Genomic DNA, 115,343 nt, shown 5'->3' on the forward strand with positions numbered 1-115,343 from the left:
ACCGCCAACCCCTACCTCGGAGGGGATTCGCTGCGGCCGTTCCTCGACCGCGCGGACAAGGGCGTGGTGATCCTCTGCCGAACCTCCAATCCCGGTGCCGCCGACCTGCAGGACCTCGCGGTCTCGACGCCCGGCGGCAGCCCACGCCCGCTCTACCAGCACGTCGCCGAGACCGTGGTCCGCGACTGGAACGGCCATGGGAACTGCGCGCTGGTGGTGGGCGCGACCTGGCCTGAACAACTGCGCGAGGTGCGGGCGATCGTCGGCGCGATGCCGCTGCTCGTCCCGGGCGTGGGCGCGCAGGGCGGCGACGTGGCGGCCGTGGTGCGCAACGCGAAGTCGGCCGATGGCACCGGCCTGCTGGTCAGCAGCTCACGCGCGATCATGCACGCCTCGCAGGACGACGATTTCGCCGAGGCGGCGGCCAACGCCGCGCGGACACTGCGCGACGCGATCAACGCGCAGCGATAGTCCCCGGCTACGTCCGAAGACGCCATCCGGCCAGCAAGGTCCGCAGCAGGGACAACTTGCAGCGGACGGCGATCGCGACCCAGACCGCCGCACGGACCACCATGCCGCGGTGAGGCGCTTCGAACTTGCGGAAATAGCGCCAAAGCCCCCGATGCTTGTGCCACTCCACGAACAGCGGGCGCGAGCGGCTCGATACCCCGCGCAGGTGCACCACGCGCACGTCGTTGGCGACTGCCACCACGGCGCCGGCTTCGCGCGCTCGGCGGCAGAGATCCAGGTCCTCGCCATGCAGGCGGTAGCCGGCATCGAAGCCGTCGATGCGGTGGAACAGGCGGCGCGGAAGCAGCATCAGCGCACCGGACACGGCCTCGACCCGTTGCACGGGCAGCGCCGGGTCCATCGCCACCGCCAGGTCGCGGTCGCGCGACGAAAACAGCATCCGCGAGAACACCGGGTCGTGCCTGCGGGCCGCGCCATCCCGGCGACCTTGCTCGTCCACGAGATCCGCGCCGAGCAGCGCCTCCCCGTCCAGCGCCAGCGCGTGCTCCCGCAGTCGCGACAAGGCATCCGCTTCGAGCAGGCAGTCGGGATTGACGAACGCAAGCCATGCCTCCTCGACGTCCGCAGCGCCCTGGTTGCAGGCCTGCGAGAACCCGGGATTGTCCGGGTTGGCGACGAAGCGCAACCGCGGGTCTGCCAGGGCGTGGCGTTGCACGATGGCCAAGGTTTCGTCGCTCGACGCGTTGTCGACGACCCGGATCGAGCCCACGCCCACGCAGGCGCGCAGGCGCGCGAGGCAACCGTCGATCGTCGCCGCGCTCTGGTGGCTGACGACGATGGCGGCGATGTCCGCGCCGACCGTTGTGACACTCATCCGGCGCCTGCCTTCCGTCCCGGCGCGTCCTCGTCCCGGGGCGGGAACAATTCCTGCTGCGGGCGCGGACCCTCTTGCCCGGCCAGCTGCAGGGAAAGCAGGTTGCGCGTCTCGCGCAGGGGGTCTTCCATCAGGAACGTCGCCAGGCGCGCATGCCACGTGGGCCAGCGGGTGGCCAGCGCCTCGAGGTCGCCTTCCTTCGGTCCACCCTCGCCACCACGCGCCACGAAGGCGGTGGCGCACAAGGCGTTGCGCCAACCAAGCCCCGACAATCGCAGCGACAGGTCGATCAGCGCGGCATACCAGGAAGCGTAGCTGCTCGCATCGAGTCCACCCGCCTTGCCCCGCGCGCTGCCCCGCAGGAACACCGCGTGGTCGACAGCAGCCGGGATCTCGGGATGCACCGGGGGCATCGCCGCCGCGGCATGGGCGAGGCGTCGCGGGTCGGCCCCATCGTGCGCGCCGGGCACGGGCGCGATGTCCCCGCAGCGCGGCCACGCCGCGGCCTCTCCCGCATTGCACCATGGCGTCGCGGTGCCGATCGACGCATCGCCCGCGGCGCAGGCGCTCAACGCGGTGAGCCAACCCGGCAGGGGGATCGCATCGGCGGCGAGCACGACGACGTCGGCATCGCCGCAGGCGCGCAGGGCCTCGTCCAGATGCGCGACTTCGCCCACGCGACGGTCGCGGCGGGTGTAGTCGGCCTGCAGAGGTGTGTCAGCGAGCCAACGCTCGATGATCGCCAGGCCACGCGGCCCTGCTTGTGCGTCATCTGTCAGCCACGCGCGGGTGCCCGCGGGGGTGGCCCGGTCCAGCGCGGCGAGGCAGGCATCCAGCGCGTCGTCGTCCACCCCCACCGGCAGCAGCACCACCGGCAGTTCAGCCATCGCTGGAACCGCCTTGGGCCATGCTCAGCGCGGCGTCCGGTACAACGGCTCCAGTGCACGGAAACGCCGGCCGTACTCGTCGGTCAGGTCACGCGCCGCCGAGGGATCGCGCACCAGGGTGGGTGTCAGCAGGATGATGACCTCGCTACGCGTGGTCACCGAGCGCTGCTGGCCGAACAGGCCGCCGATCACCGGGATCCGGCTGAGGCCAGGGAGCCCGTTGGACCCGCGGGTGATGCCGTCCTGGATCAGCCCGGCCATGATCACCGTCTCGCCGCTCTGGACGATGGCGTTGGTCTTGAGGCGGCGGGTGTCGATGCGGACGTTGCCGTTCTGGTCCGGGTTGCCGGCGGGCGAGCTGACTTCCTGCACCAGGTCGAGGAACACGGTGCCGTCCTTGGTCACCCGCGGACGCACCTTGAGGATGGTTCCGGTGTCGAGGTACTGGACCTGGCTGATGGTGTCCGTGCCCAGGCCGGGGTTCACCGTCACCGACGAAATCGGGATGCGGCTGCCGACGTTGAGCGTGGCTTCGTAGTTGTTGCGCACCATCACCGATGGCGTCTGCAGCATCTGCACGTCGCTGACCTGGTCCAGCGCGCTGAGGATCCCGACCGAACTCCCGGTCAGGAACGAATAGGTCAACCCGCCCGTGCCGGTGAGGTTGCGCACGCCGGCGTTGTCGGGCAGCGGCGTGATGCCGAGGACGTTCTCGAAGTACCAGCTGACGCCGTATTGCAGGTCGCCCGACAACGTCACTTCGGCGACCTGGGCCTCGATGTGGACCTGCAGAGGCATCACGTCGAGGCGTTCGATCACATCCTTGATCGCGCGCCAGGCACTGGCGGATGTCCGCACCAGGAGTGTGTTCGTCTCGTCCACCGCGGACACGCCCACGCGTTCGCCGTCCACCTCCAGGGTGACCGCCGCGTTACCGCCGGCGCGCTCGCCGAGCGACAGCGACCCGCCGCCCAGACCGCTGGAACCGCCGCCCGGATCCCCCCCGGAGCCGCCGATCTGGGCGGAGCTCACGCCCCGGTCGCCGATGCCGCCATCCTGGATGGTCGTCGATTCCAGGCCCGGCATCAGCGTGGCGCTGCCGCCACCATCGTTCGATCGGCCGCCGCCGCCGCCATACACCTCGGCCAGGCGCTCGGCCAGGTCCTTGGCGGTGATGTACTTCAGTTCATAGGAATACAGCCGGACGCCCGCCCCCGCACCGTCGATGCGGTCGATCCACTGCTGGATCTCGTCGAGGTAGTTCGGCTGCGACGTGATCACCATCACCGCATTGGCCCCTTCCAGCGGCAGGAACCGGAACATGCCCGCGACCGGCGAATTGCTTTGCGCGCCAAACACCTTCTCGAGGTCGCCGACGACCTTGGCGGCCCTGCCCGACTGCAGCGGGTACACGCCGACCGACATTCCCGCGAGCCAGTCGACGTCGAAGATGGCGATGGTGCGCAGGTAGTTCTCGAGCTCGGCGCGGGTTCCGCCGACGGTGATGACGTTGCGCCCCCCGTCGACGCCGACGATGGCATTGGGACGTGCGTAAGGCTTGAGGACCTTCTCCATCTCGGTGGCTGAGATGTAGCGAAGCGGCACGACCCGGGTCTCGAAGCCGCGCGCCGTGGCCGCGGAGCCCGTGCGCGGCGCGACCGTCCCCGCAAGCGCCTGGTCGGCCGGCACGATGTTGTAGACGCCGTTGGTGTAGACCATGCGGGCGTTGTTCCAGCCCAGCACCTGCTCGAGCAGGGTGAAGGCTTGCGCCGGGCTGACCCGCTGGACGTTCAGGGTGACGGTTCCCGAGACGTTCGGCGCGATGGTGAAGTTCTGGCCCAGCATGTCACCGAGGATCGCCTTGACCACCGCGTGCAGCGATTCGCCCTCGAAATTGAACGACGCCGCCCCCGAACTGCCGGCGAAGTTCGGAGGCGGGGCTGACGCGATCCCCTGGTTGATCGCGACCCCCGTGCCCCGGCGAACCTGCGCCCGGGGCCCGCCTTCCCCCGCGCTGTCCAGGGGTTCGGCGACTACCCCTCCGACGGTGCGCGCCTCCTCCGCGGCAGGCCGCTGGATGCGCGGCATCGTGCCTTCGCGACGCACGGTCGGTGCAGGCATCGTGGTACAGGCCGCCAACAGCACCGCTAGGCAGGCAGCCACGGCCGGGGTCAGGGTGGGACGCATGTTCATGAGGGGCATTCTAGGTTGAGTTCATTGTTCGGGGTCGGGGACCGGGGGTTGCGGCGTCATCGCCTGGCGTCGCAACTGGGCGCGACGCGCCTCGATGCGTTGGCGGATCGCTTCAACCTGGTCCTCGGGCGTCTGCGGCACGCCTGTTTCCGTTTTTTCCGTCGAAGCCCGCGCCTGGGTCGCCGGCGCACCCGGCGGCGGCGGTTGCGCGGCATCGGGGGTCGGGGTGTCGTTCGCTGGCCTCCCGCTGCTGGCGGCCGTCGCGTCGCCGGTTGGGCTCGCGCGTGGCGCGGCCACGACGGTCGGGGCTTCGCCGCCGGTGCCGTCGAATACCCGGAGTTCGAGCGTGGTGTTTCCTTCCGGCCCGGCGAACACCGCGCTGCGACGGGACAGGGAGACCAGGTTCCAGGCCGCCGCGCCGTCCGGCGCTTCGCCGACCTTCACGCGTACCGGATCGCCCCCGCCGGCAGGGTGCAGGATCGCCATCTCCACCTGGGGCGTCAGCAGGACGCTGGTCAGGATGAACTCGAACGTGTTCTGCGGCTCCTCGCCATCGGGATTGATGAAGAATGGCTTCGGCCGGCGGTCGTTGGTGAACAATGGCCGGTCGCCGATCGAAGCATATTGCGGCATGGGCCCGAGGCGTTCGGCGACCGGCGGCGGCAATTGCGGCAACGGCTGCAGCAGGGCCGGATCCTCCGGCAATCTCTCGATCCGGCTGCCCAGGCCCGCCAGGCCGAGCACCCAGAACGACAACGCCCACAGCGAAGCCGCGCCAAGGAGCCATGTCCTGGCGCCGGCGGCGTCAGCGCGCACGACCGGCCTCCACTGGCGTCGCCTGCGGTTGCGGCTGCAAGTAGCCGTAGAGGTCGAAACTCACGTCCAAGCCCCCTCCCTGGTTGCCCAGCGGACCCTGGCCCGGCAGGAAGAACGACCGCTGCGCCAGGATGTTGAGGTTGTCGACGAACAGTCTCGGCGCCCCGCTTTCCAGCGAGTGCAATACGGCTGCCAGTTCCGGGTTTCCGCAACGCAACCTGACCTGGACCACCGCCCTGGGAAAGCTCTGCTGGCCCGGGGCGTCGTTCAATGGCGAACGATTGGTGATCGCGCAACTGCGATTGCCCGGACTGGCCTCGCCCACCGCTGTCTCCAGCCGCTGCACCAGGGCGGCGGTCGCCAGTTGCACCGAGCCTTCGGACATGAAGCCAGGCGTCCGCGCGGCCTGTGCCTGCACCGCCTGCAGGCGCTCGCGCACGGCGGGGGCCTGGCGAAGCTCCATGCGAACGCGGAGGTCGCGTTCCTGCAATCCCTCGATGCGCTCGTTGAGCTGGAGCATGGGGATCGTCCACCAGGTGTGCACCAGCAGCAGGTAGCCGAACAGCAAGATGCCGGCCAGCAGCCCGAGCGCCAGCCAGCGGTCGCGATCAGGGACGATTTTCGGCATCGGCGTCCCCCCGGTTGGCGGCAGTCGCGGGCGGGGGCGTGACCACCAGTTCGGCCGTGAGTGTGAACCGGTCGCTTCCGGTCCGCGGGTCGGGCTGCAGTGCCCCGGTCAGGGCCGGCGAGCGCCACAGGTCGGAGCCCTCAAGGACTCGCACCAGCGAAGAGGCATCGCGGCTCAGTCCGATCAACAGGATGCGATCGTCCTCGATCGAAAGCTTTTCCAGGTGGGTCGAGTCGGGCAGCCGGCGACTGAATTCGTCGAGGACTTCGACCGTCGTCGGCCTGCCGGCGCGCGTCGCCTGCAGGAAGCGCATCCCTTCCACCAGGCCTAGCAATCGCTGCTTCTCGACCGACACGGTCCGCGCGCGGGTCGCGAGGGCGGAGACTTCGGCCTCGAATGCATCCGCCGCCTGCGAACGATTGGAGAGCATCTGCCACAGCGATGCGGCGAGCGCGATCACGGCGACCGAAGCCAGCGCCAGGTTCCACCCCAGCCATGGATCCGTGCGTTGGTGGCGGCGCGCGCCGGGGAGAAGGTTAACGCCGAGCGTCCGGCCGTCGCTGGACTGCAGGTCCGCGCCGGTCAGCGTCCGCGACACCGGACCCAGCCCACCGAGGGCTGTGTCGAGTGCAGCGGACGGGACCACGACCAGTTCCACGTCGAGTTGGCCGTCGTCGCGCCGGCCGGTCACGCGGGCGTCGTATTGCACGTCCGCCGCCGTGAACGGCGTCTGGCGCTCGATCTCGAATCCGAGCATGTCGCGCAGGCGTGGCTCGGCGGCCGCGGGCAACACCATCGAGCGCCGCAGGCCGCTGCCCGCGGGCAGGACCAGCCAACGCGGCAGGTCCGCCACGCGCGGCGCCAGCAGGCGCTGCAACGGATCCGGGTCGAGCATGTCGTCGCCCGACCACGGGACCTGCCCGAGCTCGCGCGCCTCGGCCTCGCGCTCGAGCACCAGGCGCAGGCTGTCGCCGGCGGGCTGCAACAGCAGCCGCTCGTGGGCCAGGCCGAAGAGCTTGCGCACGCGCAGCGGCAGCCAGCTGGCCAGCGCCTGCGTCCACCATGCCCAGAAGCTGGCGGCGCGCGGACGCAAGCGTCGCCCGGCGCGGCCCAGGCGACGGGGCAGCGAACTGTCGGCAGTAACTGTTTCGACGGCTGACATCAGCGCGGCGTGGCTCCCTCTTCCCATCGCAATGGCGTATAGGCCCCCCCGGGCAAGCCGCTGGCGCCGGTGCGAACCAAGGCTCGCAACACCGCTCGGCGGCCATCGGGAAGCCGTGCACGGCTGTCGATACTATACGTGCCGCTGCCACCGCCGACGATGGCGCCACCGCTCCCCGGGACGCTCCCGCGCTCGCGTTCGGCGAGGATCGGCTGCGGATCGATCCCCAGCGCCTGCAGCACGGCCGCGCTGGCGAATCGCTGGTCGGGCTGGGGCCGGCCACTATGGACCGTCAAATGCTCGGCGACCAGCGCATACAGCGCGGGCGTCATCCCCAGCACTTGCTCGACTTCGGCGACCGTTTCGAAGGGCGCGTCCTTGGCGCCGTAGGGGCGTTCGGCGGCAGCGTACTGGGGATCCTCCGCACCACCGGATGGCTGGGTGAGCGAATCGGGGTCGCGCCAGTCCACGATGGCCGCGGCCACCCCGGTCGCGGCGTCGGGCTCGGCACCGACGGCGCGCAGGAGTCCCGAGATCAGGTTGACGTCGGCGTTGTTGAGATCGACCTTCGCCGACTCGTCGACCAGCCTCACCTCGACCCGCGCCGCCCCGAACGTCCACGGATACGCGCGTCCGTCCGGCAACCATGCGCCCTCGGTTTCCGGCAACACCACCCGTGTCATCGCATATTCGAGTCCCGCGCGCGCGGCCTGCCCGGCCACCACGCTGCCGCTGAGCACGCGGCCCTGCATGTATTCGATGCGCGCCGTCATCGCGAACGCACCGACCAATGCGATCAGCAGCGCGACCAGCCACATCACCAGGATGAGCGCGACGCCTCGCTGGCGAACCGACGCCACCATCTCACCTCCCCTTCCCGATCATCGGTGGACCGCCGTAAGGTACGCCACCCACACCCCGTCCCTGCGGCAGGGCCACGACCATGGTGGGCCAGGCGTCGCCACGAGCGTCGACCAGATCGACCGACACGTGCACCGGCAACTGGTCCGTGGCCTCCCAGCGGTCCTGCCAAGGCCCCAGCGCGCCCCCGTCGTCCATGCCCCGGTAGCGGAAACGGGCCTCGCGCAATCCAGCGGCCAGCACCTCGGGCGGCCGGGTCTGCGGCTCAGTCACCGTTTCGCCCGCCTGAACCATCGAGAACGACACGCCAAGCCCCATCTCTGCCCCGTCTCGATGGACGGCGATGTCGTGCAGGTGGGGTCCGCCACGACCCAGGTAATTCGGCAGGTCTGCCACGAATCGCACGCGCTCGGGTTCGCCGACGAAGCGCAACGGCTGGCCGCTGGCGTCATCCAGGGAAAACGACATCGGCAACGCGCCCGCCAGGCGGCGCCGCAGGAATCCCTCCACCGCGCGCATGCGATCGCTGCGCTGGGCCATGTCTTCTCCGCGCTCAACCACGGCCGTCGTCGCGCGAAGGGTGGCAAAGGCCAACGCCAGTCCGGACGCCAGCAGCACGGTGGCCAGCAGGACCTCGATCAGGGTGAATCCCCGCTGCCGGGAGCGTCCCGCGGGGGCATGGGCGCGGCCGTCGGCTCGGCGCGTGGCCGGCAATCGCCGGGACGCATCGCCTTTCGATGCCGGATTTCGTCCCAACCTTGCCACGTGCGCGCCGTCGTGGAGTCCGGCGGAGCCCGATCGCCGCGGTGCGCTCCCGGACCCGAGCCTGCCTTCGGGACGACCGGCGGCGTGGCGTCCAGCACCCGCTCCACGCGGCTTCATGGCACCACCCCTTGCGTCAGGTCCTGGGGCACCAGCCGCAGCGAATCCACGACAAGGTTTTCGCGGGGGCCGCCATCCCCCCAGGTCACCAGCAGCCGCAACTGCAGTAGCCGCGGTGCGAAGGGATCGACCGTGGCTGGCGACGGGCGGGCCGGGTCCTGGTAGGGCGCGACCTCCAGCGTCCAGCGATAGCGGCCCGCCTCGAACTCCCCGTCGCGGCGCCCGGGTTGCAGAACCTCGCCGACGCCGGTCTGGGCGAGCAGGGATTCAGCATGCAGCGCGGCGCGCCCCGCGTCGGCGGACCACCGCACTTGCCGGCTCGCGCCGGACAATGTCCCCAGCAGCAGGGTCAGGGCCAACGCCAGCACCGCGAAGGCCACCAGCACCTCGATCAGCGTATAGCCCCGCTGCCACGATCCCCCCGCACGGCCTGCAATGATGCCGTCGGCTCGGCTTGCGCCATTGAATCGCCGACCCGAACCGCTCTTCGGCCCCGGCAAGCTTTCGATCCCGCCTGCACCGAGGCCGCCGCAGCGGCTTGCGAACTTGAATGGCCGGGGGTTGCCCGCACAACCATGGATGCCGTCGGCACGGTTTGCGCCACAGCATCGCCGGCCCGCACCCCTCGGCCCTCGCAAGCGTTCGATCCCGCCTTCCGCGTCGCGCGCGACCACGACATCGGCATCCCGCCCGCGCCCGGTGTCGCTTCCGAGTCCCCGTCTCATGGCGCCGGCTCCGCCCGGTGCAGGCGCACCTCGCCGGTCAACCATGCGACGTCGACGTTCCAGGCCGCATTGCGGAAGCTCAACCGCACGCGACCACCGGTGGAGGCGCCGTCGCCGAAGAACACGATCACTCCCTCCGCTTCGCGCGCCTGCACCTCGCGGGCGCCGGTAAAGGTGATGCCCAGCCGTTCCGGCACCTCGCCGCTGCGCTCCTCCGCCGCCCGCCAGGTGTGCGCCGCGGGGTCGATGCTGAAGCTTTGCGGGCTGCCGGTGGCGATCGCATGGGCGCGGGTGAAGCGTAATTGCGACGCGATTTCCTGCGCGCTGGACTTGAGCTGCAGGCGATCCAGGCCGCCGGTGAGCACCCCGGCGGCCAGCAGCCCCGTTGCCGCGATCAGCACCACGACCAGCAGCATCTCCAGCAGGGAAAAGCCGCGTACCAGGCAACGCCCGATCCGCGAGCCGGCGGCTCGACCCCTCATCCCGCCAAAACCGCCTGCGCCACGCGCCCGCCGCGATGCCGCTGCCGCACCTGCGAGGAATTCACGACCGCCTGCGCCGACCGCTTGCCGACGCACGCCGGTTCGCGGGTCGTACCCCACGACCGCCGCCGCAGCCACGACGCGGCCGCTGGAACGCTCAAGCCCATGCAGCCGCACCCTCATCATCGAGGTGCACGGGCGGACATCATCGCCCCGCCTCGCCACGCCCATGGACGGGCTGCCACGCCAGTGTCTCCTGCGCGGATCCCTGGCAACGGCACGCCGCACGGGGAGATCTTCGAGCGCATCGCTTCACGATCCGGATCGCGGCGCGCCTGCGCTATTCGTACCGGATGTCGGCGTCGACGCTGGTGCCGCCGGCACGCTTGTCGGCGCCGAAGCTGATGATGTCGAAGGGACGGCCGTCACCGGGCACGCGGTACTCGAAGGGCGTGTTCCACGGATCGTTGAGCTCGCCTGCCTTCGCGTACGGCCCGAGCCATCCACCGGCGTTGCCGGGTTGGCTGACCAGTTCGTCCAGCGAGTTGGGCAATGCGCCCGTATCCATCTCGAACTGCTGCACCTTTTCGGCCAGGGTCTGCACCTGCGCCTTGGCCAGGTTCACCCTTGCGCGGTCCCCGCCACCCAGGATGCGCGTGGCCGCGAAGGCGACGATGCCGCCGATCAGCACCACGACCAGGATGATTTCGATCAGGCTGAAGCCCCGCTGCCGAGACCCCGTCGAGCCCACGCGAACGAGGCCGTCGGCACGGCTTGCAACGATGAACGGCCCGCGACACCCGCCCTCATGCCGTCGCAAACGCATGCGGATCGCACCGCGCCCCTGGGATACGGGCAGGGATAGGGTCGGCCTGTTGGAACGGATGATGGATCGGTTGCGACGCATGAAAAATCCTCTGGTATCGGGCGGGCCTGGGTCTATTGTGATCGAAGTGGCGGATGCGGGTTTTTCCCAGCTTGCGCCGATCGGCCGGGAATCGCGCCCGGTGGGCCGACTGCCCCACCGGGCTGGCGGCGACGTCACCCGATCACGTTCGTCAGGTCGTAGATCGGGATCAGCACGGCGAGGATGACCACCATCACCACGCCTGCCAGCAGCATGGTGATCACCGGCACCAGGGCCGCGAGCATCCGGTCGAGCGCCTGGCCGGTTTCCTGGTCGAAGGTGTCGGCGGTCTTGAGCAGCATGCTGTCGAGTTCGCCGGACTCCTCGCCCACCTGCACCATCTGCAATGCCAGCCTCGGGAAGCGCTTGCCCTTGGCCAGCGCCGTCGACAGGCCGACGCCGTTCTTGACGTCGTCCGCGGCGGCCTCGACATCCGCCGACAGCGCGCGATTGCCCAGCACGTTGCGGCCGATGCCCAACGCGACCAGCAGCGGTACCCCGTTCTTGAGCAGGGTGCCCAGCGTGCGCATCAACCGCGCCGTCTCGAGCTTTGCCACCAGCGGCCCGGCGATCCGCTGCCGCAGCAGCCAGTCGTCGAAGGCGGCGCGGAAGGCGGGATCGCGCAGCTTGCGGTCCAGCCACCAAAGCGCCAGCGCCGGGATGGCCACCAGCACGATCCAGAAATCGCGCACGAACATGCCGATGCCGAGCACGATCCGGGTGAAGAACGGCAGGGTCGCGTCCAGGCTTTCGTACATCGCGGCGAACTGCGGCACCACGTAGCCGAGCAGGAACAGCAGCGACAACCCCACCATCGTCAGCAGGATCGCGGGGTAGATCAGCGCGTTGACCACGCGCGCGCGCAGTGCGCGAGAACGCTCGAGGTAATCCGCCAGGCGCTGCAGGGTCTCGTGCAGGCTGCCGCCGGCCTCGCCGGCGCGCACCATATTGATGTACAGCCGCGAGAACGTGCCGTGCTGGCGTTCAAGCGCCGTCGAGAGCGCGGTACCGCTGCGCACCGCGTCGCGGACATCGGTGATCGTGCGCTTGGCGGTCTCGTCCTCGGGCAGTTCGAGCAGGATCGTGAGCGCACGATCCAGCGGCTGCCCCGCCCCCAGCAGCGTCGCAAGCTGCTGGGTGAACTGCACCAGCCGCTGGCCGGCGAAGGGCTTGGGCTTGAACAGGGTCTTCCAGGCCCCGTCACCCCCGGCCTCGCTGGCCAGCCGCGCCTCGATCGGCAGGTGTCCCTGCTCCTGCAGGCGCAGTACCACCTCGCCGTCGCTGGCGGCTTCCATCTGGCCGTCGAGCGTTTCGCCGCGGTTGTTGAGCGCCTTGTACCGGTAAAGGGGCATGCGTCCTGGGCCGCTCAGTCGCAGGCCAGCTTTCCGGCGTCGACGACGCGCGGGTTTCCGAGCGCGAAGGCGCGCACCGGATGCTGCCAGAGTTCGAAGCTCGAGATGCCCGGCGTGACCGCGCAGGAACTGGCGTAACGGAAGCGCTCGCCGTCTTCGGAGACGTACAGGTCGAACTTCAACGACACCTCGAGGTCGTGTCGGATCGACAGGGTCGCCTCGCCGTCGCCAGCCACCCCCGAGGCAAGGACATTGGCGGCGGATGGCGCCGCGGCCGCGCTCGCGCCGACGCCCTCGCCTTCGAGCTCCACCAGCAGCCCCAGCGGTGGATCTCCGCTGCCGACCACGAACCCTTCGGGCATCTCCGCCCTGGCCAGCACCTTGGCCGAGGGATCGGCGGCATGCATTGGCCCCGCCGCCAGCGAGGCGGCAAGCAGGGGGACCGAAAGGAGTGTCTTGTTCATGGCAGTCGGGTTCCGGTCGTCACGCGTGGAAGGACGGCGCCGAGGTCAGGCGTCCTCGGTGACGCGCAGCACTTCCTCGATGGTGGTCACGCCAGCCAGCGCCTTGAGGATCCCGTCCTCGTACATCGTGCGCATGCCTGCCTCGCGGGCGAGTTGCTCGAGTTCGCCCATCCCCGCATGCCGCATCACCGCGCGGCGCAGGGCGTCGCTCATCACCAGGAACTCCATGATCGTGGTGCGACCCAGGTAGCCGGTCGGCGACAGCGCGGAGGCGCGCGGGTGGTAAAGGAAGATCTCGCCCTCGGGCTGGTGGCGGCGCAGGTCGAATTTCTCGATCTCCTCGGGGGACGCGGGATAGCGCTCCGCGTGCTCCGGCTCGAGCCTGCGCACCAGCCGCTGGGCGAGGATGCCGTTGATGGTGGAGGTCAGCAGGTAGTCCTCCACTCCCATGTCGAGCATGCGGGTGATGCCGCCGGCGGCGTTGTTGGTGTGCAGGGTGCTGAGCACCAGGTGGCCTGTGAGCGCGGACTGGATCGCGATGCGCGCGGTCTCCAGGTCGCGCATCTCGCCGATCATGATGATGTCGGGGTCCTGGCGCACGATACTGCGCAGTGCGTGGGCAAAGTCGAGGCCGATCTGCGGCTTGGCCTGGATCTGATTGATGCCCTCGATCTGGTATTCGACCGGATCCTCGACGGTGATGATCTTGACGTCGGGCGTGTTGAGCTTGCTCAGCGCCGTGTAGAGCGTGGTGGTCTTTCCCGAACCCGTGGGTCCGGTCACCAGCAGGATCCCGTGCGGCTGCTCGAGCACGCGCTGGAACTGCGGCAGGAAGTTGTCGGTGAAGCCCAGCCGGTGGAAATCGAACACCACCGTCTCGCGGTCGAGCAGTCGCATCACCACGCTCTCGCCGTGCGCGGTGGGCACCGTCGAGACGCGCAGGTCCAGCTCCTTGCCCTGCACGCGCAGCATGATGCGGCCGTCCTGCGGCAGCCGCCGCTCGGCGATGTTGAGCTTGCTCATGATCTTGATGCGGCTGATGACGGCGGCGGTCAGGTTGGTGGGCGGGCTCTCGCCTTCCTCCAGCACGCCGTCGATGCGGTAGCGGACCTTGAGCCGGTTCTCGAACGGCTCGATGTGGATGTCGGAGGCACGCAGCTCGACCGCGCGCTGGATGATCAGGTTCACCAGGCGGATCACCGGCGCCTCGGACGCCAGGTCGCGCAGGTGCTCGACATCGTCGACGTCGCCGCCGCCGTCGCCGTCGGCGGTCTCGACGATCGCGCCCATGGCGCTCCGGCCCTGCCCGTGCCAGCGCTCGATCAGGTCGTCGATTTCCGAGCGCAACGCCACGCTGGCGCGCACTTGCTTGCCCGTGGCCAGCGCGACGGCGTCGCCGGCATAGGTATCCTGGGGGTCGGCCAGCAGGATCTCGACGTGGTCTTCGGTCTCGGCCACCGGCACGACGTGGAACTGCTTCATGAACTTGGGCGTCAGCGCGATCTCGTCCGGCGGCAGGTCGGGCGCGTCCTTGGTGCTGACCAGGGGCAGGTCCAGGACCTGGGCGCAGGCCTCGGCATGGTCGCGCTCGGACACCAGGCCGAGGCGCGCGAGCAGGGTCAGGAGGCTGCCTCCGGTCTCCTCCTGGAGGCGGCGGGCCCGGACCAGGTCCGCATCCTTCAGCCGGCCTCTCTGCACCAGGGCGGCGACCACGCGCTCGTCGGCGCTGGTTTCCAGCGCGGCGTCGCCCGCAGCTTCGTTCACGATTGCGTTCACGCGACCTCCATTTCCGTTGGCGACTTTAGCAGGACGCAGACGCGCTCACCTTCCCCGGGGTGCGGCCGGAGCGGTCTTTCCGGGTCGGCCTGCGCGCCCCTCTGCTTGCGCTCCCGGTGGGGGCCAAGATTGCGCGTCCGCAGGAGCACGCGCAACACGGCTCGCTTCGGCCCGCGCATCCGGCCCCCCGCTTGGGGCGGCACGACATAAACGCATCCCGACGGTCGGCACCCCATCGCTTTCCGTTCGGAGGGCAAGGCGCTAGGGTGGCCGGATTGCGCCCTGCCGCCGCCCGCGGATACAAAATGGTGGCATCGATGACCGATCCTGCAAGCCAGCCGCCGAGACCGGGTGAGAGGCGCCAGCACCGCGAGCAGCGTGCGGACCAGTTGCGCTGGATCGCCCAGGCGCGCTCCTTCGGCGCCACGCTCGATCGCCTGCCGCAAGCCCTGATGCTCGTCGTCCCGGGTCGGCCGATCCGTGTCTGGTACGCCAATGCCGCCGCGCGGCAGCGCTTCTCGGAACCGGGACCCTTGCGCCTGCGGCAGGACCTCCTGCTGGTCGGGGACGACGCGACCGCGCTGCATGGCGCCCTGCGGCGTGCGGGCACGGCCATCGCGGCGCATCGGGAGCGAATCGACCTGCCGGGCGCCGACGGGGTTGCCGGCTTGCAACTACACGTGGAGGCCCTGGACTTCGGTGCCAGCGCCGACCTCCCCGTATCCCAAGTGGTACTCATCGAAGCGCATGCCCCACTGCCCGACACCGTGCCGCTGGAGCGGTTGTGCCGGGAATTCGGCCTGACCCCGGGCGAGGCCGGCGCCGCGGTGCGCCTGCTGGCGACTGGCTCGCTGGAACAGATCGCCCGGGACACCGGCAGGTCCATCCACACGGTCCGCACCCAGATCAAGGGTGCGATGGTGAAGACCGGCACCCACTCCCAGGCGGCGCTCGTCGGCCTGGTCAGCCGCCGCCTGTCGGCCTGAGCGCACCGGGCGCCGGCATACACCAAATGGGCGATGACCCGTTTGGCCCCGGTCCCTAACGTGCGTTGCCTGACTGCCAAGGTGGCGGCCGGGTAACAGGGGGAATACCGAATGAAACTTCCATCCGCGGCCAAGGGCCGCTGGATCGCGGCTGCGACGCTGCTGGTCCTTTCGACGATTGCGGCGCCGGCGATGGCGCAAAACTGCCCCGGATTCGTCAACGGCATCAAGGTGCAGCCGGGCAATGTGTCGTTCAACGAATACGACGCCGCGGCCGGCTACGCTGCCGTGGTCGTCACCTTGGGAACCAACCGGACCACCATCCCCAGCGGTGCAAGCGTCGCCTGGACGCAGACGGCCGGGCCGGCCGTCGTGCTGAGCAACGCGAATACGTTGGCACCCTCCTTCACCGCCCCGACCGTGGGGCCGGGGGGCGACGTCCTGGCCTTCCGGGTGACCGCCACCTGCACGAGCCGCACGGGCACGGAAACGGGCATGGACACCGGCACCGTCACCATCGTCAACGTCGATCGTCCACCCGCCGTCGCGCCCCTGGCCTCTCCGCCTGAGGCGGCGGTTGGTGACACCGTCGTTCTCAGCGCAAACGGCAGCGACCCGGACGGGGATGCCATTACCTATACCTGGACCCAGGTGCCCAATGGCGCACCGACTGCGGCCCTGGCCACGCCCAACGCCGCCAGCACGCAGTTCGTCGCCCCCGCCGCGGCCAACGACTACACGCTCGAGTTCCGGGTGACCGCCCGCTCCAATGCCTTGTCGGCATCGGCGACCGTGCTGGTGAACGTCACGGCCGCCAACCTGGCCCCGTTCGCCGCGCTGGCTTGCCCGAGCGTGGTCGGCGAAGGACAACCGCTGCGCCTGGACGGCTCCGGCTCCTACGACCCCGAGGGCGGCGCCCTCACTTACGCCTGGTTCGTCAACGAGGCGGACGCAGGCCTGGGATTCAGCCTGACGGGTGAAGCCGGACCCGTGGTCGAACGCTCCGCCCCGTCCTTGGGATTGGACATGGTCGGCGGCGTCGAAGTCGCATTGCGCGTCACCGACGACCAGGGCCAATACGTAGATGCCCTGTGCACCTTCATGATTGCGGACGTCACCGCCCCGTCGCTGACCCTGCCCGATGACTTGTTGCTGGACGCCGACTCGGCCGCCGGCACCCTGGTCCCGGCGTACGCGGTTTCGGCACTCGACAACGTCGATGGCGACCTCGGCGCGCTGGTCGCCTGCTCCCCCGCTGCGCCGCACCAGTTCCCGATGGGCGCGACCGCGGTGTCTTGCGGCGTCGAGGACAGCGCCGGCAACGCTGCGGCCGGCAGCTTCAACGTCGATGTCCAGGACCTGTCGCCGCCGGACTTCGGCCCCGTGTCCGACATCGCGATCGAAGGCAACGCCCTCGGCGGCGGCATCCTCGCCTACGCCTTGCCCACGGCCACGGACAAGGTCGACGCCGACGTGACCGTTGTGTGCGTGCCGCCCTCGGGCGACCTGTTCCCCGTCGGATCCACGACGGTCGAATGCACCGCGACCGATGACGCGGGCAACGAGTCCACCGCCGCCTTCACCGCCACCGTGCACGACACCACGCCGCCCACCCTCGACCTGCCCGCCGACATCGCCGGCGTCGAAGCGACCGGCCCCGATGGCGCGCCGGTTGACTTCACCGCGACCGCGTTCGACATCGTCGACGGCGACCTGGTCGTGTACTGCACGCCGGCTTCCGGCAGCACCTTCGAGCTCGGGCCGACGATGGTGAACTGCAGCGCGACCGATACGGCGAACAACACCGGCTCGGGCAACTTCAGCGTCCAGGTGGTCGATACCACGCCCCCGGCGGTCACCCCGCCCGCGAACACGACCGTCGAGGCCACCGGCTTCCTGACCGCCGTGGACATCAGCACCGCCACGGCGACCGATGCCGTCGGCGTCGTCTCGCTCGGCCACGACGCCCCGGCCAGTTTCCCGGTCGGCACGACCACGATCACCTGGACCGCCTGCGACGCGGCGAGAAACTGCGGCACGGCAACCAGCCTCGTCACGGTGACCGACACGACGCCGCCGACGCTGACCCTGCCGGGCAACATCGCCGGCGTCGAAGCCACCGGGGCCTCGGGCGCGATCGTCACCTTCTCCGCAACCGCGTCGGACCTCGTCGACGGCGTGGTGGTGGTGACCTGCACCCGGGCGTCCGGCAGCACGTTTGCCCTGGGAACCACTCCGGTGGCGTGCAGGGCGACGGACTTGGCGGGCAACACCGGCACCGGGGGCTTCAACGTCACCGTCGTCGACACCACGCCGCCGTCGTTCGACCCCTACACGCCGCCGGCCCCGGCCGTGGCGTCGGGTAACTCGCAGGCCCTGGTCAGCTTCCCACTGCCCGTCGCGCGCGACCTGGTGGATGGAGCCGTCACGGTGTCATGCGATCGCGCCTCCGGCAGCAGCTTCCCCGTCGGACGGACCCGGGTGTCCTGTTCGGCGAGCGACAGCCGCGGCAATACCGCGACGATGGGCTTCGACGTGGTCGTCTCGTACGCCTGGACCGGCTTCCACCGCCCGGTGGACAACTTCCCGGTCATCAACGCGGTCAAGGCCGGCAGTGCGATCCCCGTGAAGTTCAGCCTGGGCGGCAACCAGGGCCTGGACATCTTCGTGGCGGGTTCCCCCGCTTCGGGTGCGGTCGCCTGCATGGGCGGCTACACCGAGGAGATCACGCTGAGCGAGACTGTCAACGCGGGTGGCAGCAGCCTGAGCTACGACGCCACCGCCGGCCAGTACGTCTATGTCTGGAAGACGGACAAGGGTTGGGCCAACAGCTGCCGCATCCTGCAGATCAACCTGCGCGACGGCACCATGCAGAAGGCGGTCTTCCAGTTCAAGAAATAACGAATCCAGCCGGTTACAACACCGCAGAGGCCGGCCCGCAAGGGTCGGCCTCTTGCTTTGGCGAGACGCGCGCGCCCGTTAGGGAACCGTCAGCCCACCCAGGCCCGCGCGTTGCGGAACATCCGCAGCCAGGGTGAATCCTCCGGCCAGTCGGCCGGTGCCCAGCTCAGGTTGATGCGGCGCGGGGTCCGCTCGGGGTGCGGCATCATCAGCGTGGCGCGGCCGTCGTCGCTGCACAGGCCGGCGACGGCGTTCTCCGAACCGTTGGGGTTGGCCGGATAGTCCCGTGCCTCGGCACCGTCGCCGGAGACATAACGCAGCGCGACGCGCGCGGCGTCGCGGTCGGCGTCGCCGTGGAACGTGGCCCTGCCCTCGCCATGCGAGACGGCCACCGGGATCCGCGACCCCGCCATCCCCGCCAGGAACAGCGACGGCGACTCCACCACCTCCAGCAACCCCAGCCGGGCCTCGAACTGCTCGCTGCGGTTGCGCAGGAACCTCGGCCAGTGCGCGGCCCCGGGAATGATGTCCTTGAGCTGCGACAGCATCTGGCAGCCGTTGCACACCCCCAGCGTGAAGCTGTCCCCGCGCGAGAAGAATTCCGCGAATGCCTCTCGCAGGGCCGGCCGCTCCAGGATCGACGTGGCCCAACCGCGGCCGGCGCCGAGCACGTCGCCATAGCTGAAGCCGCCGCAGGCCGCGAGGCCGGTGAAGCCGTCCAGCGACGCCCGGCCCGAGACCAGGTCGCTCATGTGCACGTCGACGGCATCGAATCCCGCGCGTACGAAGGCCGATGCCATCTCGACCTGGCCGTTCACGCCCTGCTCGCGCAGGATCGCCACGCGCGGCTTGTCCTTCAGGTTGAGGTATGGGGCGGCGATGTCTTCGCCGGCATCGAAGCTGAGTGAGGGCTGCAGCCCCGGCGCGTCGAAGCGGCGCGCGGATTCGCGTTCCTCGTCGGCGCAATCGGGGTTGTCGCGCTGGCGCTGCATGGCGTGGCTCACCGACCACCAGGCGTCGAACAGCGCCTCCCATCGCCAGCTGGCCAGGGTCTCGCCCTCGTCGATGACGCGCACCGCCGGGGACGCCGTCGGCCGCGCGATGCGCTGCGCGCACTCGACCAGGCCGTGACGGGCGACCAGGTCGGCGAATTCCGCGCGGTCCTCGACCGCGATCTGCACCACGGCGCCCAGCTCCTCGTTGAACAGCGTGCGGAACACGTCTTCGGCGCGGTCGCCGCCCCAACCGTCGAGCAGGATGTCCAGGCCCAGGCGCGAGCAGAACGCCATCTCGCACAGGGTCGCGAACGCGCCGCCATCGGAGCGGTCGTGGTAGGCCAGCAGCATCCCGGCCTCGCGCGCCTCGCGGATGAGTTCGAAGAACCCCCGCAACCGCCGCGGGTCGTCGAGGTCGGGACATGCGCCGCCGAACGTGCCGTGGCACTGCGCGAGGATCGATCCGCCCAGCCGTTGCTTGCCGGCGCCCAGGCCGATCAGCCACAGCTCCGTCTCCGGATCGCGCGACAGCAGCGGCGTGAGTTGCTTGCGCACGTCGACCACGCCGGCGAAGGCGCTGACCACCAGCGACACCGGCGACACCGAGCCGTCCTGTTCGCCGTCCGGGCCGGGCCACTGCGCCTGCATCGACAGCGAATCCTTGCCGACCGGGATGGCCAGGTCCATCTCGGGGCACAGCGCCATGCCGACGGCGTGCACCGCATCGAACAGCTTGGCGTCCTCGCCCTCGTGTCCGGCCGCCGCCATCCAGTTGGCGGACAGCTTGATGCGTTGCAGCGTCTCCACGGGCGCCGCGCACAGGTTGGTGATGGCTTCGCCCACCGCCATGCGCGCGGCGGCGGCGGCGTCGAGCAGCGCCAGCGGCGTCCGCTCGCCGATCGCCATCGCTTCGCCGGTGAAGCCCTCGAAGCCGGACACGGTGATCGCACAGTCGGCCACCGGCAACTGCCAGGGCCCGACCATCTGGTCGCGCGCGGTCAGCCCGCCGACCGTTCGGTCGCCGATGGTGACCAGGAAGCTCTTCGACGCGACGGTGGGATGGGCCAGCACCCGCAAGCCGGCCTGCTGCAGGTCGATCCCGGCGCTGTCCAGGGCCGGCCAGCGCACGGCTGCCGGATGCCCGGTGTCGCGGTGCATCTTCGGCGCCTTGCCGAACAGCACGTCCATGGGCAGGTGGATCGCCCACTGGCTTCCATTGGCCTGCGTGCCGCCCGGGGGCGACTCGCCGACCGCGTCGACGGTGGCGCCGTAACCCACGACCAGGACCTCCTCGGCCGTCGCCGTGCCGACGACGGCATACGGGCAACGCTCCCGCTCGCAGATGGCGGCGAAATCCTCCAGCCGCTCCCGCGGCACTCCGAGCACGTATCGCTCCTGGGACTCGTTGCACCACAACTGCATGGGCGACAGCGAGGGGTCGTCGCTGGGAACGCGGTCCAGGTCGATGACGCCGCCGACGCCGGAGTCGTGGAGCAGCTCGGGGATGGCGTTCGACAAGCCACCCGCGCCGACGTCGTGGAACCAGAGGATGGGATTGCCGTCCTCGCCCAGCGCCACGCAGCGGTCGATGACTTCCTGGCAGCGGCGCTCCATCTCCGGGTTGTCGCGCTGCACGCTGGCGAAGTCGAGGTCGGCGCAGCTGTCGCCGGAGGCAACCGAACTCGCGGCGCCGCCACCCAGGCCGATGAGCATCGCCGGGCCGCCGAGCACGATCACTGCGTCGCCAGGGGACAGTCGGCGCTTCTCCACCTGCACGCGGTCGATCGCGCCCAGGCCCCCGGCGAGCATGATCGGCTTGTCGTAGGCGCGGGTCGGGCCGCCGGGCTCGTCGATCTCGAAGCTGCGGAAATATCCGGCCAGGTTGGGGCGGCCGAATTCGTTGTTGAACGCCGCGGCGCCCAGGGGTCCCTCGGTCATGATCTCCAGCGCCGGGGCCATGCGCGGATTCAACGCGCGTGGGGTTTCCCAGGGTTGCGGCAGGGCCGGGATGCGCAAGTGCGACACCGAGAACCCGCACAGACCCGCCTTGGGCTTGCCGCCGCGGCCGGTCGCGCCCTCGTCCCGGATCTCGCCGCCGGCGCCGGTGGAGGCGCCCGCGAAGGGGGAGATCGCGGTGGGGTGGTTGTGGGTCTCGACCTTGATGCAGAACGCGCTCTCGGTGGCCGCTTCGGCCCGGTAGGCGCGGCTGCCCGGATCCGGGCGGAAGCGCCTCGCGGTGTAGCCCTCGACCACCGCGGCATTGTCGCTGTACGCCGACAGGGTGTGCTCGGGCGTGTGCGCATGCGTGCGCTTGATCATCTTGAACAGCGTCGCCGGGGCGCCGCCGGCTTCCATGGCCTCGCCATCGATGGTCCAGGTGGCGTTGAAGATCTTGTGGCGGCAATGCTCGGAATTGGCCTGCGCGAACATCATCAGTTCGACGTCGGTGGGATCCCGCCCCAGCTCGCCGTAGCGCTCGCGAAGGTAGGCGATCTCGTCCGCGGCCAGGGCCAGTCCCAGCCGGGCGTTGGCCTCGTCCAGTGCGGACAGCGGGATACGTTCGAGGGTGCCGCGCGCCGGCGTGGCGAACAGCGCGCCGGCCTGGCCGTGGCTGGCGAGCAGGGACTGCGTCATCGGATCGTGCAGGACCAATGCCACCGCCCCCTGCGCATCCGCGTCGGCCGGCCAGCCGACGAGGTCCAGCCGCATCCCGCGCTCGACGCGCCGGATCGGCAGGCCGGCGGCATGCAGCAGCTCGGTGGCCTTGCTGGCCCAAGGGGAAATCGTGCCCAGGCGGGGCGAGACGAATCGCGACACCGCGCCGGTCTCCAGCGGCGCTTGATCCGCGCCCGCCTGGAGGATGCGGTGCAGGACGTCGCGGTCGGGCTCGGCACCCGGCGCCAACTCGACCCAGTAGACGTGCCACGCACCGAGGACGCGCATTCCGGGGGAGTGCGCCTGGAGGCGGGATTCGAGCCGTTCGCGGCGGAACGGCGACAGGGCCGGTTGGCCCTCGAGAACGATCATTCCGGATCGACCGTGGAGCGGGCTGGGTATTCTAGCGAAGCCGGCAGGCCGCCGGCGGGGACGCGGTGCCGGTCAGTGCCCGCCCGCCACCGCGGCCCCGGGTCCGGCCTCGCCTTCCGCGGCGAGCTTGTCGAGTGCGGCGCGCAGCGCCTCGGGGGGCATGTAGCCAGGCATCTGCACGCCCGATTCGGTGATGATCATCGGCGTTCCCGTCAGGCCGGCGCGCTGGCCGATCTCGTATTGCATGCGGACCGGGTTCTTGCACTGCTTGGCGACGACCTTGCGGTCGTTCTTGGCGTCGGTCAGCGCCTTGCGCCGATCCTGCGAGCACCAAACCGCCTCCATCTTCTTGAAGTCCTCGCTGGCCACGCCCATGCGCGGGAATGCCAGGTACTCCACGGCGATGCCCTGCTTGTTGTACTCGGCGATCTCCTGGTGCAGCTTGCGGCAGTAGCTGCACCCGACGTCGGTGAACACCGCCACCGTGTATTTCGGGCTTGGCGGGGCGAAGATGATCCGGTCCTTCGTGGGCACGGTGTCGAGCAGCTCCCGGCGCACGACCGACAACCCGACCTGGCTCAGGTCCTTCTTGTCCTTGACGTCGTACAGCGTGCCCTGGACGAGATAGCGGCCATCGTCGCTGACGTACAGCACCTGACCACCCACCACGACCTCGCGGAACCCGGGCAAGGGGGCCGCGGCGATGCGGTCGACCTTGATCTCCTCGTTGATCGTGCGGATCGCGGCCAGCGCGCGGGCATCCGGCGTACCCGCCTCGACCGCCGGCGCATCGGCGGACGTGGCGGGCGTCGTGCCCTTGCCACCGTTCGCACGCTCCGGCGCGGGCGACTGGGCGCACGCGGACAGGCTGGCGACGCCAAGCAACAGGGACAAGCAATAAGGGAGGCTGGATTTCATCTGGGATTCCGGTTCGATGGGCGGCGTTGGACTCGCCGGGCCGCGCAGGGTTCCGGCAAATTGTCGCACGGGTCCCCGAAACCGCGGCCCGTCCGTCCGGCGATCGCGGCCGCGCCTCGGATCAACCCGGCTAGCCGCGCGGGTGGTGCCGGGCATGCAGCCGCTTGAGCTGCTCGCGGGCGACCAGGGTGTAGATCTGCGTGGTCGACAGGGAACTGTGGCCGAGCAGCATCTGCAGCACCCGCAGGTCGGCGCCGTGGTTGAGCAGGTGGGTGGCGAAGCTGTGCCGCAGCCCGTGCGGGCTGATCCGCGCCGGGTCGATGCCTGCCGCGGCCGCATGTCGCTTGACCAGCCCCCAGAACGCCTGCCGGGTCAGCGCTTCGCCCTTCGCGCCCAGGAACAGCGTGGCATGGGCACGCTTGCCGGCCAGCGCGGGGCGCGACTGCTGCAGGTAACGCTCAAGCCAGTGTTGCGCCTCCTCGCCCAGGGGCACGAGCCGCTCCTTGCCGCCCTTGCCGCTGACCCGCAGCACGCCCTGTCGCAGGTTCACGGCCGTGGCCGCCAGGCCGACCAGCTCGCTGACACGCAGGCCACAGGCGTACATCAGTTCCAGCATGGCGCGATCGCGCAACCCCAAGGGCGCGGCCACGTCCGGGGCCGCCAGCAGGGCATCGACCTGGCTTTCCGCCAGCGCCTTGGGCAGGGACCGGGGCAACTTGGGCGGGTCGAGCAGTGCCGTCGGGTCGTCCTGGCGCGCCCCACGGCGCAGGCGATGCGCATAGAAGGCACGCAGCGCCGACAGCAGCCGCGCGTTGCTGCGCGGCGAATAGCCTTGGCGTGCGCGCCAGGACAGGTAGTCGAACAGCGCTGCCCTGCCCGCGTCGGCGATCGCGCCATCGCGGCCGTCGTGCCAACGCGCGAATCCCTCCAGGTCGCGCCGGTATCCGTCGAGCGTCTGGCGCGCCAGGCCGGACTCCGACCACAGCGCATCGACGAAGGCGTGGATCGCCCCGGCATCGACATCGCGCAACGGCGGCAACCGCATCGCCTGCTGGCGGCGTTCGGCGGGCGTGGTCGGGGCCATGCATCCAGCTTAACCAGCGAGGGAAGGCGCCGCTATGCTGTGGCCATGGCCCAGCGCGCCCCGGATTCCGCCCCAGACCGTCCCGATGGCGAAGCCGAGGCCGCGCCCGCCCTGGTCGGCTGGCGGCTGCTGGCGCTGTTCTACGACCTGTGGCCGGCCGCGGCACTGTGGTTCCTGCTCTCCTTCCTCTTCAGCCTGGCCTACGCTGCGTCAGGCCACGACATGCACGAGAACATCGCGCCGTTCAGCGCCCTGCAATGGCTGCTCTGGGCGAGCTGCTGGCTGGCCAGCGGCGCCTATGCCGTGGTGAGCTGGCGACGCGGCGGCCAGACGCTGGGGATGCGGCCGTGGCGGCTGCGCGTCACCACCCCGGACGGTGGCGTGCCGACGCCCGGGGCGCTGTGGCTCCGGTACGTGATCGGCACGGTGTCCCTGCTCGCCGCCGGCCTCGGGTTCTGGTGGGCGTGGCTCGACCGCGACCGCCTGGCGTGGCACGACCGTGGCAGCGGGACCCGGCTGGTGCGGGAGGCGAAGGCTGGTTGAGGCTGCCGCATGGCGCCAACCGGCAGCTCCCCGCCTCCCGAACGCCGCAGGTGCCCTTGGACACCTGATTCCCGCGTTCGCTTACCCGCTTCGCTTGCGGAACAGCATCCAGGAGATCGACAGCATCAACAGCGGCGGCACCGCGTAGGCCATGCGGTAGTCGAACTTGTACACCGCCGCCAGCCGCACCACCTGGTTCTGCAACAGCCAGAAGCCGAGCGCGAACACGATGCCGATGAACAGGCGGCGCCCCAGTCCTCCGCTGCGCAGGGAGCCGAACGCGAATGGCATCGCCGCCAGGCACAGTGCCAGCACGTTGAGCGGGTAGAACCAGCGGCCCCAGTAATGCTCCTCGAATTCGCTGGCGTCCAGGTTGTTGCGCCGGCGGTAGTCGATGCCGCTGCTCAGATCCTCCGCCGTCATGTATCGCGGGTTCCAGACGCTGCGGGCGTTGGCGGCCAGCGCGGCGGCGTCCAGTTGCGAGTCCCACTGCTCCTCCATGACCTCGGTCCGGGTGACGGCACGCGGGTCGAAGTAGGTGCGCTTCACGTCGCGAAGCCGCCAGCCGCCTTCGCTGCGGTGTTCCGCGATGCCGGCGTTGGCGATCGATTCGAGGCGGCCCTCCTCGTCGAACTCGAACAGGCGGACGTCATTGAGCTCCAGCCACGTGTCGTCGCCTTCGGCGCGTTCGCGACCGGACTGCGCGTTGAGGAAGATGTCGCCCTCGCGCGCCCAGAGGCCGGAGTACTGCGCCACGATCATGTCCTTGGAGCGGGCCGCGGCGCGCAGGCTGTCGGCGCTGCGCTGGGCCATGGGTCCGAGCGTCTCGCCGTTGACCATCATCAAGCCGGTCAACAGCAGCAGCGGCGCCGCCACGGAGACGCTGAGCCGGCGCCGCGACAGCCCCAGCGCGCGCATGGCCGTCAACTCGGAACTGGCGGCGAGCTGGCCCAGACCGAGCAGGGTGCCGATCACCGCCGCGGTGGGAAACATGGTGTAGGCCCGCCGCGGCACGGTGTAGCTGACGTAGGTGACGGCACTGAGGAACCCGTAGTTCCCCTGCCCCACCTTGCCGAGCTGGTCGGCCAGCGCGAGCACGGCGTCGAGGCCGACCAGCACGAACCAGGTCAGCACCACGGTCCCGAACACGACGCGCGCCGCGTACGTGTCGTGGATCTTGGGAAACGGCTTCATCGGCCGACCCTCGTCACGAACCGCGGCGCCTTGATGCGCCCGTCGCCGAAGTAGATCCAGGCCGCGACCGCGAGCAGCGGAAGCACCAGCCACCACAATCCGAGCGCCTGCGGCACCACGCCCTTGGACACCCATTCGGTGCCCAGCAAGGTGAAGTTCATCGCCACGATGTAGGCGAGGAAGCCGACCAGCACACGCCCGTAGCGCGCCTGCCGGGGCGGGCTACGCGCCAACGGCACCGCCAGCAGCGCGAAGGCCAGGGCCAGCAGCGGTGGCGCCAGCCGGAAGTGCAGCTGCGCAACTGCCTCGCGGCGCGGATCGCCGAGCAAGTCCAGGGTCGAGGCGAGCTCCGGGTCGTCCTCGAGCGCCTTCTCCTCGCCATCCGGCAAACGCAGTTCGTTGCTCTTGTAACGCATCAACCGGAAATCCAGGCCAGCGCCCAGCGGCCCCTCGACCCTGAAGCCCTGGTCGAGCGTGAGGTAGCGCTCGGTGCCGTCGACATCCAGCCGGCCGGTACGTGCCGTGGTGACGTCCATGCGGTCGTCCTGCTGGCGGTAGACAAAGACCCGCGCGAGGCCCGAACCGTCGTTGGACATGCCGCCGACGTAGACCACCCCGCCGCCGGGCAGCTCCGTGAAGCGTCCCGGTTCCAGCCCCGCCAGCAGCAGGTTGCGGTTGCCCTCGTCGATCATCTGCTGCGAGAACTGCCGGGCCCACGGTCCCAGCCACAGCGAGACCACCGCGATCGCCACCACCATGGGGGCGGCGAGCAACAGCAAGGGGCGCAGCAGGCGGCGCGGACCGACGCCGATCGACATCAGCACCGGCATCTCGGCATCGCGGTATAGGCGGCCCACCGACAGCATCAGCCCCAGCATCAAGGCCAGCGGGAGGATCAGCGGCAGGTAGTTGAGGACCTGCAGGCCCAGCTGGGAGAGCATCATGCCCGCCGGGACGCGGCCGCGCGCGATGTTCCCCAGCACGTCGGCAAACACGCCGCCCAGGCTGACGATCATGAGGATCACCAGCGTCGCGAACGTGGATTCGGCGAACTCGCGGAACAAATAACGGTCGAGCTTCGGCATCCGGGAGCCTTGCTTTAGAATGGGGGGTTCACTCATCCCGCGCATCGGTCGCGCCGGCACGCTGGCGCCAGCGGCGTCCTGCCGCAGTCTGAACGACCGATTGTAAGGAACACTTCACGGAATCTCGTTGATGACCCTCGAATTCGCCCTGAACCAGGACGCCCCCGCCGCCGCCACCGTCGACTGCGTCGTGGTAGGGGCTTACGCCGACAAGACGCTGACCCCCGCGGCGCAGGCGCTGGACAAGGCCAGCGAAGGACGGCTGAAGAAGCTGCTGGAACGGGGCGACCTCGAAGGCAAGACCGGCAGGACCGCCTTCGTCCATGACCTGGCGGGGGTCGCCGCGCCCCGCGTGCTGGTGGTCGGCCTGGGCGAGCAGGCCAAGTTCGGCGTTGCCCAGTACCTCAAGGCCGTCGGCGACGCCGCCCGGGCGCTGAAGACCGGGTCCAGCAAGTCCGCGCTGCTGACCCTGGCCGAGGTCGAGGTCAAGGACCGGGACGCCGCCTGGAACGTCCGCCAGGCCGCGATCGCCGCGAGCCATGCCTGCTACCGCTACGTCGCCACGCTGGGCGAGAAGAACAAGAAGCGCCAGCACACGGGCCTAGAGCGCCTGGAGCTGCCGGGTACCGATGCCGACGCGCTGGCCCAGGGCAAGGCGATCGCCGCCGGCGTCGAATTCGCCCGCGAGCTGGGCCACCTGCCGCCCAACATCTGCAACCCCGCGTACCTGGCCGAGCAGGCCACCACCTTCGCCGGCCGGTTCGACAAGGCCGAGTGCGAGGTGCTGGAGCGCGAGGACATGGAGCAACTGGGCATGGGCGCCCTGCTGGCGGTCGCCCGTGGCTCGGCCAACGCGCCGAAGCTGATCGTCCTCAAGTGGAACAACGGCGGGGACGCCAAGCCCTACGTGCTGGTCGGCAAGGGCATCACCTTCGATACCGGCGGCGTCAACCTCAAGACCCAGGGCGGCATCGAGGAGATGAAGTACGACATGTGCGGCGCCGCCGGCGTGATGGGCACGTTCGTCTCCGTGGTCGGCCTGCAGCTGCCGATCAACCTGGTGGTGCTGGTGCCGGCGGTGGAAAACGCCATCGACGGCAACGCCTACCGGCCGTCCGACGTGATCACCTCGATGGCCGGCAAGACCATCGAGGTCGGCAACACCGACGCCGAGGGCCGGCTGATCCTGTGCGATGCGCTGACCTACGCCGAACGCTTCAAGCCCGCCGCGCTGGTCGACGTCGCCACCCTGACCGGCGCCTGCATGGTCGCGCTGGGGCGCTTCGCCAGCGGCCTGATGAGCAAGCACGACGACCTGAGCGAGGAACTGCTGGCGGCGGGCGAGCACGTGTTCGACCGCGCCTGGCGCCTGCCCCTGTGGGACGAATACCAGACCATGATCGACTCCACGTTCGCGGACGTCTACAACATCGGCGGGCGCTGGGCCGGCGCGGTCACGGCGGGCTGCTTCCTGTCGCGCTTCACCGAAGGCCAGCGCTGGGCGCACCTGGACATCGCGGGCAGCGCCAGTGGGGAGGGCAAGAACGGCCTCGCCACGGGGCGCCCCGTCGGGTTGCTGTCGCAGTGGCTGATGGACCAGGGCACGAAGGCCAAGGCATGAGGGATCCGCGGAGGAACATCGGCCCCGGTCGACTCCGCGCCCGGTTCCTCCGTGCTGGCCTACATGCCCCCGCGAGAACCGCTGCGCCGATACCTTTCCGTCCCGACTGCTGAATCGCCTGGATGCCGCGCGCCGACTTCTACCTGATCGCCAAGCCGAGGTTCCGCGACGAGCCACTGCGCCTGGTGTGCGAACTGGTGCGCAAGGCCTACGAGGCCGGGCTGTGGACCCTGGTGCTGGCGCGGGACCGGGCGCAGGCGGAGGCGCTGGACGACCTGTTGTGGGACATGGGCGAGGACGCCTACATCCCGCACCAGGTCGCCGGCGACGAAGAGGACGACCTGACCCCGGTGGTCATCGCGCCGCCCGAGTTCGACGCCCCGCTGCGGCCGCTGGTGGTCAACCTGCGCGATGCGCCGGTCGACGGCGCCTTCGAGCGCGTGCTGGAAGTGGTGCCGGCCGAGGAAGGCGCCCGTGGGCCGGTGCGCGAACGCTGGAAGCATTACCAGGCGCGCGGGCTCGACCTGAAAAAGCATGACATGTGAGCACACCGGGCAGCCGGAACGGATCGACACGATGAACGAAACCATCGCCACCGGATACGACCCGAAGGCCTTCGAGTCGCGCCTGTACGCCGACTGGGAATCCAGCGGCGCCTTCGCGCCCGGCGGCGACGGTCCTGCGTATTCGATCCTGCTGCCGCCGCCCAACGTCACCGGCACCCTGCACATGGGCCACGCGTTCCAGCACACGCTGCAGGACGCGCTCATCCGCTACCACCGCATGCTCGGCCACCGCACGCTGTGGCAGATGGGCAGCGACCACGCCGGGATCGCCACCGAGATGGTGGTCGCGCGCAACCTCGCGCTTGAAGGCAATCGGGTAACGCGCGATTCGCTGGGGCGCGAGGGTTTCATCGAAAAGGTCTGGGAGTGGAAGCGCCAGTCGGGCGACACCATCAAACGGCAGATGCGGCGGCTCGGCACCTCGGGCGACTGGACGCGCAGCGTGTTCACCATGGATCCGATCGCGTCGCAGGCGGTGGTCGAGGCCTTCGTGCGGATGCACGAGGCCGGCTTGGTCTATCGCGGGCAGCGCCTGGTCAACTGGGATCCCGTGCTCAAGACCGCGATCTCCGACCTGGAGGTGGTCAACGAGGAGGAGGACGGCTTCCTTTGGTCGATCCGCTACCCGCTCGCCGGCGGCGCGACCTACGAGCACGTCGAGCGAGACGCGGACGGCCATGAAACCCTGCGCGAGACGCGCGACTACGTGGTGGTGGCGACCACGCGCCCGGAAACCATGCTCGGCGACACGGCCGTGATGGTGCACCCCGATGACCCGCGCTACGCCGGGCTGGTCGGCAACTCGGTCGCCTTGCCGCTATCGGGGCGCGAGATCCCGGTCATCGCCGACGCCTACGTCGACCGCGCGTTCGGCACCGGCATCGTCAAGGTGACGCCGGCGCACGACTTCAACGATTACGCGGTCGGCCAGCGGCACGACTTGCCGCTGATCAACATCTTCACCCCCGATGCCGCCATCAACGACGACGCGCCGGAACAGTACCGCGGACTGGACCGGTTCGACGCGCGCAAGGCCGTGCTCGCCGACCTGGAAGCCGCCGGCCTGCTGGTCGAGATCCTGCCCCACAAGCTGCAGGTTCCACGCGGCGACCGCAGCGGCCAGGCGATCGAGCCCTACCTGACCGACCAGTGGTTCGTGAAGATGGACGGGCTCGCCGAGCGCGGCCTCGAGATCGTCGAGTCGGGTGACGTGCGCTTCGTGCCGCCGAACTGGATCAACACCTACCGCCACTGGATGGAGAACATCCAGGACTGGTGCATCAGCCGCCAGCTGTGGTGGGGGCACCGGATCCCGGCGTGGTACGACGCGGGCGGGACCGCCTACGTCGGCCGCGACGAAGCGGAGGTGCGCGAGAAGCACGGGCTGGGCGCGGAGGTCGTACTGACGCAGGACAGCGACGTCCTCGAGACCTGGTTCTCCTCCGGCCTCTGGCCGATCAGCACGATGGGCTGGCCGGATGCGGACGCGATGCGCGAACGCGGCTTCGGCGACTTCGTGCCGTCCAGCGTGCTGGTCACCGGATTCGACATCATCTTCTTCTGGGTGGCGCGGATGATCGTGATGACCGACCACCTGGTCGGCGAGGTGCCGTTCAAGGACGTCTACATCACCGGTCTGGTCCGCGACAAGGACGGGCAGAAGATGTCCAAGTCCAAGGGCAACATCCTGGACCCGCTGGACATCATCGACGGCATCGCCCTCGACGACCTGGTCGCCAAGCGCACCACCGGGCTGATGCAACCGAAGATGGCCGACAAGATCGCCAGGGCCACGCGCAAGGAGTTTCCCGACGGCATCCCCGCTTTCGGCGCCGATGCATTGCGCTTCACGATGGCCGCGCTGGCCGGGCCCGGCCGAGACATCAAGTTCGACCTCGCCCGGGCCGAAGGCTACAAGAACTTCTGCAACAAGCTCTGGAACGCAACGCGTTTCGTGCTGATGAACACGGAAGGCTTCTCCGCGCCAACTGCCGGCGATCCCGCCGCCAACGACGCGAACGGCCTCGACCTGCCTGCAGCGGCCACCGACGCCGAGAAGTGGATCCTCGCCCGGCTGGCCAATGCCAGTGCGGAGGCCGAGGCGCATTTCGCCAGCTATCGCTTCGACCTGTTGTCGCAGGCGCTGTACGAGTTCGCCTGGAACGAGTTTTGCGACTGGTTCGTCGAGCTCGCCAAGCCCGCGCTCAACGGCGGCGACCAGGCGGCCGCCGACGGCACGCGCCACACCCTGCTGTTCGTGCTCGAGCGCCTGCTTCGCCTGCTGCACCCGCTGGTGCCGTTCGTCACCGAGGAACTGTGGCGCCAAGTGGCGCCGCGCCTGGGCATCGATGCGCCCACGATCATGTTGCAAGCCTATCCGCGCGCGGACGATTTTGACGCGGCCCGTTTTGCGCGCGCCGAGGCCGACGTCGAATGGCTCAAGCAGATGGTGTCGGCCCTGCGGCGCATCCGCGGCGAACTGGGCGTGCCGCCGTCGAAGCAGGTCGGCCTGCTGCTGCAGGGCGGCACCGACGACGACGCCGCGCGCATCCAGCGCTTCGGCGCGCAGCTCCGCTTCCTCAACCGCGTGGCCGCCATCGACACGCTAACCGGCGAGCCGCCGCCCGCGGCCTCGGCGCTGGTCGGCACGCTCCAGTTGTACGTTCCGCTGGAAGGGCTGGTCGACCTCGATGCCGAGCGCGCACGCCTGGACAAGGAACTCCGGCGCGTCGAAGGCGAACTCGCCAAGTCCCGCGGCAAGCTCGCCAGCGAGACCTTCGTGCAGAACGCCCCGGCCGCCGTGGTCGAGCAGGAGCGCACGCGCCTGGCCGACTGGACCACGCAGCGCGACGCCATCGCCGCACAGCGCGCACGGTTGTAAGCCCCCTGCGAAAGCGCCTGCCGCGGACTGCGCGGGCCGCATCGGGCTGGATCGCCCGCGCGCGCCGAAGCGCCTCCTCGTCCGGGTGCGGGCGCAGAGCGGAGACCGGCACGGGGTGGGCGCTCCCGAGCCTTCCACCGGGCCGGCGATCCGTCGCCACGGATCGATGGCTAGGGATCGAGCAGTTCCTGGGCCATCACGATCGCGTCCTCGCGCCCGCCTTGGGCAGGGTAGTAGCGCGGCCGGCGGCCGATCTCGTTGAACCCCTCGTCGTGGTACAGCGCGATGGCCGCCGGGTTGGACGGCCTGACCTCCAGGTACAGCCGCTGCGCGCCCTGGGCGCGGGCGATCCGCATGAGGTCGCGCACCAGGCGGCGGCCATGGCCTTCGCCCTGCCGCCGGGGTTCGATGCAGACGTTGAGCAGGTGGGCCTCCCCCGCCGCCACGCTCAGGACGCCGTAGCCGATGAGCCGATCGCCCTCGCCCAGCACCCAGGCCGGATAGCCGGCCTGCAGGCAGTCGCGGAAGATTCCATGGGTCCACGGGAACGGGTACGCGCGCCGCTCGATCTCCATCACCACGTCCAGGTCCGCTTCGCGCATCCGCCGCAGGGTCGCGGGCAGGCCCGCGGCGGCTTCGGACGTGACCGCGCTCATCGCGCCGCCTCCCGGGCCTAGCGTCCGGCCCGCAGCGCGCGCAACCGCGGCCACAGCGCTCGCTTGGCCGCGGGATCGCCGCGCAGGCGGGAGGTCGGCGGCCAGTCGCGCACGATCGCCTGGACCACGGCGTCGTCGCCGGTCCGCGACGCCGCCCGCAACAGGGCGCGCAGCAAGGGGTCGTCCGGGATCCGGGGCTGCTCGGGGTCGGTCCGGCAATAGAGCGTGTGCCCCAGCGCCTCGAGCACCTCGCGCTGCACGGCGTCCCAGGTCATGGAACGGCTGCCTTCGCCGTCGCGCGGCGTCGCCAGAGCCACTGCACGGGTCCGGACAGGGCATAGAGCACCGACACGACGAGCAGGGTGATCGGCGGGTCGATCCAGAGCGCGATCAGCGCCGCCAGCGCGACCAGCAGTGCCACGAACGGAACACGGTCGGCCTTGGGCCCGCGCCCGCCCTTGAAGCTGCTGTAGCGGATGCGGCTGACCATCAGCGAGCCGGCGACGACGGTGAGCGCCAGCGCGCCATAGCGCAGCTCCTCGCCCGAAAACCCCAGGCTGTCGGCGGTCCACACGGCGCTTGCCATCAATCCCGCCGCCGCCGGGCTGGCCAGCCCGATGAACCAGCGCTTGTCGACCTGCGCCACCTGGCTGTTGAAGCGCGCGAGCCGCAGCGCTGCGCACGCCGCGTACAGGAATGCCGCCAGCCAGCCGACCTTGCCCAGGGTGGTGCCGTCGAACTTCATCGACATCAGCGCCCAGTGGTACATGACCAGCGCCGGCGCCATGCCGAAGCTGACCAGGTCGGCCAGCGAGTCGTATTGCACGCCGAACTCGGTCTGGGTGTTGGTCAGCCGCGCCACGCGGCCGTCGAGTCCGTCGAGGATGCCGGCCACGAAGATCGCGATGCAGGCGGCACCGAAACGCCCCTGCGAGGCCGCGATGATGGCGAAGAACCCGGCGAACAGCCCGCCGGTGGTGAACAGGTTGGGTAGCAGGTAGATGCCGCGGCCACGGGGCGGCGGGAGCGGGTCGTCGTCCATGGCGGCAGTGTATCCGCTCGCCGTTCGGCGAGGCGGAGGGGCCCGCCGCCCCGGATCGCGCGCCCGTTCATGCAGTGGCGCTTGCGCCTGCATTAGGGTGGTGCTGCAATCCCCTTCGTTTCCAAGCCGCCGCAGGCAGGAGTCCCGCATGCACCGTTTCGTCCTTCTCCCCGCCCTGGGATGCCTGTGCCTGGCCATGTCCGTCGCCCACGCGCAGGAAACCGCGCGCGAGGTCTACCAGTGGAAGGACGCCAAGGGCGTGACCCACTATTCGCAGACGCCGCCGGCCAAGGGCAGCTACCAGCAGCGGTCGATCAGGCAGACCGGGGTGGCCGCGCCGACCACCACGGCGGCCGCAGAGGCCGCGACGGCCGTCGAGAATCCGCAGTGCGTGGTGGCCAAGCGGAACATCGCCGCACTGGACAGCGACCGGCCCGTGGGCCAGGACGCCGACGGCGACGGCCAGCCGGACACGACGATGACCGATGCCCAGCGTGCCTCGCAACGAACGCTCGCCGAAGCTGCGGTCAAGGCCTACTGCACCACGCCCTGACCCGCTCGCGATGCGCAGGACCAGGACCATGGCATGCGCCTGAGCTGGGCGATCGCGGCCGGTTTGGCCTTGGGCATCGCCATCGCCTGGTGGCTGTCCCGCGACCCGCCGGAGGTGGTGGAGGCCCGGCAGGCGCGCGCCGAGCAGGCAGCGGCCGAGCGCGCCGAGGCGGCGCGTCCGGTGCTTTACCGCTGGACCGATGCCAATGGCGTGGTGCAGGTGACCCAGGAGCCTCCGCCCGGGGGCCGTCGCTACGAAACGGTGGACATCGAACCGCGCGATGGCATCGAGGTGCACGGCACGCGCCGCTGAGCGTCCGGCCACGGCCGGCCCGCCGCGTGCTGCATGGCACAATGCCCGGCCCCGTCGTGATGAAGCCGCCCCGATGCGCCTGTCGCAGTTCCACCTGCATACCGAGAAGGAAACGCCCGCCGAGGCCGAGCTGGCCAGCCACCGGCTGATGCTCAAGTCCGGCATGGTGCGCAAGCTCGCCGCCGGCATCTACACCTGGTCGCCATTGGGGCTGCGCGTGCTGCGCAAGGTCGAGGCCATCGTCCGCGAGGAAATGGACGCCGCCGGCGCGATCGAGTTGCTGATGCCCTCGATCCAGCCGCGGGAGCTGTGGGACGAAACCGGGCGCTGGCAGAAGTTCGGCGGGCAGCTGCTCAAGCTGCGCGACCGCAAGGAGGCCGAGTACGCCTACGGCCCGACCCACGAAGAGGTCATCACCGACTTCGCGCGCAACGAACTGGCCAGCTACAAGCAACTGCCGGTGACCTTCTACCAGATCCAGACCAAGTTCCGCGACGAGATCCGGCCGCGGTTCGGCATCATGCGCGCGCGCGAATTCCTGATGAAGGACGCCTACTCGTTCGACGTCGACGACGCCGGCCTGGAGCGCGCCTACCACGCGATGCGGGATGCCTACAGCCGCATCTTCACCCGGCTGGGGCTGGAGTTCCGCGCGGTCCAGGCCGACTCGGGCGCCATCGGCGGCGATACTTCGCAAGAATTCCATGTCCTGGCCGACTCCGGCGAGGATGCGATCGCGTTCTCCAATGGCTCCGAATACGCCGCCAACGTCGAAACCGCCCGGGCGGCGGACCCCGGCCCGCGTCCGGCGCCGTCGGAGGACATGCGCAAGGTGGAGACGCCGACGCAGAAGACCTGCGAAGCTGTCGCCGCGCTGATGGGCATCCCCCTGGCGCGCACGGTGAAGTCGATCGCGCTGGTCGGCGGCGACGAGCGCTTCACGCTGGCGCTGGTGCGCGGCGACCACGCGGTCAACGAGATCAAGCTCGCCAAGCTCGACGGCATGGCCGGATACCGGCCGGCCACCGAAGCCGAGATCCGCGCGCACCTGGGCAGCGAACCGGGTTTCCTCGGCCCGCTCCACGCGAAGCAACCGATCCGCGTGCTCGCCGACCGCGAGGTCGCGGCGATGGCGGACATGGTGGTCGGCGCCAACGAGGCCGGCTTCCACCTCGCCGGCGTCAACTGGGGCCGCGACCTTCCCGAGCCCGATCTCGTCGCCGACATCCGCAACGTGGTCGACGGCGACCGCGCCGCCGATGGTGGCACCCTGCGCATCGTGCGCGGCATCGAGGTCGGCCACGTGTTCCAGCTCGGCCGCCAGTACGCCGAGGCGATGGGCTGCAAGGTGCTCGACGACAGCGGCAAGGCCGTCGTGCCGACCATGGGCTGCTACGGCATCGGCGTGTCGCGCATCGTCGCCGCGGCCATCGAACAGAACTTCGACGAGGCCGGCATCCTCTGGCCGGAAGCGATGGCGCCCTGGCGCGTGGCGGTGTGCGTGATCAACCCGAAGAAGGACGCGGCCGTCGTCGAGGCCGCCGAGGCGCTGTACCAGGAACTGCGCGAGGCCGGCATCGAGGTCGTGCTCGACGATCGCGGCCTGCGCCCCGGCGCGATGTTCGCGGACATGGAGCTGATCGGCATTCCCCATCGCGTCGTGGTCTCCCCGCGCGGGCTGGAAGGCGGCACGTTCGAATATCGCGCGCGCACCGCGAGCGAAGCCGAGCACCTCGACCACCAGGCGCTCATGTCGCGACTGCGCGGTTGACGCCTGCGCTTGCATCCGACGGGTTATCTTCCTCCCAGATAGATCCCCGATTAACCCGTTGGATTATCCCCGGGTTTGTTATCCCCCATTTACAACGACTATCATCCGTCGACGCGCCACGGATCGGCACCATTCCCAGTGAATACGGAGCCACCGATGACGATCGACTTGAACGAGCTGTCCACCCGCGAGCTCGACGCCCTGATCACCAAGGCGAAGAAGCGCAAGACCACGTTGAAGAAACGCAAACCCGCGGCATCCGTGCGCGCCAGGCTCAGGGCGGCCGCCAAGGCCGAGGGCTACACCATCGATGAACTGTTCGGTGCTACTTCCGTCGCGTCGAAGGCGGGCAAGGCCGGCAAGTCCACCAAGGGCCGGAAGCTGGGCAAGGTGGCGCCGAAGTACCGCAATCCCGCCAACAAGTCCGAAACCTGGACCGGGCGCGGCAAGCCGCCGCGATGGATGGCGCCGTTGCTCGAAAAAGGCAAGAAGCCCGAGGATTTCCTGATCGAGAAGCCGACGGCGACCAAGCCGGCGCGCAAGAAGGCAGCCCGCAGGAAAAAGGTCGCGAAGAAGAAAGCCGCGAAGTAGCCAGGCATGTTTGTGCCACGGAATGCCGGCTTCGCGCCGGCATTTTCGTTGGCAGCATGCAGCTTGTCGCGTTGCCCGGCGGACATCCGACCGACCCCGTGCGAGATGGCGCCGCTGGGCCTCGTGCCCGTCGCCGGCGCTAGAGGTTCCGCCGCGACGGCAGGAACAGGTTCCCGAACATCAGCCCCGCCACCAGCGACAGCAGGATGTTGACTACCGCCAACGCCGCTTCGCCGCCTGCAGCCAGGTCCTGCTGCTGCAGGGACACGATCAGGCTGCGCACGCTGGCACTGCCGGGCACCATGAGGATGATCCCGGGCACGCGCACCACCGCGCCGGGCCGCTTCCGCCAGCGCGCGTAGCCGTTGCCGGCGACGCTGAGCAACAGGGCCGCCAGGAAGATGCCGATGTTGCTGCCCCACGCCGCGCCCGCCAGCCGCGAGATCAGGTAGCCCGCCATCGCGGCCACCATCACCAGCACGTAGTCCCGCCGGTTGGCCCGGAACAGCACCGCGAACGCCAGCGCAGCCACCACCAGCGCGCCCCACTCCACCCAGGCCGGCTGCGGTCGCAGCGCGCGCACCATGGGCTCGATGCCGAGCAGCTGCGCGGCCGTCAGCGCGATCATCGTGCCCACGGTGAGCTTGATCATCGTCGCCACGGCTCCGGCGAAGCGCGCCGTGCCCGACACCAGGTGCTGGCTCGTCAGCTCGTTGACGGCATTGGTCAGCGCCATGCCCGGCATCAACGCGATCAACGACGCGATGACCACCGTATTGAGGTTGAGCGGGCCGACGAAACTGGCCACCGCGATGGCGATCGAGCCGGCCAGCATCGCCGCGATCGCATCGCCGGCCTCCTTCAGTCGCGGCCGGTGGCGGGTGAAATGCTCGAGCAGGCCCAGCGCCAGGCCGACCACGCCCGCGGTGGCGATGTCGAGCCAGGGCAGGCGCAGCAAGCCCGCCACGCTGGCGCCGGCCAGGCCGAAACCGATCACGTGCATCAGGTCGCCGCGCCAGCCGGCCGGCCGCTCGAGGACGCGCAAGGCGGCGCGGCCGTCGGCCAGCCCCAGTCGTCCCGCGACCACCTCCTCGGCGATGCGGTCGACCTCGCAGAGCTTGTACAGGTTCAACTCGCCCGGTGTCAGCCGGAGCACGCGCGTGGTATCGCCCTCGCCCGGCGGCAACGTGGGGTCGCTGAAGGAGAGCACCATGCCGGTCGGGTTGACCCAGGGCTCGCAGTCCAGGCCCAGCTGCTGCGCGGCATTGGTCAGGGCCCCCTCCAATCGCTGGCTCGTGGCGCCGTGGGCATGCAGGTGCTCGGCCAGCTCGACCATGAAGCCGATGCGCGTGGCGTACGGGTCGTGTCGGGGGATGCGCGGCGTCATGCCGGCAAGCATCGCATGGGCCGTGCGTCGCCGGCACGCCTGCCCGGGGACGGCGCATCGTCCCAATGGCCGGCGGGACAAGTTTCCGGCGCGCCCGCTGCACCCTGTCGCATTGCGGCCGTGGTCCCCCCTGGCGCAAACGGGCGTGCGCCGGGAGGCCGCGAGCCGGAACCTCCGCTCGCTGCGTTCGCTTGGGTGCATGTATCCTCGCCCCAGGCCTCCCATGCATGCGTTGCGGGCGGTCCGCCGCCCCTTCCCCGACGACAGCATCGCGCCGCACGCATGACCGCTCCCGCCGCCACGCCTCCCAGTCTGGAGCCCGACCCCCGGGACGCCAGTCGCCTGCGCCTGCGCGGGCGGTGGACATTGCGCCACGCCAACGAGCTGGGCGCGGCATTGCGGCAGGCGCCGGAAGGCGTGTCGGGCATCGATGCCACCGGGGTCGAGCGCCTCGACTCCCTGGGCGTGCTGCAGCTGCTCCGTTTCGCCGATCGCCGCGACATCGACTTCGGCAACTTCCGCTTCGACGACCGGCACCGCTCCCTGATCGCCGCCATCGAGGATGTCGCCGACGACCGGCCCCGAAGGAAACGCGAATACGGTTTCGCCGCCGCCCTGGGCCGCCTGGGCTTCGCCGTGCACGACAACGCGAAGGAAGTCGTCGCCCTGGTGAGCTTCCTGGGCGAGAACCTGGTCAAGCTGCTGCGCGCGCTGAAGGAGCCGGGGCGCTTCCGCGCCACCGCCACCGTGCACCACATGGAACAGGTCGGCCTGGATGCGGTTCCGCTTGTGATCCTGCTGTCCTACCTGGTGGGCGCGGTGATCGCCTTCCTGGGCGCGAACATCCTCGCGGACTTCGGCGCCACGATCTTCGTGGTGGAACTGGTCAGCATTGCCTTCCTGCGCGAGTTCGGCGTGCTGCTGACCGCGATCATCCTCGCCGGCCGGACCGCCAGCGCGTTCACCGCCCAGATCGGCGCCATGGTCAGCCGCGAGGAGGTCGATGCCATCCGCACGCTCGGCCTGGACCCGATCGACCTGCTGGTGCTGCCGCGACTGATCGCGCTGGTGGTCATGCTGCCGCTGCTGACCTTCATCGCGATGATCGCCGGCCTGCTGGGCGGCCTGTCGGTGGGCGCCTTCGATCTCGGCATCCCCCCGCAGGCCTACTTCGCCCGGATGCAGGAACAGATGGAGCTGCGCCACTTCCTGGTCGGCATGGCCAAGGCACCGATCTTCGCGGTGATCATCGGGCTGATCGGTTGCCTGGAGGGACTGCAGGTGGAGGGCACGGCACAGTCGGTCGGCGAACGCACCACGTCCAGCGTGGTGCAGGCGATCTCGCTGGTCATCGTGCTCGACGCGGTGGCGGCGATCTGGTTCATGCAGATGGGCTGGTAAGGCATGTCCGCTCGCACCCCCGACACCGACCACGAGGACATGGCAGGTTCCGACACGATCGTCCGCGTGCGCGGCCTGCGCAACCAGTTCGGCGACCAGGTCGTCCACGACGAACTCGACCTCGACGTCCGCCCCGGCGAGATCCTCGGCGTGGTCGGCGGCTCGGGCAGCGGCAAGTCCGTGCTCATGCGCTCGATCATCGGACTGCGCCCGCCCAACGCGGGGCAGATCGAGGTCATGGGCGTCGATGCGTGTTCCGGGGACCCCGAGGATCGGCTCTACATCGAGCGCCGGAGCGGCGTGCTGTTCCAGGACGGCGCGCTGTTTTCCTCGCTGACGGTCGGCGAGAACGTGCAGGTCCCGCTGAAGGAGCACTACCCGGGCCTGCCTGATTCGCTGCGCTACGAACTGGCCCTGCTCAAGGTCAAGCTCGCCGGGTTGCCGGCCTCGGCGCTGGAGAAGCTCCCGGCGCAGCTGTCCGGCGGCATGCGGAAACGCGCGGCGCTGGCGCGCGCGCTGGCGCTGGATCCACCGCTGCTGTTCCTCGACGAGCCCACGGCCGGGCTGGACCCGATCGGCGCAGCGGCGTTCGACAACCTCATCCGCACCCTGCAGCAGGCACTGGGACTGACCGTGTTCCTGATCACCCACGATCTCGACACCCTGTACGCGATCTGCGACCGGGTGGCGGTGCTCGCCGACAAGCGGGTGGTCGCGATCGGGGCCCTGGACGAAATCGAGCGCTTCGACCACCCGTGGGTCCAGGACTACTTCCACGGCCCGCGCGGGCGCGCGGCGCAACAGTCCCAACGACGCGGCCGTCACGTGCAAGGGACCCAGCATGGGTGACGCGGGGCCCGTTCCCGCGCCCGTCGGGCGGGCATGCGGCCAGCGTCCCGTAAGATGGCCTCTGATCGGCCACGCCTGCAGACCCACTTCCCGATCCCGGTGACCCGCCTGAGATGGAAACAAAAGCCAACTACGTCCTGATCGGCGCCTTCACCATCGTGGTGTCGGTGTTCCTGCTGCTGTTCGCGCTGTGGGCCGCCAAGTACTCCTCCGACAAGAGCTGGCAGGAGTACCAGGTCATCTTCAACGAGCCGGTCACCGGCCTGACCGAGGGCAGCAGCGTGCAGTACAACGGCATCGCCGTCGGTACGGTGGAAGACCTGTCGCTGGCGCCGCAGGATCCCCGCCGGGTGATCGCGCGGGTCAAGCTCCAGGCCGACACGCCGGTGAAGGTCGACACCCGCGCCAAGATGTCCGTGACCGGCTTGACCGGCAGCCCCTTCATCCAGCTGACCGGGGGCAGCCCGGGGGCGCCGCGCCTGACGGCCCGCGACGACAGCGACATCCCGGTCATCCAGACCGAGGCATCGGCCTTGCAGAACATCGCCGACACGGCCAACCGCCTGGTCGCGCGGCTGGACGAGGTCCTCAGCGACGAGAACGTCCAGCGCATCGCCCAGACCCTGGAGAACATCGAGTCGATGACGGGCGCGGTCGCCGACCAGAGCGAGGACCTGCGCACGCTCATCGTGAACGCCCGCGAGGTCAGCGAGAAACTGGGCACCACCCTGGACACCACCAACCGCGCCCTGTCGGACGTCGACCGCGAGCTGGTGCAGAAGCTGCCGGGCATGGTTTCGAAACTCGAAGGCACCTTGTCGAAGATGGACTCGGCTGCCGGCAACGCCGACAAGATCCTCAGCGAGAACCGCGCCGCCATCAACGAATTCGCCAACGACGGCCTCGGGCAATTGGGACCGACGCTGGCCGACCTGCGTGCGCTGATCCGCGACCTGCGCGAGATCAGCGACCGCCTGGACAACCCGGCCGGCTACCTGCTCGGCCGCGATGCGCCCAAGGAGTTCGAGCCCGAATGACCACGAAGACGAGACGACGGCACCTGCCTGCATCCATCTGCGTCCGTAAACCGCTTGGCGCCCCCCGTGCGCTGTCGGTGCTCCTGCTGGCGATGGCCGTGTCCGGCTGCTCCATCCTGGGCGGCAAGGGCGAGCCGCCCACCCTGTACGCGCCCGATCCGCGGGTCGCGACGGACCCGAGCCTGCCGACCGTGCAGTGGCAGCTCTCGCTGAGCCCCGTGACCGCGGCCTCGATGATCGACAGTCCCCGGATCGCGGTCCGACCCACGCCCGGGGAGCTGCAGGTCTACAAGGGCGCCCGATGGGCGAAGACGCCGACGGAGATGCTGCAGGACGCCCTGATCCGCGCGCTCGAGGATTCGGGCCGGATCGCGGCCGTCTCGCGCCAGGGCTCCGGAGTCGCCGCGGATTACCGGCTGGTGATGGACCTCCGCCGCTTCGAGGCCGACTACGCAGGCAAGCCCGTGCCCGCGGCGACCATCGAACTCAACGCCAAGCTGCTCCACGCCACCGACCAGGTGGTGGTGGGCTCGCGCACCTTCCTGCACGCCGCCCCGGCCGCCGGCACGGATCCCGCACGGGTCGCCGATGCGTTCACCGAAGCCCTGGGCGCGACGGCCAAGGAGTTGGCGGCGTGGGTGTTGATCACGGGCGAGGTCCACGACACCCTCGGCCATCCCGAAGGCGGCTCGGCCGGGAATTGACCGCGTCAGTTCAGGACTTGCCGAAAGGTCAGGTTGATGCGGGGCCCGACGGGCTTGCGGGTCCGGGGCAAGGCATGGCGGTAGTTGCACTGGGTCGCCCCCCGCATGACGAGCAGACTCCCGTGCCCGAGTTCGAGCGCCGCGTCCGGGGGCCTGCCGGACTTCTTCTCCGACCCGGCTCGCGGTCGATGCGGCGTGCGTACCCCTGAGGTTTTCTTCAGCAGGAAGCGTCGCGCGGCACCCAGGCTCAGCGACGCGATCACGGGCTGCGGGCCCAGGTCACGCTCGTCGTCCCGATGCCAGCCCATCGCGTCGCGGCCGTCCCGGTACAGATTGGCCAGCACCCCGTTGAAGCCTGCGCCGCAGGCCACGCTCAGCCGCTCGCGGACGGGCTCCAGCGCCGGCGGCCAGGGATGCGGCTCGTAGCGTCTGCCGGAATACCGATAGCTGGCATCGGGGTCACCGATCCAGCAACTCAATCTGGGAGAGTCCACTTCCCGCCCGAAGAGCCGGATCCGGTGGACTTGCCAAGGCACGGTGTCGAGCAAGGCCTGGAACAGGGCATCGGCCTCCGGTTCCGGCAGCCAGGCCCGGTCCAGCGCGATCTCGGCGTCCGGAAGTTCGATGGATTCCCAGCCCATGCGGTGACGCTAGCACGCGCAGCCTGGCGCCAGGCAAGCGCCAGCGGGGCGTCACTCCGGAAACGCAGCCACGCCTGCACTCTCCCGCGGGCGGCACCGGGAAACGGTTTGCGCGCCATGCGCCCTGCCGCGACAATCCCTCCATGCCGAATGGATCGCAACCATGAACGAGTCCGAGCCCAACGCGTCGACGAACAGCCAGGAAGTCGAACGCGACGTGATGGAGTACGACGTCGTGACCGTCGGCGCGGGGCCGGCGGGACTGGCTTTCGCGATCCGAATGAAGCAGCTCGATCCGGGCATTTCGGTCTGCGTGATCGAGAAGTCCAGCACCATCGGCGCACACATCCTGTCCGGCGCGGTCATCGAGACCGGTCCGCTCGACGCACTGCTGCCGGGCTGGCGCGACAACCCGCCGCCGATCTGCGTGCCCGCGACCGAGGACGAGTTCTGGTACTTCAGCAAGACCGGCGGATGGAAATTCCCGTTCGTGCCGCCCGGGATGGACAACCGTGGCAACGTCATCGTGTCGCTCGGCGCGATGTGCGCGTGGCTGGCGCCACAGGCCGAGGCGCTCGGGGTGGAGATCTACCCGGGCTTCGCCGCCGCCGAAACCCTGCATGCCGACGACGGCCGCGTGCTCGGCGTGCGCATCGGCGACATGGGCGTGGCGAAGGATGGTTCGCCCAAACCCGGGTACACGGCGGGTATCGACATCAAGGCCAAGGTCACCGTGCTCGCCGAGGGCGCCCGCGGCCACCTGACCAAGCAGCTGGTCAAGCGCTTCGACCTCGATGCCGACAGCGATCCGCAGGCTTATTCCATCGGCATCAAGGAACTCTGGCAGGTCCCCGAGGAGCGGGTCTCGCCCGGGAGGATCTTGCACAGCGTGGGCTGGCCCGCCGACAGCGACACGTATGCGGGCAGCTTCCTCTACCACCTGGACAAGGGCCGGATCGCACTCGGATACGTCAGCGGGCTGGACTATGCCGACCCGGAATACCGGCCCTGGGAAGCCTTCCAGCAGTGGAAGAACCACCCCCGGATCGCACCGCTGCTCGAAGGCGGCACCATCCTGTCGGCCGGGGCGCGCGCCATCGCCACCGGCGGCTGGCAGTCCCTGCCCCGGGTCGAGATGCCAGGCGCCCTGCTGGTGGGCGACACGGCGGGGCTGCTCAACGTCCCGAAGATCAAGGGCACCCACCAGGCCATTCGCTCGGGCATGCTCGCCGCCGAGCACCTGGCCGGCGGCTCGCTGGAGGCTGCCGGCTTCGACGCCAAACTGCGCGCTTCCGATGCGATGGCCGAACTGCGCAAGGTGCGCAACATCAAGCCCGGCTTCAAGAAAGGCCTGTGGTTCGGGCTCGCCAATGCCGCTTGGGAAACCCTCTCCGCCGGCCGCTCGCCGTGGACACTCCAGGTCAAGCCCGACTGGTGCTCGCTCGACAAGCTAGGCGAACACGAGGCGCCCAGGCGCGACTACGTTTCCCGCGACCTCCCGCCCCGCGACCGCCTGGCCGGCGTCTATTACGCGGCGACCGAGCACGACGAGGACCAGCCCGTGCACCTGATCGTGCACGACACCGGCGTCTGCATCAGCAGGTGCGCCGAGGAATACGGCAACCCGTGCACGCGGTTCTGTCCCGCCGGCGTCTACGAGATCGTGGAGGACGGCGCGGCCGGCGCCGGCAAGCGTCTGCAGATCAACGCGGCCAACTGCGTGCATTGCAAGACCTGCGACATCAAGGATCCCTACGAGATCATCACCTGGGTCACGCCGGAAGGGGGCGCCGGGCCCAATTACCAGAACCTGTGATCGGTCCCTGATGCCGCGTCCCGCCCCCCACCTCGCGCTCCGACACCTGGGCTTCCACGTTTTCAGATTCCTCTTCCGGATGACGCCCCTGGATGAGGAGCGACGTGATCGTCTGCGCAACTGGTTCTCCGACCGGTTCCCCCACTGGATCCCGCGCCCCCCGCCGACATCCGACAACGCTCGCACGCCCCCTCGTCGGTTGCGTAGCGCCACCGACGAGCGTGCGGTCGGCGCCCTGCCGCGTCGCCACCAGTCGCTACCGGCCCCCCTGCCCGCCACGCTGGTGGCGTTCTATCTGCCCCAGTTCCATCGCATCGCCGAGAACGATGCCTGGTGGGGTGAAGGATTCACCGAATGGCGCAACGTGACCCGTGCGCTGCCCCAGTTCGAAGGCCATTTCCAGCCACGACTGCCGGGCGCCCTGGGCTTCTACGACTTGTCCGACGCCTCGACGCTGCACCGGCAAGCGGACCTGGCGCGCGAATACGGCATCGGTGCGTTCTGCTTCTACTACTACTGGTTCAATGGCCGCCGCCTGCTGGAGTCGCCCCTGGAGCAATGGCTCGCGGACAAGTCGCTCCAGCTGTCGGTCTGCCTCTGCTGGGCCAATGAGCCCTGGACCCGGCAGTGGGACGGAAGGCCGCAGGACACCTTGATCGCGCAACGGCACGATGACGCCGATGACATGGCCTTCATTTCGCATGTCTCGCGCTACCTGGAGGATGAGCGGTATCTCCGGATCGACGGTCGACCACTCATCCTCATTTATCGTCCGGGCCTGCTTCCCAATGCCCGTGCCACCACGGAAAGGTGGCGGGCATGGTGCCGCGAAAACGGGATCGGGGAGATCTTCATCGCATACGTGCAGTCATTCGAGCGCCCAGATCCCGCCGACGTCGGGTGCGATGCTGCAATCGAATTCCCGCCCAATCTGGTTCCCCTACCGTCGCTCGCGCGCGAGCAGCATGCGCTGAATCCCGCGTTCGAAGGCGAGGTGCTGGATTGGCGCGAACTGGCGGGCCACAGCCAGTCGAGGCCGCTCCCCGATTACCTGTTGTTCCCGGGCGTCAATCCGGGCTGGGACAACCAGCCCAGGCGTCCAGGTGCAGGGCGTGCCCTGCTGCATGCCTCCCCCAGGCGCTACCAGGACTGGCTCGAGGCCACGATCCGCGAACGATCGGCCCGATTGCCGCAATCTCACCGCCTCGTCTTCGTCAACGCGTGGAACGAGTGGGCCGAAGGCGCCATCCTGGAGCCCGACGCGCGCTGGGACCATGCCTGGCTCGATGCCACGCGCGCGGCATTGCGAAACGCCACCGGCATGGGCGCAGCTGCGCCCTCTGAAAAAGTCTGCGCGATCATCCACGCCTGGTACCCGGATGTCCTCGCGGAATTGCTCGACTCCCTGGATGGTGTCTGCAAGTGGAGGCTGCTGGTCACCACGGGGGCGGCGCAACAAGCGGAGATCCACCGGATCCTGCAGGCCTCCGGCCATGAGTACGACATCATCACCTGCGCCAATCGCGGACGGGACATCCTCCCCTTCCTCGTGGCAGCGGCGCGCCTGAGGGACGAAGGTGTTCCGCTCGTCCTCAAGTTGCATACCAAGCGCTCCACCCATCGTCCCGACGGAGCCGCCTGGCGCAAGCACCTAGTGGACGGCGTACTGCCCAGGGGCGAGGCCAAGGCGATCGTCGAGCGATTCATGGAAGACACCCGGCTGGGGCTCTTGGCGCCCATGGGACATCTCCACTCGCTCCAGGACCACTTGGGCGCGAACGAGAACGTGCTCGACTACGCCCGGCGCCGTGTCGGCATCCCCATGGAGGCAATGCGGGATGCGCCCTTCGTGGCCGGCAGCATGTTCTGGGTCCGCACGGACGCCTTGGCGCCGATCCTCGATGCCGGCTTCATGCCTGGCGAGTTCGAGGACGAATCCGGCCAGCTGGACGGGACGCTGGCGCATGCCTTGGAGCGTCTGTTCGGAGTTTCCGCGAAGGCGACGGGCTACGAAGTCGAAGCCATCCCCGGCGACTCATCGGGGCATGCCGGGAATTTCTATGGCCATTAGCGCCGGGGCCTGAACGCCCTGCTTCCCTGAAGCATGCACGTCTTGCCGTGGCCGGTGCGGAGGCCGGCCTGCCTATGGGCGGGGGAAAGCGACGCGCCTGGACGGCTGCAATCGATGGTTGGGGAAGCAGCCGCCTTGCAACACGCCGCCAGCGGGACCCCGGAGAATCCGGCCCGGAGTGCGGGCTCACCGGAAGGCAAAGCCCCCTCCAAGGCGCGGCGCGTGCAGCCGATCACCCACCATGGATCATGACGACCGCGGGCGGCAGGTCACTGGCCCGGAGACAGCTCGAACTCCCACTCTTCGTTTGCACCCGTCTGGTGGAGCGCGGTTCCCAGGTGTGCCGAGAAGGCGGTGTAGGAAGCGGCTCCATCAAGGATGTGCACTTCGGTCCGGCCCGATGTCCCCTGCTTGCTGATGGCGTAGATGTCGACGATGAGATCGCCATTGTAATCGCCAAGCTTGAATTCCCATGAATTGTCCGCGGGCGTCCCGTGCAGCGCCGTGGCCCGGTTGAGCAGATAGCTTTGGAAGTTGCTCGCACCGTCGAGGATGTGGACCTCGGTTTTGCCGGAAGCGCCAAGTTTGGCGATTGCGAACAGGTCGACACGCCCATCACGGTTGAAATCCGCGACCTCGAAGGTCCAGTCGTAGGCACTGCCCGTCGCGTGCAGGGCAGTGGCGCTATGCGCGAGGAACGACTGGAAATTAGTCGCCCCGTTGAGGATGTGGACGTCCGTGCGACCCGAACCTCCATTGCGGTTGATGGCATAGAGATCGCGCGCGCCGTCGCGGTTGAAGTCGGCGACCCTGAACATCCAGTCATTGCCGCTTCCGGTCTGCCCCAACACGGTAGCCGTATGGCGCAGGAAACTGGTGAATCCGGTGGCGCCATCCAGGACATGGACTTCCGTCCTCCCCGACATTCCTTGTCGAGCGATTGTGTAGAGGTCGAGTTTCCCATCCAGGTTCAGATCACCCATCTGGAAGCCCCACGCAGCGCTGTTCCCGGTCTGCTGCAGCGCCGTGGCCGCATGCTGCGTGAAGGACTGATACTGCGTCGAGCCATTCAGCACATGCACTTCGGTGAATCCGGAGCCGCCGAGCTTCGCAATCGCATGCAGGTGCGGTGCAACCGGAACGGAGCCGGCGCGGAACGTCGCGATGATCGGCATGGTGATGTTCAAGCTGCGCGTGTTGTCCGCCGAATTGGCGACCCCGGTGGGCCGTCCCGCGTAGTTCACCGCCGGGTTCGCGAAATGGCGGATCGAGAACTGGCTGCTGTCCTTGATCCTGTATGCCATGACGGTGTAGAAGCCGGAGGTGGACGCCTCGCGATAGCCGTAGGAATAGGCGTGCGCGCCGGTCGAGGTGGCCACTTCGCTGTTGTGCTGTTGCCCCATGTTGTGGCCCAGCTCGTGGGCCAGCGTCTCTTCGCGGCAGAAATAGGTCTTGCTGTCGCCCTCGTCGAAATCGGAGCCGTCACCGACGATCGAATAGCCGAATTGGGCATCACTGGACCTGATCGCGGACTGGTTTCCACCGATCAACCACGCGATCCCGCAACCGTCGTTCTCCGGAGTCCGGAACGCCCGTACCAGCGACACCAGGTCCGCGCCATAGGTCTCGCGCGCTGCACGCAAGTCACTGAATGCCGGATCGACAGGCACCGCACCGGACCCCGACTTGTACCCGGTCAGCTTTTCCAGCGTGCTGGCGTTGTCCGTATTGTCCGGGTAATTCACCTGCAAGGCATGCACCAGGCGCACGCGCATCGACACACCGCTGTTGGCGTAAGCCTGGTTCGTGGTGTCGACCAGGTTGACCAGGCGCGTATTGGCTTGGGATTGGCCACCGAGCTGGCTGGCGAAGCCCGTCGTATAGCCCAGCAGGACATCGACGATGTCCGACGCGGAAGCGCCAGCGGATGCGGTTCCGGGCTGCTGCGAGGCGGTCGCCGGGGCGGCCTCGCCCGCATCCGCAAGCTTCGGCGGGATGAAGTAATCCGTGCCCTGGCGCCGCACTTCCCCGTCCGCGCCCGTAAGCTTGCGTCGATCGGTCGAAACGAGGAACGAGTGTCCCGCCACCATCGTCAGGCGCAAGGTGTCCGAGGAGCCGTGCGGGATGGAGCCGAAGACGGCTTTCTCACCGAACGTCAGCAAGGCGTCGGCCCCATCGCTGCCACGACCGATCCACGTCCAGTTGCCATCGGGGTGCTCGATGTGGCGTTCGTAGCGCAGCCGGATCAATTCCCCATCGGGTGCAGGCACCGTCAGCTCGCCGCTGCGGATGGCATTGAGCGCATGCGCCTCGCTCAGGGCAACGGGATACGCGGTGTAGGCGCCGCTACGCTTGATCCGGCGCACGGCATCGTATTTCAGCAGGCTGCCAGTGTCTGGAAGCGATGCAAACCCGCTCGCCGCCGGCCGCGCTGCCGGCTTCGACGCCTCGCCTTGCGCGACCGAGCTGGCGGCCTCGCCTGCAATGTCGCTGTCCGACGAATGCTGAGCCGGCGAACAGCCGATCAACCATGTCGACAACAGTGCTGCGGCGATAGCGATGGGGTGGCGCATGGCGAGAGTCCGGTCGTGGTCGGGAACTGCGGCGATAGGTGCCTTCAGAAGCATACGACGGACTTGGCGCCAAGGTTGCACTAACAGCTGCGGCGTTAACACGTCGTGCAGCCATTCAAGCACCGGGCCCGCTTAGGTGCGCAAAGTGACGGGCACCCCGGTTTTGGCCCTGATTTCATCTATCTGAACGCCGGGCGCCGCTTCGGTCATCAACAGTCCGTCGCTGGTCACGTCGAAGATGCCCAGGTCGGTGATGATGCGATCCACCACGCCCACGCCCGTCAGGGGCAGCGTGCATTCCGGAACGATCTTGTGGCTGCCGTCCCTCGCGACATGCTCCATCAGCACCACCACGCGCTTGACCCCGGCGACGAGGTCCATCGCCCCTCCCATGCCCTTGACCATCTTGCCCGGCACCATCCAGTTGGCCAGGTCGCCCTTGTCGGTAACCTGCATCGCGCCGAGGATCGCCAGGTCGATGTGGCCGCCGCGGATCATGGCGAACGATTCGTGGCTCCCGAAATAACTCGCGCCTTCCCGCGCGGTGACCGTCTGCTTTCCGGCATTGATCAGGTCGGCGTCGACCTCGTCCTCGGTGGGAAATGGGCCGATCCCGAGCAGGCCGTTTTCCGATTGGAGCCAGACGTCGATCCCCTCGGGGATATGGTTGGCCACCAGGGTCGGCAGGCCGATGCCGAGGTTGATATAGGCGCCATCGCTCAGCTCCTGCGCGGCGCGGCGCGCCATCTCGTCGCGGGTCCAGGCCATGTCAGTTGCCTCCTTGGCGCACGGTGCGCTGTTCGATGCGCTTCTCGGGTTGCGGATTCACCACGATCCGATCGACGTAGATGCCGGGAAGGTGGACGTGGTCCGGATCGATCTCCCCGACCTCGACCAGTTCTTCGACCTCCGCCACGCAGACCTTTCCGGCCATGGCACAGGCCGGGTTGAAATTGCGGGCGGTCTTGCGGAACAGCAAGTTGCCGGCCTTGTCGGCCTTCCACGCCTTGACCAGGGACAGGTCGGCCTGCAGCGCCGACTCGAGCACATAGTGCGTGCCGTCGAATTCCCGGGTTTCCTTGCCCTCGGCCACCACGGTCCCATAGCCGGTCGCGGTGAAGAACGCCGGAATGCCCGCGCCGCCGGCGCGCAGGCGCTCGGCCAGCGTTCCCTGCGGATTGAACTCCAGGTCCAGCTCGCCGGCCAGGAACTGGCGCTCGAACTCCTTGTTCTCGCCGACGTAGGACGAAATCATCTTCTTGATCTGCCTGGTTTCGAGCAACAGCCCCAATCCGAACCCGTCGACGCCGGCATTGTTGGAGATGACGGTCAAACCCTTGACTCCCGAGTCGCGCAAGGCGGCAATCAAGGCCTCGGGAATGCCACAGAGGCCAAAGCCCCCGACGGCCAGCGTTTGCTCGTCCTGGACAAGGTCTCCCAGCGCACTGACGGCGTCGGGCCAGCATTTGGACGATGCCTGGCGTCCGGCATGAGGTTCAGGCTTGTTCACGGCGGGTTCCTACGGGACGGGGTCCGCGTAGCTTAGCCCTTCCGGACCGCATCCCGCAGGCCATGCCGCACGACGCGCTGAAAGCAATGGGCCATCAAGGCATCGAGCCATGGAGGCATCGCGGGTCGATGTGGCGTCCATCCCAGCCACGCGAGGGTCCTTGCTTTAACATCTGCGCTGCCAGGAACCCAACCGGAGACCCCCATCCAGATGGCCAAGGATCGCCAAAAGATCATTACGGCGCTCATCGATACGAAAGGCCTGGGCCTGGAAGTGGGTCCCTGCCACTCTCCCGTCGCGCCCAAGTCGGAAGGCTACAACGTGCGCATCGTCGACCATCTGGCGACCGAGGACCTGCGCCGCAAGTACGCGGGGCATGGCCTGGACGTGGAGCGCATCGAGGAAGTCGATTACGTCTGGAATGGCGAGCCACTGGAAGACCTGCTGGCGGCCGATGCGGAGTACGACTGGATCGTCGCCTCGCACGTCATCGAGCATGTCCCGGATCCGGTCAGCTTCATCCACAGTTGCCAGAAGGTGCTGAAGCCGGGGGGGATCCTTTCATTGGCGATCCCGGACAAGCGCTACTGCTTTGACTACCTACGGCCGCCATCGACAACCGGAGGCGTCCTGCAGGCATTCCTGGAGAAGAGAACCCGGCATACCCCGGGGCAGATCTTCGACTCCTTCTCGCTCGCCGCGGTGAACGGGGGCACGTTGGCCTGGCAGAAAGGTGCGGATGGCGAGGTGGACTTCCTGCACGCCCATGGCCTCGCCGGCCTGATGCTCCAGGACTACCTTGCCTCGGATGGCTACGTGGACATCCATGGCTGGGTGTTCACGCCGTCGAGCTTCCGCTTGATCATCCACGATCTCAACGCCCTGGGTTACCTCGACATCCGCGAGGAGTCCTTCACGCCCACGGTCGGTTGCGAGTTCTTCGTCTCGTTCCGCAACGCCCCGGCGCCGGACCCCGCTGGCAGGATCGGGCTGGCGCGGGCGGCGCTGCAGGAAACCACCCCGCCACGCCGCTCCTGGTTCGGCCGCTAGCCTGCCGGCAAGGCTGCGGAATCGCCTGAAGAACGGTTTCCGGAGGAAAGCCCGCCATTTGCCGACTTCCTGCAAGGCGCGTGACGCACTCAGTACCAGCGACCATTTAAGGGGCACACCAAGCGTTCTCGCGCACACCAGGGCGGACACATGCCTCCGGGTTTCCGGCCAGCAATCATCGAGCCCACGGTGCCGCCCCCCCGAATCGACAGCCGCCGCGTGCGCAAACATGACGAAGCCGGCGTAAAGCCGGCTCCGCGGATACCTATTCAAGCTGGCAGGCGTACGTTATCGACCGGGCACCCTGCAGCACCTGCTATAAACAAGCGCCTCGGCGCTCGTGCTCCCACCATAATACATATAGGCATAAAAACTGCCCTGTATTCTGGTAAACAAGTTCTGGAAGTCGCCATTGGCACCTACATGCGCGGCAACACGAGTATAACCGGCCGCACACGCTGGCGCGGAAGCGTTGCCGTTGCGATCCGCGCTGGTTAGGTTAATCGAAGTGCCAGTGGTGTTAACGCAATCCAACGCGGTGGCATACGGAGCATCGTAATAGCCGACGAGATCGACCACGTAGTGCACCGTGTGCTCACTGAACAGCCTGACATTGTCATTGTTGGCTACTCGGGTGGTCACGGCATTGCTCAGCACACCGCCAGCCTGGTAGATCATGCTGGCGGCCAAGGGTGTGGCGATCAGGCTGGGATACAGCGTCGCGTAACCGGTCGCGGGCGGTGTCACAGCGGTCATGTTGACCACGATGGCCTTGGGATTCTGCGTTGTCATCCCGCAATCGGTGGCTGATCCGCCATAGACGGAGAAGTCGGTCGTTCCCCCGATTGTGAAAAGCCGGTAAGTGCCACCCGTAATTGGCGTACTGGCGCGTGTGTCCACGATGCGACAGGGTGCGATCGGGGTGTAGACGAGGTCCTTGTCAAGATCGCCCAGTGCGTTGGGCGTCACTGTCCCGTCGGAAGAGGCCAGGATGCTGATTACGCCGTCGTCGCTGGTCTTGCTGCCCAGCCCATCGAGCGTGGCAACCGCGCCCTCATAGGTTGAGCGCAGGAGAGCCTGCTGGAAATTGACGGGATCGGCGGTCGCGAACGTACTGACCATTTGACTCGCCCAGGTGTGGGCATCGATGCCATACACGGTTTGTACGTAGGCGCCCCATTTCAGCACGAACTGACGGGTCAGATCGCCGCGCTGTTGCGGCGTAAGCGAGGTGCTGAACTGCTTCGTACCCGCCGGTTCGGAATCGGGTGGCGCAGCGATGGCGGGGGTTGCCGCGAATGCCAACGCGGTCGCGATCGCGCATGCCAATGGATGTACTGCCTTCATGTGGTGTTCTCCCTTTGATCTTGCTGACGAATGATCATTCGATACGAGCGGTTCAATCCGGGCGGTTCAGCACCGCTCATATTCTGTAACGCCTTCAGTCGGCGATTTCGGCCAAGGACTCACCTTCAGCACATTCGGCATGCGCGGCTTGCACGCTCCAGGGCGCAAGTCGTTGATTACGCTTGAATACCTGGAATTTTCAGTAGCCCATTAAAGGATGGGCCCTGAGCGGCAGCCCTTGCCGCACCTCGACAATGGGCCAGGGGCACGCGTCGTGACCGACCCCCGGCGTTCACGAGTGTCGGTCCCCGAAGGAGGGAACGGGCGAGTCCACCGGGTTCGGACTTGATCAGCTGTCGCAGCCCTGCGACTGCGCGGGCTGGCGTTCACCAGGCAACGCGGGGCCGATGATGGAACGGATCGCAGGCCGGTGCGTGTCTTCTTCGAAATCTTCAACCCTGCGGGGGAAGGCTTTCGTCCTGTTCGGGCTCGGCCTGCCCGGAGTCGGTTTTTTCGTCTTCCATGATCGGCAACAGTGTCCGCTCAGGCTCATGCAACTGTTCCACCGTGATGGTGTTCGAGACCGTGCATAAGGTTCCCCATCCCGAGGTGCCCTGCCATACCCTCGCTTCGTACACCCCTTCGCCGGGAAGTGTTGCCTGACCTTCGAAGCCGATCATCTGCAGCTCAGGATTCGCAATGGACTGATCACGGCCCGGGGCGCGTCCCATTTCCAGGTACATATCCTGATCCTCACCGGCGCCCTCCGGCCGCAGGACCAGATACACGATGGGCGGCAGTGGCTGGGCTCTATCTGCGACCCTCGCCCAGCCCTGGAAAATTGCCGTGGTGTTGGGCGGAAAGGTCGTTCCGAACCGCGGTCTCTTGCCATTGATCGACTCAAGCGTGCAAATCGAACCGATGTCACGGGATGCCACGTGACGGATCTGGTCCGGCACGTTGGCAGCGGCGGTCTCGACGCTCGTCTTGGACTGTCCTTCCTCTTCCGATGCGCACGACAGCATTCCAAGGCCTGCCAGGGCGAGCAGTGAAACGTAAGGAACCTTACTCATCGTCGTCTTCCTTTTTCGTAGAGGAAATCCCGGGCAGCGCTCCCAAGAACCGGTGCAACCCCGGGGAAGGTCCATCCTTTCGGCTCAGGCGGCCCAACCCGGACAACCGCTGCGGGTCGGGCAGCACCGGTGGCGCCGGCGGATAGAGGGAATCCTACCGTGCGCAGTGGGGAGGGGGGCATCGGGGGGCGGATGGGTTGCGAAAAGCTCCGGCCTCGGAACTGCGAGATGCGGGACGCTTGCGGAAGCGATCCCTGCGAGGGCGGGCCAGCGGAGGTATGCAACCCGCCTGAAGCGCGGGTTCCAGCTTGCGCATACGGCGGGAAATCCGGGTAGCCTCCTCCTAGCTCCCTCGACTGAAGCTCCCCATGTTGGGTATGGATCGGCTGCGCCGATTCCGGGGACGACCTTGGGGTTCGCCGGCGACGAACCGGTAGAATATTCCCCTGACACGCGGGCAGACGCCGTAATCGCCTCCCCCCGACACCGATCCAAGGAGTTCCATCCGATGAAGATCCTCGTCGCCTACAAGCGCGTGGTGGACTACAACGTCCGCATCCAGGTCAAGCCGGATGGCTCCGGCGTGGTCACCGACGGCGTCAAGCTGTCGGCCAACCCCTTCGACGAGATCGCGCTGGAAGAGGCCCTGCGCCTGCGCGACAAGGGCGTGGCCGAGGAGGTCGTGGTCGTGACGATCGCCCCCGCCGACGCCCAGGCACACCTGCGCAACGGCCTGGCGATGGGAGCCAACCGCGCCATCCACGTCGTCAGCGACGAGGCCATCCAGCCGCTGACCGCCGCCCGCGCCCTGCTCAAGCTGGTCGAGAAGGAGCAGCCGGACCTGGTGATCCTTGGCAAGCAGGCCATCGACGACGACGCCAACCAGACCGGGCAGATGCTGGCCACCCTCTGGGGCAGGCCGCAGGCCACCTTCGCTTCCAAGCTGGAGGTCGCCGACGGCAAGGCCACGGTCACCCGCGAGGTCGATGCCGGCCTCGAAACGCTGGAGGTCGACCTGCCGGCCGTGGTCACCACCGACCTGCGCCTCAACGAGCCGCGCTTCATCAAGCTGCCCGACATCATGAAGGCCAAGAGCAAGCCGATGGAGAGCATCCCGTTCGCGGAGCTGGGCGTCGAGTCCGGCGACTCGCTCAAGACCACCCATTACGCCGCGCCGCCCAAGCGAGGCAAGGGCGTGATGGTCAAGGATGCGGCCGAGCTGGTCGCGCTCCTGAAACAGGAAGGCTTGCTGTAATGGCGTAGGGTGGGCCCGGCCCACCGCTGCGACCTGCGTCCAATCCGGTGGGCCGGGGCCCACACAACGTTGCAAGGGAACGTCCATGTCGAATGTCCTCATCGTCGCCGAACACCTCGACGGCAAGCTCAACGCCTCGACCGCGAAGTGCGTGTCCGCCGCCGCCGCGCTATCGCCGGTGTCCATCGACATCGTGGTGCTGGCCGATGATCCCGCGGCCGTCGCCGCCGAGGCCGCCCAGCTCGAAGGCGTCGCCAAGGTGCTGACCGTGGCCAACGCGGCCAACGCCCATCCCATCGGCCAGGTGCTGGCGCGGCAGGTGGCCCAGCTGGCCAAGGGCTACAGCCACGTGTTCGGACCCAGCACAACCTTCGGCAAGGACCTGATGCCTTGCGTCGCCGCCCTGCTCGGCACCGCGCAGGTGTCGGACATCATGGCGGTCGAGGGCAGCCACACCTTCAAGCGCCCGATCTACGCCGGCAACGCCATCGTCACCGTGGAGGCCCCCGCCGACCAGACCGTGGTCGGTACCATCCGCACCGCTTCCTGGCAGGAAGCAGGCGGCGGCGGCACCGCCACGGTGGAGGCCGCCGAGGTGCAGGCCGACCTGCCGACCCATACCCGCTACATCGGCCTGGCCGCCGGCGAGTCCGACCGCCCCGACCTGCAGAGCGCCAAGCGCGTGGTCTCCGGCGGCCGCGGCGTGGGATCGGAGGAGAATTTCAAGATCATCTTCGACTTCGCCGACAAGCTCGGCGCCGCCGTGGGCGCTTCGCGTGCCGCGGTCGATGCCGGTTACGTGCCCAACGAACTGCAGGTCGGCCAGACCGGCAAGATCATCGCGCCCGATCTTTACGTCGCCATCGGCATCAGTGGCGCGATCCAGCACCTGACCGGCATCAAGGACGCGGGAACCATCGTCGCGATCAACAAGGATCCGGAGGCGCCGATCTTCGAGATCGCCGACATCGGCCTGGTGGGCGACCTGTTCAAGGTGCTACCGGAACTCGCATCACAGCTTTGAAGCCAGCCGGGCGGTTGCGGATCGCCTTCAACATTGGATGAACATGTCCATTTCACCCTTTCTTGCCTGCACCGAATGCGGACGCGACCTTCCGCCTGCCGCCCCGGTGGTCTGCCGGGGCTGCGGCACGGAGTTCCCGCTCCACGCAGGCAGGATGGTTTCATTCCTGCCTCCGGGTGCCGAAACCGCGCTCGATGCCATCGATTACGACACGGTCTACAAGGTCGATGCGCTTTCGAGCGACCGCCTCTACGCGCAATGCCGGCGGTTCCTGGGCGACCTCCTTCCGGCCCGGGTAGATTCGTACCTGGAGGTCGGGGCGGGGACGGGATTGTTCACGCTGGGATACCTCTCGGCCGCGCGCCCGCAACGCGCGCTGATCACCGATATCTCCCCGAAAATGCTCGATGTGTGCCGGCAACGCCTGGCCTCCAGGGCCATCGCAGAAGAGAGCGAGGTCTCTTACGCACTGTGGGACGGGACCGTCAACTGCTTCGCACCCGGGACCTTCGACCTGATCACCGGCTTCTCGGTGCTGCATCACATCCTGGACTACCAGGACACGCTGGCAATCCTGCAGAAGGCATTGGCTCCCGGCGGGCGGGCGATCTTCCTGGAGCCCAGTGCCGCGTTCCACCGGGCCCTCGTGGATCTGGTCGCGGAGGTCAATAGCGCGCTGCCGATCGGAGTGGGCGGTTGGACCACGGATCACCAGGCGCAGGTGGCTGCCTGGATCGCGGAGAATTACGTCAACATCAAATACCCCGGTGACGGGTTGGCACTGGAGCTGCGGGAGGACAAGCACTTGTTCGACCCCGCGGCCCTGCACAAGGCTGCCGCCAATGCCGGGTTCGGCCAGCTGCGGATCATTCCGTTCGCCGACGAGCAGGAGGCCTGGAGCGCCTTGTCGGTCTACGCCGGCCAGCTAGGTCTCCCACCCGAGTGCCACCGCCTGTTCCTCGCCCGGTGCGCGGCCATGATGCCCGGCCCTTTCGCCTACCTGTCCGCCGCGGATCGGGCTCCTTCGTTCCTGCTCGTGTTCCAACAGGAGGCCGCGCCGGACGAGCTCGCTCCGACGGGACCCAGGGCCAGCGGACCGGTCTTCCGCCATCCCTGCCCTCACTTCCGGTACGACATTGCCGTGGAGGTCCGGGAGGGCGCCGCGGGAGACTCCACCCAGGCGCAGGTGACGGCAAGCGGCTGGGTGCTGGGGGATGCCGAGGTGCAGTACGTGCAGCTCGAACGCATCGGTACCGCCCGGTTCCCCGTTGCCGGCATGCGGCTGGATGTCGCCACGATCATGAACGCCGATCGCCGATATCCTCCGGCGCGTGCCATGTGCAGCGGGTTGAACAAGACGCGCGAGCAGTACATCGAAGGCTTGCCCGGGGATGCCATCCGCGTGATCATTGCAACCGTGGATGGCGGTAGGCACGAGATCGGGCGCATCCCTCCGGGCCAGGCGACCGCGCGCATCACTTCCCTTGTATCGCCACCGGCCGACATGGAAGCCGACCCCGGGGCGATGGAGGGCCATCCGGGTGACGCCGGGGAACGGAGCTGACCGCCATTCACGCCGGGATCCTGCGCGACCTCTAGAATCCGGCCCTTGCCACGCTCCGCGGTTGCCGACACCCGACAGCCGCCCCACCCGCAATGGACCCTTTCAGGACCAGACCTCAATGAACAAGCTCAAATCCCTCGGTACCGCCTTGGCGTTGTGCTGGCTTGCGACCGCTTGCACCGACGATGGCGCCCCGGCCGAGCCCGCTGCCAATCCGCCCGCACCCGCCTCCGCGCCCACGGCAGACCCGGCGGCACCGGTGCAGACCCCGGCAAGACTTTCCAATTGGGAAACCCCCTTGGAGTCGGCCACCGAATCGCCGCTGTGCTATCTCGATGCAGTCAATGGCATGCCGGCGACCGGCGGGGCGTTTCAGGTCAGCGCCAACGCACCGGTCGTGATGGAAGGTTGGCTCTCCACCCTCGACCTTCAGGCGCCGCCCGAGGTCACCATCATCCTCGACGGTGCCATGGACTTCGGTATTTCCGGTGCAACCGGGATCACCCGGGACGACGTCGCCCAGGCGTACAACGCGCCCCAGCTCGCCCGGTCTGGCTTCAAGGCAGAGCTGTCCGAACTTGCCGTCGAACCCGGCACCTACACCCTCCTGCTGTCCCATGAGTCCGCAGGCACAACCGTGGTCTGCAAGCCAGGCTTGGCACTTCAGGTGCAGTGATGCGATCGCTGCATTAGGGCCTTCCCGAATGCAGCGGTTCTCTTGCCCGGCGCGGCGTCAGTGGCCGGCCCAAGGCTCGCATAGGTAATCCGGATTCTCGTCGCTGCGGCGAAACGGATCGGTCAATTGATCGGTGTACTCTCCCCTGAGTAGGCGCTTGCGGGGCAGGAGGTTCGTTCGGAAGAACCGTCCGAATGCCGCCAGCCTGTCCCCGCGAGGCGTCAGGACGACGCAATTGCCGTCGATCACGATCGTGCCGGACTCGACCTGCTCGGTCAGCCGGACGTCCACCAGCTTGTGTTCCCTGATGTACTCGCCCGTGAAGATGTGCTCGAACCTATCCAGGCGAATCGCTCCACCCCGCTGTTGGAGTTTCTCGAGGATGTAGAACGACAAGGAACGGTCGATCACCGTCGGCACGGATATGGCCAATACGTAGCCGAGCAAGGCACAGATCACCAGGAGTTGGCCTCGCTCGAAACCCGATAGCGCCGAGAACAATGCGGTGCCGAACATCAGGATGGCCAGGAGCAGCGATGCTGCGGCAGCCGCCTGCAGGGAAGAATAGAAGACGACGTCTACCTTGAGCAGCTTGATGATCGAAAGATAGAAGACGGCGAGAATCACCACGAATACCACGACCGCCATAAGTGCTGCGCGTACTTTTCCCGCTGTCTTCATGTTCCTGCCTCTGCCTTCGCGCGCCGCGTCAACGCGGCAGCTTCGTATAAACGCACACGATGCTCTTCCCCAGCCTGTAGCCAAGCAGCGGGTCGAGCCTCATCGAGACCGGGACCATGAGCCGGTCCCAGGCCTTGATCTGGTTCATCGTAGGCGAGCCGGACTTCAGTAGAAGCCGATTGGCCAGGCTGGCCAACATTCCCACGCTGTCCAGGTACTTGCATATGCTCACCGTGCTTCCATCGGGCGCGATCGTGCGGAGGCCTTGCGCGTTGTACCTGCGGAAATGCCCGATCTGCCGATCGAACTCCGTGTATAGGTAATCATGAGCGGGGGAGAGAACGACGACGTGGCCGCCCGGCTTGACGTGTTGCATCGCGCGAGCCACTTCGGCGCGATCATCCTCGATGTGCTCGAGGACGTCGATGTACAGCACGGTGTCGAAGCACTCGTCCGGGGCGAGATCGGCGATCGATCCATTCCGAACTTCAACCTGCGCTGGAATTCCACCGCGGTCGCGGAGCTCCACTATTCGTTTTGCAAGAACCGGGTCGGGCTCGAGCTCAACCCACTTGTTGAAACGATGCTCCTTGAGGTTGACGGCTGTTGCACCGATGCCGGCACCGACATCGAGCACATCCGGGCCCAAGTACGGGCTGATCGCTTGCGCCCAATAGCGCTTCCAGTTGATCGCATGCTGGAAGACGTCCAGCTCGGTACCGGAATAATCAAACTGTGTCATCAGCGTTCTCCTGTCCCGCCACCCTGAATACGATCGCCTTGTTCCCCGCATAGCTGACCAGTACCTGGGCGCCGGTGGCAATGATGAATCCAAGGCGGTAATCCAGCCCGTTGAGGTCGGTCCACACGTACAGGATGGATCCGTGCATCAGGGCGATCAAGCCATAGAGGACGGCGAAACTCGCCACTTGTCGCAGAGCCGGACCATCGCCGGCGCGGAAGACGAAATACCTGCTACCCACGAACGACGCGGATGCACCAAAAAGGGCGGCGATCATGTTCGCGAGCCCTGCCGATTCGAAATGGAGCACGAACAGGTTCACTGAAAGCACGGCGAAATGCACAACCGTAGCGAAGAGCCCATTGAGAATATGGCGAATGAAGCGCGGGCACTCTTTCACTCAGTCGTTCCGGCCAGGGGACGTACGGATGACTTCCTTCACGAATGCGGTGTGGCTCCCCGGGAGCACCGCACCACCCTTGCTCACGCCGGTCAGCATCAAGGTCATCAAGGTCAGGGCAGCTGTCTGCAGGAACACCAGGAAAAGCACTCCCAGTGCAACCGAGAACCATCCAGGGGTGGCGAAGCCGATGATCTTCAGAATGATGGCGATGACCGCGCACAGGATCGAGATCGTGGAAATCACGATGCATATCATCCCCACCCGCACCAACACATCTTCCGCGAACACCATCAGGGCCTTGAAGCCGTGGAGGACCAATCCCGTGAAGTTCATCCGGCTCCTGCCCGCGTAACGGGGGCCCCTGTCCAATGGGCAGGAGCCTATCCTGAGCTTCGACCCCAGCACGGCCGCCGCCACATGGGTCCATGTTTCATGCATCGCGACCAATCGCCTGACGGCTCGGCTCTTCAATGCCATGAAATTGCCGAAGCCGATCTTCCGGCCCGTCAAGACCCCGAAGATGATCTTGTACAAGAAGTAGAACGTCCGGAAACGCAGCGTTTCCACGCGGCTGCGGCGCTGCGCCACCGCGACATCGACCTGGTCCTGTTCCAGCGCGGCGAGCAGCGAGGGGATGGTCGCTGGAATGTCCTCGCCATCCGAGTCCATGACCACGACCGTCATGTCATCGGGCAGGTTCTCGGACACATATCCCAGTCCCACCGCGATAGCCCGTTGGTGGCCGACGTTTCTCTTCAGGCGGATCAGTTCGTCGGAAATGCCCGCCTGCTCGAGATGAGCGATGTCCAGGGGTTCGCGCACGGAACCGTCATCCACGACCACGACATGGACTGCGTCGCCGAACTCCTCCGCGATCGCCTCCAATAGTCGGCCAGAAGCTTCCCTGTCCTCGTAGACCGGGGTGACGATTGTCAGGCTTTTCCGTGGCATGGGTCGTTCTTCCTCAAGTCGCTCCGCGCTTCGGTTTCCCCGAACAGCGAAAACCTGCCGCTCAGGTTCGAGCACTTCTCGCCTGACCATGCGCAGTTGTCAGTCCGCGGGCCAGCGGCCGTGTGTTGGAATCGAAGCGGGACAGGGGGTCGCCGGCCAGCAAGATCAATGGGGCCAGGTACAGCATGAAGACATACCGGTACTCGGCCGAAGGCGCCACCGCAAGCACCACCCCAAGCTGCAGCCACAAGAGCGCTGCCGCGATCAGGGTCACCCGATCTCGCCTCCACAGCGCCACGAGTGTAATGACCATCAGCACGGCAACCCCGAGCGCGGCATTCCATGTCCATGACCTGGAGCGTGCCGACACTTCATTGAGCTGTCCGAGCCAACCCTTGCCTCGGTAGGCCAAGCCTTGCCGGTCCTTCCAGACCTTCAAGGGTCCATGCAGGTTGTCGGGCGCGGTATAGGGATCGACATGCTCGGCCCTGGCCAGCAACGCGCCGGCAAGCATTTCCACACGATGACCAGCCACCGAAGGCAGGTTCGGTGCCAGGTCGTGCCTGAGGAAACTGCGGACGATCCGAGTCCGCTGGTCCTGGGGCAGATACCCCAGATTGGGCCCGTCCCTGAAGAATCCAACGGTGTCCCAGTACAAGGGCCAGTAGATCCTGGCCGCGGAGCGCAGGCGTTCGTCCCCCACGACTTCTCTTGTTTCGTTCGAAAGGCGACTCCCGACCTCATGGCGATATCCACCTTGCGCGAGCCTTGCAACCTCGTGGATGACTGCCGGGAACATCAGGTCTGCCGTTCGGGACCTGTCCACGCCCAGGCTGGCAATCCCGTAAACCACGACCGTAGTGACTATCGCCACGCCCGCCAGCACCCTTCCATCACGGCCAAGGAACACCGCAACCAAGAGGCACCAAACGGGCAGGAACAGCAGGCCGTTTTCGCGGAAAGCGAATGCCATGGGGCTCGCAACGGCGATGATCACCCAGCTGATGAGTGAGGCGTGCCCGCGACGGCAGACCCAGACCGTCTCGGCCAGAATCGCAATGATCGCGAAGCAGAACAGCACGTCATTCTGGACGTAGAACACCATGTTGGCGACGTAGGGATTCAGAACCAGAATCGCGCCCAACGCAATGGAGATGGGATGCGCCCGGCCAGAAAACGCCATCGCGAAAATGCGCGACAGGAATGCCACGATGATCGCCGCCTGGGCGAATAGCGTGAGCGGGAAGAACCGGCCGCCCAGCGAGGTGAGTTCTATGAAGCGCGCATAGAGGAAAGGCTTGCGGTTGGTGATGTCGCCCGTCAGCACTTCCTGGAGGAAGTGCCCGCTGTCATAGCTGAACACCCCGGGGCGCAAGTGCATCCACCAGGCCAGGAAGTACAGGCCGAACAAAAGAGCGAAGCCTACCCACCATATGGCGAGCTCGCGCTCCCCCTGGAACATATCGGCACGGGCTGCAGTTAGGATGCTTGGCGCCATGGATTGCCTACCAAAGGTCACGGTAAATAGTTGGATGACGAGGGCCGGGTTTCCGTCGTTGCCCGCCGCGCGGCGCGGGCAGCTGGCCACCGACCTGAGTTGACGAAGTCACGGCACCGAAGCCACATTCTGGATCCTCTCGAGCCGGAACTGGGCACCGGTGGCGAAACATTCCGGTGTAACGAGTTGCCCGGCGGTTCCAGCGACGCGATTCATGGCCGGCCTGTCCGAGGCGAGTTTGAGCAACTCGTCGACCCAGGCGCGGGCCGTATTCTCCGCATGGAAACAGTCGACTCCGGTCCTCAGCGAATGGGTGTAAGGCAGGACCCGGGACGCCAAGGTCGGCAGGCCGATCGCCGCATAATCCAGGACCTTGATCGAGCTCTTGCAATCGTTGAAGCGATTGGAGAGCAGCGGGGCCACGCCGAGATCGAAATCCCCTTGCTGCTGCAACCAGTGCGCAAAACCCGGATAGGACGCGCCCAGGAAAAGGGGCGGCTCAAGCACGTCCAGCCAAGGGGCATCCTCGGGCGGACGCTCACAGACACCGATGACCGAGAGGCTGAAAACGCCGGGATTCCTGGTATCGAGGATTTGCATCACCGAGCATAGGAACCGGAAGTCCTCGTCATGCGTGCGGGTCCCCATGTAAACCAGGCGGAGGCGATCGGGGTCCCCAAGCCGGGTCGATCCGCGCTTCGAAGCAGACCAGATGGACGGATCCAGCGAGTTGGCGGCGACCTGCCGCGTGCCGGAAACAAGCGGCCGCACACGATCGCTCAATGCGGGGGTGCTGCACCATACCTCGTCAGCCACTTCCAGCGAGCGGGCGACAGCGCAGCGCATCGTCCGGTACTTCTCGCCTTCGCCATGGTCGTCCATGTCCAGCAGGTTGTCGTCCAGATCGTAAATCAGGCGTGCACCGACCAGCCGGGCAATCGCCACCATGGCATCCACGTCACGCGCAGCCGGGATCGATATCCGGTGCCAGATGATGACGTCTGGAGCGAATGCGAACAGCTCTTCGACCAGCAGGCTTCTGAACTCCAGGTGCCCGCTGTCCCGCAGATACTGGAGGAAACCGTGCAAGCGGATCGAGGCACAAGGCGAAAGCGTCCGGCCGTAGTGTTCCATCACTACTGCCACGCGCGGCCCAGCGGCTGCAGGTCCCCCTGTTCTACTCCGATCACCGGCTTGCATGAGCACGACTCTTGTTGGGCGCCGCATCTCCCGCGAACTCCAGCAGGAGCCCGGGCAACTCGGAACCTGGTGTATCGACGGGAAACAGCAAGGCGTGGGGATACCCCTCGAGGCGTTCCGGGAATGCGCCGTGGTTGGGCGCCGCGATTGGCCGACCGGTTGCCATGGCAGCCGTCAACGTGAACGAATACGTCTCAGGTGCAGTGGAGGCGAAGAGGAACAGATCGGCATCGGCCTCGTCGACCAAATCGGTCAGCTCGACGTCCTTGTACCATCCAGTCGACGAGAAACGCGCCGCCATGCCCTCGCTCACCTCGCCCTCCACCAGGCCCAGGTAACCAACTAGATGGAAATGCACGGGGAGGTTCTTCCGAGCCACCTGAGCCACCGCATCGAGCACCTTCCTCTTGCCTTTGTGGTTGGCCAGGACTCCCAGGAGCACCACTCGCAGCGGCTTTGCAGCGGAAATGGCCCGCCTCTTCCATCCAGCGAACTCGATGGTCGGTTGCTGCTCATGGTAGATGACGTCGGGTCGCACGGGATGATAGCGGCTGATTCGGCTGGCGGCATCCCGGCTGGGTGCGATGACCCGCGAGGCACCGCGGATGGCCCACTCGTGGTGGGCACGCCAGTTGACGATATCCGTCGCACCGTGCGTCGGTCGCTGGGCAATGCATGCATTGCAGCCGAACGCATCGGGCTCGCCGCAATACTCATGGTCTATGGTCGTCAAGGTGATCTGGGGACACACGGTGAAATAGTCGTGCACGTGGAACTCATAGGGCACGCCCGCGATCGCCAGCCCACTACGTATGAATGGCCCGTGCCCGTGCAAGTGATGGATCTGTACGGCCTGGACGCCCATCATGGCGAGCAACTGCGCGAACTGCTGGCCACTGTCGACTTCGATGCTCAGCTCGAAACCATCGAATGCCGATCGATTCTCCAGGTACATCTTCGTCGCACTGCCCGCGACCGGCTTCACCACGACGACATGGTGGGTATCCGCTAGCTCGTCACAGATTTCCCGGACTCGTCGCTCGGTCCCCCCGCCGATGTCGTGCGTGATCAAGGCCAGGATCGGCTTCTCGTCTCGCTCCCACAGGGCGAACGTAAGACGCAGCCTCGACACCATGCTGGGATCCAGCCCGACGTGACGTGCAATCAGGGCGTTGTATTGCGGGTAACGCTCTTCAATCACGCGCGCGGCATTGCGCTTGCCTTCGCTGCTGGTCGCGGCAAAGCTCACCTCGCCGACGTGCTTGACGAAGACGTCGGTCGCAAGCAAATGCGAGAACCCCTTGGCCGAAGCCTTCAGGCAGAAATCGTTTTCTTCGCCATATCCGCGACCGAATGCTTCCTCGTCGAAGAAACCGACCGCCTCCAGGCAGGGCCTCGTGATCAGCATGCAGAAGCCGACGCTGGTCGGAAGATCGACACTCACCCCTACATTCACCTTGGCGGCGAGCACGTCGACTTCGGCGACCGAGCAGTCGCTCGGCATCGAGTTCTCGCCCAGCTTGGGATAACTGCAGATGGTGGCATTGTTGGACAGGGGCGCGACCGTTCCGGCGCGTTCACAGCGTGAAGCGTGGGCATGGAGCCGGTCCACCCAGTCGTTAGCAACTTCGGTGTCGCTATTCAGGAGCAACACCGCGCTGCATTCGGGAGTCGCCAATGCGGCGCGCATCCCACGGTTGACCGTCCGCACGAAGCCCTGGTTTTCCGCATTCTCCTCGAGGAGAACTTGGCCCGCCGCAGCCAAGGTCCTCAGATACTCGGTCACCTCCGGCTCGGGTGATGAGTCATTGATGACCCTCAGGCGGGTACGGATGCGATTGCTTGAACTGAGAACCGACTCAAGGCACCTCCGTGTCTCCTCGAGGTTTCGGTACACCGGGACGATGATGTCGACGCACCCGTCACGCACGGGACCGAGGGATCCAGGGAGCGCGAAGTCCTCGAGCGTGAGATACAGGCTGCTGATGTCGATGCCGAGCTGGCGGCCATGGACGAGATAGTGTGCCAACGGGTCCAGGCCCGTTTTCGAGTATTCCGGGTACTTCGACGCGTACCGCGCCATGTCGAAGTCCGGCCCCGGATTTCTCAGTTCCGTCGCCCCGTATCGGCAGAAATGCCTGGCGGGCGACATGCCCGAGCGGGCAATGTCCTGGTTCCGCTCCAGATACCACGCCGAATTGAAGTAGGCGTTGGGCTCACGCCCCTCCGCGATCCCCTGCTCGATGAAATGCACCAGCGGGTTCCAGCCTTCGGCCGAAACGTCCCGGTAGTGCGAGAGGTACCATCGCGCGTCGAAATAGGGATGGGCCTCGGGATGACCTTGCCAGTGCGCCGTGTAAACCGCGAGCGCGCACGCCGAACGCGGGACGTCCGGGTTGCGCGCCCGGAAGAAGCCTGGATCGAACCATTCACAAGGCTTGTACCCCAGCTTTTCGCCCGCCATGACGTAATGCAGAAGCGCTTCACCTGGAGTGCCGGAGAACTTGTACTCGTAGCGGTAGTAATCGGCGTCGAACAGGGGGTTGGCGACACGTGGCCTGTCGTCACTCCAAACGCCCGACGCCAGTTCCAGCTCGTTGGCTGGCGCACGCCCTGTGACGGCGCCATACCACGCCTGGTCGATCACGCCCGACCGGATCAGCACCCTAAGTTTGAAAGGGATAGGCAGAAACCGGGCCGGCACCCTGGAAAGCCACCCGTAAATCCAACTCTTCATGCCCGTAAGCCAGACTGGCATTGCTCTACTTTCCTTGTCAGGTATGCCCACGAACACTCGATGGGTCTCGGCCGAGCAGCTTCAGAAGCTTGCGCGACCACTTGCGCTGCTCACGTTTTTCCAACTCTTCACTCAACTCGCCCAGCCCGTGACTCAATTCGCCAAGCTCTTCACCCAACTCCCCAAGCTGCAATTCAACCGTGCCAACCTTTCGGACGGTCTGGTCTTCCAGCTCTTGCAGCACCTTGATGCGATTGTCCATCTCGCCCAATACATCACGGTGCTCCTTCAGACGCTGGTGAACGCCGGAAAGCGCGGAGGCGGACTCGGACATCAACTGCTCTCGCACCGTGACCAGGTCATGTCGCACGACGTCGGTGTATTCGCTCAGCATCGACTTGAATTGCTCTGCTGACTGCGCCACTTCACTCCTCACGTTTTCCACGCCCCCAGCTGCGTTGACAACCGTCGCGGAGGTGGAATCCGCCATCTTGCGAATCTCCTCGACGGCGCTTCGTAGCTTGGCGAGCTCTGCCTCGATCAAGTTCCTGACATGGGCGACGTCGTGCCGCACGTTTTCGAACCCGCCGGTTATCTCCGCTTTATCCTGGCTCTTGGACTCGCGGTTAAGAGAGCGCTCGTGCACCAATGCGCTGTTGAGGCGAGCCCGCTCCGTGTCGTCCTCGACGCAGGATCCCAGTCTCTCGAACAGCCCCTTGATCAAACCTGCGTCGAGCTCCTTGGAGAACAGGGGCGCGATCTCGGGTGGGACGACCGAGCCGACGGACACAACCCCCAGACCATGGCCATGTGTGAACTCGAAGCAGTCGTAGCGCTGCTCGATCTCTTGCCAGAATCGCCAAACACCGAATCCGCGCTCGCGCACGCAAGTGTCGTGGAACAGCACGATGGCCCTGTCCGAGAGCTTCGGCAACCAGGTTTCGAAGTCGTGCTTGACCGCGTCATAGGTGTGCAGGCCGTCGATATGAAGGAGATCGACTGAACCGTCTTCGAAGTAATCGGCCGCCTCATCGAACGTCATCCGCATCAACTCGGAAAACCCTGCGTACTTGCGCGAGTGATACGCATCTAGCTGCTCGTAAACCTCTTCCCCATACTCGCCGGCATGCTCGTCCCCGGCCCACGTGTCCACGGCGAAGCACTTGCAGGCAACATCGTTCGCGACGATGGCTTGGCAAAATGCCAAGTATGAGCTCCCATGGTGGGTTCCCAGTTCCACGAGCATGCGCGGACGAAAGCACTCGATCAGCCAGCCCGCAAATGGTATGTGCGTAAGCCAGGCGCTCGGCGCCGCCCTTTCCGCGCGCATGTACATCGACTTCTTGAGAGGAAAGTCAGGCATGTGGGTTGCTTCCATCAAATACTGGGGTCTAGCGAGTTCGTCGGTGGGCGAGCATGGTTCGACAACAGCATGCAGTCCGCGACACCGTTCGTCAGCCGGGCAAGTCTCCGGACTCAGGAAACCTCGGCCGCCACCGGCCGCAGAGCCAGGCCTAGCGAGATCAGCAGCCGGCTCATCCGGCTACGAGCCCCTTCCGGGCGCTTCCTGAACACACCCACGGTGTCGCCCCATTGTCCGCTATCTGGATCCTGGTGCGGCTCCCAGTCCGTCGAGACCTGCAGCAGGTCGCAATCGCCGAATTTGGCCAGGGCCCGATAGCCGTCCGGATAGAAGCGCCAACAGTCTTGCGGAAACCGATGCTCGGGGCCGCGCGAAGGCGCGATCAGGAAAATCATCCCGCCAGGCTTGAGTACCCGCAGCATCTCCAGGAACGTCAGCCAGAAATATTCCACGTGCTCGAAGGCCTGCCCCGAGATCACGAGATCCTGGGAACCGCTTGCGAACGGAAACTTGTACGGGGAGGTCAACACGACGTCCACGCCGGGGCCTTCCGCCAAATCGACGCCGGTATAACGCCATCCCGGCGGCGTAAATAGGCTCCGGTACGATCCATTCACGTCATAGGAGCCGATATCCAGCACGGAAATCGACGCGCCGGGATCGAGGTGATCCCGAACAAGGGAGCTCATGTGCTCGTAGGAACTAGCATGCATCCGAAATTCCTCGTGTAGGGATCAGCCCGCAACAGACAGCTTCGCGGGATGCTCCTCGGGCCGATGGTCGGCATTGGACTGTCACTGGCTGACCTCGACCCGGACAATGTCCAGGCTCACCCTATCGAACGGGATACCGACCAACCCGTAGCGCAATTTCCCGGATGCGACATTGATGAGCAGCGCATCATGCAACCAGTGATGTTGGACGTGGTTGAACGGGTCCCCATCTGCGATGGCGACTGTCATCGAGTAAGTGCCATTCGGCAACATCGGCAGATGGAAAGTGAAGCTGGCTTCCAGCGTCGACCCCGCTTCGGCAGCAACCGGGGCGCCATGACCGTACGTGTTGTCGCCAAACAGAGATTGCCCCAGTTTGTCCTTGACGAAGAAGCCGATGATCGGGCTGGCTAGCGCAGCCTCGCACCGCGCCCGGATCCTGAGGTGCACTTTCTCCCCGCCACGCAAGACGCCGCAGGGGTTTCCCGAGGCATCGTGCATCTCGACCCGCTCGATGCGAGCGGCCCCCGATTCCCACCCATCCGAGTTCGCGATGTTGTCGAAGAACTCCAAATGGGTTTCATCTTCGCCTGCGCTAGGGGGCACGGGCGCCGGCTCCAGGTCCACCTCGCCCCTGGATTCCCTGATGGCGTGAAGCTTCAAGGAGTCGCCATACACCTCCTGCGCGGTGAACTCCAGGTACGCATTGCTCACTTCCTCGGCAGAACCCTTCATCCGGATCTGGCCCTGGTGCATCCAGATAGCGCGATCGCAGAGATTCAGCACGGAGGCCGCATCGTGGCTCACGAAGAGGATGGTCCCCTTCTTCTTGAACGCACGAAGGAATCGCATGCATTTCTGCGTGAACGCAGCGTCGCCCACAGCAAGCGCCTCGTCGATCACCAGAATTTCCGCGTCGACATGGGCAATGACGGCGAACGCGAGACGCACTACCATGCCACTCGAATACGTCTTCACGGGCTGATCCATGAAGTCGCCGATGTCCGCGAACAACTCGATGTCCTCGAACCGCTGGTCTATCTGCTCCCGGGTCAACCCCAACACACTGCCATTGAGATAGACGTTTTCCCGGCCAGTGAACTCGGGGTTGAAACCCGATCCGAGTTCAAGCAACGCGGCGACTCGACCATCAATGTCGACGTTACCCGCTGTCGGCGCCAAGGTTCCGCAGACGATCTGCAGCAGGGTGGACTTCCCCGAGCCGTTCCGGCCGATGATTCCCACCGTCTGCCCGCGAACCACTTCAAAGGAAACGCCACGCAGCGCCCAGAACTCATCGAAGTACTTGCGCTGCGGTCTACCCAGCGCTCGATGGGCATGCGGGAGCACCGCCTGCTTCAAGCGGTCATGCGGTTTCCCGTAGACCTGGTAGCACTTGAATACGGACTCGATCCGGATCGCGATGTCGGGCACTACGGCGTACCCCGATGACCGGAGATACGTCGGAGCTGAAAGGCACCCATCTCGTCAAATGACATCCGCAAACCCCCGGCGTAGCTTCTGGAAGAACCAGAACCCTGCCCATGCAATCAGCGCCCCCATCAAGAGGTGCTTGCCCAACCCGACCCATTCCGGCTGATGGCCCCACAGGAGCACGGCCCTGGATTGTTCGATTATGAAAGTGAGCGGGTTGAGGTAAATCCAGCTTTGATACTGCTCCGGTAGCGCCGACACCGGGTAGAAAACGGGCGCCAGGAACAACATCACCATCGTCAGGATCGCAGTGACCTGCCCGATATCCCGCACATACACGCCGAACCCGGCAAGCAACCACGTAAAGCCCAGCGTCGTCAGGACCAGAGGGGCCAACACGAGCGGGAACAGCAGAGCGGTCCATGGGATGGCGCCGTTGATCAACAGCTGTGCAACCAGTAGCACCGCCAGCGCGACCGCGGTGTGGAACAGGGCCGAAACCAGGGCCACCAGTGGCAATATCTCCAACGGAAACACCACCCGCTTCACATAGTTTCCGTGCGCCAGGATCAGCGTTGGCGCACGGTTCACGCACTCGGCAAACAACCCGTGCACGATAATTCCCACAAAGAGGATGATGGCGAACGTCTCGCGACCGCCCGTTTCCACTCCCCATCGCGCCTGGAACACGACCGAGAACACGAAGGTATAAACGGCCAGCATCAACAAGGGCGTAAAGAAGGACCAACCGAATCCGGCGATCGAACCTCGATATCTGCCGGACACGTCGCGCTTGGCCAACTGCTGGATCAGCTTCCTGTGCGTTGCGATACTTCGAGCGAGCGCGACCGGGGACCCGGATTTAGCTAGATGTGGATTCATTCGGAATGCGCGGCCTCGAGACCGCGTTCGACCGCGGACAGGATGTCTTCCACCGTCTCCACTCCCACGCTCAATCGCACCAAGCTGTCGGAGATTCCCAACGTCGCCCGCCGCTCTTCCGGCACGCTCGCATGGGTCATGATCGCTGGATGGTTCATCAAGCTCTCCACCCCACCTAGCGACTCGGCCAGCGTGAACAGTTCCGTCCGTTCACAGAAGCGTTTGGCAGCCTCGAAACCGCCCTTGAGCACGATCGACAGCATTCCGCCGAAACCATCCATCTGTCTTGCGGCGAGGGCATGGTGTGGGTGCGACTTGAGGCCCGGGTAGATCACCTTCTCGACCAATGGCTGCCCCTCCAGCCACTCGGCCAATGCCTGCGCGTTCTCGCAGTGGGCCTTCATCCGCAGGTGAAGGGTCTTCAGACCGCGCAGGGCCAAGAAGCTGTCGAACGGACCTTGCACCCCGCCCACGGCGTTCTGCAGGAAGCCCAGCTGCTCGGCCAATTCCGGGTTGTCACCCACCACGGCGATGCCTCCCACCATGTCCGAGTGTCCATTGAGGTACTTGGTGGCGGAGTGCATGACAATGTCGGCGCCGTGCTCGATCGGACGCTGCAAGATGGGCGAGGCAAAGGTGTTGTCGACCACCATGATCAAGCCATGCCTCTTGGCAATTCGGGAGACCGCAGCCAAATCGACGACCTTCAGCATCGGATTCGTTGGCGTTTCTACCCAGACCATGCGCGTCTTCTGGGTGATTGCGCCTTCCAGCGCGGCCAAGTCAGTCAGGTCGATGAAGCTGAAATCGAGCCCGGCGCTACGCCGACGGACTCGCTCGAAAAGGCGAAAGCTGCCCCCGTAGAGGTCATCCATCGCCACGACGTGGTCGCCGCTGTCGAGCAATTCCAACACGGTGGCGGTCGCGGCCATGCCCGAGGCGAAGGCGAACCCGCGACTGGCGCCCTCCAGCGCGGCCACGCACCGTTCATAGGCGAAGCGCGTGGGATTGTGGCTACGGGAGTACTCAAAGCCCTGGTGCTCGCCCGGGCTGGACTGGGCGTAGGTGGAGGTGGCGTAGATGGGCACCATCACGGCGCCGGTGCTCGGGTCGGGCGACTGGCCACCATGGATCGCCTGGGTGCCAAGTCCGTGGTGCCGCGCACCGGCCCGGGCGCCCTCGTCGTGTTTCGTCATACCCGGATTGCTCCCGCTGGGGTGTCGCGAAAATGGCCTGCGATTCTACCACCCGCGGCGCGGCGCCCCGCCCGGATTCAAGCCTTGTCGTTCCCCGCCAGGCCCTCCATTCGGCGAGGCCGCCCGGTGACCGTGCCCCGGTGTGTGCGCCTCCGTGCGGATGCCGTGTCAATTCCCCAGCAGGGACGATATGGCTTGGAGCCTGCCGGCGGGCCCGCTGGACAGGTAGGCTCTTCTGGCAGCCCCAGGGGCGAAGCTCGGGGCCCAGGGAGGCGCCGCTCGTTGCAGAGCGAGTTCCCACCGCACAGGAGAGGGGTTGATCGCCTGTCTGCGACGCCTTGGCGAAACACGAGTGGCCGGCCCCGCCAGCCAGCCGCAGGTGGGTAGAGAGGGGCTTGCCGCCGTCGGCACACCGGGCACCGAATCCCTTCGATATGGGCATCCTTGCCCAGCGATCACCCCACGTGAGGGCGAGCATGGAAAGTCGGGAAGACCGAGAAACTTGAGCTAACTAGCCCCGCCTCTCCCCGCGACCCTCCGCTGCGCCGGCCTGCGGTGGCTGCGCGCGCGTCTGCCCGCCACACGGGGTAACACCAAGGGCTCTCCCACCGGGACGGGTGTGGGGATCCTGCGCCCGCCGCGCAGCCGCGCGAAGATGGCCACGGCCCGTGCACGCCGCGAAGTGAGCCAGTAGTACCCGAGGGTGAGCGCGATGAAACCGCCGACAAGATGGGTTTCTGTGCCCACGTCGGTCTTGAGGACCAGGGCCGCAGCGAGTCCGAGGGCGAGGGACAACGCCGCAAGCCCCAGCGCGATCTGGTTGGGCGTGAAGCCAGCATCGAGCAGCAGGTGATGCATGTGGTCGCGGTCGCCATGGAACGGGGAGCGTCCGAGCTTGATGCGTCGGACGATGAGCACCAGGCAGTCAATGACGGGTGGAGCCAGCAACCAGGGCGCGAGGGCCGGGGAAACAGGATGCGCAGCATTCTGCGTGAGGCGAAACGCCAACCAGGCGATCGTGAAGCCGAGGAAAGTACTGCCCGCGTTGCTCAGGAAAACGCGTGCCCGCCGCTGCCAGGGGAAGCGCAAGTTGAAGGCGAGGAACGCGACGATCGCGGCCAACATTGGCACCAGGAGGCCGAACAGGAGATCGTTGCCGGCATACAGGGCCGCCATGCCGAGCATCACCAGGGCTGCGAGGCACAAGGATCCCGCCAGCCCATCGGCACCGTCGGCCATGTTGACCGCATTGATGATGCCGACGGTCGCAAACACCGTCAAAGGGACCGACCACACGCCGAGGACCACCGGAGTGTCCGAGAAGAGCAGGCCGACGTATTCAACTCGAACCCCGCCCCAATAAACCATGATCAGCGCGGCCACGACGTGCGACAGGATGCGCCACCACCATCGCAGGTCAACGACATCGTCCACCAGGCCCACGACGATCAAGATCAGCGCGCTCACCGCAAATGGCAACAGCGACATCTGGTTGCCGCCCAGGACCAACAGGGTCGCCAGCACCGCCGCGGCAATGCATACCCCACCGATACTGGGGGTAGGGAGGGCATGATCCTTCCGGCCCTGGGGATGGTCCAGGAGGCCGTATCGGTGCGCGACAGGCTGAAGCAGCCACAGGAGGAGGCCTGCGACACTTGCGCTCACGGCGAACCCGATTGAATACTCGCCCATTCAACACCCTTCAATCGTAGTCCGGACCGCTTACAGTCTCGCGACCACGCCGTCAGGGCGTCGTGAACGGGGTCCCGTCCACCCTGGCCCTCCAGGTGGGAGACCGAAGCACCGAGCCCCCCAGCCTATGGCCTCGAGGCCGCTTCACGGACCTGGGCCGCAATCCACCGGTAGGTTTCGGCAAGCCCCTCGACCAGGGGACGATCGGGCGCCCACCCCAGCTTCTCGGCGATCAGGGCATTGTCGGAGTTGCGCCCGCGGACCCCGGTCGGACCGTCGACGTGGCGGATTCGCAACTGCTTCCCGGCGATTTCCATGATCATCGCCGCGAACTGATTGATGCTGACCATCTCGTCGGAACCGATATTGACCGGTCCGGTGAAATCGGAGCGCATCAGGCGCAGGCTGCCCTCTACGCATTCGTCGATATACAGGAACGACCTGGTCTGCTTGCCGTCTCCCCACATTTCGATCTCGCCGCCGTCCGGGGCCATGGCGATCTTGCGGCACAGTGCGGCGGGAGCCTTCTCGCGACCGTCGTTCCAGGATCCTTCAGGACCGAAGATATTATGGTAGCGCGCGATCCGCACCGTAAAACCGTAATTTCGCGCGTACGCAAAGTAGAGCCGCTCGCTGAACAGCTTCTCCCAGCCATACTCACTGTCGGGGGCCGCGGGATACGCCGACTCTTCGCTACAGCGCGGATTATCAGGGTCGAGTTGGTTGTACTCCGGATACATGCAGGCCGAAGAGGAATAGAAGATCCGGCCCACGCGTTCGTTGCGCATGCACTCGAGCACGTTGAGGTTGATCTGCGCCGAGTTGTGCATGATGGCAGCGTCATGCTCGCCGGTGAAGACGAATCCGGCACCACCCATGTCTGCCGCCAGCTGGTAGACCTCGTCGAACCCACCTTCCAGTGCGTGCCGGACACAGGCCGGATCGCGCAGGTCGCCAACCACGAAGTCGTCGGCCGGCGAAGGCGAATAGGGTGGCCGCTTGAGGTCCACGCTACGCACCCACATGCCTTCATGCTTGAGCCGGCGCACGAGGTGGCTGCCGATGAAGCCGCCCCCACCCAGTACTAATGCTCTCTTCGTCATTGTTCAATCTCTGTCGCGGGAATGTTGCCGATGCGCGCGCCCGGCCGGCCACACTGCAACAAATCAGCCAGGGCGCTCGCCAGACCGGCCGAATCTCCGGTCGAGACCCGCCTGTAACACTCTGGCCGTAGTCGATCGCGGCATAGCGCGTGGACGTCTGAATCCGCGCTTCCCACAAACAGCACCGGGCGGCCAGAGGCGATGCATCCATACACTTTCGAAGGCATCACGTAGCCAACGAAGCGGTCGTCCAGGGTGATGAGGTGGATATCGGCCGCGCATAGTACCCCAGCCAATTGGGCCAAGGGAACCGTCGGAGTGTGGGCGAAAGGCAAGCCTAGGCGCTCTAGCGCCGAGACGATGGCCGGCACGCGTTTCCCGGTGGCGTTCAGCCAAAGGCCCACCTCCCCCGGCCGGGCTTGCGTGAACAGGCGGTATCCCTCGATGAAGGTTTCGTGGTCATGCGCCTCGCCCCAGTTCCCCGAATAGAGCAGGGTCTTATGCCCGGCGAGCGCCGGCGGCGTGGGCGCGGGAGTGGCCAATGGATCGATGGCAACCGGCGCATCGTCGCGCAGCAGCTCCATCCGCTCGGGCGCCACGCCACAGTCGAGCAGGCGTCGCCTTTGATCGTCGCCGAGCACCTCGATGACATCCACCCGCCTGCGCCACGCGTTCGTCACACCGCCCAGTAGCCGGAGCCACCAGCTTTTCCGGCGACGGGCCGCGATAAGGCACTCGGGATGGAAGTCCGTGATCCGGTACCGTGTGCGCACGCCGAGCACTGATGCAACCGGCATCACGAAGTGGAGGAGATAGGCGGGCGATCCGGTAAAACGGATCTCATCGCAGTGGAGGAGTTCCCGCCTGGCGCCCCACAGCAGGGCCAGGTTGGCGGAAAGCGTCCACAGCGCCCGCCGGAGCAAGCTGGCGCGATCCATCGTGCGTTGCCTGATGCGGATCGTGTGCAGACGGCCGGCCCCCATGGGTTCGAGGGTGCGGCTGCTGGCGGTCGACGAGAAACCGACGAGTACGACGTGCGCGCCCTCTTGCGCCAGCCGCTGCGCGAAACCTGTCGCGTATTGACCCACCGCACCGAAGTCCGGTGGCAGCCAGTCGCACAACATGAGGATGCGGGTCGAGGTCACATGCCCTGCCTCCACCGGGGGGTTGGGGTTACCGGTCATCGACGGTTCCGAGCTCTTTGGCATTGAGGTCGATGAAATACTGGTAGATCCCCAGCATCACCGCATAGTGAAAGCCTGCACGACCATCCAGGAAGCCGAGCCGAAGCACGTAGGCATGCAGGAAGCGCAACCAAGGCCGCGCAGGCAAGCGGTTCGCAAAATGTTTAATGGCACGCCTGCGCGCCAAGGGATCGCGGTCGACGAGGGCCCGGAGCGACATGGTCGATTCCCGGGAAGTGATGTTCTGCAACGCCTCTTGCCGTGCATAGCGGAGATGCCGGGCAAACCAGTCATTGAACCCCTTGGAGAAATTGTAGTGGTCCAACGGATGCGTCAATGTTCCGACCTTGGCCAACGGTTGCACCTCACGCTGTCCGTGCCCATGGTCGACGAAGCGCAGCCTGTCCGTGCGTCCAAAACGGACTTGGTAGGAGGGATACATCCCGGCATGGCGCAACCAGCTGCCCATCAGCATCAGGCGCGACGGCACCCGATAGACTTCAAACGGCGAGCTATCTTCGCGCGCTATCTCCACCATCTCCTCGCGCAATCCAGGGGTGACGACTTCATCGGCATCCAGGTGCAAGGTCCAGCGGTGGCGCAGCCCCCCCGACTCCATGGCGTGGTTGCGCTGGCCGGCGAAGCTGTCGAAATCCCGGGTGATGACGCGCGCCCCCGCCTTGCGCGCCACTTCGGCGGTGTCGTCCCGACTACCGGAATCCATGACGACAATGTCGTCGCACCAGGCGACGCTCGGCAGGCAACGCCGAAGATTCTCACTTTCGTCCAGGGTGAGGATCACCACGGAAATCATGTATCTGCCTCGCGCAGGACTCGGGTCTTGATTGCCCTTGCGGGATTACCCGCGACCACGGTCCAGGCAGGGACGGGGCGAACCGTGACGGCACGCGCCGCAACGACCGCACCGTTGCCCACGCTCATGCCCGGGCCGACGAAAGCCTCCGTGCAGATCCAGGCATCGTCGCCAATGACTATGCCCATTCGTAGCAACGGAAGCGCCGCGTTCTCGTAATCGTGCGTGCCGGCACACAGATGAGCCAGATGCGAAACCGTCGCACGCTCACCGATGGTCACCGGCCCCAGATTGTAGATCCAGGCGCACTCCCCGATGCTGGCCTGCGCGCCCATCGCCAAGTTCCAGGGAATGGTGATCCTGGCCGAAGGGTCGATGCGCGCATCCCGTCCGATGCGGGCACCGAAGGCGCGCAGCAGCATTCGCCGCCAACCATGGCAGGGTTTTGGACTGAGGCGAAACAGTGGGCGGACGATGGCCCAGGCCAGGCGTCCGGCGTACTCGGCCTTGGTGTATGGGCGGTTCGCGCGCGCGCGGGCGATGTCGAGTTTCATGGGGAGGTGGCGTGTGCCATGAAATAGTGAGCTGTGCAAAGGTTCATCGCGAAACCCCCAGCCCGTCGCATTTCATCCTCGCCCAGACCGTGGATAGTATCTCGTCCAGCCCGGTCCATTCCGGTTCCCAATCCAGCACGCGCCTAGCGAGCGCCCCGTCGCCGATGAGCGCCGCCGGGTCTCCTGCCCGCCGAGGGGCGACACGGTAGCGTATGTCTTGGCCGGTCACGCGCCGCGCCGAGGCGATTGCCTGCAGTATGGAGTAGCCCTGGCCATTGCCGAGGTTGTACGCCTCCGCTCCGTCGACCTGCCCGGCGAGCAGGCGCCGCCCTGCCAGAAGGTGTGCGCGACACAAGTCGCTGACATGCACGTAATCGCGGATGCACGTACCGTCCGGGGTCGGAAAGTCGTCACCGAACACCACCAGCGCAGTCTCTTCTGGATCACCCCCTGCCTGAAGTCGCGCCGCTTCCCGCAGGATCAAGGGCAGCAGGTGGGTCTCGGGCTCGTGGCGCTCCGTGGCCCGTCCGTCGGGGTCGCAACCCGCGGCGTTGAAGTAGCGAAGGCTGATGCTTTCCAGGCCATACGCTACGGCGTAATCGCGCAATGCCTGCTCGGCCGACAACTTGGTCCAGCCATAAGGATTCACCGGCACTTGCGGGTGGGCTTCGTCCATCGGCAAGGCCACGGGCGCACCGTAAGTCGCGCACGTGGACGAGAACACCATTCTCCGTAGTCCCGCCTCCAGCATTCCGCGCAACAGGCACAGCGTGCCCGCGACATTGTTCTCGTAATACGGACGCGGATCGGAGACTGATTCGCCGACGTAGGCAAGCGCAGCAAAATGCATCACCAGATCAAAGCGCTCGATGGAGAGGCAGCGGCGGACGTCGGCCTCGGACCTTATATCAGCCTCCAGAAGGGTAAACCCGGCCACGGCGTCGGCGTGCCCGCGCGACAGGTTGTCGAGCACTGTCACTCGCATGCCGGCGTCCGCGAGCGCATGGCACATGTGGGAGCCGATGTACCCGGCGCCACCAACTACAAGGACTGAAAGAGTCATGCCTGGGCCCTGTGCGAATGGCTGCCGGTTATACCTGCGTACAGCGAGCAGAGGCCATCGATCATCGCATCCGGAGAGTAACGCTCTCGCGCGAGGGCGCGGGCGGCCTGGCTTGCCCGAGCACGGTAGTCGTCATCGGCAACCAGCTCGCAGATGGCGGAGGCCACTGCTTCCGCTTCCGGGGCGACCGCGATACCAGCGGCCGCGGCCTGGATTTCGTCGGCAACCGCGACTCCGCGTCCCAGTACACACGGCAGCCCTGCGCTGAGCGCCTCGACCGCCGCGATACCGAAGTTCTCGGAAAAGCTGGGTAGGACGAACACGTCCGCGGACCCAAACGCGCTGGCCTTCAGGTGCCCTTCCACATGACCGGCCCAGACGACTGCCGGGGCGACTTGGAGTTGTTCCGCCGTGAGCCGAACCTCAGCGAGATACGCACGGTCCCCGTCTCCGCAGATACTCAGCCTGGCTTGCGGGTAACGCGCGAGGACCAGTGCGAACGCCCGCAGCAAGACATCAAGGTTTTTCTTTCGATCAATCCTTGATACGAACAGCAGGTGGGGGAATCCAGCCTTTCCAAAACGCGCCTCGTATGCACCCGACCTTTCTTTCTTCAACGGCGATATGCCCAATGGAATCACTCGGCTACGCAAGGTGAAACCCAATGTTTCGGCCTCTTCCTGCTCCTGCCGGGAAGTGAAGTGGACGGCGGCGGCCCGTGTGAGCAACGGACCCTCGACCATGCGAATGGAAAGCGCCTTGAAGGCGCTCCGGCGATGCTGCATTCCATAGTGGTTGAGCACGCCCAGTGGTCGGATGATGCAGGGCACGCCTCTGTTTGCGGCGATCGCCGCGGCCACCACGGGCGCGAACGAGAATAGCGAATGCACGTGAACGGCATCGAACCCCGCCAGGGATCGCCAAAGCCAGCGTGCGAATGGCAGCGACGCCTTGTACAACGAGGTCTGGCGCGGGAAGTAGATCCGCTCGGCTCCATTGCACGGCACCAGGCGACCGAGCGGGACATCCATGCGGCCGGCGGGCCCGTCATCATCCGTGGTTGCGGTCACGACGTGGACGCCGCGGGCCGACAATCCTTGCTCGATCTGCGCCATGGCTCTGGCGGGACCGCCGCTGGAAAGGGAGACTGACGGAATGACATGCAATACGCGCAAGCCGGCCGAGGGGCAAGATTGCGATCGGCGAGGGAGCGCCGCATCTGAAGGGGGGTCGCCGTCCCCGCGGAAGGGAATGGTCAACGAGGCTTCCTGCACTCGAAACCCAGTGCATTCTCCCAGCGTTCGGCTGATTCGACGGCACGGAACGCTGGGTCGCTGGAATCGTTGAAAGTGGCAGCACGGATGTCGATGAAACCCGCCTCGTTGAGTCGGTACGCGAGTGAGGGAAAGTCCCACATCCATAGATGTCGGCTGTTGCCGTACGCGGTACGCACCATTGCCAACAGGCCTCGGGGGCGCTCTTCCCATCCCATCAACGTGGAGCGCATGAATTCGGTCGCCGGCTCGTGGTCACGACTGGACAGATAGGCCTGCACCTCCTGCGCCAGATCGGGAAGCACCCCCCGGAAAACGCCACCCGGCTTGAGCACCCGCAGGACTTCCCTGAGTGCAAGCAGACAATCCGACAAAGCCAAGTGTTCCAGGACGTGCGAGCAGTAAACGAGATCCACGCTGCCATCGCTGAGGCGCAGCCCGCGCACGACATCCCCGTAGACGACGCGGCGACTGAATTGCGGATGCAACCACGGCCGCAGCAGGGGCCCGGCAATGGGCAAGCGCTGCAGTCGAAGCGTCGGAGACGCATCGACATTGAGCCACCCCTCAGGACCGTCCAATCCCGCCCCGAATTGCAGGTTCATTCCATCTCCCCAGTTTCCGATGCCGTGCTGCAGGACGTCACAGCCGTGCAGCGCGCCAGCGCTCGAAAGTCATCAGGCTCCATTTCTGGTACCACTCCTCGGCAACCACGGGGAGGCCCTTGCCAACTTCGCGGAAACCCGCCCCGAAATCCTGCTCAAGCCACTTGCGCACCGGGAAACTGAACCCGCGCTTCGGGGCATTCAGCACTTCCGCTGGCAGTTCCGGAACCGCCTGCCGGAGCAGGCCCTTGCCCGGCTGCAGCCGCAAGGCGGCCGGCACGGTTGCCATTGTATCGAACAGTGTCCGATCCACTAGGGGCAGACGCAGTTCCAGACCATGCGACATGCTCATGACATCACTGTCACGCAGCAACTGGTTGCGCATGTACCGTGTCAGCTCGAGCTGACTGATGGCTTGGGCTCCAGTGCCCTGCACCGCCGTTTCCTGCGGCCAGCCACCGCGGAGGACATCGTTCGTGTCCATGCCACAGTAGTGCGCCGCCAGCTGCACCGCTTCCGGCAGGGAAAAAATGCCGCGATAGGCACGATAGGAGGCTGCGAGCGTACCGCCGGCGACCACTGCATCCACGGCGCGGCGCCAGCGGGGAGGAAGCCGCCGCAATTTGGCGAGGTGACGCATCGTCGCGCCCGCCATCGGTATCCCCGATATCAGTCGCGTGGCCGCGTGCAGGCGCGGCACCCGCTGGAAACTGGGATAGCCCCCGAAGAGTTCATCGCCGCCCAGGCCAGACAAGACCACCTTGAACCCGTTGTCGTGAGCGAATCGAGACACCGTCCAGGTATTGAAGCCATCGACCGAGGGAACGTCCATGGCATCCAGGAACTCCGGAAAACTCTCCCTGGCAGCCCTCGCGTCGAGCTTGTGGACGTGGTGGTGCGCCCCGAACCGCTTCGCCGTCCTTGCCGCGACCGCGGACTCGTCGGCAGCGGCATCGTCAACGGCGATCGAGAACGCCGCCAGCTGATCGGCAAGGCCGAGCCGGGCAGACAACGCCAGCAGTGCCGTTGAGTCGATGCCCCCGCTCAGGAAGAGACCCACCGGAACATCACTCACGAAGTGAGCCCGCACCGAGTCCTCCAGGGCGTTGCTGGCGAGCTGGACCGCATCCAGATGCCCCATCGGGGCAGGTGGCGGAAACACCGGTTCCCAGAATCGTTGGGTGTGGCAACCCTCCTCGCTCCATGCCAACACCTGTCCCGGCGGCAGCATTTCCACTCCCTGGATCAGCGTGCCAGGTTCCGGCACTGAGCCGGTTGCGAAGAATCCCGCGACACTTGCCGGATCCAGAACGATCGGTACTCCTGCCTCCAAGACCACCCGCAGTTCCGACCCGAACACCAAGCCGCCTCGTGTCGCTGCATAGTAGAGAGGCTTGATGCCGAAGCCGTCGCGCGCCAGCCAGCCGCGGCTTTCCTCGGTATCCCAGATGGCGAGGGCGAACATGCCACGGAGGCGCGACAGGGCCGCGGTCCCCCATTGCCGGAACGCGTGCAGTATCACCTCGGTATCGGTGCCCGTGTGGAAGCTGACTCCAAGCGCCTCCAGTTCTACCCGCAATTCCTGGAAGTTGTAGACCTCCCCGTTGTAGCTGATCACGTACCGGCCGTCGCCGGTGGCCATGGGCTGCGCGCCGGCTGGACGTGGATCCAGGATCGCAAGCCGGACGTGTGCGAGTCCCGCGCACTGACGGGGGTCGATCCATGTCCCCTGCCCATCCGGGCCCCGGTGCAACATGACACGTTGCATTGCATCAAGGAGATGTTGCCCGGCATCCCGATCGCGGCGGCCGAAGTAGCCCCCGATACCGCACATCAGTGCACTCCTGCGCGGGCAAGCGCCTGATCGATACGCTCCTGGAAGGCAGCAGGCCCATGCCTGTCCAGGCATGCCTCGCGCAAGCGCAAGGGTTCGAACCAGAAATCCTCGCCCCTCCCCTCGAGCAGGGACTGCAGTCCCGAGGCGACCGCATCGTCATCACGCGGATCCACCAACGCACCGAGTCTTCCGTCGTCGAGTGCGTCCAGGGTTCCGTCGAGATTTCCACCCAGGACGGGCGTGCCGGATGCCATCGCTTCGAGGAACACGATCCCGAACCCCTCGCCCAGACTCGGCATTGCGTACACATCGGCCGTCGCGTAGTAGCCGGGGAGATCGGAACCGTCGACGAACCCGGCGAAGTGCACGCGATCCTCGATCTTCAGTTGACGTGCCAACTCGCGCAACCTCACTTCATCCTCACCGCGGCCTGCAATCACGTAATGCACGGCGCCCATCGCCGCGTTCAAGCGGGGCAACGCACGCAAGACTGCATCGCAACCCTTGTAACCTTCCGCTGGATCCAGCCGCGCTACGGTCAAGACGACCCGCGCTCCTGCCGGGACCGCCAGGCCCGATCTAAGCGAATCGCTTGTTGTTCCCGGGTGAAACCTCCCGGGGTCGACGGTATTGCCAAGGATCTCGATACGGTCGGGATGGACACCCAGCGCCCGTGCGCGATCACGGGTCCACCGCGACACCACCCACACGGCGCTGGCCCGACGCAAGGCCATGCGCCGCAGAACCGACATTCCCGGATCGACTTCGACGCCGTGCCCCACCACGGCATAGGGGATGCCGAACAGGATCCTCGCCACAAGGGCGACGGGTCCGTAATTCAGGTGGGTGCAGATCACCAGTTCCGGCCGTTGCGCGCCGGCAAGCCGCAGAAGCAGCCAGGCATACGCAAGCTTGCGCAGTGGCAACGACCAACGACCCGCTCCGTGCAGGGGTTGCCCAAGCAGGCTTCCCCCCACGTCATCGCGCCCGCACAACGTGATGGGGCGAGCCTTGAGCAACAGGACCTGGACCAAGGCTTTGCCGAATGCGGCGATCCCGCCGCCGAAACCCGTGAACCCAGGAGACCACACCTGGAGTCCTCCGCGAGCTGGAGGGGGCGCCGACATGATCACGCCTGATGGGGGACGCGCGCTGGCGCGAGCCAGCGCAGCACGCGCCGTCCCAACAACCACTGGAAGGCCAACAGGACCCCCAGCCCGAGCACGAGTGCACTCACCATCTTGAGGTTGGATTGCTCCAGCACCGATGCACCCAGGCCGATCAGCACCGTGGCGCTGGCGTATCCCAATAAGGGGTATCGGGTGCCGCGTACGACGACGCGGTAGGCCAACCCAAGCAGGATGCCCCACAGCAACAATGGTGCCAGCATTCCCGGGGCACCGAAGTCGATGTAGCTCTCGGCCACGTACCCGAGACTGATGGATGCCCCCTCCTCTGCCCCTGCTACAGGCTGTCCCGTGTAATAGGAGGTCCGTTCCGAGTCGTCGATCACTGCCTTGTCCGGGAACAAAAGGCGGGGCATGAAGGGTCTCGCCAGGGCCTCTGCCCAGAGCCGTCCGTTCTCGTGCTCGATGTGATGGGGCACAGTTTCGATCACCTGGCCCAGGTACGAGACATAGGTGATGCGTTCCACCAAGGTCAGTACTGCATCGCCGTAGCGTTCTGGTGACATGTCTCCTATCAGGTCGCCCAGCTTGGCCACCCGCTCCGAGACGGGAGCGAGCACCACCTGCTGTCCCGTCCCCTGGTTCAGGAATGCGCGGTAGTCGCTTTTGATGGCGGTCCACGTCAAGCCAAGAAACAGCACCGCCGCTGCGAGCGCCGCGACCGTCTTCAAGCGCATGTCGCGCAAGGATGAACTCGATGTCAATGCCGCCAGCATCATCACGATAACCACAGTCTTGAAGTCGCTGAAGAACCCCAGGAAGCCCACCACAACCTCGATCGCGAACACCACCGCCAGCATTCCGAACCCTTGTCGACGGTTGAGCACGCAGAACGTGAACAGGTAAACCATCACCCATCGCAACAGACTCAGGGCCAGGATGGGCTGGATCAAACCCGGCACCACATAGGCAACCCTGGTGAGCAAGGTGGACCCCGCGATCGCCAGCAAGCAGGCCACGAACAGGCGGCGCAGGGAAAGTTGCCCTGCAATGGACGAGACCGAAGCCTGGGCGACCGGCGCATACCGCGGACCCATGCCCATACGAGCCCCGATCGCAATCGCGAACACGCCGGCCAATGTCAGCCAGGTCGCTGCTTCCAGCCGGCTGTCGTAGGAAAGGTCCGCGAGGCGCTGTCCGATGACATTGGCGTAAAAGACGAGGATGGACGCCTGCAGCCAGTGGTACCCCATTGCATACAGGAGCACTGGCGGCTCCCCGGGCCGCCAAAGCATCAGTACCAGCGCCGGCGCCAGCACCAGCGAGGCCAGTGTGAGCCCGGGATTGGCCGTGAAAGCGGACACCAGCGCGCACAGCACGGCGATCACGACGATACCCAGACCCGTCCGCCGGTCGATCTGCATCACCTTCGGCTCCCGGACGACGACGCAGCGGATACGGCGCTGGACATGGCCTCCAACAAGGCACGCCCCGCGACTGCATACGAATAGTCCTCCTGCACGCGGCTCCGTGCCGCCGCACCCATGCGGCGCCGCTCGGCCGAGCCGCACTCAACCACCGACCGCAAGGTCCGCGTCAGGGCCTCTCGGTCGCCCGCGGGAAAAACCCAGCCGGTCTGCCCTGGTTCCACGAGGTCGGCCGCACAACCAACATGGGTGCTGACCACGCAGGGAACCCCCATGTTCATCGCTTCGTTCACCACCAGGCCCCAAGTCTCGCCATTGCCATGGGATGGCAGCACGAGCACATCGGCCGCCGCATAGACCATCGGCATCCGGCTCTGGTTCTGGAACGGAGCCAGGATCACGTCCGTCCCCAGGCGGTCGCCCGCGCATGCGCGCAGCTGGCCCTCCAGCGCGCCGGCGCCGACCATGAGCAGCACTGCCCCCGAAGACTCCATGCCCGGCTCGTCCCGGAGGGCGAGAAACGCATGCAAAAGGTCGAGCGGACGCTTCTTCTCCTCGAACTTCCCTGCAAAGAGGATCACGAGGGCGTCCGCGCGGATGCCGAGCTCTGCGCGCCAAGCCGTGGCCTGCTCCGCAGCATCGCCCGTGGCGGCAGCGAAACGGTCGTTGTCCACGCAATGCGGGACCATGTGGATCCGTGAGGGGGGCATCCCGGCATCGAGGAAATACTGGCGGTTGGCGGTCCCGACAGCCAGTGCGGCGGCGGCCCTTCGGAACAGGAACCTGCGGGCGAGCCTTGCCAGACGTTGGCGAAGGTGGCTCGGTCGCGCGATGTCGTGTGAATCCCCGCGCAGGAGGACCGGAATGGACCGCGGCAGCGAGGACATGAGCAGGCGCAGATGGGTGCGGTAAGCGTAACCGAAAAGCAGGATCGCATCGGGAGGGTCATCGGCCAGCAGATCCAGCAGCTGGGGGTTGTCCAACCCCGAAAACGCGTCCGTTCCCGGGTAAGCGCTGCGGTTTGGGACCATTACCCACGAATAGCCTTCCAGTAACGGAACGTCCCAGACCAGGGAGTGGCCGAAATCAGGGTCAAAGCGGTTCTGAACTCCGAAATCCCAAAGGTAGTAGACCTTCAGTTCGACTGCGCCCTCTTGCGCCAGGTACTTGAACCACGGGGCGTAGTACTGGGTCGGATGGGAAATCACTACCGCGAGTCGGGGCTTGCCGGGCGAACGCTTGCTCATCGTCGCGCATCTTCCAGGCAGAGTCGGAGAAAACCCGTGAATTCCGCCGCACACGCCACATCCGTAAAGGGGTGGAATGCGTCCTGGTCGAGGGGTACCCGGCGGGCATCGTCGGCCTTGTCGAACCACTGCCGGCCAATGCGGGTGGCCAGGGTGGCCACGCTATCCCCGTCGTCGAAGGGTACGCAGACTCCGCCGCCGGCCCGGCGGAACAGCTCCACCACCGTGCTGCGCCGATGGAAGATCGCCAACAGCGGCTTGCCGGCCAGCAGGTAGGGGTAGATCTTTGAGGCGGTATAAGCGGGATCATCGGACCCCGGCACCATCAGGGCATCGGCATTGCGAAGGCACCACAGGGTTGTCCCATAGCCGATACGGTCTGTCTGTTCGGAAACGACATCACCGACCCCCCGCTCCTGCGCCAGGGGCTCGAAGGTCTTGCGGCCGCTTCCCGAGCGCGCGTATGACGTGCCGATGAAATGCATCCGCACGTCGGTGTCGCGTCCTGCCGCCCGTGCCTGGGCGAGAGCCTCGAAAAGCGCCGAGGCGGCCAGCGCCATGTCCTCCCCTCCTCGTCCCACATAGACCCAATGGCGGCCGCCGCCGGCCGGGTCGAAAGGCAGGGGGCCAGCGGGCGTCTCGGGTAGCCGGTCGAAGTCGCGCGAGGCACCCGGGAACCCCTGCACGAGGACGCGCGGCAGGGTGGCCTTTGGATATCGGGTTGCGAGTTGCCGGGGATAGTCCGGCGACACCGAGGTCAATCCGCTGCAATCACGCAGCACCCTGGGCTCCATCCACCGATGGATGCGGCGGATGACCGCATACTTCAAGCGGCCACCTGGAGGTGCATTCTCCGGCCTGAGGGCGTAGTAGTCACTCACCCAGGCATCCTGGTAATCCATCACGTATGGCACGCCGAACAGGCGCTTCCAGAGCGGTCCGAGGATGTGGGTTTCAAACACCGTCGTCGAAAAATAGACCAGGTCGAAGTGCCCGGTGCGCAACAGCCGGTTGCCCGCTCGCGCCAGGGGTGGGATCGCGCGAAAGCCGAGCGTGCCGAGCCCCGGCAGCCTGCTCCACGGTTTTCCCGGGACAGGCACGCGATGCACGACGACTTCCGGAGGCAATCCCTCCTGCAACCATGGATCAAGGGGAGACTCGACCGCGCCAGGGTCCACGGAGAGGACTTCGACCTGGCATCCATTTTCCTGCAAGTACGGTAGCAACATCCGTACCCGTTGCATGTCGGCACTACTGACCGGCGGGAAGTGGGGCGAGACGATCAGGATACGGAGCATGGGTTTCATTTTCCCATGGCCCGTTCGAGCGCATCCAGCAGGCGGGGAGCATGCATGCTCCAGTCCCAGACCTCGCGCGATGCGGTGAGCGCGGACTGCCGGCATGCCGCCAGCTTCTCCGGGGAATCGATCAGCGCCTGCATTGCCGCCGCGAGGCCCGTGGCGTCGCCCGGCTCGACCAGAAGCCCTGCACCCGGACTCGCCGCCATGACTTCGACCTGGCCGGCAGTGCGGGTCGCTATGACAGCCGCCCCCGCCCGCATGTACTCGTGGATCTTGTTCGAAGCGGTGAGTTCCTTGTTCCGGCAGTAGGGTGCCTCCAGCGCGAGCCCGACCGCATGCTGCCGGTTGGCGGCCAGAAGTGCATCGTTTGGAACGGGTGGAAGGACATGGACGCGACTTCGCGTCGCGCCGCCGAAGACCGTATCGAACCATGAGCCATATCCACGCATCGCGCCGCGCAGGTACAGGTTCCATTCCCCGCGCAGCTGGGGCAATGCACTTGCCAGGACTTCAAGCCCGCGTCCGGGACCGATGGTCTGCGAGAACCAGTAGAAGGACACGGGGCCGGGCACGCGAGAGCTCGGGCGATCTTCGACCGGTGCCGCGGGGAAACAGTTGCGTACGACAGTGGGGCGCCGATCCGTTCCCGCACTCTCGGCGAGCGCCGACGCCATCGCCTCCGTAGGCGCCAGGCACCCATGCGCGCGGTGCAGAAGGAGCATCTCGAGCTGGCGCAAGCGGCCACGGACGGCTGGCGAGCGGTCGCTGGGCAGCTGGTCCTCGGAGAACCAGTCCTCGAAATCCACCACGATGCGCTTCCCTGCGCCCAGCAGTCTCTTCGCAACCCAGAGTCCAGGCTCCGAATGCACCGTGACCAGATCCGACGGTTGGCCCGCCGCATAACGCCAAAGTTCAGGTGCACCTGGCCCGAGGATCCGGGAGGAGAACAGGCCGATACGCTTGAAGCCCTCATGCGCGAGCCTGTGCCTGAGCCTGTCGCCCAGGTCCCTTCGACCCGGACGCAAGTCCGTCACGGCTGCGAAATCGATGTCAAGCTCGCGCGCCAACGACAGGTCTTCCTGTGCCAAACGCGGATCGAGCCAGTTTCCGCGTACCAGGACGCGTGCCCCGGCCTCTCTCAGCGCGCGCGCCTGCTTCTGCACACGCGGCGAGCTGGCGAGATGGCCCATGATGAGACTTACGACGGTCCGTCCCTGCCAAGGCGCTTCAGGGGGGGTCGGTCTGGAGGGGTCAACCATCGCCATCGGCTTCCTGCTGGACCGCCCGGGCGATGGCGCTGTACTCCCGCGCCCGGTCGGCCAGGCGGAGGTGCTGAAGCACATAGGCGCGTGGCTGGTAGTCCGCCTGGGCCAGGCCCGCCATGAACTGCTCCAGCGCAGTTTCAAACTCGGCAGCGTCGGAGAACCGCAAGCCGCAGCGCTCGTCCCAATATGGCACCGAGGTTACCGGACCATAGACCACGCGATGCGGGTAGTAGGAGGGGTCACGCCATGGCCCTCCCTGGTCCCAGGCGAGCAGCGGCACGCCACATGCCAGGGCTTGCTGGTAGGCGATCCCCTGCGTCTCATGCTCGCACAGGAAAACCATGCCGCGGCAGCGCGCCAAAGCCTCTCGATAGTCCCGCTCCCGATAGCGTCCATAAGTCAATTCCATGAACGAGATGCCGGCCTTTCGCAGCCGGCTCCGGATCGGTTCCAGCAAATCACGTTCTCGCTGCCCGCGGTCCCAAAGGACCTTGTCGTAAAGCAGAAGATCGGTGTCCTTCGGCACGTCGCCTTGCGGCGACCATAGGTCCGTGTCGATGCCTACCGGCCACGCCTGTACCCGGTCGCCCCAATAGGGCTGGCACATGCGTTGCATCCATGGTCCTGGGACGAGGACGCGGCGCACGGGCCGCCGCTTGAACAAGTCCGGATCGTCGATGGGGTGCGAAAAGACCGCGGCCCCGAACAAGATCGGATTGCGCCACGCCATCACGTCCAGCAGGAAGGGCTTGCCAATGATGCATGCGACCTCATCGGGATGCCGGCGCGCATGGCGAAAATCATTGACCCGGAACGGAACACCGATCTCGCGGAGGCCTGCGCACAAGTTGAGGAAAACACGCGTCTGCCCCCCTGGGCGGGGTTTCCCGCGCACGAGGCGGCGGATCAGCCGGCGTGGGTACCGGTCCCCGGGAAGCCAGCGATCGGGGTCGGGTTCGCGATAGAAGAGATTCAGCACCATGTCGCGCGGAGCAGGCGCCAAGCGGGACCCCGGAAGAAGCGCGCTCACCTCAATTTCCCCGCCGGCGAGCGGTCATCCGGATCAGCCGCTCTTCATAGGCGTCCAAGCCGGGCTCCGGGCCGAAACATGCCACCGCGCGATCCCTGAGGGAAATTCCGGTGCGACGGCGATGAGCGCTGTTGTCCAGCAAGTCTCGCAGTCCCTGCGTCCAGTGGGCGACATCGCCGGGCCGGCGGAGCAGATCGGCGTGAGACTCGCCGAGGATATCGGGGGTGACTCCAAGGGCACTGGTCAAGACCGGTAGCCCGCATGACATTGCCTCGATCACGGTCAGGCCGAATGCCTCATCGCCAAGCGATGGGACGCATGCGACATCGGCCGCCTGGTAGTAGCGCTCCGGGAATGCGGTGACCGGCCGTAATAGCACCTTGCTGCGTCGCGTTTCGGGCAAGCGCCCCAGTTCCGCCTCGAAGTCGTCCGCGAAATCAGGGGCCACGCCACCCACCAGTAACAGGACCGCATCCTCGTGCGCCGGGCCGAGATCCGCAAACGCCCGCAGCAGGACGCGAATACCCTTTTGTTCACAAATGCGTCCCAGGAACAGCACATACCGCGCTTCTGGCTCGAGCGACAGGGATCGGCGCAGCGCGGGGACATCCGTGGCGGGCTGGAAGCGCTCGATGTCCACCCAGTTGGGAACTACCCCCAGAAGTTCCCGCGGCCAGCCACCTGCTTCCCAGCTTGCTGCGGTATGGGCGGAGGGGGCGATGCCGAAGCCGAGGTTTCGGTAACTCCACCGTAGCAACGGAGTGCTACCCACGCATGGCAATCCCAGGTGGAACAAGAACGGAACCCGGACCAACCGGTGCACCAGGGCGGCATGGCGAAGGTATCCGAGGTGCGAACTAAGCCCCGCGTGCGCGCCGCACCTGCGTACCGTCGACATCAGGTTCCATACCCCAGCCATGGTGGTGGCTGGCACTCGAAACGCGAATCCGGGGAGCGCCGTGGAGATGATGTCGGTGGCGAACGCGGCGTAGTCGGCCGTCATCGAACCGGGCTGGTCATGAACCAGCACGATTTCATGCCCGCGCCCCGCAAGACCTCGCGCCAGGGACAACACCATCGCCTCGGATCCCCCGCCATGCGCGGGAGTCGGCTCGACGACCACGAGTTTCACGCGGCCAATCCCCCGCACGGTAACGCGCCTGCCTGCCTGGGCGCACGGCGCGAATCAATTTCGTCCGGCGAGGGTCCACCCTTGTCCAAACACGCACTCACAGCATGTGCCCGCGGATCTGATATTGCCTCGAGTCCAGAGTTCTGGCTCTGGCCAGCGCGACGTCGCGAATGAAGATGCAGTTGTCCAGCGCCGGATCCAGGATAGGCAACGCATCAACGCGGCGCTGCAAGGGATCATAGGTGCAAAGAGAGAACCCGTGCGCGCGCATGGTCTGAAGAACTCTGTCTTCGTCGAATCCGTAAGCGTTCCCGCTGCCGTTGAGCTCCATGATCACGGAATGCAGCGAAGGCCGTGAGAGCGTCTCAGCCCCGCCCTCGATCACCTCGGTCTCGAAGCCCTCGACGTCGATCTTGATGAGAGCCGGATGGACGCCTTCAAGGAGCCTGTCCAGGGTCATGGTCTCCACCTCCAGCCCGCCGGCACCGCCCTCGGCCCCCTGGATCATGTGATTGCCAGGGCCGAGCCCGGTACTGAACCAGCTTGTACCCTCTCGGGCGCCCACGGCGGCCTGGATGCAAGTCACGCGCTCTTCGGCCCCGTTGACGCGTACGTTCTCGATCAATGCCGCGTAGGTGTCCGGCACCGGCTCCACGCAGATCGTGTCGGCACCGACCACGGCCGAAGCCAGGATGGTGTAGGAACCCAGGTTCGCACCGATATCAACGAAGAGATCTCCCGGCCTGAGGACATGCAGCAGGTAGCCCATCTCGGCGAATTCCTGCAGTCCACAGTAGATGTTTCCCGTCAGCCCGGTCTGGCCCGGGCGCACGATCAACCGACTGCCCTCGATCCAGTCGAAAAGCACGCCGCCCGGCACCAAGCGACTACTCAGTTGCCAGGACAGGAATTGCTGGAGCGCACGGAAGCGCATCCCCCTGTTGAGCGGATGGCGCATCACGAATGACAGGACATCAAGCAGCGCCATATATCCTCCATCCACTGCCAGCAGCGCGGCATTCGCGCGAATCACCACCAGGCTCGATGCTCATCGCTGCGCGCTCACATGCGCTCCTCGAATCGCACCCGACGGTAGCCCACGACACGGCGGAACAGCGGTCGGAGCGCAGAGCGCGCACGTTCCAGGCACCACATGGGGAATTGGTAGGTCGCCGCCACCCAGGTGCGTGCCAGCGCCTGCGGAACGCGCCACTCCGACACCAGGCGCAGTACGCGAGCCTGCGACCGGTACTGCCATTTCGACGTGAAGTCGCCCAGGAAATGCACGATGACCGGCCGCGTCTCGCGCACGGGGTATCCGCGCCGATGCTGGGGATCGCCCGGTGGTGGATTGCTCAGCAACGCCTTGCCGGCAAGGACATCGATCTCGAGCAGCTTGGGCGAAGCGAAGAGTTCCCCATGAATGGTGCCGTCGTCGGCGAGGCCTGTGCAGCCTTCCAGCCCCATCGATATGGCCATCAGCAATTCCTCGTTAGGGCAATCGCGCAAGCGCACGAGCCCTAGTTCGTCATAGCGCTCCACCAGCCCACGGGCATGGTCGAAGACCCGCTCGGCGACCTCCCCCTGCTCGAAGTAATACACGCCGCCATTGAACTTGGTCAGTGTGGGCAGGTTGAAGTGTGCGCGTGTCGCCGCGACGTCTCCAAACCACTCGCCCTCCGTTATGGCGCCGCCAACCACCGATACCGCACGTCCGGAGAACCGTTCGAAGACCGGTGCCAGCGGTCCCACGCACAGGCAATCGGCGTCGATAAACAAGGTATGGAGGGAAGGTGCGATCCGCTGCATGTTCAACTTGACGGAGAAACCCGTGCCCAGCTCGCCCGGCGCAAACTGCAGCCTGCGTACGAATGCCAGGTCCCTGGGCAACGGATCGACGCTATCCGTCGCAAGGTAGAACTCGATGTCGCCATCGTTGTTCCACCAGCGAAAGGATCGCGCCAAGGCAATCGCCATGTCCAGATAGACACGTCGCCCCGTGGCGATGGTGAGGACGCCACGCTGTGCTTGTTGCATCTAGCTCTCACTCCTCTTGCCGATGGGGGAATAATCCCATCGGGCCAATCGGCCACGCGCGACGAATGCGCCTAGCCTGACTCCCCAGCCATCCTGCGGAAACTGGGACTCCGCGCAACCAGGTTGTCGTAGGTGTCAACCGCAACTATCCGGCCCGCATTGAGCTCGACGATCATGTCGCAACCGCGAACCGTACTGAGCCGGTGCGCGATCAGGAAGACGGTCAGTCCACGGTCCAGGGATGCGATCGTCTCCATCACCGACTGCTCGGTGGCCGTATCGAGTGCACTGGTCGCCTCGTCGAAGACCAGCACGCTCGCATCCTTGTAAAGCGCCCTCGCGATGCCGATCCTCTGGCGTTGCCCCCCGGACAAGCGGATGCCGCGCTCTCCAACGGTAGCGTCGTATCCACCCGCGGAGGATTCGATGAAGTCGCCAATCTGCGCGGCATGTGCAGCCTTGCCGACACGGGCACGATCGATATCCTCCGCCGGCACCCCGAACGCGATGTTCTCCGCGATCGACGCGTCGGCCAGGTAGATTGATTGCGGGACATGGGCGATCGCTCCCTGCCAGGCACGCAGCGTTTGCCCGACGCCGAGAGGGTTCCCGTCCACCAAGAGGCGACCCCGGGTGGGTGGAAGCAAACCCATCAGGATGTCCAGCAACGTGCTCTTGCCGCTGCCGGTCGGGCCAACCAGTCCCACGCGCGCTCCCTTGGGAACCCTCAAATTGATGCCGTCCAGGATCCATGGCCCCGTGTCGTATCGGTAAGACACATCCTCGATCACGATGCCATCGTCGAACTCCAAGGGCTGCGGCGCTGGGAGCAGCAACTCCTCTGGAAGCGGCTGGTCCAGCAGGTCGACAACGTCCTGCAGCGAGGCTCGGTTTCCAGCGATGCTTTGCCATGCACTGTAAGCCTGCTGCAATGCCGGGAGCATGCGTTGCGCGCCCAGCGCAAGAGCGCCCAATACCGGCAATGCAGGCGTGATTCCGCCCGCCTGGCGGCTCATGGCATAGGCGATTCCCGCGATCAGCAGCATTCCGGCCGCTTCCATGACGATGCGCGGGCTTTGTGAAATGAAGGTGTTGTTGCATTGCGCACGGCGCAACGGCTCGTCTGCCTCCCGGTAGACACCGCAATACACATCCTGGGTCCCATCCAGGAGAACATCCCTGATCCCACCCAACCCATCTTGCAACGTCTTCAACAGCCCGGTCTGCCCGTGGGCGATGTTCTCGCTGTTGCGCCGCATCCGGTGCCGCGTGAACAGCGTGATCGTCCCGTAACCCAATCCAAGGGCGAGTGCGGCGGTCATGGCCACCACCGGATCTATCACCATCAACGTCGCCACGACGGAAACGACCAGCAACGCAGAACTGGCGAGCACGAGCAATGGCATCACCACGCCGAAAACAACCGTGTTGATCTTGTTGGTGAGTCCGCTGATCACGCCGCTGCTATTGCGTGCGATATGCACGGAGTAGGGCTGATACAAGGTCCGGCGATACGTCAGGCAGCTCAGGGCCAATCCCGCTCGCAGCGTGTACCGGGTCGTCCACCACAGCAACAGCATGCGGAGGAAGGCGGCGATCACGATCGCCAGTACGAAAAGGAACGTCAGCGGCAAGACGAGCCCGGCGGCCGTATGGATGCCCAGGGCGCCCATCACGGGCTGCATCCACTCCCACGCCATGACCCGCTCCGGCGCCGTCAGAATGCCGAGGAACGGGAGCACAGCGCCGAGGCTGATGACCTCGGCCAATGCGTTCAGCATCATCAGCCCGAGCAACAGGAAGAACTCTGCACGGTGGCCGGGTTCCAGGTGCCGCCAGAGGCGCCGCATCAGGTCGGGCAACGTCGGCTCTCGAGTCGGCTCAGCCACCCGGGGACCCTCCACGGAGGGGCCGGGCACTTGGCCTTCTGCAGCCACGGCAAGCAGCTGTTGCCACGTTAATCCTGCTTCCCTTCGCGCAGCAGGGCGTCGAAATAGGCGATCGTCTTTTTCAGGCCGTCCTCGAGCGCGACCTTCGGCTCCCAGTCCAGTTCCGAGCGCGCCAGGGAGATGTCGGGCTGGCGCTGCATCGGGTCATCCTCGGGCAAGGGCTTGTTCACCAGCGTTGAACTGGAACCGGTGAGTTCGAGCACCATCCGGGCGAGCTGATGGATGGTGAACTCGCCGGGATTGCCCAGGTTCACTGGCCCCGTGAATCCTTGCGGCGTTTCCATCAACCTCAGGAATCCCTCGATCAGGTCGTCGACATAGCAGAAAGAACGTGTTTGGCGACCTTCTCCGTAAATGGTGATCGGATCACCGCGCAGTGCCTGCACGATGAAATTGGAGATCACCCGCCCATCATTGGGATGCATCCTTGGGCCGTACGTGTTGAATATCCTGGCAACCTTGATGTCGAGGCCATGCTGCCTGTGGTAATCGAAGAACAATGTCTCTGCGCAACGCTTGCCCTCGTCGTAGCACGAACGCGGCCCGATGCAATTGACGTTGCCCCAGTAGTCCTCCCGTTGCGGGTGGACAGCGGGATCGCCGTAGACCTCGCTGGTCGAGGCCTGGAAAATCCTGCAGCGCAGGCGCTTGGCCAGCCCCAGCATGTTGATGGCGCCGTGCACGGACGTCTTGGTTGTCTGGACCGGGTCATGGCTGTAATGGATGGGGGAAGCAGGACATGCCAGGTTCCAGATCTCGTCGGCTTCAACGTACAGGGGGAAGGTGACGTCGTGGCGGACGAATTCGAACCGGGGGTTGTCGTGCAAGTGGTCGATGTTGCGCTTCGTGCCGGTGAAAAGGTTATCCACGCATATGACCTCGTGCCCCTGCTCGAGGAGTCGGTCCATGAGGTGCGAGCCGAGGAAGCCTGCTCCCCCGGTCACCACAATGCGCTTCCGAATGTCGTACTGCCTCATCGATTTTCCTTGGTTACTGACCGGTTGTGACGCTTCAGGAAGCGGCCTCCAGCGCGGCCGCCCTTGCCGCATGATGACTCAGGGCACTGCACGCTGTTCCTGGCGCGGCATGGCCAGCAGCGATAGCCCGAGCGCGAGCACCGCGCTGCAGGCCAAAGTCCGCAGCGGCGAGTCGACGAGCGAATGAAGCAGCGGCATTGCTACCGCGATTGCCGCCGCGCACCGCCAGGAATCACCGCGCCCGCCTGCCCGGAAGGCTGCGACTATCCCCCAGGAGACGACGGCAAGGAAAGCCAGCATGAGGCCGAGTCCAGGCAATCCGGCTTCGATCCCCACCTGCAGCGGTTCATTGTGCGCATACAGTGCGAAAATGTATTCGCCAGGGCCCCAGGCCGGGGAAAGCAGCGATTCTACCGCTTCGTTCCGTTCGTAAGTGCCCGCGAATGTACCCACCCCGCTGCCCCAGGGGAAGTAATCGGCCACCGCCTGTGCCGACCTGGCAAAGTATTGCCAACGCAAGTCGCCCACCAGGCCATCCGAGAATCTTGCAGCCAGCCTGTCGGCCGACAGCAGCAAGACTGCAACGGCGCCCCCGGCAACCACCCCGGAGGCGAGCAAGCGCGCACGGCGGCCATGTAATCGCGGCCACACGATCCCCCAAAGGGAAGCAGTCAAGGCAAGTGCCACCAGAACCACGCCGGTTCGCGAATAAGTGAACGCCACGGCCAGCACCAGCGTCCCCGCGACCCCGTACCAGCCGATTCGGCTGGCTGGACCATTCGCCGGCGCCCCGGAACAGGCTGCTGCCACCGAAAAAGGCACCAGCATCGCCAAGAGCGTCGCGAAATGATTCCGGCTGGTGAAGAAAGCATGCCCCCCCGTCGTATCGGGTTTCGCGATCGCCTGCGCGATACCGACCGCCGCCAGGAGCACCGCCACCACCAGCACACCCTTGACCAGGACGATCCTGTCCGCCCTGGACAAGTGTCTAGTCAGGCCCCACAGGGTTGCGAACGTCCCCGCAGCCAGCAATGCGCGAACACTCGCCCAGCGATCCAGGCTGATCGCCATGGCCTCAGGATGCACGCCTGCGACGCGAAGCTCGGCAAGGATCGCGGCACGCTCCCCTCCCGCGGTCGTCAGCGCCAGGGGCAGTGGCAACAGTTGCAGTACGCAGACCGCCAATGTCGCGAGGATGATGGCGTCGACTACGCGGGTCCACGGATGACCGTCACGCGGGTTCCAACCCCAGACCAGAACCCCGGCGGCCATAGCGGTCACCGCATACACGATCCAGTCCCCCGTCCCCCGCACGCCACCCCCAAAGAGCAATGCGGCCAGCAAGAGCACCCCGGCAGCAAGCGCAGGAATACCTAGAGGACCCTTGGTGACGGACGAAGCACGGTGCGCCGGAACGCTATTCATCCGCCGCCTCCCTGCAAGCGCCGCTCGCCTCCACATTTGCCCGGGGCTTTCCGGGACGGCACGGGTCGCCCGGGATGGCGGTCGCATGCATCGATTCGATAGACACGCCGTCGAACGCCATGCCACCACTTACCCGGCTCTGTCCCCGGCCCCGTGCGACGTGCTGGAGTTGAAGTCGCTGCAGCGGGCATTCATCCACGACCAGAGGGGTGGACAGCTCCTGCCACCCCTGCGTCCGTGCGGGAACGGGCATTGACGCCAGGATCGTGGCCCGAGGCAGATCATCCGCCGAGCCAACCGGCGCTCGGCACATCACGGTCCAGACGAATGAGCCAGCCTCCATGTCGAGCTCGGCGCGCGCGTGCACGGTCAGGCGATAAACGCCCGGGGCCAACACCAGTGCCTGCTGGAGCGGGGCGAACTTGATATCGCGCCCCGGGAACCGCCACGCCATCGCATTCCGGCCTTCCCACGGCGCAGCGGAATCGATGCCGGAGTAATAGCCCGACGCGACCCCGCCCCATTGCCAGCCATAGGGTGACGGGCCCACCCCGAATTCGAAGCCGCCGTCATACACACGGTCCACCGCCTTCGAAACGGCCGAAGTTTCCATCCAGACCTCCCGTGCGCGGCCTGCATCACCTGTCCGCTCAAGCATTGGCAGATACAAAGCCAGCTCATGGGCATGCAATGGCCGCAAGGCTGCCAACGTTTCCAGCACGATGCGCAAGGCCCGCTCCTGGCCGTGCTCCGCCAGCAGCGGCCAGGCAACGCTTTGCCATGGCGCGTCTTGGGCCAGCCGTACCGCCAGCAGGGCCAGCATGGGCGTGTCGCGCCTGCCGATCCATTCCGCCAGGAATGGTTCGGCAGCGACCGGGTCCAGTCTCAACCAGGCATCCAGCTGCTGCATCGCCTGCTGCCACCGTTCCAGCTCGACGTAGTGCGTGAACAGCTGCCCCCTGATCGACGGATTCCGTGGGGCCCGGCGTACCGCGATCTCATAGAGCGGCAAGGCAGCAACCAGGCCTTCGTTCACAGCGACGTCGTTTGCAAGGCTCCGTAGCGCCATACCATCCAGGGGGCGTTCCCTGAGCCGCGCGTGCGCAGAGACACGGGAACGGGGAGCCTCGCCACCCTCCGACAACAGCGGCATCTCGCCGGTGGTCGGAGGAGGCCACGACAGCGGAGCCTCATGTTGCGCCACCCCAAGCACCGCCAAGCCGCCAATGACCGGCAGCACCAAGGCCAATGCCTGCCGCCAATACGGTACTGGAACGCTCATGCGCCCAAGGAGGCGCCAAGCCGGGGCAAGGGCACGGATGAGCAGCGCTCTCCGCTAGCTGCGCGGGTTTCCATAGGCGAAATACCCGTAGCCTCCATAGCCATACTCGCCCTGCGCGCGTGCGTCGTAGCGCACTAGCAGGGTGCCAAGGACGCTGGCGCGGGTTCCGGAAAAACGGTGGAGGGCACTGCGTATTTCGTCCTTGCGGGAACGGCCGGCCGAAAGCACGAGCAGAGTCGCCTCCACCCTGCTCGCCAGCAAGGGGGCATCGGCCAATCCCAGGACGGGAGGTCCATCGAGGATGACAACGTCGAACCGGCGCGAGAGCTCGCCCATCAGTTGCTCGAAGCCATCTCCGCCCAGCAGCTCCGGGGGGTTTGGAGGAAGGGGTCCTGAGGTGATCAGGGAAAGGTTGGCCTCACCGCCTGCCTGCAGTGCGTCGTCCAGCGAGGCCGCGCCCGCCAGCACATTCGACAAGCCGATGCCATTGGTCGTCCCGAAAATCTGATGCAGCGAGGGACTGCGCAGGTCGGCATCGACGAGCACCACTCGTCGCCCGAGCAAGGCGATGTTGTGGGCCAGCTCCGCCGCCGACGTCGTCTTGCCTTCGCCAGCGCTCGGACTGCTGACCAGCAACGAGGTGGGCAATCCGTGTGGGGTAGCGAACTGCAAGGCAGTCCGTACGGATCGATACGATTCGGAGAACGCAGAGCGCGGATCGCCGCTTGCCTGCCTGGGGTTCATTCCTGCGGGAAGTTCCGGTACCACGCCCAGGTTCGGCAATCCCGTGAGCTTGTGCAGCGCCTCCACGGAATGGATTCGCCGATCCATGTAATTGATGCCGAGTGCCGCGAGAATTCCGAGGCCCAGGCCCAGCATCAACGCGATGGCGAGGTTGCGGGCAGGACTGGGCCTAACCGGGCCTCCGGGCACTTCTGCACGGTCCACCACCGAAATATTGTTGGCGCCGATTCCCCCGGCGACGCCGATCTCCTTGTAGCGCTGCAGCAGGCCTTCGTACAGCGTCTGGTTGGTCATGACCTCCCGCTGCAGGATGTTGTAGCGAATGCTGCGGTTGGCCAGGTCGAGCACGTCGTCCTTCAATCCGCCCATGCGCTGCTTCAACAAGCGTTCCTGCGAGACCGCGGCGTCGTAGCGGGACTTCAGCGAGCCGCGGATGTTGGCGATCTCTGCACCGATCTGCCGATCGATTTCCGCGATCTGCGCCTGCAGCTGCCGCATCTCGGGATAATCCGGCTTGTAGACCCGCAACTTGTCCTGGTACTGCCCCGAAAGCGTTGCCCGGGACTGCCGCAGTCCCTGGATCAGCGGACTTTCCAGCACCTGGGGCAATGCCAGTCCCGCTCCCGAGGCTGCCTGCCGCCAAGCCGACTCCGCGCTGAATCTTTCTCCTTCCGCCTGGGCAAGCAACAGGTTGAGTTCGGAGAGATTCTGCGCCGATAGCGATGGCGAATCGCCGCCGATGCTGACGATCTGCTCCTCCCCTGCATAGGCGACCAGCTCCTGCTCCGTCTCTTCCAGGCGATCCTTCAGTTCGGCGAGCCTCTCCTCCAGGTATTTCTTGGCGTAGGAGGATGCCTCGAACCGCCGCTCGATATTGCTTCGGATGAACACATCCGCATAGGCATTGGCGACTCTCGCCGCCAGTGCCGGGTCGGGCGACTCGAAGCTGATCCGCACCAGGCGGGAATTGCGTATTGGCTCGATGCCGAGGGCCGCAAGGACCGATCCGACCAGCGCCTGCTCCCTGGCCGCGACATCGGCGGGAGATGCGTCCGGCCGCAACGCCGGGGCCCCCTCGATGAACGCGTCCGATTGCGCCAGACCCAGATCCTCGATCACCTTCAGCGCGAGTGACCGGCTGCGCAGCAGCTCGTATTGCGTCTGGTAGAAATCACGATCCATCCCCGTATCAACCGGCGTCAATGCCTCCGAATTGATGACCTTGATCGAGTCGCGCTCGATCTGGATGGTCGAAGACGCCTGGTAGATCGGTGTCGTCATCAGGGTGATTACCAAGGCCACGGCCATCGTGGCCAGGGCCAATCCCAGCACCACCCACCGACGCGCAACCAGCACGTGCCACAGCTGCCTCAGGTCGAGGTCATCGCCCGCGGAACCCAGGTCCAGCGCCAGCTCGTTACGCTTTTCCGGCAACTCCTGTCCTGCCATCACCGAAACACGCCCCAGACGCCGATCAAGGGCGTCAATTCGATGAACCGGCGCAACCAGACCTTGCCGCCGGATTCGTCCACCACGACCATGTCCTCGCCAAGGATGTCCGGATCTGCGGCGACTCCCTCGCGAATCGCTTTGAGGTCGAACCGGGCCAACAATCTCCGCCCGTCGACGGTCCTGAACACGACCACGTTTCGTTCGTCGGCGACATTGCTGGGACCCTTGGCCAAGGCGATGGCCTGCAGCAGCGTCAGCCGGCTGGCGATGGGGAATATTCCCGGGTCGTTCACGGCGCCTTCGACGGTAACGCGCTGGCTGGCGGCCTCCTGGAGGGAGACGCTCACCTGTGGGTCCTGCAGGTACCTGTCGGCGTAGCCGGCAGCGATGACCGCCTCCAGTTCCTCGGTTGTCCGGCCGGCGGCATCGATTGCACCCAGCAGCGGCAAGGTGATCCTGCCGGCATTGTTGACGCGCACTTCGCGGGAAAGATTCTCGACCTGGAAGACTTCCACCTTGAGCAGATCGCTGGGTCCAATCCGGTAATCGGGACGACCGAGCGCAGCGGCTACCGGATCGGACGGGGGCAGGCTCGCGGGGCCGTCACGCACGACGGCCGCGCGCGTCGCACAGCCGGCTAGCAACGTGACCAGGAGAAGCGTCAAACACGTACGCAACAGAATCACGCAAATCACCATCGGTCAGACAAGGGGCGAATTATGCCTGCGAACCAGTCGCTTGAACCACTCGGGCCCCCAGCCCTTGCCGTCCGCCGACCTGGTCCCTGCAGCCGGCTCAGGCAGCAGCGCCGACGAAGGATCCCGGTCGGCGAGGATCCAGGCAGGGCGCTCCTCCACCAGATACCCCGCCTGCACTTCACCGATCAACCGCGCCGCGGCGCGGCGACCTTCCGCAAGCAGAGGCGGACGGCGGGTTGGGTCGTGGGCATCGGTCGCGAGCAGGTGGGCCTTCCCTTCCGCGATGAAGCGATCCGCCATGTACCGGACCCTTGGACCGAATCGACCCGTCAGGGCCCCCGAGGTCACTTGCATCCAGCAACCCCGTTTGACCAAACGGGCAAACACGTGGTAATGCGCCTCCACCCATGTGAGGCGCTCGGGATGGGTGATCACGGGGGTTAACCCTGCGGCCATCAGTTCAAAGATGCTTTGCTCGAAACCTGGCGGCATGCTGTGATGCGGCGGCTCCAGCAGGAGGTATCGGGAGCCGGCCAGGGTGGCCACCCGTCCGCACGCCACCCCCGCCGCAAGGCCCGGCTCCAGATGCACGTCCGCCCCACACACCAGTTCGAGCGCGATATCCGCATCGAGCAGGGCGCCTCGGAGGGCGTCCACCGCGATGCGGATGCCGGTGGCGTCGTTGTCGTAGAGGCCCGGGTAGATGTGCGGCGTGCACGCCACCACGCGGATTCCGTCGCCCGCGGCGATCCTGGCCATCTCGAGGGCCCTTGGCAGGTCCGGCGGGCCATCGTCGATGCCTGGAAGCAGGTGGCAGTGCAGATCGATCATGGCTTCAATCTAATTCATTCCGTGGAGAAGTCGTGTTCACTCGACCGGAACCGGTGGGGAGGCGAGCTCGGTCCCGGCCTGGGTCGACATCCCGCCGATCGCCGGCAGGCGTGCGTCCATGTCGGCTTCCTGCGGCTGCCAGGAACGGAAGGCTGGCCCGCCCAGGCTCCAGGCCTTTCTGGGCCTGCGCACCTTACCAAGAGGCGTGTCGCTCGTTCGGGAAGGCATCTTTCCCCATTGGCCGAGATCGTGCGGAGCAGCACCCTGGTGGAAGCACAGCCGCCTTCGTCCGCGTCACTGTCGGCGCGAAGACCTTTCGATTCCAGATGGGGAGACGCCACGCCATGGAGAGGTCGCGCACGGAGTTCTTCGTTCTCAGCGCAGATCTGCCCGAATGCCTTGAACGGCCGGCGCTTCGGTGGACGGCCAGTCTTCGCAGGCGCCCCCGGTGCCGGTGCACTTTCGCTGAATTCGCCCATTCCGACGATCCCGGCTGCGACCAGGCGTCGGGCAGTTCCTGAGCCAACCAGAACGCCTGCGGATCCTTCCGTGTGCGACCCGGGGAAATGGGCTCGATCCGGAGAAGGTCCGCTCCTGCAGACCCTCGGCACATCGAACGGGGCATCCTGGCGCAGGACCGGCCCGTGAATCCGACAGCCCTTGCTGCCGGCGCGCGCACATCGGAGGGGACGCGCGTCGACTTACCGGGCTCTGAACTTCGCGATAAGGCCGCAGATTCCAGCGAGCCGGGCGACGGGCTCGCGCAGCCTAGTGGACCCGTCTGCGCAGGAAGTTGAGCAAGTCGATGCGCGTGATCAGCCCCAGGAAGCGATCGCCGTCGACCACGATCGCAACTTGGCCCCGGTCGAAGACCGGCAGCAGGCACTCGATTGGAGACTCCACGCCCAGGACCTCGAGCTTGGTCGCCATGGCGGTGGACACCGGGTCTCGGAAGCGGGCCTCGTCGCCGTAGACATGCAGCAGCAGGTCGCTCTCGTCGAGGATGCCCACGATCCGGTCGCCCTCCATCACCGGGATCTGTGAAATCTCGTAGAGCTTCATGCGCTGGTAGGCGGTCACCAGCAGGTCGGTCGGCGCGAGCACGACGGTGTCGCGCAGCTCGTACGGTCGCAGGATCAAGTCCCGCAGGTCGTCGTGCTGCTCGCGTTCGAGGAAGCCGTTGTCGAGCATCCAGTAGTCGTTGTAGAGCTTGGACAGGTACTTGTTGCCGGTGTCGCACACGAACACCAGGACCTTCTTCGGCTCGGTCTGCGCGCGGCAGTACTTCAGCGCGGCGGCCAGGATGGTGCCGGTGGAGGAACCGCCGAGCACGCCTTCCTTCTCCAGCAGCTCGCGCGCGGTCAGGAAGCTTTCCTTGTCACTGATCGCGTAGGCCTGGCTGACCCGGCTGAAGTCGGAGATCGTGGGCAGGAAGTCCTCGCCGATGCCTTCGACCATCCAGCTCGCCGACTTGTCGCTGAGCGTGCCCTCGTTGATGTACTCGGCCAGGATCGAACCCACGGGGTCGGCCAGGATCAGTTCGACGTGCGGCGCATGCTCGGCGAAACACCGCGACAGCCCCGTCATGGTCCCCGAGCTGCCGCAGCCGAACACGACGGCATCGACGCCGCCGACCTCCGCCATCTGCCGCAGGATCTCCGGGCCGGTGCCGAACTCGTGTGCGGCCGGGTTGTCCGGGTTGCCGAACTGGTTGACGAAGTAGGCACCGGGGGTTTCGCGGGCGATGCGCTCGGCGAGGTCCTGGTAGTAATCCGGATGGCCCTTGGCCACGTCGGAGCGCGTCAGGATGACTTCCGCGCCCATCGCCTTGAGGTTGAAGATCTTCTCCCGGCTCATCTTGTCCGGGACCACCAAAACCAGCTTGTAGCCCTTCTGCTGCGCGACCAGCGCAAGACCGATGCCGGTGTTGCCCGCAGTGCCTTCGACCAGGGTGTCGCCCGGCTTGATGTCGCCGCGCCGCTCGGCCGCGGCGATCATGCTCATCCCGATGCGGTCCTTGATCGAGCCGCCGGGGTTCTGGCTTTCCAGCTTGAGGTACAACTCACAGGGGCCGGCGTCCAGGCGCCGCGCCTTGACGATGGGCGTGTCGGCGATCAGTTCGAGGACGGAATCGTGGATCGGCATGCAGTCGGGCCCGTGGAGGTCGAAGCGGCGATTATCGCATCGCCGCCTCCGGGCTCGAGCACTCGCCTGCGGCACGGGCCGCGCGCGTGGCCGGATTTCATGGGGGCGATTGACCCGGAAGGCGTCGCGCTCGGGAAACGCGGGGCGGGCTGCGACGGTCGACGAGGATGACCGTCGCAGCCCGCGTCCAACGGGACTGGGTGACATGGCACAGGCCGGACCGGCCGGCCGTGAAGCTACGGTCCGGAACCGGACCGCCGCGAAACGGCGTCAGTGGTGCAGGCTGGCGTACATCTGGGTGAGGCGATCCTTCGCGGCGAGTTTCTCGCGCTTCATCTGCGAAAGCGTGGTGTCGTCGATCGGCAGCACGCCGAGCTCGGCGTCCAGCACCTTCTTGTCGAGTTCCTGGTGGTGGTGGTAGAGCTGGCGGAACTCGGGATTGGCCTGGAACAGCGCATCGAGCTCGGTCTGGGGTTGCCCTTCGAACATGGAAGCCTCCTTCAGGGATCTTCGTGGGGGTTGGATGGCAAAACGCCCCGGCCGGTCAGGGCGCAGGGCGTGTGGTGGACTTTCGAACCGTGTACCGGGCCCGCCTCGCGGACACCTGCCGCGGAAACCCCCGCGCGGACTTCGCTCGCGGCGGCGTTCTCCGTTGGATCCAGCGTCTGGGTCATCAAAGGCTCGGCTCGGTTGCCAGATGGCCTCGTCGGAAGCTTCGCCACCTGATGCCTCGACCCTACTCCTCCGCCCGCGGGGGGGCAAGCGGTCAGGCGGCGGCCGGCGTTTTCCGCGCCCCGACCACCCTCGTGCCGGCCACGGCGCGTGCCGGCAGACCCGGATCGCCAGGTCGAGATCGACACAAGTGACTGTTCTGACAGGAAATTATTGCAGGCCGGCCTTGAGCCGTCCGTTCATCCCCCAGCCGGTCAATCCTCGTCGGCCGGCGCGCCCTTGAGCAGTTCGGCTTCGCGGCGGGCCAGCTCGGCCTCGCGTTGCCGGGCGGCCCGCAGCTTGGCGGCCTGGTCGCCCGCGACATCGTCGAGCACGATCTCGGCTTCCTGGCGGGCCAGGGCCTCCTGCTCGGCCGCCTGCCGCAGCCGCGCCGCCTCCTCGGCCTGGATCTGGGCCTGGATCCGCAGTCGCTCGGCCTCTTGGCGGGCACGGGCGGCCTCCTGGCGGCTGGCCTCGACCAGCAGCTCGCTGCGTTCCCGGTCCAGCCGGTCGATCTCGCGCCGCGCCGCTTCTGTGGAGGCGGCGAGTTCGGCGGTTTCGACCCGCCATTGCGCGATCTGCAGGGCATCCGCGCGCTGCTTGCCCCGTGCCGAGGCCAGGGCGGCCAGGGCCTGCTGTGCCTGCAACCGCTCGTAGGCGGCGAAGCCGTTGCGGGCGGGGTCGGCCTCGATCGCGACCAGGCGCTGCGCCAGGCGTGCGCGTTCCGCATCCTCGGCGGCGCGCGCGGCCGGGAGCAGCAGGGAGGACATCGCAATCGCGAGCGAGAGACGCAGGATGGCCGTCTTCATGGGAAGTTCTCCTGGCTGAGGCGCTGGCGCAGCGATGCCACCTCGGCGCGGCGCTGCGCGAGCTCGCTTTCGGCCTGCGCCTGGCGGCTGCGGGCGTGTGCGAGGTCGGCGCTCGCGGCCGCCAGCAACGCCAGGTTGCGGGCATCGCGTTCGCGGCCCGAGGCCATGGCGTCCTGCGCCAGTCGCAGCGCCCGGCGCGCCCGTTCGATCGCATCGGGTGCGTACTGGTCGGCATCGGCCATGTCGGCCCGGGAGACCGCGCGATCGGCCGTCGACAGTTCCGCGGTCGGCGGCGGCAGGGTGGCGCAGGCCGCGAGCGCAAGCACGAGCCCCAGGCACGGGACCTGCAGGGCCATTCTGATTTGTGCGAAGCTTGTGGACATGGGGGCCGTGTCGGAGTGGGACGCGCGGCCATTGTCAACAGCATCCGCCGGAATCGCAACGGTTCCGCTCAGAGGGGATTCACGCATGGACATCGGCTATTTCCTGAAGCTGATGACGGAGAAGAACGCGTCGGACATGTTCCTGACCACGGGCGCGCCGGTCTACATCAAGGTCGAAGGCAAGCTCTACCCGCTGGGCAACACCGGGCTGCCGGCCGGCATGGTCAAGAAGATCGCCTACTCCCTGATGGACGAGGGCCAGGTCCCGCAGTTCGAGCGCGACCTGGAGCTGAACATGGCGCTGTCGCTGGCGGACGCGGGCCGTTTCCGCGTCAACGTGTTCAAGCAGCGCGGCGAGGTCGGGATGGTGATCCGCGCCATTCGCAGCGTCATCCCCAGCATCGAGGAGCTGCAGCTCCCGCAGGTGCTCAAGGAGATCATCATGTCGCCGCGCGGCCTGGTGTTGCTGGTGGGTTCCACCGGCTCGGGCAAATCGACCACGCTGGCCTCGATGATCGACTATCGAAACTCGACCACGTCGGGCCACATCCTCACCATCGAGGATCCGATCGAGTACCTGCACAAGCACAAGAAGTCGATCGTCAACCAGCGCGAGGTGGGCCTGGACACGCACGCCTTCCACAACGCGCTGAAGAATGCGATGCGCGAGGCGCCGGACGTGATCCTGATCGGCGAGATCCTCGACGCCACCACCATGGAAGCGGCCATCGCCTTCGCCGAGACCGGCCACATCTGCCTGGCCACCCTGCACTCCAACAACGCAGACCAGACCATCGAGCGCATCCTCAACTTCTTCCCCGAGGCCGCGCACAAGAACGTGCTGATGAACCTCGCGCTGAACCTCAAGTCGGTGGTGTCGCAGCGCCTGGTCGTGGGCAAGGACGGCCGGCGCATGCCGGCGACCGAGGTGTTGATCAATACCCCGATGATCCGCGACCTGCTGCGCCGCGGACAGGTCCACGAGATCAAGCAGGCGATGGAGGAGTCGCTGGAAGAGGGCATGGAAACCTTCGACCAGAGCCTGTTCCGCATGTACAAGGACGGCAAGATCGAACGCGAAACCGCGCTGCGGGCAGCCGATTCGCGCGACGGGCTGGACCTCAAGTTCCGCCTGTCGGAAGGCGCCAGCGGCGAGCACGACCCCTACGCTGACGTCTTCGACACGGGCCAGTCGGCCCGCTGACCCGCCCCCTCCGCCCGATGGCTCAACCGGGGCTGGTGTCGGGCGCGTCCGGCTGCCGCTCGGGCCTGGCCGCCTCGAATGCCGGCAAGGCCAGGCATGCGCGTTCGATCCTGAGCAGCGTCGGATAGGGCGCCAGGTCGACGCCGAAGCGTCGCGCGTTGTACACCTGCGGGATCAGGCAGCAATCGGCGACCGTCGGCACCCGTCCGTTGCAGAACGTGTCCGTGGCCGGGTTGTCCTGCAGCAGCGCCTCGAAGGCCTCGAAGCCGACCTGCATCCAGTGCCGGGCCCAGACATCGCGCTCGGGCTGCGGCACGCCCCAGTCGCGCTCGAAGTACTGGAGCACGCGCAGGTTGTTGAGCGGATGGATGTCGCAGGCGATCACCTCGGCCAGCGCGCGGACGCGCTGGCGGTCGCGCGCCGTGGCCGGTAGCAATGGCTTGTCGGGCCACACCTCGTCCAGGTATTCCAGGATCGCCATGGACTGCCGCAGCAGTCGCTGTCCATGCTGCAGGACGGGCACCAGGCGTTGCGGGTTGATGTCCAGGTAGCCGGGCTTGTGCTGGTCGCCGCCGTCGCGCACCAGGTGCACGGGGGCGATGTCGTATTGCAGGCCCTTCAGGTTCAACCCGATGCGCACGCGGTAGGCGGCGCTCGAGCGCCAGTACGAATGCAGGCACAGCGGTTCGTTCGTCACCAGTGTCTGCCCCCCGTCAGCAGGCGGTCGGCCCCACGCGCCCGGGCGCACCGCTCGTCCCGGTCACCATAGCCCGCCTGCCGCCGTCGAGGAAGACCGTTCATCGCGGCAGGCGCCCGCCTGTGCCTCAGCAGTCAGGGAGCGGCCTGGCGCTCGATGCGCTGTTCGATGGCGCCGAAGATGCTGTTGCCGTCTGCATCCAACATCTCGATGCGCACGCTGTCGCCGAACTTCATGAAGGGTGTCTTCGGCTCGCCGTGCTCCAGTGCCTCCACCGTGCGCTTCTCGGCGAAGCACGATGCCCCCTTGCCGGTGTCCTCGTTGGCGATCGTGCCGGAGCCGACGATGGTCCCGGCCGACAAGGGCCGCGTCTTCGCCGCGTGGGCGACCAGTTGCGAGAAATCGAATTGCATGTCGACCCCGGCCTCCGGCGCGCCGAACCACTCCCCGTTGACGTGGGTCAGCAAGGGCAGGTGCAGCTTGTTTTCGCGCCACGCGTCGCCGAGCTCGTCGGGAGTCACGAACACGGGGCTCAATGCCGAACGCGGCTTGGATTGCAGGAAGCCGAAGCCCTTGGCGAGTTCGCCCGGGATCAGGTTGCGCAGGCTGACGTCGTTGACCAGGCCCACCAGCTGGATGTGCGCGGCGGCCTGCTCCGGCGTCACGGCCATCGGCACGTCGTCGGTCACCACCACGATCTCGGCTTCCAGGTCGATGCCGTGGGCCTCGTCGACCACCTTGACCGTGTCGCGCGGCCCGTAGAAGCCGGCGCTGGTCGCCTGGTACATCAGCGGATCGGTGTAGAAGCTTTCCGGCACTTCGGCGCCGCGAGCGCGCCGCACCCGCGCAACGTGCGGAAGGTAGGCGCTGCCATCGAGGAACTCATACGCGCGCGGCAACGGGGCGGCCAGCTGGGCCATGTCCAGGTCGAAGGCACCGTCGGCGCTCCCGTCGTTGAGCGCATCGGACAGCGCGGCGAGGCGCGGCGCGGCATTCGACCACTCCTCCAGCGCGCGCTGCAGCGTCGGCGCGATCCCGGTCGCACGTACCGCCTGCGACAGGTCGCGGGAAACCACGATCAGCGTGCCGTCGCGGCCGCCTTCCTTCAGTGAACCGAGTTTCATCTGCACTCCGGGAGATTCAGGCCGTGGGAGGCGCATTGTAGCGACCGGGCGCGTCCAGGCCGGGCGAACGCCCCTGCGTGGTGCTTCAGGCGGCCTTCCCGGCGCCCGGGTCGTCGCCCTGGAACGCGCCGGCGCGGTAGGTGAGCACCAAGGTGTCGCGGTGGCCATGGGCCTGGATCGGCTGGATCGGCGTCGATTCGTGGATCACCCGGGTATCGTCGAGCAGCAGCACCGACCAGGGGGCCTCGAGCGTGAAGCGCTGGCCGTTGGGCCCGCAGGCCTCGAAGACCCGCGTCTCGCCCCCGGTGATGCCGTGCCGATCCACGACGAACACCGCCACGAAATCGACACCGTCCCGGTGCGCGCCCTCCGGCGTCGGCCTGCCGATGCCATCGGTGGTATCGATGCGGAACTGGTGCGCCTCCACGTACCACGGGTTCGCCGCGCGCACCTGCGCGAAGCAATGACCCAGCGCGCCCAGCAATCGCGACCAGTCGGCGGTCGCCACCACATCGGCGGGGATCGGCTCGAACCAGCGCCGCATTCCGCCGTGCAGCGCGTTGTAGTCGGTGGACTGCCAGTGCGCGCGATGCGGCGCCCGGGTGACCGTGTCGCCATCGACCACGAAACAGGCATGCCGGCGCCGGCGGTAGCTGCCGCCGTCACGCAGGTAATGATCGACTTCCAGGTCCTGCCAGCTGGGTTCGATGCGACGCAGGCTGGTGACCGGGACCCCGGTCAGGACGGCCGAATCTTCCGGCGAAAGCACGGCATAGCCACGCTCGCGCAGCACCGTCGTTGCATCGGCGGCGGGGACGAGTGGCGCGTCGAAGGTGGCAACCATGCGGCATTGTCCGACGATCGAACGGGCAAGCATAGCGCGGGTCCCACGGCGTGGCCGGCCGCGCGGGCCCACGGCTTGCGACCGCTAGGAAAGCGAAAGCCCGCGCTCGGCGGGCTTTCCAGGCTGCTGCGGCAACGCGACCTGGTCGGTGCGCGCCGCAGCGGAAGATGGCAGCCCCGGATGGATTCGAACCACCGAATGCCTGAGTCAGAGTCAGGTGCCTTACCACTTGGCGACGGGGCTATGTTGTGGTCAAGGACCAACCCTTCCAGGGCTGACCTTGACGTCGCGGCTCCGGCAAAGCCGGAACTGCTCCCGGAAATGAGTCTAACTCGTTCCCGGGCGGCGCATCCATGTGCCGCGTGCGGCATTCGGATGTACGTCTGAAAGCCCGGCGCGCCTGGTCCGCCATCGGACGGCCCAGGCTGCGGCGTCTGGCTTAACGCTTGGAGAACTGGGTGGCGCGGCGGGCCTTGTGGAGGCCGACCTTCTTGCGCTCGACTTCGCGGGCGTCGCGGGTCATGAACCCTGCCTTGCGCAACTCGCCCTTCAGGGTCTCGTCGTACTCGACCAGCGCGCGGGCGATGCCCAGGCGGATGGCGCCGGCCTGGCCGGTGGTTCCGCCGCCGGTGGTCGTGACCTTGATGTCGAAGTTCTCGGTGTTCTTGGTCAGCTCCAGCGGCTGGCGCACGATCATCCGCGCGGTCTCGCGGCCGAAGAACTCGTCCAGCGGACGATCGTTGACGGTGATGTTGCCGCTGCCCTTGCGCAGGAACACGCGGGCGGTGGACGACTTGCGACGGCCGGTGCCGTAATTTTGCGTGGTAGCCATTAGATATCCAGGACTTGCGGCTGCTGCGCAGCGTGTGGGTGCTCGGAGCCCTTGTAGACCTTGAGCTTCTTGTACATGGCACGGCCGAGCGTGTTCTTCGGCAGCATGCCCTTGACCGCGTGCTCGATCACGCGCTCCGGGTGGCGATCCAGCGCCTGGCCCAGGGTCTCGGTCTTGAGGTTGCCGACGTAGCCGGTGAAGCGGTGGTACTTCTTGTCCGCCAGCTTGTTGCCGGTGACGTGGATCTTCTCGGCGTTGATCACGATCAGGTAATCGCCGGTGTCGACGTGCGGCGTGTAGACGGGCTTGTGCTTGCCACGCAGGCGGCGCGCGAGTTCGGTGCTCAGGCGGCCGAGGGTCTTGCCGGCGGCATCGACGACGTACCAGTCGCGCTGGACGGTCTCGGATTTTGCGGTGAAGGTGTTCATGACGAAACCTGTCTCAGGGGTGGGTCGTCGGGCTGGTTCCGCGGCAGGACCGGCGGAACTTCGCCTCGCGATGTGGGTTGCGGGAACGCAAGAGGCGGAATGATACCGGGCACCCACGCCCCCCGCAAGTCCGGCCCAGGCGGCCTGGCGGCCTCCCGCGGGGCTGGCATTGGCCCGCACGCCACGCCAAGATGTCCGCATGACGCCCCCCAGACGCCAAACCGGGCTCGACCGCGCCCTGTCCGAGGCGCAGCGCGCGCTGGAGACGGTGTTCGGTGATCCGCCCGCCGAACGCCCCAATCCCGCGAAGGAGGCTGCGGACGTCCAACTGGACGACACGGAACGCCGCCACGCCGCGGGCCTGATGCGCATCAACCACGTCGGCGAGGTCTGCGCCCAGGCCTTGTACGTCGGGCAGGCCGCCGTCGCCCGCGACCCGGCCACCCGCGAACACCTGCTGGCCGCCGCCCAGGAGGAAACCGACCACCTGGCCTGGTGCGCCCAGCGGTTGCGCGAGCTGAACAGCCGCCCGAGCGTATTCAACCCCGCGTGGTACGCCGGCAGCTATGCCATCGGCGCGCTCGCCGGCCTGCGCGGCGACGGCTGGAACCTCGGGTTCGTCGTCGAGACCGAGCGGCAGGTCGAGGCCCACCTCGACCAGCACCTGCAGACGCTGCCCGAGGCCGACCTCCGGAGCCGTGCCATCCTGGAGACCATGAAGGTCGACGAGGCGCGACACGCCGACGCGGCCGAGCAGGCCGGCGCACGGCACCTGCCGCCGCCGATCCCGACGATCATGGCGGCGGCGTCGAAACTGATGAAGTTCGTGGCCTACCGCCTGTAGCGCGGCTTCGTTGCGCGACGGGGTCTCGTCGCAGGACCTGCCCGCCGGGACATGGCCGACGAGCGCTGTCGCTCGCCAACTTCGCGGATTAGGCGCGACCCGACCTGCCAGGGCGCCGACGCGCCCTAGACCACCAGGTTGCGGGCGTGGAACAGTTCCTCGATCTCCCGCTTGAGCAATGCCTCGATCCGCATGCGTTCCTTGAACGGCAGGTTCTTGGCCTGCTCCTCGAACAGGTACTGGTCCAGGTCGAAGCGCTTGAGCTGCATCTTGGTGTGGAAGATGTTCTCCTGGTACACGTTCACGTCGAACATGTCGTAGCGCGACTTGACGTTGCGCGCCAGGTAGTCCTGGATCGAATTGATCTTGTGGTCGATGTAGTGCTTCTTGCCCTTCACGTCCCGGGTAAAGCCGCGCACCCGGTAGTCCATGATCACGATGTCGGACTCTAGGCTCTCGATCAGGTAGTTCAGCGCCTTCAATGGCGAGATCACGCCGCAGGTCGCGACGTCGATGTCGGCGCGGAAGGTGGCGATGCCCCCGTGCGGATGCGTCTCCGGGTAGGTGTGCACCGTGATGTGCGACTTGTCGAGGTGCGCGACCACGGCGTCGGAGATCACTCCCTTCGCCGCCGCCTTGTCGACCACCGGTTGCTCGCTGATCAGGATGGTCACCGACGCGCCCTGCGGGTCGTAGTCCTGGCGGGCGATGTTCAGGATGTTGGCGCCGATGATCTCCGCCACGTCGGTGAGGATCTGGGTCAGGCGATCGGCGTCGTACTGCTCATCGATGTACTCGATGTAGCGCTGGCGCTCCTCCTCCGTCACGGCGTAGCAAACGTCGTAGATGTTGAACGAGAGTGCCTTGGTGAGGTTGTTGAAGCCCTGCAGCTTCAGGCGAGGCAGCGGTTTGACCACGTCGGTCGTCCCCCGGTTCGGGTCGGCGAAGCTCGCAATTATGCGGCATCCCGCGGGCATTGCCCTATCCGGGGGCCTTTAACACCAATTCCCGGGGTTTGCCGTGACGGCGTCGACAGCCTACTCTTGCCCCATTCCCCCGTGACGCCGCCCATGACTACCCCTGCCGCATTGATCACCAGCTATCGACGGCCTTCGAGCCCATTGCTGCCATCGCCGGCGACGATCGAACGCTTCCTGGCCCACTGCCATCGACGCCGCTACCCGCCCCGGACGGAGGTTTTCCGCCCCGGCGACCAGGCCGGCACCCTGTACTACGTGATGTCCGGCTCGGTCAGCATCATCACCGAGGAGGACGATGGCCGGGAGCTGGTGCTCGGCTACTTCGGCACCGGGGAATTCGTCGGCGAGATGGGCCTGTTCATCGAATCGGAGACCCGCGAGGTGATCCTGCGGACGCGCACCCAGTGCGAACTGGCCGAGATCAGCTACGAGCGCCTGTACCAGCTCTTCGACGGCAGCCTGTCGGGCGACGCCACCAGCATCGTGTACGCGATGGGCGCGCAACTCTCCCGTCGCCTGCTCGACACCAGCCGCAAGGCCGGCCGGTTGGCCTTCCTCGATGTCACCGACCGCATCATCCGGACCCTCTTCGACCTGGCGCAGGAACCGGACGCCATGAGCCATCCCGAGGGGACGCAGCTGCGGGTGTCCCGGCAGGAGCTGGCCAAGATCGTCGGCTGCTCGCGCGAGATGGCCGGCCGCGTGCTGAAGAAGCTGCAGGCCGACGGCAAGCTGCACGCCCGCGGCAAGACCGTCGTCCTCTACGGCACACGTTAGTCGGTCCGCCCGGTGTCCGCATCGTTCGAACCTCGCGGGCAACTCCCCGATGCGGACCTGCGCAGCGCGTCGCTGATCGACGCCGACGATGTCGCCGCCCTGCTCTCCGAACTGGGCTATCCATGCGATGCCCGCGATGCCGCCGCCCGCATCTCGGCCATCCTGGAGAACGACCGGCAGGCGTTGGTCGTCGCGCGATGCGGCGGGATGGTCTGCGGCCTGATCGCACTGGACTTCATGTACTACCTGCCCCTGGACACCACCACCTGCCGGATCACCGCCCTGGTGGTGAGCGCCTCGGCACAGGGGCGCGGCCTCGGGCGACAGCTCTTGCGCGAAGCCGAGCGCCGCGCGCGGGCCGGCGGGGCCGCGCGCCTGGAAATCACCAGCGGCTCGCAACGCACCGATGCCCACGCCTTCTACAAGGCCTGCGGCTACAGCGACGGCACCGTCCGTTTCATCAAGCGGCTGGGCGACGCCTGACCGCCTAGCCTCCCGGGGCCGGAACCGGCTCCCCCGCGCGCGACCCGC

The 115,343-nt window shown here is 66.6% G+C and carries 104 protein-coding genes and 1 tRNA gene (2 of these 105 running past the window's edge); 26 read left to right on the top strand and 79 right to left on the bottom strand.

Annotated elements, in window-relative coordinates; all coding sequences use genetic code 11:
- Positions 1-471 carry the 3' portion of an orotidine-5'-phosphate decarboxylase gene (pyrF, locus tag ABD970_RS00490; protein WP_345293543.1) on the top strand. The gene continues 357 nt to the left of window position 1, outside the view, so 471 of the gene's 828 nt are visible here — the last part of the coding sequence; its start codon lies beyond the left edge, outside the window; the stop codon is at positions 469-471.
- A 7-nt stretch (positions 472-478) separates the two neighbouring features.
- Here the strand turns inward: pyrF and ABD970_RS00495 are convergent, their stop codons facing one another.
- The 14 genes from ABD970_RS00495 to gspE form a co-directional block, all read right to left on the bottom strand.
- Positions 479-1,345 (bottom strand): glycosyltransferase family 2 protein, encoded by an 867-nt coding sequence (locus ABD970_RS00495; protein WP_345293544.1) that lies wholly within the window; start codon positions 1,343-1,345, stop codon positions 479-481.
- On the bottom strand, positions 1,342-2,232 hold the full coding sequence (locus tag ABD970_RS00500) for a glycosyltransferase family 2 protein (RefSeq protein ID WP_345293545.1): 891 nt from the start codon (positions 2,230-2,232) through the stop codon (positions 1,342-1,344). Before ABD970_RS00500 ends, ABD970_RS00495 begins: the two co-directional genes overlap by 4 nt.
- A 24-nt stretch (positions 2,233-2,256) precedes the next feature.
- Positions 2,257-4,419: a type II secretion system secretin GspD gene (gspD, locus tag ABD970_RS00505; RefSeq protein ID WP_345294522.1), complete on the bottom strand. Its 2,163-nt coding sequence runs from the start codon at positions 4,417-4,419 to the stop codon at positions 2,257-2,259.
- Positions 4,420-4,446: 27 nt separating this feature from the next.
- Positions 4,447-5,241, bottom strand: a complete 795-nt coding sequence (locus ABD970_RS00510) for a hypothetical protein (RefSeq protein ID WP_345293546.1) — start codon at positions 5,239-5,241, stop codon at positions 4,447-4,449.
- Entirely contained in the window at positions 5,231-5,869 is a 639-nt protein-coding gene (gene gspM / locus ABD970_RS00515; RefSeq protein ID WP_345293547.1) for a type II secretion system protein GspM, read from the bottom strand. Before gspM ends, ABD970_RS00510 begins: the two co-directional genes overlap by 11 nt.
- Positions 5,850-7,031 carry a PilN domain-containing protein gene (locus tag ABD970_RS00520; protein WP_345293548.1) on the bottom strand — a complete coding sequence of 394 codons (1,182 nt, stop codon included), beginning with the start codon at positions 7,029-7,031 and terminating at the stop codon, positions 5,850-5,852. Before ABD970_RS00520 ends, gspM begins: the two co-directional genes overlap by 20 nt.
- A complete protein-coding gene (locus tag ABD970_RS00525) occupies positions 7,031-7,894 on the bottom strand; it encodes a type II secretion system minor pseudopilin (protein ID WP_345293549.1) in 864 nt (287 codons plus the stop codon). The genes ABD970_RS00520 and ABD970_RS00525 overlap by 1 nt, the downstream gene beginning before the upstream one ends.
- 1 nt (position 7,895) lies before the next feature.
- Positions 7,896-8,606: a prepilin-type N-terminal cleavage/methylation domain-containing protein gene (locus ABD970_RS00530; RefSeq protein WP_345293550.1), complete on the bottom strand. Its 711-nt coding sequence runs from the start codon at positions 8,604-8,606 to the stop codon at positions 7,896-7,898.
- 164 nt (positions 8,607-8,770) lie between these two features.
- Positions 8,771-9,211 (bottom strand): type II secretion system protein XpsI, encoded by a 441-nt coding sequence (gene xpsI / locus ABD970_RS00535; protein WP_345294523.1) that lies wholly within the window; start codon positions 9,209-9,211, stop codon positions 8,771-8,773.
- 284 nt (positions 9,212-9,495) lie between these two features.
- Positions 9,496-9,981, bottom strand: a complete 486-nt coding sequence (gene xpsH / locus ABD970_RS00540; protein WP_345293551.1) for a type II secretion system protein XpsH — start codon at positions 9,979-9,981, stop codon at positions 9,496-9,498.
- 340 nt (positions 9,982-10,321) lie between these two features.
- On the bottom strand, positions 10,322-10,765 hold the full coding sequence (gene gspG / locus ABD970_RS00545) for a type II secretion system major pseudopilin GspG (RefSeq protein ID WP_345294524.1): 444 nt from the start codon (positions 10,763-10,765) through the stop codon (positions 10,322-10,324).
- A 257-nt stretch (positions 10,766-11,022) separates the two neighbouring features.
- Positions 11,023-12,240, bottom strand: coding sequence for a type II secretion system protein XpsF (gene xpsF / locus ABD970_RS00550; protein WP_345293552.1), 1,218 nt, complete (start codon positions 12,238-12,240; stop codon positions 11,023-11,025).
- Between the two features lie 14 nt (positions 12,241-12,254).
- The gene (locus ABD970_RS00555; protein WP_345293553.1) at positions 12,255-12,704 is read right to left on the bottom strand and encodes a hypothetical protein; all 450 of its coding nucleotides are present in this window, start codon (positions 12,702-12,704) and stop codon (positions 12,255-12,257) included.
- 45 nt (positions 12,705-12,749) lie between these two features.
- Complete coding sequence (gene gspE / locus ABD970_RS00560) at positions 12,750-14,480, bottom strand: type II secretion system ATPase GspE (protein ID WP_345293554.1); 1,731 nt, start codon at positions 14,478-14,480, stop codon at positions 12,750-12,752.
- A gap of 317 nt (positions 14,481-14,797) precedes the next feature.
- Here gspE and ABD970_RS00565 point away from each other — a divergent pair, with 317 nt between their 5' ends.
- A complete protein-coding gene (locus ABD970_RS00565; RefSeq protein WP_345293555.1) occupies positions 14,798-15,466 on the top strand; it encodes a helix-turn-helix transcriptional regulator in 669 nt (222 codons plus the stop codon).
- Positions 15,467-15,577: 111 nt separating this feature from the next.
- Positions 15,578-18,367, top strand: a complete 2,790-nt coding sequence (locus ABD970_RS00570; protein WP_345293556.1) for an HYR domain-containing protein — start codon at positions 15,578-15,580, stop codon at positions 18,365-18,367.
- Between the two features lie 89 nt (positions 18,368-18,456).
- Here ABD970_RS00570 and purL read toward each other — a convergent pair whose 3' ends face one another.
- The 3 genes from purL to xerD all read right to left on the bottom strand — a co-directional run bounded on the left by purL (position 18,457) and on the right by xerD (position 24,391).
- Complete coding sequence (gene purL / locus ABD970_RS00575) at positions 18,457-22,389, bottom strand: phosphoribosylformylglycinamidine synthase (protein ID WP_345293557.1); 3,933 nt, start codon at positions 22,387-22,389, stop codon at positions 18,457-18,459.
- Between the two features lie 72 nt (positions 22,390-22,461).
- On the bottom strand, positions 22,462-23,307 hold the full coding sequence (locus ABD970_RS00580) for a DsbC family protein (RefSeq protein WP_345293558.1): 846 nt from the start codon (positions 23,305-23,307) through the stop codon (positions 22,462-22,464).
- A 130-nt stretch (positions 23,308-23,437) separates the two neighbouring features.
- A complete protein-coding gene (gene xerD, locus ABD970_RS00585; RefSeq protein WP_345293559.1) occupies positions 23,438-24,391 on the bottom strand; it encodes a site-specific tyrosine recombinase XerD in 954 nt (317 codons plus the stop codon).
- 45 nt (positions 24,392-24,436) lie between these two features.
- Between xerD and ABD970_RS00590 the strand changes: the two genes are divergently transcribed.
- On the top strand, positions 24,437-24,934 hold the full coding sequence (locus tag ABD970_RS00590) for an RDD family protein (RefSeq protein WP_345293560.1): 498 nt from the start codon (positions 24,437-24,439) through the stop codon (positions 24,932-24,934).
- 81 nt (positions 24,935-25,015) lie between these two features.
- Here ABD970_RS00590 and lptG read toward each other — a convergent pair whose 3' ends face one another.
- Positions 25,016-26,128: an LPS export ABC transporter permease LptG gene (gene lptG, locus ABD970_RS00595; RefSeq protein WP_345293561.1), complete on the bottom strand. Its 1,113-nt coding sequence runs from the start codon at positions 26,126-26,128 to the stop codon at positions 25,016-25,018.
- Positions 26,125-27,213 (bottom strand): LPS export ABC transporter permease LptF, encoded by a 1,089-nt coding sequence (gene lptF / locus ABD970_RS00600; protein WP_345293562.1) that lies wholly within the window; start codon positions 27,211-27,213, stop codon positions 26,125-26,127. Before lptF ends, lptG begins: the two co-directional genes overlap by 4 nt.
- Before the next feature lie 130 nt (positions 27,214-27,343).
- Here lptF and ABD970_RS00605 point away from each other — a divergent pair, with 130 nt between their 5' ends.
- The 3 genes from ABD970_RS00605 to ABD970_RS00615 all read left to right on the top strand — a co-directional run bounded on the left by ABD970_RS00605 (position 27,344) and on the right by ABD970_RS00615 (position 32,281).
- Positions 27,344-28,834 carry a leucyl aminopeptidase gene (locus tag ABD970_RS00605; protein WP_345293563.1) on the top strand — a complete coding sequence of 497 codons (1,491 nt, stop codon included), beginning with the start codon at positions 27,344-27,346 and terminating at the stop codon, positions 28,832-28,834.
- A 122-nt stretch (positions 28,835-28,956) separates the two neighbouring features.
- Entirely contained in the window at positions 28,957-29,379 is a 423-nt protein-coding gene (locus ABD970_RS00610; RefSeq protein ID WP_345293564.1) for a DNA polymerase III subunit chi, read from the top strand.
- 31 nt (positions 29,380-29,410) lie between these two features.
- On the top strand, positions 29,411-32,281 hold the full coding sequence (locus ABD970_RS00615; protein ID WP_345293565.1) for a valine--tRNA ligase: 2,871 nt from the start codon (positions 29,411-29,413) through the stop codon (positions 32,279-32,281).
- Positions 32,282-32,451: 170 nt separating this feature from the next.
- Here ABD970_RS00615 and rimI read toward each other — a convergent pair whose 3' ends face one another.
- From rimI to pssA, 3 genes are read right to left on the bottom strand one after another with little or no spacing between them, the layout of a single operon-like run.
- Positions 32,452-32,937 carry a ribosomal protein S18-alanine N-acetyltransferase gene (gene rimI / locus ABD970_RS00620; RefSeq protein WP_345293566.1) on the bottom strand — a complete coding sequence of 162 codons (486 nt, stop codon included), beginning with the start codon at positions 32,935-32,937 and terminating at the stop codon, positions 32,452-32,454.
- 17 nt (positions 32,938-32,954) lie between these two features.
- Positions 32,955-33,212, bottom strand: coding sequence for a hypothetical protein (locus tag ABD970_RS12425; RefSeq protein ID WP_425563018.1), 258 nt, complete (start codon positions 33,210-33,212; stop codon positions 32,955-32,957).
- Positions 33,209-33,979 (bottom strand): CDP-diacylglycerol--serine O-phosphatidyltransferase, encoded by a 771-nt coding sequence (gene pssA / locus ABD970_RS00630; RefSeq protein WP_345293567.1) that lies wholly within the window; start codon positions 33,977-33,979, stop codon positions 33,209-33,211. Before pssA ends, ABD970_RS12425 begins: the two co-directional genes overlap by 4 nt.
- 148 nt (positions 33,980-34,127) lie before the next feature.
- Between pssA and ABD970_RS00635 the strand changes: the two genes are divergently transcribed.
- The 4 genes from ABD970_RS00635 (at position 34,128) to ABD970_RS00650 (ending at position 37,206) form a co-directional block, all read left to right on the top strand.
- The gene (locus tag ABD970_RS00635; RefSeq protein WP_345293568.1) at positions 34,128-34,532 is read left to right on the top strand and encodes a DUF4124 domain-containing protein; all 405 of its coding nucleotides are present in this window, start codon (positions 34,128-34,130) and stop codon (positions 34,530-34,532) included.
- Between the two features lie 33 nt (positions 34,533-34,565).
- Complete coding sequence (locus ABD970_RS00640; RefSeq protein WP_345293569.1) at positions 34,566-34,844, top strand: DUF4124 domain-containing protein; 279 nt, start codon at positions 34,566-34,568, stop codon at positions 34,842-34,844.
- Between the two features lie 73 nt (positions 34,845-34,917).
- Positions 34,918-36,615 carry a proline--tRNA ligase gene (locus ABD970_RS00645; RefSeq protein WP_345293570.1) on the top strand — a complete coding sequence of 566 codons (1,698 nt, stop codon included), beginning with the start codon at positions 34,918-34,920 and terminating at the stop codon, positions 36,613-36,615.
- A 156-nt stretch (positions 36,616-36,771) separates the two neighbouring features.
- Positions 36,772-37,206 (top strand): H-NS histone family protein, encoded by a 435-nt coding sequence (locus ABD970_RS00650; RefSeq protein WP_345293571.1) that lies wholly within the window; start codon positions 36,772-36,774, stop codon positions 37,204-37,206.
- A gap of 139 nt (positions 37,207-37,345) precedes the next feature.
- On the opposite strand, the gene ABD970_RS00655 is transcribed toward ABD970_RS00650, so the two are convergent.
- A complete protein-coding gene (locus ABD970_RS00655; RefSeq protein WP_345293572.1) occupies positions 37,346-38,593 on the bottom strand; it encodes a threonine/serine exporter family protein in 1,248 nt (415 codons plus the stop codon).
- A 282-nt stretch (positions 38,594-38,875) separates the two neighbouring features.
- On the opposite strand from ABD970_RS00655, the gene ABD970_RS00660 reads away from it, so the two are divergent.
- From ABD970_RS00660 to ABD970_RS00675, 4 genes are all read left to right on the top strand, one after another.
- The gene (locus tag ABD970_RS00660; RefSeq protein ID WP_345293573.1) at positions 38,876-39,994 is read left to right on the top strand and encodes an ABC transporter permease; all 1,119 of its coding nucleotides are present in this window, start codon (positions 38,876-38,878) and stop codon (positions 39,992-39,994) included.
- Positions 39,995-39,997: 3 nt separating this feature from the next.
- Positions 39,998-40,843: an ABC transporter ATP-binding protein gene (locus tag ABD970_RS00665; RefSeq protein ID WP_425563019.1), complete on the top strand. Its 846-nt coding sequence runs from the start codon at positions 39,998-40,000 to the stop codon at positions 40,841-40,843.
- A 113-nt stretch (positions 40,844-40,956) separates the two neighbouring features.
- Positions 40,957-41,880 carry an MlaD family protein gene (locus ABD970_RS00670; protein WP_345293574.1) on the top strand — a complete coding sequence of 308 codons (924 nt, stop codon included), beginning with the start codon at positions 40,957-40,959 and terminating at the stop codon, positions 41,878-41,880.
- A 92-nt stretch (positions 41,881-41,972) separates the two neighbouring features.
- Complete coding sequence (locus tag ABD970_RS00675; RefSeq protein ID WP_345294526.1) at positions 41,973-42,584, top strand: ABC-type transport auxiliary lipoprotein family protein; 612 nt, start codon at positions 41,973-41,975, stop codon at positions 42,582-42,584.
- A gap of 5 nt (positions 42,585-42,589) precedes the next feature.
- Here the strand turns inward: ABD970_RS00675 and ABD970_RS00680 are convergent, their stop codons facing one another.
- The gene (locus ABD970_RS00680) at positions 42,590-43,225 is read right to left on the bottom strand and encodes an alpha-ketoglutarate-dependent dioxygenase AlkB family protein (protein ID WP_345293575.1); all 636 of its coding nucleotides are present in this window, start codon (positions 43,223-43,225) and stop codon (positions 42,590-42,592) included.
- Between the two features lie 163 nt (positions 43,226-43,388).
- On the opposite strand from ABD970_RS00680, the gene ABD970_RS00685 reads away from it, so the two are divergent.
- Together ABD970_RS00685 and ABD970_RS00690 are read left to right on the top strand one after the other, a co-directional pair.
- Positions 43,389-45,041 carry an electron transfer flavoprotein-ubiquinone oxidoreductase gene (locus ABD970_RS00685; RefSeq protein WP_345293576.1) on the top strand — a complete coding sequence of 551 codons (1,653 nt, stop codon included), beginning with the start codon at positions 43,389-43,391 and terminating at the stop codon, positions 45,039-45,041.
- A gap of 199 nt (positions 45,042-45,240) precedes the next feature.
- Positions 45,241-47,112, top strand: a complete 1,872-nt coding sequence (locus tag ABD970_RS00690; RefSeq protein ID WP_345293577.1) for a glycoside hydrolase family 99-like domain-containing protein — start codon at positions 45,241-45,243, stop codon at positions 47,110-47,112.
- A gap of 269 nt (positions 47,113-47,381) precedes the next feature.
- On the opposite strand, the gene ABD970_RS00695 is transcribed toward ABD970_RS00690, so the two are convergent.
- From ABD970_RS00695 to ABD970_RS00705, 3 genes are all read right to left on the bottom strand, one after another.
- A complete protein-coding gene (locus ABD970_RS00695; protein WP_345293578.1) occupies positions 47,382-49,685 on the bottom strand; it encodes a reprolysin-like metallopeptidase in 2,304 nt (767 codons plus the stop codon).
- A gap of 132 nt (positions 49,686-49,817) precedes the next feature.
- Entirely contained in the window at positions 49,818-50,453 is a 636-nt protein-coding gene (locus ABD970_RS00700; protein WP_345293579.1) for a CoA transferase subunit B, read from the bottom strand.
- Between the two features lies 1 nt (position 50,454).
- Complete coding sequence (locus ABD970_RS00705) at positions 50,455-51,126, bottom strand: CoA transferase subunit A (protein ID WP_345294527.1); 672 nt, start codon at positions 51,124-51,126, stop codon at positions 50,455-50,457.
- A 279-nt stretch (positions 51,127-51,405) separates the two neighbouring features.
- Here ABD970_RS00705 and ABD970_RS00710 point away from each other — a divergent pair, with 279 nt between their 5' ends.
- Positions 51,406-52,245 (top strand): methyltransferase domain-containing protein, encoded by an 840-nt coding sequence (locus ABD970_RS00710; protein ID WP_345293580.1) that lies wholly within the window; start codon positions 51,406-51,408, stop codon positions 52,243-52,245.
- Between the two features lie 288 nt (positions 52,246-52,533).
- Here the strand turns inward: ABD970_RS00710 and ABD970_RS00715 are convergent, their stop codons facing one another.
- Entirely contained in the window at positions 52,534-53,592 is a 1,059-nt protein-coding gene (locus ABD970_RS00715) for a hypothetical protein (RefSeq protein ID WP_345293581.1), read from the bottom strand.
- 452 nt (positions 53,593-54,044) lie between these two features.
- Positions 54,045-54,665, bottom strand: a complete 621-nt coding sequence (locus tag ABD970_RS00720) for a hypothetical protein (protein ID WP_345293582.1) — start codon at positions 54,663-54,665, stop codon at positions 54,045-54,047.
- A 508-nt stretch (positions 54,666-55,173) separates the two neighbouring features.
- Between ABD970_RS00720 and ABD970_RS00725 the strand changes: the two genes are divergently transcribed.
- The 4 genes from ABD970_RS00725 (at position 55,174) to ABD970_RS00740 (ending at position 59,184) form a co-directional block, all read left to right on the top strand.
- On the top strand, positions 55,174-55,920 hold the full coding sequence (locus ABD970_RS00725) for an electron transfer flavoprotein subunit beta/FixA family protein (RefSeq protein ID WP_345293583.1): 747 nt from the start codon (positions 55,174-55,176) through the stop codon (positions 55,918-55,920).
- An 85-nt stretch (positions 55,921-56,005) separates the two neighbouring features.
- Complete coding sequence (locus ABD970_RS00730; protein WP_345293584.1) at positions 56,006-56,944, top strand: electron transfer flavoprotein subunit alpha/FixB family protein; 939 nt, start codon at positions 56,006-56,008, stop codon at positions 56,942-56,944.
- A 154-nt stretch (positions 56,945-57,098) separates the two neighbouring features.
- A complete protein-coding gene (locus tag ABD970_RS00735) occupies positions 57,099-58,508 on the top strand; it encodes a class I SAM-dependent methyltransferase (RefSeq protein WP_345293585.1) in 1,410 nt (469 codons plus the stop codon).
- A 61-nt stretch (positions 58,509-58,569) separates the two neighbouring features.
- Entirely contained in the window at positions 58,570-59,184 is a 615-nt protein-coding gene (locus ABD970_RS00740) for a hypothetical protein (protein ID WP_345293586.1), read from the top strand.
- A 57-nt stretch (positions 59,185-59,241) separates the two neighbouring features.
- On the opposite strand, the gene ABD970_RS00745 is transcribed toward ABD970_RS00740, so the two are convergent.
- From ABD970_RS00745 to ABD970_RS00950, 42 genes are all read right to left on the bottom strand, one after another.
- Positions 59,242-59,865 (bottom strand): hypothetical protein, encoded by a 624-nt coding sequence (locus tag ABD970_RS00745; RefSeq protein ID WP_345293587.1) that lies wholly within the window; start codon positions 59,863-59,865, stop codon positions 59,242-59,244.
- A gap of 28 nt (positions 59,866-59,893) precedes the next feature.
- Complete coding sequence (locus tag ABD970_RS00750) at positions 59,894-60,607, bottom strand: class I SAM-dependent methyltransferase (RefSeq protein WP_345293588.1); 714 nt, start codon at positions 60,605-60,607, stop codon at positions 59,894-59,896.
- The gene (locus tag ABD970_RS00755; RefSeq protein WP_345293589.1) at positions 60,594-61,007 is read right to left on the bottom strand and encodes a GtrA family protein; all 414 of its coding nucleotides are present in this window, start codon (positions 61,005-61,007) and stop codon (positions 60,594-60,596) included. Before ABD970_RS00755 ends, ABD970_RS00750 begins: the two co-directional genes overlap by 14 nt.
- A complete protein-coding gene (locus ABD970_RS00760) occupies positions 61,008-61,961 on the bottom strand; it encodes a glycosyltransferase (RefSeq protein ID WP_345293590.1) in 954 nt (317 codons plus the stop codon).
- 61 nt (positions 61,962-62,022) lie between these two features.
- On the bottom strand, positions 62,023-63,549 hold the full coding sequence (locus tag ABD970_RS00765; protein ID WP_345293591.1) for a hypothetical protein: 1,527 nt from the start codon (positions 63,547-63,549) through the stop codon (positions 62,023-62,025).
- 18 nt (positions 63,550-63,567) lie between these two features.
- The gene (locus tag ABD970_RS00770) at positions 63,568-64,593 is read right to left on the bottom strand and encodes a glycosyltransferase family protein (protein ID WP_345293592.1); all 1,026 of its coding nucleotides are present in this window, start codon (positions 64,591-64,593) and stop codon (positions 63,568-63,570) included.
- 52 nt (positions 64,594-64,645) lie between these two features.
- A complete protein-coding gene (locus ABD970_RS00775; RefSeq protein WP_345293593.1) occupies positions 64,646-67,396 on the bottom strand; it encodes a glycosyltransferase in 2,751 nt (916 codons plus the stop codon).
- A 37-nt stretch (positions 67,397-67,433) separates the two neighbouring features.
- On the bottom strand, positions 67,434-68,774 hold the full coding sequence (locus tag ABD970_RS00780) for a class I SAM-dependent methyltransferase (RefSeq protein ID WP_345293594.1): 1,341 nt from the start codon (positions 68,772-68,774) through the stop codon (positions 67,434-67,436).
- Positions 68,775-68,872: 98 nt separating this feature from the next.
- Positions 68,873-69,448, bottom strand: a complete 576-nt coding sequence (locus ABD970_RS00785; RefSeq protein ID WP_345293595.1) for a methyltransferase domain-containing protein — start codon at positions 69,446-69,448, stop codon at positions 68,873-68,875.
- Between the two features lie 105 nt (positions 69,449-69,553).
- Positions 69,554-70,906, bottom strand: coding sequence for an ABC transporter ATP-binding protein (locus tag ABD970_RS00790; protein WP_345293596.1), 1,353 nt, complete (start codon positions 70,904-70,906; stop codon positions 69,554-69,556).
- A 54-nt stretch (positions 70,907-70,960) separates the two neighbouring features.
- Positions 70,961-71,707 carry an ABC transporter permease gene (locus ABD970_RS00795; protein WP_345293597.1) on the bottom strand — a complete coding sequence of 249 codons (747 nt, stop codon included), beginning with the start codon at positions 71,705-71,707 and terminating at the stop codon, positions 70,961-70,963.
- Positions 71,708-71,784: 77 nt separating this feature from the next.
- Complete coding sequence (locus ABD970_RS00800) at positions 71,785-72,984, bottom strand: cystathionine gamma-synthase (protein WP_345293598.1); 1,200 nt, start codon at positions 72,982-72,984, stop codon at positions 71,785-71,787.
- A 507-nt stretch (positions 72,985-73,491) separates the two neighbouring features.
- Entirely contained in the window at positions 73,492-74,676 is a 1,185-nt protein-coding gene (locus ABD970_RS00805; protein WP_345293599.1) for an MraY family glycosyltransferase, read from the bottom strand.
- Between the two features lie 125 nt (positions 74,677-74,801).
- The gene (locus ABD970_RS00810; protein ID WP_345293600.1) at positions 74,802-75,779 is read right to left on the bottom strand and encodes an NAD-dependent epimerase/dehydratase family protein; all 978 of its coding nucleotides are present in this window, start codon (positions 75,777-75,779) and stop codon (positions 74,802-74,804) included.
- On the bottom strand, positions 75,776-76,963 hold the full coding sequence (locus ABD970_RS00815) for a glycosyltransferase family protein (RefSeq protein WP_345293601.1): 1,188 nt from the start codon (positions 76,961-76,963) through the stop codon (positions 75,776-75,778). Before ABD970_RS00815 ends, ABD970_RS00810 begins: the two co-directional genes overlap by 4 nt.
- Positions 76,953-77,765, bottom strand: a complete 813-nt coding sequence (locus ABD970_RS00820; protein WP_345293602.1) for a glycosyltransferase family 2 protein — start codon at positions 77,763-77,765, stop codon at positions 76,953-76,955. The genes ABD970_RS00815 and ABD970_RS00820 overlap by 11 nt, the downstream gene beginning before the upstream one ends.
- An 8-nt stretch (positions 77,766-77,773) precedes the next feature.
- On the bottom strand, positions 77,774-78,331 hold the full coding sequence (locus tag ABD970_RS00825) for an LbetaH domain-containing protein (RefSeq protein WP_345293603.1): 558 nt from the start codon (positions 78,329-78,331) through the stop codon (positions 77,774-77,776).
- Between the two features lie 43 nt (positions 78,332-78,374).
- Positions 78,375-79,394, bottom strand: a complete 1,020-nt coding sequence (gene galE / locus ABD970_RS00830) for a UDP-glucose 4-epimerase GalE (protein ID WP_345293604.1) — start codon at positions 79,392-79,394, stop codon at positions 78,375-78,377.
- Positions 79,391-80,668, bottom strand: a complete 1,278-nt coding sequence (locus tag ABD970_RS00835; RefSeq protein ID WP_345293605.1) for a glycosyltransferase — start codon at positions 80,666-80,668, stop codon at positions 79,391-79,393. Before ABD970_RS00835 ends, galE begins: the two co-directional genes overlap by 4 nt.
- A complete protein-coding gene (locus ABD970_RS00840; RefSeq protein ID WP_345293606.1) occupies positions 80,650-81,273 on the bottom strand; it encodes a class I SAM-dependent methyltransferase in 624 nt (207 codons plus the stop codon). Before ABD970_RS00840 ends, ABD970_RS00835 begins: the two co-directional genes overlap by 19 nt.
- 37 nt (positions 81,274-81,310) lie before the next feature.
- The gene (asnB, locus tag ABD970_RS00845) at positions 81,311-83,182 is read right to left on the bottom strand and encodes an asparagine synthase (glutamine-hydrolyzing) (protein WP_345293607.1); all 1,872 of its coding nucleotides are present in this window, start codon (positions 83,180-83,182) and stop codon (positions 81,311-81,313) included.
- Positions 83,107-84,237: a glycosyltransferase gene (locus ABD970_RS00850; RefSeq protein ID WP_345293608.1), complete on the bottom strand. Its 1,131-nt coding sequence runs from the start codon at positions 84,235-84,237 to the stop codon at positions 83,107-83,109. Before ABD970_RS00850 ends, asnB begins: the two co-directional genes overlap by 76 nt.
- A gap of 2 nt (positions 84,238-84,239) precedes the next feature.
- Positions 84,240-85,664, bottom strand: coding sequence for a hypothetical protein (locus ABD970_RS00855; RefSeq protein ID WP_345293609.1), 1,425 nt, complete (start codon positions 85,662-85,664; stop codon positions 84,240-84,242).
- Positions 85,661-86,911, bottom strand: a complete 1,251-nt coding sequence (locus tag ABD970_RS00860) for a glycosyltransferase family 4 protein (protein WP_345293610.1) — start codon at positions 86,909-86,911, stop codon at positions 85,661-85,663. Before ABD970_RS00860 ends, ABD970_RS00855 begins: the two co-directional genes overlap by 4 nt.
- Positions 86,908-88,209, bottom strand: a complete 1,302-nt coding sequence (locus tag ABD970_RS00865; protein WP_345293611.1) for a glycosyltransferase — start codon at positions 88,207-88,209, stop codon at positions 86,908-86,910. The genes ABD970_RS00860 and ABD970_RS00865 overlap by 4 nt, the downstream gene beginning before the upstream one ends.
- Positions 88,210-88,214: 5 nt before the next feature.
- Positions 88,215-89,477: a glycosyltransferase gene (locus tag ABD970_RS00870; RefSeq protein ID WP_345293612.1), complete on the bottom strand. Its 1,263-nt coding sequence runs from the start codon at positions 89,475-89,477 to the stop codon at positions 88,215-88,217.
- Positions 89,464-90,459 carry a glycosyltransferase gene (locus ABD970_RS00875; protein WP_345293613.1) on the bottom strand — a complete coding sequence of 332 codons (996 nt, stop codon included), beginning with the start codon at positions 90,457-90,459 and terminating at the stop codon, positions 89,464-89,466. Before ABD970_RS00875 ends, ABD970_RS00870 begins: the two co-directional genes overlap by 14 nt.
- 49 nt (positions 90,460-90,508) lie before the next feature.
- A complete protein-coding gene (locus tag ABD970_RS00880) occupies positions 90,509-91,639 on the bottom strand; it encodes a glycosyltransferase family 4 protein (protein ID WP_345293614.1) in 1,131 nt (376 codons plus the stop codon).
- Between the two features lie 97 nt (positions 91,640-91,736).
- Complete coding sequence (locus ABD970_RS00885) at positions 91,737-92,627, bottom strand: FkbM family methyltransferase (protein WP_345293615.1); 891 nt, start codon at positions 92,625-92,627, stop codon at positions 91,737-91,739.
- A 74-nt stretch (positions 92,628-92,701) separates the two neighbouring features.
- Positions 92,702-93,676: a hypothetical protein gene (locus ABD970_RS00890; protein ID WP_345293616.1), complete on the bottom strand. Its 975-nt coding sequence runs from the start codon at positions 93,674-93,676 to the stop codon at positions 92,702-92,704.
- 71 nt (positions 93,677-93,747) lie between these two features.
- Entirely contained in the window at positions 93,748-95,538 is a 1,791-nt protein-coding gene (locus ABD970_RS00895; protein WP_345293617.1) for an ABC transporter ATP-binding protein, read from the bottom strand.
- Positions 95,539-95,633: 95 nt separating this feature from the next.
- Complete coding sequence (locus ABD970_RS00900) at positions 95,634-96,602, bottom strand: UDP-glucuronic acid decarboxylase family protein (RefSeq protein WP_345293618.1); 969 nt, start codon at positions 96,600-96,602, stop codon at positions 95,634-95,636.
- Positions 96,603-96,680: 78 nt separating this feature from the next.
- On the bottom strand, positions 96,681-98,027 hold the full coding sequence (locus ABD970_RS00905) for an O-antigen ligase family protein (RefSeq protein ID WP_345293619.1): 1,347 nt from the start codon (positions 98,025-98,027) through the stop codon (positions 96,681-96,683).
- Positions 98,020-99,309 (bottom strand): tetratricopeptide repeat protein, encoded by a 1,290-nt coding sequence (locus ABD970_RS00910; protein ID WP_345293620.1) that lies wholly within the window; start codon positions 99,307-99,309, stop codon positions 98,020-98,022. The genes ABD970_RS00905 and ABD970_RS00910 overlap by 8 nt, the downstream gene beginning before the upstream one ends.
- Before the next feature lie 54 nt (positions 99,310-99,363).
- The gene (locus tag ABD970_RS00915; protein ID WP_345294528.1) at positions 99,364-101,502 is read right to left on the bottom strand and encodes a GumC family protein; all 2,139 of its coding nucleotides are present in this window, start codon (positions 101,500-101,502) and stop codon (positions 99,364-99,366) included.
- Entirely contained in the window at positions 101,502-102,203 is a 702-nt protein-coding gene (locus ABD970_RS00920) for a polysaccharide biosynthesis/export family protein (protein WP_425563020.1), read from the bottom strand. Before ABD970_RS00920 ends, ABD970_RS00915 begins: the two co-directional genes overlap by 1 nt.
- 3 nt (positions 102,204-102,206) lie before the next feature.
- Positions 102,207-103,034 carry a tyrosine-protein phosphatase gene (locus ABD970_RS00925; RefSeq protein ID WP_345293622.1) on the bottom strand — a complete coding sequence of 276 codons (828 nt, stop codon included), beginning with the start codon at positions 103,032-103,034 and terminating at the stop codon, positions 102,207-102,209.
- Positions 103,035-103,070: 36 nt separating this feature from the next.
- Positions 103,071-103,226: a hypothetical protein gene (locus tag ABD970_RS00930; RefSeq protein ID WP_345293623.1), complete on the bottom strand. Its 156-nt coding sequence runs from the start codon at positions 103,224-103,226 to the stop codon at positions 103,071-103,073.
- Between the two features lie 576 nt (positions 103,227-103,802).
- Positions 103,803-105,179: a pyridoxal-phosphate dependent enzyme gene (locus ABD970_RS00935; protein WP_345293624.1), complete on the bottom strand. Its 1,377-nt coding sequence runs from the start codon at positions 105,177-105,179 to the stop codon at positions 103,803-103,805.
- Between the two features lie 270 nt (positions 105,180-105,449).
- The gene (locus tag ABD970_RS00940) at positions 105,450-105,668 is read right to left on the bottom strand and encodes an HP1242/YdcH family protein (RefSeq protein ID WP_345293625.1); all 219 of its coding nucleotides are present in this window, start codon (positions 105,666-105,668) and stop codon (positions 105,450-105,452) included.
- Between the two features lie 437 nt (positions 105,669-106,105).
- A complete protein-coding gene (locus ABD970_RS00945; RefSeq protein WP_345293626.1) occupies positions 106,106-106,699 on the bottom strand; it encodes an SPFH domain-containing protein in 594 nt (197 codons plus the stop codon).
- Positions 106,696-107,055: a DUF4398 domain-containing protein gene (locus ABD970_RS00950; protein WP_345293627.1), complete on the bottom strand. Its 360-nt coding sequence runs from the start codon at positions 107,053-107,055 to the stop codon at positions 106,696-106,698. The genes ABD970_RS00945 and ABD970_RS00950 overlap by 4 nt, the downstream gene beginning before the upstream one ends.
- A gap of 112 nt (positions 107,056-107,167) precedes the next feature.
- Here ABD970_RS00950 and ABD970_RS00955 point away from each other — a divergent pair, with 112 nt between their 5' ends.
- Positions 107,168-108,286, top strand: a complete 1,119-nt coding sequence (locus ABD970_RS00955) for a PilT/PilU family type 4a pilus ATPase (protein ID WP_345293628.1) — start codon at positions 107,168-107,170, stop codon at positions 108,284-108,286.
- Between the two features lie 22 nt (positions 108,287-108,308).
- Here the strand turns inward: ABD970_RS00955 and maiA are convergent, their stop codons facing one another.
- The 6 genes from maiA to rplM all read right to left on the bottom strand — a co-directional run bounded on the left by maiA (position 108,309) and on the right by rplM (position 112,211).
- Positions 108,309-108,983, bottom strand: coding sequence for a maleylacetoacetate isomerase (maiA, locus tag ABD970_RS00960; RefSeq protein WP_345293629.1), 675 nt, complete (start codon positions 108,981-108,983; stop codon positions 108,309-108,311).
- A 134-nt stretch (positions 108,984-109,117) separates the two neighbouring features.
- The gene (locus ABD970_RS00965; protein WP_345293630.1) at positions 109,118-110,107 is read right to left on the bottom strand and encodes a fumarylacetoacetate hydrolase family protein; all 990 of its coding nucleotides are present in this window, start codon (positions 110,105-110,107) and stop codon (positions 109,118-109,120) included.
- An 85-nt stretch (positions 110,108-110,192) separates the two neighbouring features.
- Complete coding sequence (locus ABD970_RS00970) at positions 110,193-110,951, bottom strand: 2OG-Fe dioxygenase family protein (protein WP_345293631.1); 759 nt, start codon at positions 110,949-110,951, stop codon at positions 110,193-110,195.
- A 168-nt stretch (positions 110,952-111,119) separates the two neighbouring features.
- Positions 111,120-111,194, bottom strand: a tRNA-Gln gene (locus tag ABD970_RS00975).
- A 196-nt stretch (positions 111,195-111,390) separates the two neighbouring features.
- Positions 111,391-111,783, bottom strand: a complete 393-nt coding sequence (rpsI, locus tag ABD970_RS00980) for a 30S ribosomal protein S9 (RefSeq protein WP_345293632.1) — start codon at positions 111,781-111,783, stop codon at positions 111,391-111,393.
- Positions 111,783-112,211, bottom strand: a complete 429-nt coding sequence (rplM, locus tag ABD970_RS00985; RefSeq protein WP_345293633.1) for a 50S ribosomal protein L13 — start codon at positions 112,209-112,211, stop codon at positions 111,783-111,785. The genes rpsI and rplM overlap by 1 nt, the downstream gene beginning before the upstream one ends.
- A 199-nt stretch (positions 112,212-112,410) precedes the next feature.
- Here rplM and coq7 point away from each other — a divergent pair, with 199 nt between their 5' ends.
- On the top strand, positions 112,411-113,055 hold the full coding sequence (gene coq7, locus ABD970_RS00990; RefSeq protein WP_345293634.1) for a 2-polyprenyl-3-methyl-6-methoxy-1,4-benzoquinone monooxygenase: 645 nt from the start codon (positions 112,411-112,413) through the stop codon (positions 113,053-113,055).
- A 125-nt stretch (positions 113,056-113,180) separates the two neighbouring features.
- Here coq7 and speD read toward each other — a convergent pair whose 3' ends face one another.
- Positions 113,181-113,972, bottom strand: coding sequence for an adenosylmethionine decarboxylase (gene speD, locus ABD970_RS00995; RefSeq protein WP_345293635.1), 792 nt, complete (start codon positions 113,970-113,972; stop codon positions 113,181-113,183).
- Positions 113,973-114,125: 153 nt separating this feature from the next.
- On the opposite strand from speD, the gene crp reads away from it, so the two are divergent.
- Both crp and ABD970_RS01005 read left to right on the top strand, forming a co-directional pair.
- The gene (gene crp / locus ABD970_RS01000) at positions 114,126-114,812 is read left to right on the top strand and encodes a cAMP-activated global transcriptional regulator CRP (protein ID WP_345293636.1); all 687 of its coding nucleotides are present in this window, start codon (positions 114,126-114,128) and stop codon (positions 114,810-114,812) included.
- A 12-nt stretch (positions 114,813-114,824) separates the two neighbouring features.
- A complete protein-coding gene (locus tag ABD970_RS01005) occupies positions 114,825-115,295 on the top strand; it encodes a GNAT family N-acetyltransferase (protein WP_345293637.1) in 471 nt (156 codons plus the stop codon).
- Between the two features lie 4 nt (positions 115,296-115,299).
- Here ABD970_RS01005 and ABD970_RS01010 read toward each other — a convergent pair whose 3' ends face one another.
- On the bottom strand, positions 115,300-115,343 hold the 3' portion of the coding sequence (locus tag ABD970_RS01010) for a haloacid dehalogenase-like hydrolase (RefSeq protein ID WP_345293638.1). Its footprint extends 754 nt past the window's final position; only the last 44 of its 798 coding nucleotides appear in the window; its start codon lies off the right edge, out of view; it ends in the stop codon at positions 115,300-115,302.

The organism is Luteimonas vadosa (genome assembly GCF_039543545.1).
Classification (GTDB): domain Bacteria; phylum Pseudomonadota; class Gammaproteobacteria; order Xanthomonadales; family Xanthomonadaceae; genus Luteimonas; species Luteimonas vadosa.

What these genes read in the sequence shown, in the direction of transcription:
- ABD970_RS00495 (WP_345293544.1), bottom strand. Translation starts at nt 1,345, where the DNA reads ATGAGTGTCACAACGGTCGGCGCGGACATCGCCGCCATCGTCGTCAGC.
- ABD970_RS00500 (WP_345293545.1), bottom strand. Translation starts at nt 2,232, where the DNA reads ATGGCTGAACTGCCGGTGGTGCTGCTGCCGGTGGGGGTGGACGACGAC.
- gspD (WP_345294522.1), bottom strand. Translation starts at nt 4,419, where the DNA reads ATGCGTCCCACCCTGACCCCGGCCGTGGCTGCCTGCCTAGCGGTGCTG.
- gspM (WP_345293547.1), bottom strand. Translation starts at nt 5,869, where the DNA reads ATGCCGAAAATCGTCCCTGATCGCGACCGCTGGCTGGCGCTCGGGCTG.
- ABD970_RS00520 (WP_345293548.1), bottom strand. Translation starts at nt 7,031, where the DNA reads ATGTCAGCCGTCGAAACAGTTACTGCCGACAGTTCGCTGCCCCGTCGC.
- ABD970_RS00525 (WP_345293549.1), bottom strand. Translation starts at nt 7,894, where the DNA reads ATGGTGGCGTCGGTTCGCCAGCGAGGCGTCGCGCTCATCCTGGTGATG.
- xpsH (WP_345293551.1), bottom strand. Translation starts at nt 9,981, where the DNA reads ATGAGGGGTCGAGCCGCCGGCTCGCGGATCGGGCGTTGCCTGGTACGC.
- xpsF (WP_345293552.1), bottom strand. Translation starts at nt 12,240, where the DNA reads ATGCCCCTTTACCGGTACAAGGCGCTCAACAACCGCGGCGAAACGCTC.
- ABD970_RS00555 (WP_345293553.1), bottom strand. Translation starts at nt 12,704, where the DNA reads ATGAACAAGACACTCCTTTCGGTCCCCCTGCTTGCCGCCTCGCTGGCG.
- ABD970_RS00565 (WP_345293555.1), top strand. Translation starts at nt 14,798, where the DNA reads ATGACCGATCCTGCAAGCCAGCCGCCGAGACCGGGTGAGAGGCGCCAG.
- ABD970_RS00570 (WP_345293556.1), top strand. Translation starts at nt 15,578, where the DNA reads ATGAAACTTCCATCCGCGGCCAAGGGCCGCTGGATCGCGGCTGCGACG.
- purL (WP_345293557.1), bottom strand. Translation starts at nt 22,389, where the DNA reads ATGATCGTTCTCGAGGGCCAACCGGCCCTGTCGCCGTTCCGCCGCGAA.
- ABD970_RS00580 (WP_345293558.1), bottom strand. Translation starts at nt 23,307, where the DNA reads ATGAAATCCAGCCTCCCTTATTGCTTGTCCCTGTTGCTTGGCGTCGCC.
- xerD (WP_345293559.1), bottom strand. Translation starts at nt 24,391, where the DNA reads ATGGCCCCGACCACGCCCGCCGAACGCCGCCAGCAGGCGATGCGGTTG.
- ABD970_RS00590 (WP_345293560.1), top strand. Translation starts at nt 24,437, where the DNA reads ATGGCCCAGCGCGCCCCGGATTCCGCCCCAGACCGTCCCGATGGCGAA.
- lptG (WP_345293561.1), bottom strand. Translation starts at nt 26,128, where the DNA reads ATGAAGCCGTTTCCCAAGATCCACGACACGTACGCGGCGCGCGTCGTG.
- lptF (WP_345293562.1), bottom strand. Translation starts at nt 27,213, where the DNA reads ATGCCGAAGCTCGACCGTTATTTGTTCCGCGAGTTCGCCGAATCCACG.
- ABD970_RS00605 (WP_345293563.1), top strand. Translation starts at nt 27,344, where the DNA reads ATGACCCTCGAATTCGCCCTGAACCAGGACGCCCCCGCCGCCGCCACC.
- ABD970_RS00610 (WP_345293564.1), top strand. Translation starts at nt 28,957, where the DNA reads ATGCCGCGCGCCGACTTCTACCTGATCGCCAAGCCGAGGTTCCGCGAC.
- ABD970_RS00615 (WP_345293565.1), top strand. Translation starts at nt 29,411, where the DNA reads ATGAACGAAACCATCGCCACCGGATACGACCCGAAGGCCTTCGAGTCG.
- rimI (WP_345293566.1), bottom strand. Translation starts at nt 32,937, where the DNA reads ATGAGCGCGGTCACGTCCGAAGCCGCCGCGGGCCTGCCCGCGACCCTG.
- ABD970_RS12425 (WP_425563018.1), bottom strand. Translation starts at nt 33,212, where the DNA reads ATGACCTGGGACGCCGTGCAGCGCGAGGTGCTCGAGGCGCTGGGGCAC.
- pssA (WP_345293567.1), bottom strand. Translation starts at nt 33,979, where the DNA reads ATGGACGACGACCCGCTCCCGCCGCCCCGTGGCCGCGGCATCTACCTG.
- ABD970_RS00635 (WP_345293568.1), top strand. Translation starts at nt 34,128, where the DNA reads ATGCACCGTTTCGTCCTTCTCCCCGCCCTGGGATGCCTGTGCCTGGCC.
- ABD970_RS00640 (WP_345293569.1), top strand. Translation starts at nt 34,566, where the DNA reads ATGCGCCTGAGCTGGGCGATCGCGGCCGGTTTGGCCTTGGGCATCGCC.
- ABD970_RS00645 (WP_345293570.1), top strand. Translation starts at nt 34,918, where the DNA reads ATGCGCCTGTCGCAGTTCCACCTGCATACCGAGAAGGAAACGCCCGCC.
- ABD970_RS00650 (WP_345293571.1), top strand. Translation starts at nt 36,772, where the DNA reads ATGACGATCGACTTGAACGAGCTGTCCACCCGCGAGCTCGACGCCCTG.
- ABD970_RS00655 (WP_345293572.1), bottom strand. Translation starts at nt 38,593, where the DNA reads ATGACGCCGCGCATCCCCCGACACGACCCGTACGCCACGCGCATCGGC.
- ABD970_RS00660 (WP_345293573.1), top strand. Translation starts at nt 38,876, where the DNA reads ATGACCGCTCCCGCCGCCACGCCTCCCAGTCTGGAGCCCGACCCCCGG.
- ABD970_RS00665 (WP_425563019.1), top strand. Translation starts at nt 39,998, where the DNA reads ATGTCCGCTCGCACCCCCGACACCGACCACGAGGACATGGCAGGTTCC.
- ABD970_RS00670 (WP_345293574.1), top strand. Translation starts at nt 40,957, where the DNA reads ATGGAAACAAAAGCCAACTACGTCCTGATCGGCGCCTTCACCATCGTG.
- ABD970_RS00675 (WP_345294526.1), top strand. Translation starts at nt 41,973, where the DNA reads ATGGCCGTGTCCGGCTGCTCCATCCTGGGCGGCAAGGGCGAGCCGCCC.
- ABD970_RS00680 (WP_345293575.1), bottom strand. Translation starts at nt 43,225, where the DNA reads ATGGGCTGGGAATCCATCGAACTTCCGGACGCCGAGATCGCGCTGGAC.
- ABD970_RS00685 (WP_345293576.1), top strand. Translation starts at nt 43,389, where the DNA reads ATGAACGAGTCCGAGCCCAACGCGTCGACGAACAGCCAGGAAGTCGAA.
- ABD970_RS00695 (WP_345293578.1), bottom strand. Translation starts at nt 49,685, where the DNA reads ATGCGCCACCCCATCGCTATCGCCGCAGCACTGTTGTCGACATGGTTG.
- ABD970_RS00700 (WP_345293579.1), bottom strand. Translation starts at nt 50,453, where the DNA reads ATGGCCTGGACCCGCGACGAGATGGCGCGCCGCGCCGCGCAGGAGCTG.
- ABD970_RS00710 (WP_345293580.1), top strand. Translation starts at nt 51,406, where the DNA reads ATGGCCAAGGATCGCCAAAAGATCATTACGGCGCTCATCGATACGAAA.
- ABD970_RS00715 (WP_345293581.1), bottom strand. Translation starts at nt 53,592, where the DNA reads ATGAAGGCAGTACATCCATTGGCATGCGCGATCGCGACCGCGTTGGCA.
- ABD970_RS00720 (WP_345293582.1), bottom strand. Translation starts at nt 54,665, where the DNA reads ATGAGTAAGGTTCCTTACGTTTCACTGCTCGCCCTGGCAGGCCTTGGA.
- ABD970_RS00725 (WP_345293583.1), top strand. Translation starts at nt 55,174, where the DNA reads ATGAAGATCCTCGTCGCCTACAAGCGCGTGGTGGACTACAACGTCCGC.
- ABD970_RS00730 (WP_345293584.1), top strand. Translation starts at nt 56,006, where the DNA reads ATGTCGAATGTCCTCATCGTCGCCGAACACCTCGACGGCAAGCTCAAC.
- ABD970_RS00735 (WP_345293585.1), top strand. Translation starts at nt 57,099, where the DNA reads ATGGTTTCATTCCTGCCTCCGGGTGCCGAAACCGCGCTCGATGCCATC.
- ABD970_RS00745 (WP_345293587.1), bottom strand. Translation starts at nt 59,865, where the DNA reads ATGAAGACAGCGGGAAAAGTACGCGCAGCACTTATGGCGGTCGTGGTA.
- ABD970_RS00750 (WP_345293588.1), bottom strand. Translation starts at nt 60,607, where the DNA reads ATGACACAGTTTGATTATTCCGGTACCGAGCTGGACGTCTTCCAGCAT.
- ABD970_RS00760 (WP_345293590.1), bottom strand. Translation starts at nt 61,961, where the DNA reads ATGCCACGGAAAAGCCTGACAATCGTCACCCCGGTCTACGAGGACAGG.
- ABD970_RS00770 (WP_345293592.1), bottom strand. Translation starts at nt 64,593, where the DNA reads ATGGAACACTACGGCCGGACGCTTTCGCCTTGTGCCTCGATCCGCTTG.
- ABD970_RS00775 (WP_345293593.1), bottom strand. Translation starts at nt 67,396, where the DNA reads ATGAAGAGTTGGATTTACGGGTGGCTTTCCAGGGTGCCGGCCCGGTTT.
- ABD970_RS00780 (WP_345293594.1), bottom strand. Translation starts at nt 68,774, where the DNA reads ATGGAAGCAACCCACATGCCTGACTTTCCTCTCAAGAAGTCGATGTAC.
- ABD970_RS00785 (WP_345293595.1), bottom strand. Translation starts at nt 69,448, where the DNA reads ATGAGCTCCCTTGTTCGGGATCACCTCGATCCCGGCGCGTCGATTTCC.
- ABD970_RS00800 (WP_345293598.1), bottom strand. Translation starts at nt 72,984, where the DNA reads ATGACGAAACACGACGAGGGCGCCCGGGCCGGTGCGCGGCACCACGGA.
- ABD970_RS00805 (WP_345293599.1), bottom strand. Translation starts at nt 74,676, where the DNA reads ATGGGCGAGTATTCAATCGGGTTCGCCGTGAGCGCAAGTGTCGCAGGC.
- ABD970_RS00810 (WP_345293600.1), bottom strand. Translation starts at nt 75,779, where the DNA reads ATGACGAAGAGAGCATTAGTACTGGGTGGGGGCGGCTTCATCGGCAGC.
- ABD970_RS00815 (WP_345293601.1), bottom strand. Translation starts at nt 76,963, where the DNA reads ATGACCGGTAACCCCAACCCCCCGGTGGAGGCAGGGCATGTGACCTCG.
- ABD970_RS00825 (WP_345293603.1), bottom strand. Translation starts at nt 78,331, where the DNA reads ATGAAACTCGACATCGCCCGCGCGCGCGCGAACCGCCCATACACCAAG.
- galE (WP_345293604.1), bottom strand. Translation starts at nt 79,394, where the DNA reads ATGACTCTTTCAGTCCTTGTAGTTGGTGGCGCCGGGTACATCGGCTCC.
- ABD970_RS00840 (WP_345293606.1), bottom strand. Translation starts at nt 81,273, where the DNA reads ATGAACCTGCAATTCGGGGCGGGATTGGACGGTCCTGAGGGGTGGCTC.
- asnB (WP_345293607.1), bottom strand. Translation starts at nt 83,182, where the DNA reads ATGCCTGGACAGGCATGGGCCTGCTGCCTTCCAGGAGCGTATCGATCA.
- ABD970_RS00850 (WP_345293608.1), bottom strand. Translation starts at nt 84,237, where the DNA reads ATGTCGGCGCCCCCTCCAGCTCGCGGAGGACTCCAGGTGTGGTCTCCT.
- ABD970_RS00860 (WP_345293610.1), bottom strand. Translation starts at nt 86,911, where the DNA reads ATGAGCAAGCGTTCGCCCGGCAAGCCCCGACTCGCGGTAGTGATTTCC.
- ABD970_RS00865 (WP_345293611.1), bottom strand. Translation starts at nt 88,209, where the DNA reads ATGCTCCGTATCCTGATCGTCTCGCCCCACTTCCCGCCGGTCAGTAGT.
- ABD970_RS00870 (WP_345293612.1), bottom strand. Translation starts at nt 89,477, where the DNA reads ATGGCGATGGTTGACCCCTCCAGACCGACCCCCCCTGAAGCGCCTTGG.
- ABD970_RS00875 (WP_345293613.1), bottom strand. Translation starts at nt 90,459, where the DNA reads ATGGTGCTGAATCTCTTCTATCGCGAACCCGACCCCGATCGCTGGCTT.
- ABD970_RS00885 (WP_345293615.1), bottom strand. Translation starts at nt 92,627, where the DNA reads ATGGCGCTGCTTGATGTCCTGTCATTCGTGATGCGCCATCCGCTCAAC.
- ABD970_RS00890 (WP_345293616.1), bottom strand. Translation starts at nt 93,676, where the DNA reads ATGCAACAAGCACAGCGTGGCGTCCTCACCATCGCCACGGGGCGACGT.
- ABD970_RS00900 (WP_345293618.1), bottom strand. Translation starts at nt 96,602, where the DNA reads ATGAGGCAGTACGACATTCGGAAGCGCATTGTGGTGACCGGGGGAGCA.
- ABD970_RS00905 (WP_345293619.1), bottom strand. Translation starts at nt 98,027, where the DNA reads ATGAATAGCGTTCCGGCGCACCGTGCTTCGTCCGTCACCAAGGGTCCT.
- ABD970_RS00910 (WP_345293620.1), bottom strand. Translation starts at nt 99,309, where the DNA reads ATGAGCGTTCCAGTACCGTATTGGCGGCAGGCATTGGCCTTGGTGCTG.
- ABD970_RS00915 (WP_345294528.1), bottom strand. Translation starts at nt 101,502, where the DNA reads ATGGCAGGACAGGAGTTGCCGGAAAAGCGTAACGAGCTGGCGCTGGAC.
- ABD970_RS00920 (WP_425563020.1), bottom strand. Translation starts at nt 102,203, where the DNA reads ATGGTGATTTGCGTGATTCTGTTGCGTACGTGTTTGACGCTTCTCCTG.
- ABD970_RS00925 (WP_345293622.1), bottom strand. Translation starts at nt 103,034, where the DNA reads ATGATCGATCTGCACTGCCACCTGCTTCCAGGCATCGACGATGGCCCG.
- ABD970_RS00935 (WP_345293624.1), bottom strand. Translation starts at nt 105,179, where the DNA reads ATGCCGATCCACGATTCCGTCCTCGAACTGATCGCCGACACGCCCATC.
- ABD970_RS00940 (WP_345293625.1), bottom strand. Translation starts at nt 105,668, where the DNA reads ATGTTCGAAGGGCAACCCCAGACCGAGCTCGATGCGCTGTTCCAGGCC.
- ABD970_RS00945 (WP_345293626.1), bottom strand. Translation starts at nt 106,699, where the DNA reads ATGAAGACGGCCATCCTGCGTCTCTCGCTCGCGATTGCGATGTCCTCC.
- ABD970_RS00950 (WP_345293627.1), bottom strand. Translation starts at nt 107,055, where the DNA reads ATGGCCCTGCAGGTCCCGTGCCTGGGGCTCGTGCTTGCGCTCGCGGCC.
- ABD970_RS00955 (WP_345293628.1), top strand. Translation starts at nt 107,168, where the DNA reads ATGGACATCGGCTATTTCCTGAAGCTGATGACGGAGAAGAACGCGTCG.
- ABD970_RS00965 (WP_345293630.1), bottom strand. Translation starts at nt 110,107, where the DNA reads ATGAAACTCGGTTCACTGAAGGAAGGCGGCCGCGACGGCACGCTGATC.
- ABD970_RS00970 (WP_345293631.1), bottom strand. Translation starts at nt 110,951, where the DNA reads ATGGTTGCCACCTTCGACGCGCCACTCGTCCCCGCCGCCGATGCAACG.
- rpsI (WP_345293632.1), bottom strand. Translation starts at nt 111,783, where the DNA reads ATGGCTACCACGCAAAATTACGGCACCGGCCGTCGCAAGTCGTCCACC.
- rplM (WP_345293633.1), bottom strand. Translation starts at nt 112,211, where the DNA reads ATGAACACCTTCACCGCAAAATCCGAGACCGTCCAGCGCGACTGGTAC.
- coq7 (WP_345293634.1), top strand. Translation starts at nt 112,411, where the DNA reads ATGACGCCCCCCAGACGCCAAACCGGGCTCGACCGCGCCCTGTCCGAG.
- crp (WP_345293636.1), top strand. Translation starts at nt 114,126, where the DNA reads ATGACTACCCCTGCCGCATTGATCACCAGCTATCGACGGCCTTCGAGC.